The organism is Mesorhizobium sp. WSM4842 (assembly GCF_055901575.1).
Genome location: NZ_CM148372.1, coordinates 908502 through 1023192, shown reverse-complemented (window position 1 = coordinate 1023192; position 114691 = coordinate 908502). Strand labels below are relative to the sequence as shown.

The 114691-nt window shown below is 62.2% G+C and carries 99 protein-coding genes, 1 tRNA gene and 6 pseudogenes (2 of these 106 only partly in view); 62 read left to right on the top strand and 44 right to left on the bottom strand.

Annotated elements, in window-relative coordinates:
- Window positions 1–236: the 5' portion of an FAD-binding oxidoreductase gene (locus tag AC0NIE_RS04755; protein WP_473485782.1), read on the bottom strand. It extends 1144 nt beyond the left edge of the window; 236 of the gene's 1380 nt are visible here — the first part of the coding sequence; it begins with the start codon at window positions 234–236; its stop codon lies beyond the left edge, outside the window.
- Between the two features lie 475 nt (window positions 237–711).
- Here AC0NIE_RS04755 and AC0NIE_RS04750 point away from each other — a divergent pair, with 475 nt between their 5' ends.
- The 4 genes from AC0NIE_RS04750 to AC0NIE_RS04735 all read left to right on the top strand — a co-directional run bounded on the left by AC0NIE_RS04750 (window position 712) and on the right by AC0NIE_RS04735 (window position 5907).
- Complete coding sequence (locus AC0NIE_RS04750; protein ID WP_473485781.1) at window positions 712–2016, top strand: M24 family metallopeptidase; 1305 nt, start codon at window positions 712–714, stop codon at window positions 2014–2016.
- A gap of 268 nt (window positions 2017–2284) precedes the next feature.
- Complete coding sequence (locus AC0NIE_RS04745; protein WP_473485780.1) at window positions 2285–2965, top strand: isochorismatase family protein; 681 nt, start codon at window positions 2285–2287, stop codon at window positions 2963–2965.
- A gap of 19 nt (window positions 2966–2984) precedes the next feature.
- The gene (locus AC0NIE_RS04740) at window positions 2985–3959 is read left to right on the top strand and encodes an alpha/beta hydrolase (RefSeq protein WP_473485779.1); all 975 of its coding nucleotides are present in this window, start codon (window positions 2985–2987) and stop codon (window positions 3957–3959) included.
- A 307-nt stretch (window positions 3960–4266) separates the two neighbouring features.
- The gene (locus tag AC0NIE_RS04735; protein WP_473485778.1) at window positions 4267–5907 is read left to right on the top strand and encodes an ABC transporter substrate-binding protein; all 1641 of its coding nucleotides are present in this window, start codon (window positions 4267–4269) and stop codon (window positions 5905–5907) included.
- A 235-nt stretch (window positions 5908–6142) separates the two neighbouring features.
- Here the strand turns inward: AC0NIE_RS04735 and AC0NIE_RS04730 are convergent, their stop codons facing one another.
- Together AC0NIE_RS04730 and cysK (AC0NIE_RS04725) are read right to left on the bottom strand one after the other, a co-directional pair.
- Window positions 6143–7630 (bottom strand): pyridoxal phosphate-dependent decarboxylase family protein, encoded by a 1488-nt coding sequence (locus AC0NIE_RS04730; RefSeq protein ID WP_473485825.1) that lies wholly within the window; start codon window positions 7628–7630, stop codon window positions 6143–6145.
- 31 nt (window positions 7631–7661) lie between these two features.
- Entirely contained in the window at window positions 7662–8750 is a 1089-nt protein-coding gene (cysK, locus tag AC0NIE_RS04725) for a cysteine synthase A (protein ID WP_473485777.1), read from the bottom strand.
- 235 nt (window positions 8751–8985) lie between these two features.
- On the opposite strand from cysK (AC0NIE_RS04725), the pseudogene AC0NIE_RS04720 reads away from it, so the two are divergent.
- Window positions 8986–11051: pseudogene (locus tag AC0NIE_RS04720) on the top strand (BTAD domain-containing putative transcriptional regulator).
- A 119-nt stretch (window positions 11052–11170) separates the two neighbouring features.
- On the opposite strand, the gene AC0NIE_RS04715 reads toward AC0NIE_RS04720, so the two are convergent.
- On the bottom strand, window positions 11171–11410 hold the full coding sequence (locus AC0NIE_RS04715; protein ID WP_473485776.1) for a hypothetical protein: 240 nt from the start codon (window positions 11408–11410) through the stop codon (window positions 11171–11173).
- Here AC0NIE_RS04715 and AC0NIE_RS04710 point away from each other — a divergent pair.
- Entirely contained in the window at window positions 11331–11768 is a 438-nt protein-coding gene (locus AC0NIE_RS04710; RefSeq protein ID WP_473485830.1) for a hypothetical protein, read from the top strand. The two genes, AC0NIE_RS04715 and AC0NIE_RS04710, sit on opposite strands and share 80 nt — an antisense overlap.
- Before the next feature lie 256 nt (window positions 11769–12024).
- On the opposite strand, the gene AC0NIE_RS04705 is transcribed toward AC0NIE_RS04710, so the two are convergent.
- Window positions 12025–12717: a L,D-transpeptidase gene (locus tag AC0NIE_RS04705; protein ID WP_123148682.1), complete on the bottom strand. Its 693-nt coding sequence runs from the start codon at window positions 12715–12717 to the stop codon at window positions 12025–12027.
- Window positions 12714–13679 carry an ABC transporter substrate-binding protein gene (locus AC0NIE_RS04700; protein ID WP_473485775.1) on the bottom strand — a complete coding sequence of 322 codons (966 nt, stop codon included), beginning with the start codon at window positions 13677–13679 and terminating at the stop codon, window positions 12714–12716. The genes AC0NIE_RS04705 and AC0NIE_RS04700 overlap by 4 nt, the downstream gene beginning before the upstream one ends.
- A gap of 476 nt (window positions 13680–14155) precedes the next feature.
- On the opposite strand from AC0NIE_RS04700, the gene AC0NIE_RS04695 reads away from it, so the two are divergent.
- From AC0NIE_RS04695 to AC0NIE_RS04685, 3 genes are read left to right on the top strand one after another with little or no spacing between them, the layout of a single operon-like run.
- Window positions 14156–15370, top strand: coding sequence for a glycosyltransferase family protein (locus tag AC0NIE_RS04695; RefSeq protein ID WP_473485774.1), 1215 nt, complete (start codon window positions 14156–14158; stop codon window positions 15368–15370).
- A gap of 1 nt (window position 15371) precedes the next feature.
- Window positions 15372–16616, top strand: a complete 1245-nt coding sequence (locus AC0NIE_RS04690) for a glycosyltransferase (protein ID WP_473485773.1) — start codon at window positions 15372–15374, stop codon at window positions 16614–16616.
- Window positions 16613–17788 (top strand): glycosyltransferase family protein, encoded by a 1176-nt coding sequence (locus tag AC0NIE_RS04685; RefSeq protein ID WP_473485772.1) that lies wholly within the window; start codon window positions 16613–16615, stop codon window positions 17786–17788. Before AC0NIE_RS04690 ends, AC0NIE_RS04685 begins: the two co-directional genes overlap by 4 nt.
- Window positions 17789–17868: 80 nt before the next feature.
- On the opposite strand, the gene AC0NIE_RS04680 is transcribed toward AC0NIE_RS04685, so the two are convergent.
- On the bottom strand, window positions 17869–18540 hold the full coding sequence (locus AC0NIE_RS04680) for a methyltransferase domain-containing protein (RefSeq protein WP_473485824.1): 672 nt from the start codon (window positions 18538–18540) through the stop codon (window positions 17869–17871).
- Between the two features lie 83 nt (window positions 18541–18623).
- On the opposite strand from AC0NIE_RS04680, the gene AC0NIE_RS04675 reads away from it, so the two are divergent.
- The 4 genes from AC0NIE_RS04675 to AC0NIE_RS04660 all read left to right on the top strand — a co-directional run bounded on the left by AC0NIE_RS04675 (window position 18624) and on the right by AC0NIE_RS04660 (window position 23301).
- A complete protein-coding gene (locus tag AC0NIE_RS04675; RefSeq protein ID WP_474046056.1) occupies window positions 18624–18989 on the top strand; it encodes a hypothetical protein in 366 nt (121 codons plus the stop codon).
- A gap of 9 nt (window positions 18990–18998) precedes the next feature.
- On the top strand, window positions 18999–21713 hold the full coding sequence (locus AC0NIE_RS04670) for an ABC transporter transmembrane domain-containing protein (RefSeq protein WP_473485770.1): 2715 nt from the start codon (window positions 18999–19001) through the stop codon (window positions 21711–21713).
- Window positions 21714–21874: 161 nt separating this feature from the next.
- Complete coding sequence (locus AC0NIE_RS04665) at window positions 21875–22324, top strand: cyclic nucleotide-binding domain-containing protein (protein WP_123148675.1); 450 nt, start codon at window positions 21875–21877, stop codon at window positions 22322–22324.
- Between the two features lie 122 nt (window positions 22325–22446).
- Window positions 22447–23301, top strand: coding sequence for an MBL fold metallo-hydrolase (locus AC0NIE_RS04660; RefSeq protein WP_473485769.1), 855 nt, complete (start codon window positions 22447–22449; stop codon window positions 23299–23301).
- Window position 23302: 1 nt separating this feature from the next.
- Here the strand turns inward: AC0NIE_RS04660 and AC0NIE_RS04655 are convergent, their stop codons facing one another.
- Entirely contained in the window at window positions 23303–24067 is a 765-nt protein-coding gene (locus tag AC0NIE_RS04655; protein ID WP_473485768.1) for a polysaccharide deacetylase family protein, read from the bottom strand.
- On the bottom strand, window positions 24064–25152 hold the full coding sequence (locus AC0NIE_RS04650) for a glycosyltransferase family 4 protein (protein ID WP_473485767.1): 1089 nt from the start codon (window positions 25150–25152) through the stop codon (window positions 24064–24066). Before AC0NIE_RS04650 ends, AC0NIE_RS04655 begins: the two co-directional genes overlap by 4 nt.
- 74 nt (window positions 25153–25226) lie before the next feature.
- Here AC0NIE_RS04650 and AC0NIE_RS04645 point away from each other — a divergent pair, with 74 nt between their 5' ends.
- From AC0NIE_RS04645 to AC0NIE_RS04610, 8 genes and pseudogenes are all read left to right on the top strand, one after another.
- Complete coding sequence (locus AC0NIE_RS04645; protein ID WP_473485766.1) at window positions 25227–26405, top strand: DUF3095 domain-containing protein; 1179 nt, start codon at window positions 25227–25229, stop codon at window positions 26403–26405.
- A 68-nt stretch (window positions 26406–26473) separates the two neighbouring features.
- Window positions 26474–27857, top strand: a pseudogene (locus AC0NIE_RS04640) (nucleotide sugar dehydrogenase).
- A gap of 206 nt (window positions 27858–28063) precedes the next feature.
- Window positions 28064–29404, top strand: a complete 1341-nt coding sequence (locus tag AC0NIE_RS04635) for an adenylate/guanylate cyclase domain-containing protein (RefSeq protein ID WP_473485765.1) — start codon at window positions 28064–28066, stop codon at window positions 29402–29404.
- A gap of 164 nt (window positions 29405–29568) precedes the next feature.
- Window positions 29569–31464: an ABC transporter ATP-binding protein gene (locus AC0NIE_RS04630; protein WP_473485764.1), complete on the top strand. Its 1896-nt coding sequence runs from the start codon at window positions 29569–29571 to the stop codon at window positions 31462–31464.
- Window positions 31461–33359 (top strand): ABC transporter substrate-binding protein, encoded by a 1899-nt coding sequence (locus AC0NIE_RS04625; protein ID WP_473485763.1) that lies wholly within the window; start codon window positions 31461–31463, stop codon window positions 33357–33359. The genes AC0NIE_RS04630 and AC0NIE_RS04625 overlap by 4 nt, the downstream gene beginning before the upstream one ends.
- 2 nt (window positions 33360–33361) lie before the next feature.
- Entirely contained in the window at window positions 33362–34360 is a 999-nt protein-coding gene (locus AC0NIE_RS04620; RefSeq protein ID WP_473485762.1) for an ABC transporter permease, read from the top strand.
- The gene (locus AC0NIE_RS04615) at window positions 34357–35538 is read left to right on the top strand and encodes an ABC transporter permease (protein WP_123148668.1); all 1182 of its coding nucleotides are present in this window, start codon (window positions 34357–34359) and stop codon (window positions 35536–35538) included. Before AC0NIE_RS04620 ends, AC0NIE_RS04615 begins: the two co-directional genes overlap by 4 nt.
- Window positions 35539–35747: 209 nt before the next feature.
- On the top strand, window positions 35748–36227 hold the full coding sequence (locus AC0NIE_RS04610; RefSeq protein ID WP_473485761.1) for a class I SAM-dependent methyltransferase: 480 nt from the start codon (window positions 35748–35750) through the stop codon (window positions 36225–36227).
- Between the two features lie 37 nt (window positions 36228–36264).
- Here AC0NIE_RS04610 and AC0NIE_RS04605 read toward each other — a convergent pair whose 3' ends face one another.
- Window positions 36265–37680, bottom strand: a complete 1416-nt coding sequence (locus tag AC0NIE_RS04605) for a DUF5939 domain-containing protein (RefSeq protein ID WP_473485760.1) — start codon at window positions 37678–37680, stop codon at window positions 36265–36267.
- Window positions 37681–37870: 190 nt separating this feature from the next.
- Here AC0NIE_RS04605 and AC0NIE_RS04600 point away from each other — a divergent pair, with 190 nt between their 5' ends.
- From AC0NIE_RS04600 to AC0NIE_RS04580, 5 genes are all read left to right on the top strand, one after another.
- The gene (locus AC0NIE_RS04600; protein ID WP_473485759.1) at window positions 37871–38695 is read left to right on the top strand and encodes a hypothetical protein; all 825 of its coding nucleotides are present in this window, start codon (window positions 37871–37873) and stop codon (window positions 38693–38695) included.
- Window positions 38696–38770: 75 nt separating this feature from the next.
- Complete coding sequence (locus tag AC0NIE_RS04595) at window positions 38771–39295, top strand: GNAT family N-acetyltransferase (RefSeq protein WP_473485758.1); 525 nt, start codon at window positions 38771–38773, stop codon at window positions 39293–39295.
- Window positions 39296–39469: 174 nt separating this feature from the next.
- Window positions 39470–40855: a hypothetical protein gene (locus AC0NIE_RS04590; protein WP_473485757.1), complete on the top strand. Its 1386-nt coding sequence runs from the start codon at window positions 39470–39472 to the stop codon at window positions 40853–40855.
- Window positions 40856–41147: 292 nt separating this feature from the next.
- Window positions 41148–44447, top strand: a complete 3300-nt coding sequence (locus AC0NIE_RS04585; RefSeq protein WP_473485756.1) for an ATP-binding protein — start codon at window positions 41148–41150, stop codon at window positions 44445–44447.
- An 18-nt stretch (window positions 44448–44465) separates the two neighbouring features.
- A complete protein-coding gene (locus AC0NIE_RS04580) occupies window positions 44466–45146 on the top strand; it encodes a peroxiredoxin-like family protein (protein WP_473485755.1) in 681 nt (226 codons plus the stop codon).
- A 38-nt stretch (window positions 45147–45184) separates the two neighbouring features.
- On the opposite strand, the gene AC0NIE_RS04575 is transcribed toward AC0NIE_RS04580, so the two are convergent.
- Window positions 45185–48163 (bottom strand): trifunctional glycosyltransferase/class I SAM-dependent methyltransferase/polysaccharide deacetylase, encoded by a 2979-nt coding sequence (locus AC0NIE_RS04575; RefSeq protein WP_473485754.1) that lies wholly within the window; start codon window positions 48161–48163, stop codon window positions 45185–45187.
- A 160-nt stretch (window positions 48164–48323) separates the two neighbouring features.
- On the opposite strand from AC0NIE_RS04575, the pseudogene AC0NIE_RS04570 reads away from it, so the two are divergent.
- The 21 genes and pseudogenes from AC0NIE_RS04570 to AC0NIE_RS04470 all read left to right on the top strand — a co-directional run.
- A pseudogene (locus tag AC0NIE_RS04570) lies at window positions 48324–48475 on the top strand (IS110 family transposase); the annotation flags it as partial.
- Window positions 48476–49082: 607 nt separating this feature from the next.
- Window positions 49083–49748: a hypothetical protein gene (locus AC0NIE_RS04565; protein WP_473485753.1), complete on the top strand. Its 666-nt coding sequence runs from the start codon at window positions 49083–49085 to the stop codon at window positions 49746–49748.
- Between the two features lie 7 nt (window positions 49749–49755).
- Complete coding sequence (locus AC0NIE_RS04560) at window positions 49756–52821, top strand: OmpA family protein (protein ID WP_473485752.1); 3066 nt, start codon at window positions 49756–49758, stop codon at window positions 52819–52821.
- Window positions 52822–52836: 15 nt separating this feature from the next.
- Window positions 52837–53328 carry a Rab family GTPase gene (locus AC0NIE_RS04555; RefSeq protein WP_473485751.1) on the top strand — a complete coding sequence of 164 codons (492 nt, stop codon included), beginning with the start codon at window positions 52837–52839 and terminating at the stop codon, window positions 53326–53328.
- A 3-nt stretch (window positions 53329–53331) separates the two neighbouring features.
- Window positions 53332–54402, top strand: a complete 1071-nt coding sequence (locus AC0NIE_RS04550) for an adenylate/guanylate cyclase domain-containing protein (protein WP_473485750.1) — start codon at window positions 53332–53334, stop codon at window positions 54400–54402.
- 990 nt (window positions 54403–55392) lie between these two features.
- Window positions 55393–56352 carry an MBL fold metallo-hydrolase gene (locus AC0NIE_RS04545; RefSeq protein WP_473485749.1) on the top strand — a complete coding sequence of 320 codons (960 nt, stop codon included), beginning with the start codon at window positions 55393–55395 and terminating at the stop codon, window positions 56350–56352.
- A 52-nt stretch (window positions 56353–56404) separates the two neighbouring features.
- Window positions 56405–56614: a (2Fe-2S)-binding protein gene (locus AC0NIE_RS04540; protein ID WP_473485748.1), complete on the top strand. Its 210-nt coding sequence runs from the start codon at window positions 56405–56407 to the stop codon at window positions 56612–56614.
- Between the two features lie 514 nt (window positions 56615–57128).
- On the top strand, window positions 57129–58382 hold the full coding sequence (locus AC0NIE_RS04535; RefSeq protein WP_473485747.1) for a cytochrome b: 1254 nt from the start codon (window positions 57129–57131) through the stop codon (window positions 58380–58382).
- A gap of 111 nt (window positions 58383–58493) precedes the next feature.
- Window positions 58494–60002, top strand: a complete 1509-nt coding sequence (locus tag AC0NIE_RS04530) for a mechanosensitive ion channel family protein (RefSeq protein WP_473485746.1) — start codon at window positions 58494–58496, stop codon at window positions 60000–60002.
- A 2-nt stretch (window positions 60003–60004) separates the two neighbouring features.
- The gene (locus tag AC0NIE_RS04525) at window positions 60005–60178 is read left to right on the top strand and encodes a hypothetical protein (protein WP_473485745.1); all 174 of its coding nucleotides are present in this window, start codon (window positions 60005–60007) and stop codon (window positions 60176–60178) included.
- A pseudogene (locus AC0NIE_RS04520) lies at window positions 60142–60245 on the top strand (pirin family protein); the annotation flags it as partial. The gene AC0NIE_RS04525 and the pseudogene AC0NIE_RS04520, both read left to right, overlap by 37 nt.
- Window positions 60246–60422: 177 nt before the next feature.
- Window positions 60423–60806, top strand: coding sequence for a pirin-like C-terminal cupin domain-containing protein (locus AC0NIE_RS04515; protein WP_473485823.1), 384 nt, complete (start codon window positions 60423–60425; stop codon window positions 60804–60806).
- 101 nt (window positions 60807–60907) lie between these two features.
- Window positions 60908–61693: an alpha/beta fold hydrolase gene (locus AC0NIE_RS04510; protein WP_473485744.1), complete on the top strand. Its 786-nt coding sequence runs from the start codon at window positions 60908–60910 to the stop codon at window positions 61691–61693.
- Between the two features lie 61 nt (window positions 61694–61754).
- Window positions 61755–61850 (top strand): annotated as a pseudogene (locus AC0NIE_RS04505) (NmrA family transcriptional regulator); the annotation flags it as partial.
- A 336-nt stretch (window positions 61851–62186) separates the two neighbouring features.
- Window positions 62187–62957: an SDR family oxidoreductase gene (locus AC0NIE_RS04500; protein ID WP_473485743.1), complete on the top strand. Its 771-nt coding sequence runs from the start codon at window positions 62187–62189 to the stop codon at window positions 62955–62957.
- A gap of 199 nt (window positions 62958–63156) precedes the next feature.
- Window positions 63157–63987 carry an alpha/beta fold hydrolase gene (locus AC0NIE_RS04495; protein ID WP_473485742.1) on the top strand — a complete coding sequence of 277 codons (831 nt, stop codon included), beginning with the start codon at window positions 63157–63159 and terminating at the stop codon, window positions 63985–63987.
- 99 nt (window positions 63988–64086) lie between these two features.
- Complete coding sequence (locus AC0NIE_RS04490; RefSeq protein ID WP_473485741.1) at window positions 64087–64518, top strand: cupin domain-containing protein; 432 nt, start codon at window positions 64087–64089, stop codon at window positions 64516–64518.
- Between the two features lie 76 nt (window positions 64519–64594).
- Entirely contained in the window at window positions 64595–65032 is a 438-nt protein-coding gene (locus AC0NIE_RS04485; RefSeq protein WP_473485740.1) for a CBS domain-containing protein, read from the top strand.
- A gap of 37 nt (window positions 65033–65069) precedes the next feature.
- Entirely contained in the window at window positions 65070–65684 is a 615-nt protein-coding gene (locus AC0NIE_RS04480) for a glutathione S-transferase N-terminal domain-containing protein (protein ID WP_473485739.1), read from the top strand.
- Between the two features lie 11 nt (window positions 65685–65695).
- A complete protein-coding gene (locus AC0NIE_RS04475; protein ID WP_473485738.1) occupies window positions 65696–66445 on the top strand; it encodes an SDR family NAD(P)-dependent oxidoreductase in 750 nt (249 codons plus the stop codon).
- A 36-nt stretch (window positions 66446–66481) separates the two neighbouring features.
- Window positions 66482–67135: an HD domain-containing protein gene (locus tag AC0NIE_RS04470; protein WP_473485737.1), complete on the top strand. Its 654-nt coding sequence runs from the start codon at window positions 66482–66484 to the stop codon at window positions 67133–67135.
- Window positions 67136–67192: 57 nt separating this feature from the next.
- Here AC0NIE_RS04470 and AC0NIE_RS04465 read toward each other — a convergent pair whose 3' ends face one another.
- From AC0NIE_RS04465 to AC0NIE_RS04450, 4 genes and pseudogenes are all read right to left on the bottom strand, one after another.
- Window positions 67193–67888, bottom strand: coding sequence for a response regulator transcription factor (locus AC0NIE_RS04465; RefSeq protein WP_473485822.1), 696 nt, complete (start codon window positions 67886–67888; stop codon window positions 67193–67195).
- The gene (locus AC0NIE_RS04460; RefSeq protein WP_473485736.1) at window positions 67878–68267 is read right to left on the bottom strand and encodes a response regulator; all 390 of its coding nucleotides are present in this window, start codon (window positions 68265–68267) and stop codon (window positions 67878–67880) included. The genes AC0NIE_RS04465 and AC0NIE_RS04460 overlap by 11 nt, the downstream gene beginning before the upstream one ends.
- Complete coding sequence (locus tag AC0NIE_RS04455) at window positions 68264–68911, bottom strand: response regulator transcription factor (RefSeq protein WP_473485735.1); 648 nt, start codon at window positions 68909–68911, stop codon at window positions 68264–68266. Before AC0NIE_RS04455 ends, AC0NIE_RS04460 begins: the two co-directional genes overlap by 4 nt.
- Window positions 68908–71713, bottom strand: a pseudogene (locus AC0NIE_RS04450) (MASE1 domain-containing protein). The gene AC0NIE_RS04455 and the pseudogene AC0NIE_RS04450 overlap by 4 nt, the downstream one beginning before the upstream one ends.
- 303 nt (window positions 71714–72016) lie before the next feature.
- Here AC0NIE_RS04450 and AC0NIE_RS04445 point away from each other — a divergent pair.
- The 3 genes from AC0NIE_RS04445 to AC0NIE_RS04435 all read left to right on the top strand — a co-directional run bounded on the left by AC0NIE_RS04445 (window position 72017) and on the right by AC0NIE_RS04435 (window position 74795).
- Window positions 72017–72538, top strand: a complete 522-nt coding sequence (locus AC0NIE_RS04445; protein ID WP_473485734.1) for a carboxymuconolactone decarboxylase family protein — start codon at window positions 72017–72019, stop codon at window positions 72536–72538.
- Between the two features lie 348 nt (window positions 72539–72886).
- Complete coding sequence (locus AC0NIE_RS04440; protein WP_473485733.1) at window positions 72887–73489, top strand: YciI family protein; 603 nt, start codon at window positions 72887–72889, stop codon at window positions 73487–73489.
- Window positions 73490–73520: 31 nt separating this feature from the next.
- A complete protein-coding gene (locus AC0NIE_RS04435; RefSeq protein WP_473485732.1) occupies window positions 73521–74795 on the top strand; it encodes an RNA polymerase sigma factor in 1275 nt (424 codons plus the stop codon).
- A gap of 704 nt (window positions 74796–75499) precedes the next feature.
- On the opposite strand, the gene AC0NIE_RS04430 is transcribed toward AC0NIE_RS04435, so the two are convergent.
- The 17 genes from AC0NIE_RS04430 to AC0NIE_RS04350 form a co-directional block, all read right to left on the bottom strand.
- Complete coding sequence (locus tag AC0NIE_RS04430; RefSeq protein ID WP_473485821.1) at window positions 75500–76204, bottom strand: GntR family transcriptional regulator; 705 nt, start codon at window positions 76202–76204, stop codon at window positions 75500–75502.
- 102 nt (window positions 76205–76306) lie between these two features.
- Window positions 76307–77047 carry an aspartate/glutamate racemase family protein gene (locus tag AC0NIE_RS04425; RefSeq protein WP_473485731.1) on the bottom strand — a complete coding sequence of 247 codons (741 nt, stop codon included), beginning with the start codon at window positions 77045–77047 and terminating at the stop codon, window positions 76307–76309.
- Window positions 77048–77055: 8 nt separating this feature from the next.
- Window positions 77056–77778, bottom strand: a complete 723-nt coding sequence (locus AC0NIE_RS04420; RefSeq protein WP_473485730.1) for an ABC transporter ATP-binding protein — start codon at window positions 77776–77778, stop codon at window positions 77056–77058.
- 2 nt (window positions 77779–77780) lie between these two features.
- Window positions 77781–78560 carry an ABC transporter ATP-binding protein gene (locus AC0NIE_RS04415; protein WP_473485729.1) on the bottom strand — a complete coding sequence of 260 codons (780 nt, stop codon included), beginning with the start codon at window positions 78558–78560 and terminating at the stop codon, window positions 77781–77783.
- A 4-nt stretch (window positions 78561–78564) separates the two neighbouring features.
- On the bottom strand, window positions 78565–79539 hold the full coding sequence (locus AC0NIE_RS04410) for a branched-chain amino acid ABC transporter permease (RefSeq protein WP_473485728.1): 975 nt from the start codon (window positions 79537–79539) through the stop codon (window positions 78565–78567).
- Window positions 79540–79544: 5 nt separating this feature from the next.
- Window positions 79545–80411 carry a branched-chain amino acid ABC transporter permease gene (locus AC0NIE_RS04405; RefSeq protein ID WP_091600116.1) on the bottom strand — a complete coding sequence of 289 codons (867 nt, stop codon included), beginning with the start codon at window positions 80409–80411 and terminating at the stop codon, window positions 79545–79547.
- 76 nt (window positions 80412–80487) lie between these two features.
- Window positions 80488–81690, bottom strand: coding sequence for an ABC transporter substrate-binding protein (locus AC0NIE_RS04400; protein ID WP_473485727.1), 1203 nt, complete (start codon window positions 81688–81690; stop codon window positions 80488–80490).
- A 639-nt stretch (window positions 81691–82329) separates the two neighbouring features.
- Window positions 82330–83985, bottom strand: a complete 1656-nt coding sequence (locus tag AC0NIE_RS04395) for a DUF6538 domain-containing protein (RefSeq protein ID WP_473485820.1) — start codon at window positions 83983–83985, stop codon at window positions 82330–82332.
- A 120-nt stretch (window positions 83986–84105) separates the two neighbouring features.
- A tRNA-Leu gene (locus AC0NIE_RS04390) sits at window positions 84106–84190 on the bottom strand.
- A gap of 81 nt (window positions 84191–84271) precedes the next feature.
- Window positions 84272–84892, bottom strand: coding sequence for a 2,3-bisphosphoglycerate-dependent phosphoglycerate mutase (locus tag AC0NIE_RS04385; protein WP_258121210.1), 621 nt, complete (start codon window positions 84890–84892; stop codon window positions 84272–84274).
- A 32-nt stretch (window positions 84893–84924) separates the two neighbouring features.
- Window positions 84925–85767, bottom strand: coding sequence for a 4-hydroxy-tetrahydrodipicolinate reductase (dapB, locus tag AC0NIE_RS04380; RefSeq protein ID WP_473485726.1), 843 nt, complete (start codon window positions 85765–85767; stop codon window positions 84925–84927).
- Window positions 85764–87617: an ABC transporter ATP-binding protein gene (locus tag AC0NIE_RS04375; protein WP_473485725.1), complete on the bottom strand. Its 1854-nt coding sequence runs from the start codon at window positions 87615–87617 to the stop codon at window positions 85764–85766. Before AC0NIE_RS04375 ends, dapB begins: the two co-directional genes overlap by 4 nt.
- 127 nt (window positions 87618–87744) lie before the next feature.
- The gene (locus AC0NIE_RS04370; RefSeq protein ID WP_473485724.1) at window positions 87745–88764 is read right to left on the bottom strand and encodes a glucokinase; all 1020 of its coding nucleotides are present in this window, start codon (window positions 88762–88764) and stop codon (window positions 87745–87747) included.
- A gap of 414 nt (window positions 88765–89178) precedes the next feature.
- On the bottom strand, window positions 89179–90273 hold the full coding sequence (gene mepA, locus AC0NIE_RS04365; RefSeq protein ID WP_473485723.1) for a penicillin-insensitive murein endopeptidase: 1095 nt from the start codon (window positions 90271–90273) through the stop codon (window positions 89179–89181).
- 136 nt (window positions 90274–90409) lie between these two features.
- Window positions 90410–91315 carry an SDR family oxidoreductase gene (locus tag AC0NIE_RS04360; RefSeq protein WP_473485722.1) on the bottom strand — a complete coding sequence of 302 codons (906 nt, stop codon included), beginning with the start codon at window positions 91313–91315 and terminating at the stop codon, window positions 90410–90412.
- The gene (gene queG, locus AC0NIE_RS04355) at window positions 91312–92472 is read right to left on the bottom strand and encodes a tRNA epoxyqueuosine(34) reductase QueG (RefSeq protein WP_473485721.1); all 1161 of its coding nucleotides are present in this window, start codon (window positions 92470–92472) and stop codon (window positions 91312–91314) included. Before queG ends, AC0NIE_RS04360 begins: the two co-directional genes overlap by 4 nt.
- Complete coding sequence (locus AC0NIE_RS04350; RefSeq protein WP_192359741.1) at window positions 92453–93145, bottom strand: glutathione S-transferase family protein; 693 nt, start codon at window positions 93143–93145, stop codon at window positions 92453–92455. The genes queG and AC0NIE_RS04350 overlap by 20 nt, the downstream gene beginning before the upstream one ends.
- A 162-nt stretch (window positions 93146–93307) precedes the next feature.
- Between AC0NIE_RS04350 and AC0NIE_RS04345 the strand changes: the two genes are divergently transcribed.
- A complete protein-coding gene (locus tag AC0NIE_RS04345) occupies window positions 93308–94114 on the top strand; it encodes an undecaprenyl-diphosphate phosphatase (RefSeq protein WP_473485720.1) in 807 nt (268 codons plus the stop codon).
- 208 nt (window positions 94115–94322) lie between these two features.
- On the opposite strand, the gene AC0NIE_RS04340 is transcribed toward AC0NIE_RS04345, so the two are convergent.
- Window positions 94323–95381, bottom strand: coding sequence for a class I SAM-dependent methyltransferase (locus tag AC0NIE_RS04340; protein WP_473485719.1), 1059 nt, complete (start codon window positions 95379–95381; stop codon window positions 94323–94325).
- A gap of 126 nt (window positions 95382–95507) precedes the next feature.
- On the opposite strand from AC0NIE_RS04340, the gene AC0NIE_RS04335 reads away from it, so the two are divergent.
- Entirely contained in the window at window positions 95508–96446 is a 939-nt protein-coding gene (locus tag AC0NIE_RS04335; RefSeq protein WP_473485718.1) for a LysR family transcriptional regulator, read from the top strand.
- Between the two features lie 55 nt (window positions 96447–96501).
- Here AC0NIE_RS04335 and AC0NIE_RS04330 read toward each other — a convergent pair whose 3' ends face one another.
- Both AC0NIE_RS04330 and rsmI read right to left on the bottom strand, forming a co-directional pair.
- Window positions 96502–96879 carry a YraN family protein gene (locus tag AC0NIE_RS04330; RefSeq protein WP_123145990.1) on the bottom strand — a complete coding sequence of 126 codons (378 nt, stop codon included), beginning with the start codon at window positions 96877–96879 and terminating at the stop codon, window positions 96502–96504.
- Window positions 96872–97801: a 16S rRNA (cytidine(1402)-2'-O)-methyltransferase gene (gene rsmI / locus AC0NIE_RS04325; protein ID WP_473485717.1), complete on the bottom strand. Its 930-nt coding sequence runs from the start codon at window positions 97799–97801 to the stop codon at window positions 96872–96874. Before rsmI ends, AC0NIE_RS04330 begins: the two co-directional genes overlap by 8 nt.
- Window positions 97802–97988: 187 nt before the next feature.
- On the opposite strand from rsmI, the gene AC0NIE_RS04320 reads away from it, so the two are divergent.
- Entirely contained in the window at window positions 97989–98186 is a 198-nt protein-coding gene (locus AC0NIE_RS04320) for a hypothetical protein (protein WP_123145992.1), read from the top strand.
- A 283-nt stretch (window positions 98187–98469) separates the two neighbouring features.
- Here the strand turns inward: AC0NIE_RS04320 and hemW are convergent, their stop codons facing one another.
- The 4 genes from hemW to rph form a co-directional block, all read right to left on the bottom strand.
- Window positions 98470–99633 carry a radical SAM family heme chaperone HemW gene (hemW, locus tag AC0NIE_RS04315; protein ID WP_473485716.1) on the bottom strand — a complete coding sequence of 388 codons (1164 nt, stop codon included), beginning with the start codon at window positions 99631–99633 and terminating at the stop codon, window positions 98470–98472.
- Window positions 99630–100292, bottom strand: coding sequence for an RdgB/HAM1 family non-canonical purine NTP pyrophosphatase (gene rdgB, locus AC0NIE_RS04310; protein WP_473485715.1), 663 nt, complete (start codon window positions 100290–100292; stop codon window positions 99630–99632). Before rdgB ends, hemW begins: the two co-directional genes overlap by 4 nt.
- On the bottom strand, window positions 100292–100702 hold the full coding sequence (locus AC0NIE_RS04305) for a VOC family protein (RefSeq protein ID WP_473485714.1): 411 nt from the start codon (window positions 100700–100702) through the stop codon (window positions 100292–100294). The genes rdgB and AC0NIE_RS04305 overlap by 1 nt, the downstream gene beginning before the upstream one ends.
- 184 nt (window positions 100703–100886) lie before the next feature.
- Window positions 100887–101603, bottom strand: coding sequence for a ribonuclease PH (gene rph, locus AC0NIE_RS04300; protein ID WP_292183601.1), 717 nt, complete (start codon window positions 101601–101603; stop codon window positions 100887–100889).
- Between the two features lie 134 nt (window positions 101604–101737).
- Here rph and hrcA point away from each other — a divergent pair, with 134 nt between their 5' ends.
- From hrcA to cysK (AC0NIE_RS04280), 4 genes are all read left to right on the top strand, one after another.
- Window positions 101738–102853, top strand: a complete 1116-nt coding sequence (gene hrcA / locus AC0NIE_RS04295) for a heat-inducible transcriptional repressor HrcA (RefSeq protein ID WP_095495919.1) — start codon at window positions 101738–101740, stop codon at window positions 102851–102853.
- A 136-nt stretch (window positions 102854–102989) separates the two neighbouring features.
- Window positions 102990–103187, top strand: coding sequence for a hypothetical protein (locus tag AC0NIE_RS04290; protein WP_029347942.1), 198 nt, complete (start codon window positions 102990–102992; stop codon window positions 103185–103187).
- 206 nt (window positions 103188–103393) lie between these two features.
- The gene (locus AC0NIE_RS04285; RefSeq protein ID WP_473485713.1) at window positions 103394–104011 is read left to right on the top strand and encodes a LysE family translocator; all 618 of its coding nucleotides are present in this window, start codon (window positions 103394–103396) and stop codon (window positions 104009–104011) included.
- Window positions 104012–104183: 172 nt separating this feature from the next.
- Window positions 104184–105164, top strand: coding sequence for a cysteine synthase A (cysK, locus tag AC0NIE_RS04280; protein ID WP_473485712.1), 981 nt, complete (start codon window positions 104184–104186; stop codon window positions 105162–105164).
- Between the two features lie 252 nt (window positions 105165–105416).
- Here the strand turns inward: cysK (AC0NIE_RS04280) and AC0NIE_RS04275 are convergent, their stop codons facing one another.
- Window positions 105417–106667, bottom strand: coding sequence for an RNA polymerase sigma factor (locus AC0NIE_RS04275; protein WP_473485711.1), 1251 nt, complete (start codon window positions 106665–106667; stop codon window positions 105417–105419).
- Window positions 106667–107020 carry a YciI family protein gene (locus AC0NIE_RS04270; RefSeq protein WP_027155901.1) on the bottom strand — a complete coding sequence of 118 codons (354 nt, stop codon included), beginning with the start codon at window positions 107018–107020 and terminating at the stop codon, window positions 106667–106669. Before AC0NIE_RS04270 ends, AC0NIE_RS04275 begins: the two co-directional genes overlap by 1 nt.
- A 258-nt stretch (window positions 107021–107278) precedes the next feature.
- On the opposite strand from AC0NIE_RS04270, the gene AC0NIE_RS04265 reads away from it, so the two are divergent.
- From AC0NIE_RS04265 to AC0NIE_RS04255, 3 genes are all read left to right on the top strand, one after another.
- Window positions 107279–108238 carry a TAXI family TRAP transporter solute-binding subunit gene (locus tag AC0NIE_RS04265; RefSeq protein ID WP_473485819.1) on the top strand — a complete coding sequence of 320 codons (960 nt, stop codon included), beginning with the start codon at window positions 107279–107281 and terminating at the stop codon, window positions 108236–108238.
- Window positions 108239–108399: 161 nt separating this feature from the next.
- Window positions 108400–110490, top strand: a complete 2091-nt coding sequence (locus AC0NIE_RS04260; protein WP_473485710.1) for a TRAP transporter permease — start codon at window positions 108400–108402, stop codon at window positions 110488–110490.
- Window positions 110487–110864 (top strand): DUF1850 domain-containing protein, encoded by a 378-nt coding sequence (locus AC0NIE_RS04255; protein ID WP_473485709.1) that lies wholly within the window; start codon window positions 110487–110489, stop codon window positions 110862–110864. Before AC0NIE_RS04260 ends, AC0NIE_RS04255 begins: the two co-directional genes overlap by 4 nt.
- On the opposite strand, the gene AC0NIE_RS04250 is transcribed toward AC0NIE_RS04255, so the two are convergent.
- The 3 genes from AC0NIE_RS04250 to AC0NIE_RS04240 form a co-directional block, all read right to left on the bottom strand.
- Window positions 110783–112504 (bottom strand): DUF4166 domain-containing protein, encoded by a 1722-nt coding sequence (locus tag AC0NIE_RS04250; protein ID WP_473485708.1) that lies wholly within the window; start codon window positions 112502–112504, stop codon window positions 110783–110785. The two genes, AC0NIE_RS04255 and AC0NIE_RS04250, sit on opposite strands and share 82 nt — an antisense overlap.
- A gap of 69 nt (window positions 112505–112573) precedes the next feature.
- A complete protein-coding gene (locus AC0NIE_RS04245; RefSeq protein ID WP_473485829.1) occupies window positions 112574–112705 on the bottom strand; it encodes a hypothetical protein in 132 nt (43 codons plus the stop codon).
- A gap of 498 nt (window positions 112706–113203) precedes the next feature.
- Window positions 113204–113350, bottom strand: a complete 147-nt coding sequence (locus AC0NIE_RS04240; protein ID WP_123146006.1) for a hypothetical protein — start codon at window positions 113348–113350, stop codon at window positions 113204–113206.
- Window positions 113351–113758: 408 nt separating this feature from the next.
- Between AC0NIE_RS04240 and AC0NIE_RS04235 the strand changes: the two genes are divergently transcribed.
- Together AC0NIE_RS04235 and ligD are read left to right on the top strand one after the other, a co-directional pair.
- Complete coding sequence (locus AC0NIE_RS04235; protein ID WP_473485707.1) at window positions 113759–114265, top strand: YciE/YciF ferroxidase family protein; 507 nt, start codon at window positions 113759–113761, stop codon at window positions 114263–114265.
- A 163-nt stretch (window positions 114266–114428) separates the two neighbouring features.
- Window positions 114429–114691 carry the beginning of a DNA ligase D gene (gene ligD, locus AC0NIE_RS04230; protein ID WP_473485706.1) on the top strand. 2302 nt of this gene lie beyond the right edge of the window, so 263 of the gene's 2565 nt are visible here — the first part of the coding sequence; the start codon lies at window positions 114429–114431; its stop codon lies off the right edge, out of view.

Genomic DNA, 114691 nt, shown 5'->3' with positions numbered 1-114691 from the left:
CCGAGACCGGGTCCGTTGTGACCCCCGCCGCGGATGGCGACACGGAGATCGTTCTCGCGCGCGAATTTTACCGCCGTGGCAACGTCGGCGGCGTCCACGCACCGCGCGATCAACTGTGGATATTTGTCGATCATGCCGTTGTAGAGGCTCCGCACCTCATTATAGTCGGGGTCTTTTCGGCCTATGACTGGACCGCGCATGGTCCCGGCAAAGGCTTCGGTGGCTGTATCCTGCATGATTTCCTCCCTGAAGTGACAGTTTTCTGTTCAAATCATTGATTATCCCCACCCACTATTTGCAGCGGCGAACATGCTGCTGTTCCCGATCCATCGAATTGCACCAAGCAACCGGAATTCACGCCGAGGCTGCCTGTACAATTCAGGTGCCGCGCCCGACGCGATGTTTGAAGTCAGTCAGTTTTCGTTCGGAGGTTTTTGCGGCATGGCGCCGGCAAACAAAGAATACTCCTCCCCCGACTTCCGAGCAATCTGTTCCTGCGCTCGCCATGATGCTGCCTGCTTGCCGCCAGGTTAGATGAGATCCCAAGCAGCTGCGGTATTCTGCACGACATTTGCGGCATCCCGCACAAGCCTTTCCCGACGCGCGGCTATGTTCAGGGCTTGTTTATGCATGTCGTGATCCCAAACCGCTGCGCATCCGCGGGTCGAGCCCAGGGCAGGCTTTTGGGCGACATGCTTCCAGGAGGCGCCCATGAGCATCGTCGTTTTTGACCCCGACAGCACCGAGGACGTGGATTTCAAAGACCGCATGCGCCACCCGGCGGCGTCCGATCCGGCAGGCGGCATGTGGCTGTCAGACACCGAGCCGTCCTTCATCGATGCGGACGCGCTGCGCAAGGGGCGGCTAGCCAAGCTGCGCGCCTGGATGCGCGAGGCCGGTTATGGCGCCGTCGTGCTATTCGATCCCTACAACCAGCGCTATGCCACCGGCTCGCGCAACATGTTCGGCTATTTTCTGCGCAACTCGACACGCTATTTCTTCATCCCCACCGAAGGGCCGATCGTGCTGTTCGAGTATCCGCAGAGCTACCATGTCTCGATGGTGCTCGACACGATCGACGAGGCGCGTTCGTCCAAGCTGGTCTGGTCTTCCGTTTCGGGCCGCGACGACGAAACCGCGGGTCCCTTCGCCGACGAGATCGCCGAACTGCTCAAGGCGCATGGCGGCGGCTCGATGAAGCTCGGCCTCGACCGCTGCGGCCATCTGCAGGCGCTGGCGCTGGAAAAGCGCGGCTGCGAGGTCCGGGATTGCCAAGGTGAAATCTTGGCCGTGCGGGCAGTGAAGACGCCGGAGGAAATAAAATGCCTGCAGGTGTCGATGGCCGGCGCCGAGGCCGCCGTCTATGCGGTGCGCGAGTCAATCAAGCCCGGCGTTTCCGAAAACGATCTGTTCGCCATCATGTATCACGAGGTGATCCGGCAAGGCGGCGAGTTCATCGAAACCCGCCTGCTGACCTCGGGCCAGCGCACCAACCCATGGTTCAACGAGGCCAGCGGCCGCAAGATCAGGCCGGGCGAACTTTTGGCGCTGGATACCGATACGATCGGCTGCTACGGCTATTATTCGGACTTCTCGCGCACGTTCCGCTGCGGGCCGGGCAAGCCGACGGATTATCAGAAGTCGCTCTACCGCATGGCCCACGATCAGGTTCAGCACAACATCTCGATCGTCAGGCCGGGCATGGCGTTTCGCGAGATTGCCGAAAAGGCCTGGAATATCCCGGATCGCTTCGTCGACCAGCGCTATACGTCTGTCATGCACGGCGTCGGCATGCATGGCGAGACGCCGTTCATCGCGCACGCCATGGACTACGAGACCTATGGCCGCGACGGTTTTGTCGTACCCGGCATGGTGGTGAGCGTCGAAAGCTATATTGGCGAGAAAGGCGGACGCGAGGGTGTCAAGCTCGAGGACGAGATCCTGGTCACCGAGACCGGCACCGAACTTCTGTCGCGCTTTCCCTATGAGGACGATTTTCTGGAGAAACAGGTTTGATCCCAGCATCCACCACTGGTCGCGGTGCGGTATCGCAAATCTTCGGGACTAACCGCAGCGCTCATGCTTTCGTCATCCTAGGGCGGAGCAAGGAGCGCAGCGACGCGGCGCAGACCCTAGGATCCATGCCGTTACATCTAGGCTTCGAGACGGTGCAGAACTCTGTTCCGCTGCATTCTTCACTAGAGGTAACGGCATGGATTCCAGGGTCTTCGCGACGCCGCTTCGCGGCTGATTCGCCCTGGAATGACGAAGTTCAGGTATCCGAATGAAGAGCCCGGTCTCGATCAAACGCGGCACGGTGGCCGCGGTGTTCGTCGACCTCCAGGAGGAGCATCGGCAGGACAAGCGTTATCTGGTCGAGGGTTTTGCCGACATTCTGGCCAACGTCCAGCGCCTGCAGGCGGCGGCGCGGGTCAACGATGTGCTGCTCTACCATTCGGCCTATATCGTCGATCTCACCAGGGAGGCGCGGCGGTTCCATCCGGTCGATGCGAATGGCAGGTCGGCCTTCTCCGACAAGGACGATCCGCTGACGGCGATCTGTCCGGAAGTGGCGCCGGTCGCCGGCGAGATGATGCTGGTCAAGACCGAGGCCAGCGCCTTCGGTGCAGGCCCCGCCGCGGGGCGGCTCAAGGCCGAAGGGATCGAGTGGCTGGTCGTTGCCGGCGTGTGGACCGAGGCCTGCATCGACGCCACCGTTAGGGATGCGGTGTCATCAGGCTTTCGGGTGCTGCTGGTCAAGGATGCCTGCGGCAGCGGCAGCACGGCAATGCACCAGACCGCAATCCTCAACCTTGCCAACCGGCTCTATGGCGGCGCCGTGACCACCACCGACGGCGCCTGCCGGCTGATGGCAGGCGAGACGGTCGATGCATGGCAGGTCCAAGGTTCCGTGCCTTTGCGCTTCACCTATGAAAATGCGGCCCGGCTCTACGACGAGCTCTGATGCTTCCAGGTGGGATCGGATGGCGATGGTCAGCGGCGCCGAAAAAACCGAAAAAGCAAAACGGGAAAAATACGCGACGCTGCTCGATCCGGCGCTGTGGGCCTATATCGACCGGGTCAACGCATGGTATCCGCCCGAAATCGACCTGCCGGTCGACAAGCAGCGGTCGGTCTACAACGCGATGTGCCGGGCGTTTCACGCGGGCACTCCCGCAGGCGTTGAAGCCAGCGACGGCACGGTTGTTGCCGGCGGCCACGCGATCCCGATCAGGCGCTACCAGCTGGCGGGCAAGGCGCCGCAGGCGCTGGTCGTCTATTATCACGGCGGCGGCTTTGTGCTTGGCGGCCTCGACAGCCATGACGACATCTGCGCCGAGATCTGCGCCGGCACCGGCTTTGCGGTCTTATCCGCCGACTACCGGCTGGCGCCCGAACATCTGCATCCGGCCGCCTTCGACGATGCGCTGGCGGTGTTCGAATGGGCGGCGACAAGCGGGCTGCCGGTTGTGCTGTGCGGCGAGAGCGCCGGCGGCAATCTTGCCGCCGCGGTCGCGCACGCGGCGCGCCGCCATCCTCGCCGCGCAATTGGCCAGGTGCTGGTCTACCCCGAGCTGGGCGGTGACGAGAGCGCCGGCTCCTATGTTGAGCACGCCGAGGCGCCGCTGCTCACCCTCAGCGACATCGAATTCTATCGCCAGGTCCGCTCCGGCAAGGCACAGTCGCCGGACGACCCGACCTTCCTGCCGCTGCACGACAGCGACTTCTCCGGCCTGCCGCCGACGGTCATCGTCACAGCGCAATGCGATCCGCTGTCATCGGACGGCGAGGCCTATCGCGACCGCATCCTTGCCGCCGGCGGCCGCGCCTGGTGGTACGAGGAGCAGCGCCTCGTGCACAGTTTCCTGCGCGCCCGCAAAACCGTGCCGCGGGCCGGCGAAGCGTTCACCCGCATCGTCGCCGCCATCGCCACGCTCGGCAAGGGCGACTGGTTGTAGGGAACCCGCGAAGGCCCCCTCATCCGGCCGCTTCGCGGCCACCTTCTCCCCGAGGGGAGAAGAGATCGCCCACGCCGGTGCCAGCCTCTTCTCCCCGCCGGGGAGAGAAGGTGGCCCGAAGGGCCGGATGAGGGGGCCTTACAAGCATCCCACTCTTCACCTCTGCGGAACAGCGCACAACAGCTGCGGAAACCCGAACACTTTCCCGCTAAATCCCACACTATCATTGCCCATGGACAAAGGCGCCCGGCGGCCGCATCCGCCCCCGCGACGCGGTCGACCGGGCGCCGGCAGGGAGGATTCGACGATGAAATTCATGTTGACCGACAGAGCGTTGCATCCGCAGGCCGAGCCCGTCGCCGACGGCTTCAAGAAGGGCGGCATGAACCGGCGCGAATATCTCGCCACCATGGCAGCACTTGGCGTCAGCGCCGCCGGCGCGCTGGCGCTTGGCGGCCTTGCGCCCTCCCCGGCCAGGGCGCAGGAGCCGAAGCGCGGCGGCGTCTTGCGCGTCGCCATGAACGTCAAGGGCTGGAAGGACCCGCGCACCTTCGACGGCGTCGAAATGTCCAACGTCGCCCGCCAGTGCAACGAATATCTGGTGCGCTGGAACCGCGATTTCACCTTCGAGCCGTGGCTGCTTGAGAGCTGGGAGACCAGTGATGACGCTCGCGTGCTCACGCTGCACGTCCGCAAGGGCATCACCTGGTCGAACGGCGACACTTTCAACGCCGACGACGTCGTCCACAACCTGATGCGCTGGTGCGATGCAAGCGTTGCCGGCAATTCGGTCGCCGAGCGCATGGGCGCGCTGGTCGACGCCGCCACCAAGAAACCGGTCGACGGCGGCATCGAGCGTGTCGACGACTTTACCGTCCGGCTCAATTTGCCGAAGCCCGACGTTTCGCTGATTGCCGGCATGACCGACTATCCGGCGCTGATCATGCATCGCAGCTACGATGGCGACGGCGATCCGCTGAAGGCGCTGGCGATCACCACAGGACCTTGCGAGCTGGTGGCATGGGACGCCGAAGTCGGCGCCGAGGTCCGCCGCAAGGACAAGCCGTGGTGGAAAGGCGACTTCTGGCTCGACGGCATCCAATGGGTCGACTACGGCTCCGATCCCAATGCGATGTTTTCGGCATTTGAATCGGGCGAGATCGACACCAACCACGAAACCGCCGCCGATACGGTTTCGCAAACCGATGCCATGGAGCTAAGCAATTCGGAGCTTGCCACCGGCTCGACCATCGTCGCGCGTTTCAACGTCGGCAATCCGCCCTATGACGACATCAGGGTGCGGCGCGCCGCCCAGCTCGCCGTCGACAACGCCGCAATCCTGAAGATCGGCATGGACGACCGCGGCAAGCCGGCCGAGAACCACCATGTCGGCCCGATGCACGCCGAATACGCCGATATTGGCCCGGCCGTCCGCAATATCGATCAAGCCAAGGCGCTGCTTGCCGAGGCCGGCAAATCCGACCACGAATACGACCTCATCTCCGTCGATGTCGACTGGCAGAAGAACACCGGCGACGCCATCGCCGCGCAGATGCGCGACGCCGGGCTGAAGGTCAAACGAACCGTGCTGCCGGCGGCGACGTTCTGGAACGACTGGAGCAAATATCCCTTCTCCTGCACCGAGTGGCTCGGCCGGCCGCTGGGCGTCCAGGTGCTGGCCCTGGCCTACAGATCCGGCGCCGCCTGGAACGAGACCGCCTACGCCAATCCAGAGTTCGACGCCTTGCTCGACAAGGCGCTGGCCACACCCGACGCCGGCGAGCGCCGCGAGATCATGGCCAAGATCGAGCAGAACCTGCGCGACTCCGGCATCATCATCCAGCCCTACTGGCGCTCGGTTTATCGGACGTTCCGCAAGGGCGTGCATGGCTGCGAGCAGCACCAGTCGCTGGAGCAGCATTTCGACAAGGTTTGGCTCGAGGCGTGAACGCGGGTGCCGTCCCTCCAGCCTCTCAAGACCTGGTTCTTCGCCCACGCGAAACGGGGGAGAGGTGGCCGCGAAGCGGCCGGAGAGGGGGCTTTCGTAGAGCGCGGTTCCCCCTCTCCGTCTCGGCTTCGCCGAGCCACCTCTCCCCCACTCTCGTGGGGGAGAGGAACCCAAGCTGGAATGAAGCCGCTTTCCCCCCAATCTCGGAGCATTGGCGATCATCGCGCCACACGGATCAGCGAGCGGCGCCCGATTTTGAAATCTCCTGTCCGAGGCGCACCGATTCCCGCACCAGCAAGTCCAGATCCTCGCGCCGGGTGCGGTGGTTGTTGATCGCCACCCTGAGGCAATGCTGGCCGTGCACCGTCGTATCCGAAAGGGCGGCGATGCCTTCTTCCTGCAGCCTCAGCATGATCTCGGTGTTGAGTGCCTTCTGCCGCTCTCCCGTCAGCCCGTCGCCGCGGTAGCGAAAACAGACGATGTTTATGCTCGGCGGCGCGACCAGTTCCAGCAGCGGCTCGGCCTCGATCAGCGTGCCGAGCGTGTGGCCCTGCGCGATGTTCTGGTCGATCAGGCGGCCGAACTTCTCAATACCGTGCTCCTTCAGCGCCATCCACACTTTCAGCGCCCTGAAACCGCGTGACGTCTGCAGGCCAAAATCATGCAGCCATTGTCCGGAGGCGAGGCCGCGCGGCGTCGATTCCAGATATTCCGGCGTCACCGCGAACGTATTGCGATGCGCCGAGGCATCTCGGATCAGCACGCAGCCGACCTCGAACGGAGCATGCAGCCATTTGTGCGGATCGAGCGCGATGGAGTGGGCCTGCTCGATGCCGGCAACGCGATGGGAATTTTCCGGCGCAATGGCGATGAGCGCGCCGATGCAGCCGTCGACATGGAACCAGAGGTCCTCTTGCGCCGCCAGCCTTGCAAGCGCCTGCAGATCGTCGATCGCTCCGGTGTTCACCGTGCCGGCCGTGCCGATCACGCAGGCCGGCCGAAAACCCGCCTTGCGGTCCTCGGCGATCGCCGCCCGCAAGGCGCCGATGTCAATCCGCAATCCGGCATCGGTCGGGATGCGGCGCAGCGCCCGATTGCCGAGGCCAAGCGCCTCCATCGCCTTGCGATGGCAGGAGTGAAGCTGATCCGAGCCATAGAAACGCAGCGGCTTCTCGATGGCGGCAACGCCATGCTCGCGCACGTCGATGCCTGCCCTAGCGTTGCGTGCCACGGTCAGCCCGATGATGTTGGCCATCGAGCCGCCGCTGACCAGCGTCCCGCTGGCCGATTGCGAAAAACCCATCATCTGCTTGCACCAGTCGACGACCTGGCTGTCCATCAGCGCGGCGGCATGGTTGCCGCCGCCGAGGTTGGAGCCCTGGACCGCCGCCAGGAAATCGCCGAGCGCCCCGGTGAAATTGCTCGACCCCATGTACCAGGACCAGAAGCGCGGATGGATGTTGCCCATGGGGTAGGCCATCACGTTCTCGACGACCTCGCCATAGACTTGGGCAAGCGGTTGAGGCGATTGCGGCAGGGGTGCCGCGAAGAAGCCTTTCACCTCCGCCGGCATGTCCTGCCACACCGGGCGTTCCCGGACATCGCGCAGATAGTCGATGGCATCGTCGACGATCCGGTGCGACAGCGCCTGCACATCGGCCCAGTCGACCGGATCGAGCGTTTCTTCGGCAACCGTACTGGCAGTGCCGACGGCCTTCAGCATGGCGTCCATCCGCGTTGCTCCCGATGCGCAATTATTCGGCCGGGAACTGGCAGCCAGGCGTCGAGCGCGACAGCGCGATCTCCTCCGCGTCCATCTCGGCTTCGATGCCGTCGAACAGCGGCGTCGTCATGTAGCGTTCGCCGGTGTCGGGAAGCATGCACAGGATCACCGAGCCGGGTGCAGCTTTTTCCGCGATCTGGCGTGCCACGGCAAAGGTCGCTCCGCCGGAGATGCCGGTGAAAATCCCTTCCTTTTGCGCCAGCGCCTTGGCCCATTTGATGCCCTCGGGCCCGGGAACAGGCACGACCTCGTCATAGAGGCTGGCGTCGACCGCCTCCTGCAGCACGTCCGGAATGAAATCCGGGGTCCAGCCCTGGATCGGGTGCGGCTCGAACGCCGGATGGCTGGCGGCGGGCGCGCCGTCGGCGCCGCGCTCCTGCGCCTTGCCGCTGCCGATGAGCTGGGCATTGGCCGGCTCGGCCAGCACGATCCGGATCTCCGGACGCTCCCGGCGCAGCACGCGCCCAACACCGACGACGGTGCCGCCGGTTCCATAGCCGGTGACGAAGCAGTCGAGCCGCGATCCGGCGAAGTCGTTGATGATCTCGCGCGCCGTCGTCGCCTCGTGAATGGCGGCATTGGCCTTGGTCTCGAACTGGCGGGCCAGGAACCAGCCATTGGCCTCGGCGAGTTCCACCGCCTTGTTGTACATGCCAAAACCCTTCTGGGCGCGCGGCGTCAGCACCACCTTGGCGCCCAGCATGCGCATCAGCTTGCGGCGCTCGATGGAGAAACTGTCGGCCATCGTCACCACCAGCGGATAACCCTTCTGCGCGCAGACCATGGCCAGCCCGATGCCGGTGTTGCCGCTGGTCGCCTCGACGACGGTCTGGCCCGGCTTCAAGGCGCCGCTGCGCTCGCCCTCCTCGATGATGTTGAGCGCCAGCCGGTCTTTCACCGACGCCGCCGGATTGAAGAACTCGGCCTTCACATAGATCGTCACATGATCGGGGCCGAGATTGTTGACCCTGATCACCGGCGTATCGCCGACAGTGTCGATAATGCTGTCGAACAGGCGGCCGCGCCCGGCCGTGGTTCTGATTTTCTGTCGCTGCAACATGTCTGCTCTCCTCTTTTTGTTGTTGTCACGAGTTATTGTTGACACGAGCCGGTTACAAACCGGCGGTTTGGGCGGCGAGGTTTCGAGACCTTGCCGCAGTACGGTTGCTTTGCCGGCATGTGGCCCGGAAAAGGGCGATGCCAGCAGCCGGCGCGGAAATTCGTTGCCGGATGCACTCTATCGCTTTCGATGGTAGAACAGAGGACAACTGGCCAGCGTGGGAGCAAGCGTGGAAATGCACGTGGAATCCGCTCGATCGAGCCTGAACGGCGCAACGGCCGGGCTGTCCGTGCGGCTGCTCGGACCGCTGACGATCATCCGCGACGGCGCCACAGTGCAGCTGCCGGCATCGCGCAAGGTGCGCGCGCTCTTCGCCTATCTGGCGCTCGCGCCGCATGCCGTCGGCCGCAGCCGCCTGTGCGAGCTGCTGTGGGATGTGCCGAATGACCCGCGGAGCGAGCTTCGCTGGTGCCTTAGCAAGCTCAGGGGCATTCTCGACGAACCGGATCGCCATAGGATCGAAACATCAGGCGACACGATCGCCCTTGATCTAGAAGGCGTTTGCGTTGACGCCGTTGACATCGCCTCGGCCACCGCCAAGGGCATCGAGACGCTCGATCTGCAGCGGCTGCAGGCCCTGTCCGGAATGTTCGTTGGCGATTTCCTCGACGGGCTGGAGATCGACCGCAGCCCGCATTTCAACAGCTGGCTGATCGCTCAGCGCCGCCGCTTCAGCGCCTGGCATGCCGCCATCCTGGAACATCTCGTCAGCAAGCTCCCGGCGGATGCCGACGAAATGTCCGCGCATCTGGAGAAATGGGTGGAACTCGCTCCGTTCGACGAGCGTGCGCATCTGGCTCTTCTGACAAGGCTGGCGCAGCGCGGTCAGATCGCCGCGTGCGAGGAACATCTCGCTTCTGCGGCGCAGCTGTTTGCCTCGGAGGATCTGGATTTTGGATCCGTTCGTGAGGCATGGCAGGCGATCCGCGGCGAACGTCCGACCGCGACGCTCTGGGCGCGACCGGCACTCGTGCCCGTGGTCCCGCAAGCGGAAATTATGCTCCCCGATTCCGGTGTTGCTGCATCGTGCAAGGCCTCGCTCGCGATAATGCCGTTTGTCGAGGAAGCGGCTGTCGACGACCCTCGCGGCTGCCCCTCTCGCGGTGGCCCCTCTCGCGGTGGATTGGCCGACGGCCTGACCCACGACATTATCACCCGCCTGGCCAAGCTCAGGGACTTCTTCGTCATCGCCCGCGGTTCCGTCTTTGCGCTGGCCGAAAAAAACATCGCGCCGGAAGACGCTGGTCGGCGGCTGAACGTCGATTATGTGACCACCGGGACGGTGCGCAGCCAGCCAGGCCGAGTCGTGGTCAGCGTCGAACTGGTCGAGGTGCGCACGGCCAGGATCGTCTGGGCCGAGACGTTCGAACGCAAGCCCGACGATATCTTTGCCGTCCTCGACGATATCGGCAACAGCATTGTCTCGTCGATCTCTGCCGAGATCGAGATGGTCGAGCGCAACCGCGCCATGCTGAAAGCCCCCAGCTCGCTGAATGCCTGGGAGGCCTATCACCGCGGTCTCTGGCACATGTATCGCTTCACCCGCACGGAAAACGAACAGGCCCGCCATTTCTTCGACATGGCGCTGAAGCTGGATCCGACCTTCGCCCGCGCCTATGCCGGCCTGTCCTTCACCCATTGGCAAAACGCCTTTCAGCGCTGGGGAGACCGCGACCAGGAAAGCGCGCTCGCCTTCGAGGCCGCCGGCCAAAGTCTTTTGGTCGACGATCACAATCCGGCCGCGCATTGGGCCATGGGCAGGGCTCTGTGGCTGCGCGGCGAGCAAGATGGCTCCCTCATCGAGCTGGAACGGGCTGTGGATCTCAGCCCGAACTTTGCGCTCGGCACTACGCGCTTTCGTTTGTACACTCGCAGTCGGGTGACCCAAAAGCGGCGATCGGTTCATCCGATCACTCGCGCCATCTGAGCCCATTCGATCCGCTGCTGTTCGGCATGCTCGGCGCTCGGGCGATGGCGCATGTCCGCCTCGGCCAGTTCGACGAGGCCGCCGAATGGGCGCTGAAGGCAGCCGCCCGTCCCAACGCCCATGCCATCATCCTGGCGATCGCAGCCCACTGCCTTGCGCTGGCGGGGCGGCTTGACGAAGCGCGAAATTTTTCCTCCGCGCTGCGCAAGACGCTGCCGAACTACTGTGCCGATGATTTCATCGGCACCTTCCGCTTCGAGCCGGACGCCGCAGCCCTGTTCCGGCAAGGCGCCAAGCGGATTGGGCTGGGGTGATCCAACCCAGCCCGGGCCTGCTTCAAGCTGTCATGACCGCGATCCTCGCCGGCCGACAACCGAACAAAAGCCCGGCAATCGGCCAAGAAAATCGACCAAGAAAGCCGCGTTCGTTGCAACTATATGCCGAGCATGGTCTTGGCTTGGTTGAGGGCAGCCTCCGACCCTGCATGATCACCGGCGGCGTGCAATTTCTCGCCTTGGGCGCGCAGTTCTTTGACTTTGGTCATGTCGGCCTCGGAGAGGGTCGCGGTCGGTAACGCTGCGTCGATCGCGGCCATGATGGTCGGGCATTTATTTGCAAAGGCTGTCGCAGGAATGACCGCCAGGAAAACCGCAAGCGAAATTGATCGTAACATGGACGTTTCTCCCTTGCCGGAACACGCCGCATCGATGACCGGCCTAGGAATGGTACAGCCAATGCCCGAATGTGCCAATGACGATGATGGCGCTGGTTTGAGGCAAGCTGCGGTCGGCCGGGCTTTTCTCGGGGTTTCTGAACCCTTCACCACAGCTGGTCGCCACCGACATCGTCACGCCCGAAACCGACGCCAGGTTCGCGGCAATCGTCAGATCGTCGCAAAATTCCTCGGCCAGAGCGGATCAGGTGGGCTGAACGGATTTGACATTGCCGTCCGTATCGACAAGGCAGCTTGTCTTTTTGCCGCTGGCATCGAGTTCGACCTGATAGGTTTTGGAATCGAGCTTGCTCGATGAAACCGGAAGTATTTTGGTGCTATCGGCGCCGCTCGCCTTGGCGACCGCATCGGCGCAAAGCAGCTGAAGGTCCGCCGGGGCCGTTTCGACCTGGGTCCTGGACATCTGGTCCTGAGGAGGCGGCGGCGGCGCGCTGACGCAAGCGCTCAAGGGCCCCACCAGGAATCCAATTGCTATTGCCCGGATCGAAGTTCTCACTGCACGTTTTGCCGACATTGCTTGTCCCTCTCCGAATGCCGCTTCACACACCCCGCCTTCACACACCCTTGTAAAGTGCCGCCCCCTGCATGAGAACGATGACCTTGGCCCCAACCTTGACGCGGGATGCGAGATCGGTGATGTCGTCGTTCCTCATCCGGATGCACCCTGATGACACGTCGAGCCCGATCGTCCACGGCTCCGGGGTGCCGTGAATCCGATAGATCGTGTCCTGGTCACGCTCATACAGATAGAGCGCCCTGGCGCCGAGCGGGTTGTCAGGCCCTCCCGGCATGCCTCCCGCATGTTTGACCGCATTCGGATCACGAGCGATCATTTCGGCCGGCGGTGTCCAGGTCGGCCATTCCGCCATGCGGCCGACGCGCACGATGCCGGCCCATCCAAACCCTTCCCGGCCCACCCCGATACCGTAGCGCATGGCCCGCTGACCCGGCTGCACAAGGTAGAGAAAATGCTGGTTGCCATCGATGATGATTGTACCCGGCACTTCCGCGGTGCGGAACTTGACCATCTGCGGGCGAAACGCCTCTGGCACTTCATTATGCGCGGCATAGTATTTGCGCGCCTTGGTACGGTCGTAGTCCACCCATTTGCGGGTTTTCGGATCGAAAACCTGTGTTCCCGCAGCCAGCGCCGCCACCGCGACAAGACCGAACGCTACCGCGACAATTGCCGTAAGGGATTTCCGCTGGAGAGCGGCGCGTCCCGCGATCATCAGCTTTCCGGTCATGGATTTGCCCACCCGTGCACCCGAGCGCCCTGCGCGGCAACCCATTGTTTGGCGTATTCGTAAGGATCCTGACGCTCCACCTGGAGCGCATAACTCATCTTCGTGACGTCCTCGGGCTTGAGGTCGACCTGTTCCAGGAACTCGACCACCTTCGGATGTTTCTTGCGCAGCGAGGTGGCGTAAGCGATATGGAAATGCGCGGTATCCCATGACACCGGCGCGCTGGACTTCGAGACCCAGAGCGGGTCCTCGGAAGGCAGCACGATCTTCCACTTTGCCGGGTCAAAAGGCGGCTCGGTTAGCCGGACAATGTCGTGCAGTTTAAACACGTGATGCGGCGCATAGCAGGCAAACACCATCGGATGAGCCGTGGCAACCGCGGCATCGACAGCCGCCATTCCGACATCCTCCGGCGTCTCCAGCAATGTCATTGTCTTGGCATAGCCATAGCTGTTGGCGCGGACACGCTCGATCGCTGTGGAGGACCAACCCTCAGCGCCAATCCAGAGTTCCCCACGTCCGTCCCGATCAGTGTCCAACGCGGCGGTTTTGCGACGGTCGGTGAGGTCCGAAATGTCACGAATCCCAAACTTGTCGGCAGTTTCGCGGGTAGCGCATATGCCTTGCCATGCCGGCACACCGATGGGACTGATGGCTACCGTGCCGGCACCGTCGACATACTTCTTCACCAGATTGTCGAGATTGGGCAGCCAGATTTCGGGATGAATATCCACCTCGCCCGAATCGAGGCCGGCAAAGGCGATAAGAGTCCCCATCTCGCGCACATCGGCATCGAGCCCGAAATGTTCCTTCAGGCTGACCTTGAGAATGTTTGCCGTCGCCTGGCCCGACGGCCAGTTCGGCATCGCAATGACGAGATCAGCCGCGTGGACCGGGGCCGCCAGCATCGTCAATGCGGCCAGCGACATTCTGCGCAGGCACTGCCGAAATCGGTTGTGCATTTTCTTCCCCCTCGCTTCGGTGCTGAAACTAACCGGGACGGGAACAATCTGTCACGGCAAGCACCGGGATGTGACACCAGCCCCCATCTGCCGACGGCAACTGCTGAAGGTGCGGCAGTGCATTCGCCAAAGAGAGCGCCGTCACATGCCGCCCCAGCACGCTACGCGATGACATTCCGTATGGGAAGATGCTCAAAACGCGGCCGCCAATGTTTAGGATGTCCGCGGTGGCGGTCAAGGCCGCCGAGAATCCGAGATGGTCAATACCAGTGAAATGATGCAGGTTCTTCTGGACCACGTGGCAAGCAGGCCGCTAAGTAGACGCAGCTTCCTGGTTTCAGCATATGCACCCTCTTAGGTAATACGAATTGAAAATTGCGCCCTCATGTTTCAAAACAGGTCGGTAGATTCGCGAGGATGGTTTCGTGCGGGTCACCGACGGTCCTCAAGCCGAGAATTCTAAAAGACTTTCAACAATGACCCAGCACGCACAAAATGCTCGAATTCTCATGTACAGCCACGACACGTTCGGGCTCGGCCACTTGCAGCGCTGCCGGACGATCGCGCATTCGCTGGTTGAGGATTTCCGCGGACTTCAGGTGCTTATCATTTCGGGTGCGACTATCGCTGGCGCCTTCGACTACCGCGCCCGTGTCGACTTCGTGAAGATACCCAGCGTCATCAAGTTGCGCAACGGCGAATACACCTCGCTGGAAAAGGATATCGATCTGCATGAGACGCTAAGGATGCGCCAGTCGATCATCCGCCACACAGCCGAGACCTTCCGGCCGGATATCTTCATCGTCGACAAGGAACCGCTCGGCCTGCGCGGTGAGATCGAGGACACGCTGTCCTACCTCAAGACGCGGGGCACCACGCTCGTGCTTGGCCTGCGCGAGGTGATGGACGCGCCGCATCTGCTCGAAGCAGAGTGGGCACGCAGGGATGTGATGCGCAAGATAGGCCTGTTCTACGACAAGATCTGGGCCTATGGTCCGCCGGATTTCTACGATCCGTTGACCGGCTTGGATGTGCCGCCGGCTATCAGAGCAAAGATGAAGTTCGTCGGTTTCCTGCAACGGAGCCTGCAGAAGAACGAGTTGCCCGGCCACCGGCCCGAGGGCGACTATATCCTCGTTACCACCGGTGGCGGCGGTGACGGCGCCGATCTGATCCACAGCGTCATCGATGCCTATCAGCAGGATCCGCAATTGCAGCATAGGGCGTTGATCGTGCTTGGGCCTTACATGCCGGCGCGCAAGCGCAACAAGCTGCTCAAGAAGGGGTCCAAGATCCCCTATATCAAGATCATCGAGTTCGACAACCGCATGGAAGAGCTGATTGCCGGCGCCAAGGCGGTAGTGGCGATGGGCGGTTACAACACCTATTGCGAGATACTGTCTTTCGACAAGCCGGCGCTGATCGTGCCGCGCGTCAAGCCCCGCGAGGAACAACTGATCCGAGCACGGCGCGCAGCCGAACTCGGCCTCATTGAGATGCTTTTGCCGGAAGAAGCCGAGGATTCCCAGCGGTTTGCCAATGCACTGGAGGTGCTGCCGGACCGGCCCGGCCCATCGCAGAGCCATCCGCATCTGACGCTGGAAGGGCTGCCTCACATTTCCGAAATCGTCGCGGAACTGCTCGACCGGCGGGGCGGCCATCACCTTTCGGTCATTGAAGGCATCAACTGAGTTGCAACATCGCAAGATCGTCGTGGTTCTGAAGGGCTATCCGCGGCTGTCGGAAACCTTCATCGCGCAGGAACTGCTCGGTCTGGAGCGTGCGGGGTTCGACCTGATACTGGTCTCGCTCAGGCGGCCGACCGACGCAAAACGCCACCCCGTGCATGACGAGATCAAAGCGCCCGTCCATTATCTGCCGGAATATCTGCATGAAGAGCCGCTGCGCGTGGTTCGCTCGCTGTTTGCTTATCTGCTGCGGCCGGGCTTCTGGCGCGCGCTCGGATCGCTGGCTACCGATATCCGCCGCGACTTTACGCGCAATCGCGCGCGCCGCTTCGGGCAAGCGCTCGTGCTGGCGGCCGAATGGCCGGAAGGCGCGAGCTGGCTGCATGCACATTTCGCACACACACCGGCATCGGTGACGCGCTATGCCAGCCAGCTTCGTGGCCTGCCCTGGAGCTGCTCGGCCCATGCCAAGGACATCTGGACTTCGGCGGACTGGGATCTGGCTGGCAAGCTTTCCTCGGCGCGCTGGACGGTCACTTGCACGAAAGCCGGCTTCGACCGTCTGAAAAAACTCGCTAACGGCAACTCGTCTGTGCATCTGAGCTATCATGGGCTAGACCTTGATCGCTTCGGCGGTTTCGGCGAGGCGCGAAAACAGCATGACGGCTCGGCGCCGGCCGAACCGGTTATCGTTCTGAGTGTCGGGCGCGCCGTTGAAAAGAAAGGTTACGATACCTTGCTGGAGGCCCTTGCCCTCTTGCCTGGTGATTTGGCGTGGCGTTTCGAGCATATCGGCGGCGGCGAGGAACTGGAACGGTTCAAGGCGCTGGCGCAAAAGCTCGGCCTGGATGGTCGCGTCTCTTGGAAAGGCGCGCTTGCGCAGGAGGAGGTGCTTGAGCACTACCGCTGTGCCGATATCTTCGCCCTGGCCTGCAGGATCGCCGCAAATGGCGACCGGGACGGTCTGCCGAATGTTCTGGTGGAGGCGGCTAGCCAGCGGCTTGCCTGCGTATCGACCGATATTTCCGGCGTGCCGGAGCTTTTATCGCCGGATGAAACCGGGCTGCTGGTTCCGACGGAAGACCCAATTGCCCTGGCACAGGCGCTGGAGCGCCTGATCCGTGATCCCGTGTTGCGCGCCCGCCTCGGCGACGCCGCAGAGCGGCGCGTGCGCGGCAATTTCGATCATATGGCGAGCATTGGACAGCTCAAAGAACTGTTCGAGCGGGAGTGGCAGGCTGCCGAATGAAGCGGCTGCGCGCTTTCTTCTATGTCCAGCACCTGCTCGGTATCGGCCATCTCGCGCGCGCTAGCCGCATTGCGGCGGCTCTGGTCGATGACGGGTTTGACGTAACCGTCGTGACCGGCGGAGCGCCGATCGCGGGGTTTCCGGGACTGGGTGTAAAATCTGTAACCCTGCCACCTGTCACCTCCGGTGATGAAGGATTTTCCGGACTTGTCGACCTGCAGGGCAAACCCATCGACGATGATTTCAAGAAATGGCGTTCAGAGATGCTGCTCCAGGCATTCCGGGATTTCAGGCCTGATATCGTCATTGTCGAGGCGTTTCCATTTGGACGCCGGCAGATGCGTTTCGAACTCCTGCCGCTGATCGAGGCCATCGACGCGATGTCGCCCAGACCGCTGCTGGCGACGTCCGTCCGTGATATCCTTCAGGAGCGCGTCAAGCCGGGCCGGAACGAGGAAACGGTCGATCTGATCAACAGCCATTTCGACCTTGTTATGGTCCACGGCGATCCGGCTTTCGCAACCATCGACAAGACATTTCCACTGGCTGGGGCGATCAGGGCCGAGGTCACCTACACAGGGCTCGTTGCCGCGCCGCCGCCGCCCGCGGCCTCCGAGCGCTTCGACGTTCTGGTGTCGGTTGGCGGCGGGGCTGCCGGAAAGAGCCTTGTCAGCTCCACCATCGCAGCGGCGCGGAATGCCAACAACGCTTGGAAATGGTGTTTGATCACCGGCCCAAACCTGCCGAAAGACGAGTTTGACGCGATCGCACGCGATGCCTCGCCGGTCCTGTCCATCTTCCGGTTCCGCGAGGATTTCGCCAGCCTGCTGACCGGCGCCCGCCTGTCAGTCTCGCAGGCGGGTTACAACACGGTCTGCGATGTCCTGCGCGCGGGTTGTCGCTCTCTGCTCGTTCCATTTGCAGGCGGCGGGGAAACCGAACAGACGGTTCGCACCCTGATGCTCGAAGAACTCGATCTTGCAACGGTGCTGATGGAAAAGGACCTAACGCCTGAAGGTTTGGCGCAAGCGATCGAACAGGCGCTTGTGGGACCGACGCCAGCCGCGCATCGTCTCGATCTGGAAGGCGCGCGTCGCTCGGCGCAAATCCTGCGCGAGCGGTATCGAACATGGTCCCTAAAAAGTGGGGCCCGGTTTCGGAAAAGTTCATGATCAAACAGACGATAGATCCTAACGCGCGTCGCGTCTGGCGAGATTCGTGCGACGCGCTACGCGCTTTTGGGCGAAACGCATTAAACAGTTCCAATCAGCATGAAGCGCGTATAATTTTTTGTTGGCAGTTCGCCGGAGAACCGCACCTCCCGTAGCGCCGCCATTGCTTCGAAGGCTGCAAGTGAAGCCACGCAGTTGATGTGCGTCGGCTCGCTGAAATAATCGTTCGATTGCAGCAGTACAGTCGTGCCCCGCGGAAGCAGAGCAAGCCAGGCGCGCAGATCGGCTATGTGTTCGCAGCTCGTATTGACCACCAGGTCGGGCCGCCCGGCCGCATAGTCGAGTGCGTACATATCTGCCGTCAGCGCCCGGAACCGGTCGCCGGCTTCCCGGTTGAGGGTTCGGGCGACCGGCGCGACTTCGGGATCGATGTCGATGCTATCGACCGCCGCGATGTCGAAGCGGGCGTCGTCGAAAAGCATCGCCGGCAATACGCCGTACCATCCGCCCAGAACCCATATGCGCCCGAACCGGCCGCCGCAGCTTTCGAACAGCCTGTCGAGCGCCCACATCTTGCAGGCGACCTGCTTGTGGTTGAAGGCGTTGGCGATATCGGCCTTCGGATGCTTGGTGATGACGCGGGCCAGCCCTGCCACCACCGGGCAGTTGACATAGGCAGCAATTCCCCGCGTGAGGTCCAAGGCTTGCTCGTGCCATTCCAGGCCGGCATTGCGTGGTTGCGTGACATCCATCATATTGGTCTTGTATGTTGGGATTTCGGGCGACACAACGCAATCTTGCCTCCCGCAAGGCTGTTTAATTCGCGGACGTGATTATGCTGCAAGCGGCTTCGCCATTGCCCGGTGCCGGAGAGAGCCTGTTGCATCTGTCCGGACCATCGGCGTCCATCCGCCAGCACCAGCGGCGCAGCGGCGGCCTCGTGCTGCTCTTCTATTCGCCAAAACACTGCGGAAGCCGCGAACCGTTTGGCCAGCTGCTTTCTTCGCTGATCAACAATGCCTATGACGTTATCATCGACCATGCGCCGGAACTGGATCGCGCCGCCTCGCAGGTTCCTTCCATCGTTGAGCGCAGGACAATCTCCGTGCGCTGCAGCTTCGAGCTTGTCGTTGGCGACGAAGAAATTGCCGATACGCCATTGGCCAGCAGGTGCTTTTACATCCTGCATCCCTCCAACTGAGGGGTCCATATGGAACCCAGCATAGCCCGCTATATCTGGACGCACACCAAGAAGCAGCAGCTCTGGATATTGATGATCGTCGTGCTTTCGATGATCCCGTATTTCATGTCCTTCGACCTGCCGAAGCTGATCGTCAACGGCCCGATCCAAGGTAGCGGCTTCGAGCAACCGGGCGCGACCCAGCCATTCATGAGGCTACACTATAACCTGCCGTTCATCGGAGAGGTCCAGTTCTTCTCCGGTTTTCAGCTCGACCGCAAGGCGACGCTGTTTGCCCTGAGCCTTGTGTTCCTCTTGCTAGTCGTCATCAACGGCCTGTTCAAACTCTACATCAACACCTACAAGGGCCGCCTCGGCGAACGCATGCTGCGGCGTATCCGCTTCGATCTGATCGATCGTGTGCTGCGGTTTCCGCCGTTTTACTTCAAGCGGGTGAAATCCGCCGAAGTGGCGACCATGGTGAAGGACGAGGTGGAGCCGCTGGGCGGCTTCATCGGCGATGCCTTCGTGCAGCCGGTGCTGCTCGGCGGCCAGGCGCTGACGGCCATGCTGTTCATCGTGGTCCAGAACTTCTGGCTCGGAATGATAGCGGCCGTGATCGTGGTGATCCAGATCGCGCTCATCCCGCGAATGCGGCGGCGGCTGATCGTGCTCGGGCGCGAACGGCAGTTGACGGCGCGCGCGCTTTCGGGCCGGGTTGGCGAAATCGTCGACGGCATCGGCGCGGTTCACGTCCACGACACATCAAACTACGAGCGCGCCGACATAGCTGCCCGGCTCGGGCTCATCTTTAAGATCCGCTTCGATCTTTACCAATGGAAATTCATGGTGAAGTTCCTCAACAATTTTCTCGCGCAGGTCACGCCCTTTCTGTTTTACATGATCGGCGGGTATCTGGTCATCCAGGGGCGGCTGGACGTCGGTCAGCTCGTGGCCGTGATCGGCGCCTACAAGGATCTGCCCGGACCGATGAAAGAACTGATCGACTGGGATCAGGCGCGGCAGGATATCCAGGTCAAATATCAGCAGGTTGTTGAACAGTTCACCGCCGAGGGTCTCATTGCGCCGAGAATCGGGGCATTGACGATCGACGATCCCGATCCGATGACCAACCCCCTGTCGGCGATCAGTCTGTCCATAGCAGACGATGGCGGTGCAATGCTCCTCGACCGTATCTCCCTCCAGATCAAGCCGGGTGAGACGGTGGCGCTGGTCAGTACCGCAACAGGTGGAGCCGAGGCGCTTGCAGAAGCCTTCGCGCGGCTGAACTGGCCGGACAGCGGAAGGATCGCTTCGGGCGCCGACGACCTGCTTGAACTCCCCGAAGCAGTGACCGGCCGGCGCATGTCCTATGCCTCGTCGGATGTTTTCCTGTTCCAGGCAAGTCTCCGCGATAACCTGCTCTATGGGTTGAAGCATGCGCCGCTGACATCGGTGCCTTATGACGGTGCTGCAGCAGACCAGCACCGCTGGAACATCAACGAGGCGCGCCGGTCGGGCAATCCGGATTTTGATATCCACAGCGACTGGATCAACTATGCTTCCGCTGGCGCTACCGGCCCGCACGACCTCTTTGAAGCCGTGCGCCGGGTGCTCGACGCGGTTGTTCTATCGCGCGACATTCTGGATCTTGGCTTGCGCTCTTCGGCCGACCTCACGCGTCACACGGAGCTTGCCAGGCGGATCGTCGAACTGCGTGCGGCGCTGCGAACCCGGCTGGAACACGAAGGGCTGAGCGAACTGGTGGTTCCTTTCGAACCGGGAGCCTACAACAAGGAAGCAACGATCGGCCAAAACCTGCTCTTCGGCGCTGCCGCCGGCCCCGAACTGGCCGACAGGGCTCTAGCGGCCAATCCCTATTTTGCTTCTGTGCTGAGGCAAGCCGGCCTCGACCGCACGCTCTACGAAATGGGCATGGAGATCGCCGAACAGGCGATCGAGCTGTTTGCCGACCTGCCGCCCGATCACCCGTTCTTCCAGCAGCTCGCCTTCATGAGCGCCGAGGAGATACCCACCTACGAAACCTTGCTGCAACGGCTCAAGAACCGTCCCCACGAGGCAGTTTCGGAGAACGACCGCGCCATGATCGTCACCTTGAGCTTTGCCTATATCGAGCCCCGGCACCGCTTCGGCCTGCTGAGCGACGAGCTGATGAGCAAGATCGTCGCTGCACGCAACCGCTTCTATGAAAACCTGCCGCCCGAGCTGCAAAATGCGATCGAACGGTATGATCCTGCCAAATACATTGCCGCGGCCACCGTCATGGATAATGTCCTGTTCGGGCGTGTGGGCAACAACCATCCCGACGCGCCGGACCGCATACGCTCCATCGTCTATGACATTCTTGACGAACTGGGGCTTTATGCCGAACTTCTGGATGTCGGCCTGGACTTCAACGTCGGCTCCGGCGGCAGGCGGCTGACCGGTGGACAGCGACAGAAGCTGGATGTTGCCCGGGCCCTGCTCAAGCGTCCTGATTTTCTCATTCTCAACCGGCCGCTGTCGGCGCTCGACCAGCGCATGCAGGATAAGGTGCTGCGAAACGTGCTCGAGGAAGCCAGGCGCGACGACCATTCGCCGGCAATTGTGTGGGTCGTGACGAATCCGGCGATGGGGATGATGTTCGATCGCGTTATCGTCTTCGACTCGGGTAAATTGGTGGAAGACGGAACACCCGAGACACTTTTGGCAGGGAACGGTATCTTCAAGGAACTGTTGTCATAGGGCAACGGACATTCAGATGGGATCATTCTGCCGGTGGGAATTTACTGCAAGGTCAAGGGATTCGGCGAAGGGCGTCTCGCCACCCCGGAAACAGAATTCATTTCATCTGGGCGTCCGTTGCTCTAGTCTGGCAAACGCGAATTTTGGGAAGGTTTGCGACAATGCTGCTCAAGGATGAAGTTGCAATGCTGCAACGCGTTCCCTTGTTCTCTGCCATCGAGCCGACAAAGCTCAAGCTGCTTGCGTTCACATCCGATCGTGTGAGCTACAGCGCCGGTCAAATCCTTTTCCGGCAGGGCGACGAGGGAGACGCCGCCTATGTCATCCTTTCAGGCAGGGCGGATATTCTGGTCGATTCCGACAGCGGACCGATAAAAGTTGCCGAACTGGAGCCAAATTCGATTGTTGGCGAGATCGCCATATTGTGCAACAGCTCCCGCACTGCCACCGTAAGAGCGGCAAGTCCGCTGGAAGCCTTGAGAATCCGCAAGGATCATTTCCTGAGGCTTATGAGGGAGTTCCCGGAAATGACCATCGAGATATTGCGGGTTCTTGCCGATCGCCTAAGCCATACGACCGCGGATCTGATCGACGCACGAAGCGCCAAATAACGTATGACGTGCGCTCGATCCTCGCCGTCGTGATGGGACTGTCCTCTTGCTGAGAAGGTCACCCGGAGAAAGCCTGTCTCGCCTAGCAGCGGTTGTTTGGCTAGGATGGGCGAAGGGGTAGCATGGACGACGACGTTTTCCTGGTCAGGTTTTGGGGTGTGCGCGGCAGCATTTCGGTATCAGGGCCGGAATTCTCTCGCTATGGCGGCAACACAATCTGCATTGAGATGCGATGCGGTAGGCATACGCTTCTGTTCGACGCAGGCTCTGGCCTACGGCCTGCCGGCGGGGCGCTTCAGGCGTTGGCCGTGACCGATTTCGATCTGCTTTTCACCCATTGCCATTACGATCACATCATCGGGCTACCGTCTTTTGCGCCGATCTATGACCGGAGCGTCAAGGTTACGCTTTGGTCAGGGCATCTTGCAGGACACATGACGACCCGGCAGATGGTCGATGAGTTCATGCGGCCGCCGTGGTTTCCGGTGAAACTGGGGATCTGCAAGGCAAGCCTCGACTATCGCGATTTCGTATCCGGAGACGTGCTTCGGCCGCGCGAAGGGGTGGTGGTCCGAACCGGCAGTCTTATCCATCCGGGCGGCTGCATAGGCTACCGAGTCGAATGGGGCGGTCGCGTCGTGGCGGTGATCACAGACACTGAGCACGAACCGGACAAACTCGATCAGGCGGTGCTCGGCCTGATCGAAAATGCCGACCTCGTCATTTACGATTGCACCTACACCGAGGAGGAAATGGAACGCCGCCGCGGTTACGGGCACTCGACATGGCAACAGGGCGTCAAGCTCTGTGAGGCGGCCGGTGCGCGGGGGCTTGCGCTGTTTCACCACGATCCGACACGGACCGACGCGGAACTGGACGAGATCGAGAAACTGGCCAAAGACAGGTTTGCCGGCGCTTTTGCCGCGCGGGATGGCCAGACGCTCAAATTTCCAGTCTCATTGCGCAAAAAGCGCTGAGCTATTTTCCTCTACCGGCGCTGCGCCCGATCAATGTCCTGATCGGAAGCCATACGCAGGCTTCAGTCTGTGCGGTGACTGTGAACAGCCGTTCGAGGAAGAGCCAGGCCGATTCATCATGTACGAGATGGTGGGTGAGCAGGCCGACCGGTTCGCCGCCGTCGATTGCATGCTGCAATTGCGCGATGATAGCCTGAACCAATAGGCCATGGTCGCGGCAGCCGCGCGTGCCATGCCAATCCATGATGTCGACATTGCTGTTGATGACCGCAAGTGAAGCCGGCATCGGCGGCCCATAGACCGACAATGCCGAAAATCCTATCGATCCAAGGTCGGATACCAAGCCGGCGTCGATCCTGTTCCAGGGTGGCACCAGCATCGGAACGGCACGTGCGCCGTGCAGGTCGGTTACATGCGTCAGCCCGCGAGCCAGATCATCGAGCACCGCCTCGCGCGGCCGATGCGCGCCGAGCTCCTGCTTTTTCTGGTGCTCGGGCGCATGATTTCGGTGCGCCCAGCCATGGATGGCGACCGTGGCATGCGGCGCCTCGTCAAGCTGGACGGCAAGCTTCTCATCAGTCATGGCCGGAATGACGGCCAGAGTGACCGGAACCGCGAATTCACCGGTGAGGTCGAGCAGCCGATCAAGCGCAGGCGTCGGATCCACGGCGTCGTCGTCGCGCAGCCAAAACTCTGCCTTACGGTCCGCCCGTTGCCGGCACGCCAGTTCTTCCACCAAGGGCCGCCAGATCTGATCGGATGTCATGAAACCGGGATCTTCGCAAGAAGTTCGACCAGACGCGCCACTGCAGCACCGAGGGAACGTTCTTCGAGGATGAAACGTCTGGCTTCCGCCGCCATGATGGTTCTTTCGTCGCTACGGGCGAGAAGCCATTCAATGGCAGAAGCGAACGCCGCCACATCGCCCGGCGGGGTGAGAAACCCGGTCTGGCCATCCCGCACGACCTCCGGCACGCCGGCGACGTCCTGTGCCACCACCGGAAGGCCGGCGGCCTGTGCTTCAAGATAGGCAATGCCATAGGCCTCGCCGTAACCCGGCCAGACGTAAATTCCCCCACTGTAGAGGACATTCGGCACGGCGGCTGGCTCAATCGCGCCAAGCCATTCGATACGGTCGGCGGGCAAGCCGGCGAATTGCGCTTTGACCTCGTCACGGGCAGGCCCATCCCCGACGACCGACATGGTCCAGGGCAGGTGGCCGATCGGACCGAGCGCCTGCGCCAGCATGCGATAGCTTTCGGCTTTGTCGCCCGGGCGCATCATGGCGACGGTAACGAGGCGCGTCGGACAACCCCGTGCCGGCATTTCCCGGAATACCGATGTGTCGATGAAGGGCGAAAGCATACCGAGAGCGGCGTCGGGAATCGCATCCGTCAGTCCCTGACGATCCCTTTGCGTGAAGCAGATGTTCAGCGCTGCCTGTTCGACGGCTCGCGCCACCAACGCTTGCGTATCGGCCCACAAACCGACGTTGCGCCGCCTCGAATAGGAGGCTTCCGCTGTCACATAGGGGATAGCAAAGGCCGACGCCAGCTCGGGTCCGATCAGGTCGGGCGCCTTGTAATAGGGATGATAGGAGAACCAGAGATCGGGCTTGCCGTCACAATCCCAAAGCTTTGCCAGCCGCGCGGCTTCCTCTCGGGCCTCGATCTTGAGCGCATCGAAACTTTTCGACTCCGGTTCGCGTAGATAGGAGCGCAATTCGGATGCTAGTTCGACGCTATGCCCTCCATGCTCCAGCGCCTTGACCAGCATCCGTGCCATCTGGCGGTCGCCGGAGGCAACGGGATGATTGGGCGACTTCAGCGGCGCGTAGAAGGCAATTCGCATCGCCGGACCCTATCATCGGAAAGCCTGCGCGAGTCAATTTCGAAGCATGATCGACTTCACCTTCAAGCAGTGGAATGTGCTATCTGATGCTTATGGAAACAGCTGCCGCGTCCGACCCGTTTGTCGCTTCTTTGCCGGTTTTCGCAAAATTCGAAAGCGTTGCCGATATCGATAACTATCGGCCTCTCCCGGATGGCTGGGCGCTGGCCACCGCCGACATCGTCGGCTCGACCAAGGCGATCGGGGCTGGGCGCTATAAAACCGTCAATATGGCCGGCGCCAGCGTCATTTCGGCGCTGCTCAATGCGCTGGGTCGGAAAGATCTTCCCTTTGTCTTCGGCGGCGACGGCGCGCTCGTGGCGTTTCCCGGCTCGGCGCTGGAGATCACCCGCAACGCGCTGGCGGCCGTCCAGAGATGGGTGGCGGACGAACTGGACCTGACCTTGCGTGCCGCAATCGTGCCGATAAAGGATATAAGAGCGCAAGGCCTCGACGTTCGCGTGGCGAGGTTCCGGGCCTCCGAAGCGGTCTTCTATGCCATGTTCGCCGGCGGTGGCGGCAGTTGGGCGGAAGCCGAGATGAAAGCGGGGCGCTACCGCATCGATCCTGCGCCAGCCGGCGCGCGGCCGGATCTGACCGGCCTCTCCTGCCGCTGGAACCCGATCGAAGCCCGGCATGGCGAAATCGTCTCGATCATAGCCATACCGGGGGCGTCGCGCGACTTGCGCGGTTTTCAGTTTCTGGCTTCCGACATCATCGCCCTTGCCGGCGGGCAGGAACGCGATGGCCACCCGTTGCCGGTGAACGGGCCGGCCTACAGTTTTTCGCCCGCCGGCATCGATATCGAGGCGCGGGCCATGGCGCCGGCAGGATGGCGGTGGCTGTCGAAGCTGTGGATATTGTTCCTGCTGACGCTTACGGTTGTCACCGACAGATATGGCTGGACGATCGGCAGTTTCGATCCGAAGATCTACAAACGCGACGTGGCCAGCAATTCGGATTTCCGGAAGTTCGACGACGGCTTGAAGATGACTATCGACGTTGACGCGGATGTGTTGCAACGGATCGAAAACCGGCTGAAACAGGCGGAAGAGGCGGGCATCTGCAACTATGGCCTGCACCGCCAGAAATCGGCCTTGATGACATGCCTCGTCGCCTCGCCGCTGCAGCGCGATCACGTTCATTTCATCGATGGCGCCGCCGGCGGCTATGCGATGGCCGCCGCAAGCCTGAAGGCGAAGGTGCCGGTCTGACGACGGCTTGCGGAAATCGATTTTCCGCAATATGCCTCGGGGTTCTTGGGGACCAGGTGAGCCTCGCCATGGGAGCGGACGGGCTGTCCGACTTGACGGAAAGCAGATTTTTGGACGCCTCACGATCGACATATGACCGTCTTCTGAACCGGATTTCGACACGCGCCGCGCAGGTCGGCGTGATCGGACTGGGTTATGTCGGGTTGCCGCTGGCGGTTGCGATCGCACGCGCCGGCTTCCCGGTTTCCGGCTTCGACATCGAAGCCCTGAAGGTCGATAGCCTGAACAACGGCCAATCCTATATTGAGGCGGTGACGTCGACAGCCCTTGCCGGCCAGGTGGCGAGCGGACGGTTCCGCGCCACTGCGGATTTTGCCGAACTGGCCGTCTGCGATGTCATCATCATCTGCGTTCCGACACCGCTGACGAAAAACCGTGAGCCGGACCTCTCCTTTGTCAGGAACACGGCAGGCACCATCGCGAAGCATCTGCGCCTCGGCCAACTGATCGTGCTGGAATCGACCACCTACCTCGGCATCACCGACGACGTGATCAAGCCCATACTGGAAGAAACCGGCTTGCAGTCGAAGATAGACTTCTTCCTCGGCTTCTCGCCCGAACGCGAGGATCCCGGCAACCGCAGCTTTGAAGTCGCGACGATCCCCAAGGTCGTGGCAGGCGACGGCATTGAAGCGGCGACACTCGTGCAGGCTTTCTACCAGGGCGTGGTCAAGACCGTCGTTCCGGTTTCCACCACCGCGACCGCCGAGGCGGTCAAACTGACGGAAAACATCTTCCGCTCGGTCAACATAGCCCTGGTCAACGAGTTGAAGGTCGTGCTCGGTGCGATGGGATCGACATCTGGAGGTGATCGAGGCGGCAAAGAGCAAGCCCTTCGGCTACATGCCTTTCTATCCTGGCCCCGGACTTGGCGGCCACTGCGTTCCGATCGATCCCTTCTACCTGACGTGGAAGGCGCGCGAATACGAACTGCCGACCCGCTTCATCGAGCTGGCGGCAGAGATCAACACGGCCATGCCGCGTCATGCGGTCGATGAACTGGCGAAGGCGCTGGACCGGCGCTGCGGCAAGGCGCTCAGCCGCTCGCGCATTCTCATCATCGGGCTCGCCTATAAGAAGAATGTGCCCGACATCCGCGAAAGCCCTTCATTGCGGCTCATTGAACTCATCGAGGAATGGGGCGGCAAGGCGGAATTCCACGATCCGCATGTTACCGAGATACCGACCACACGGGAGCATATGGCGAGCAAGGGGCGGCGCTCGGTCGAATTGACCGAGGCGGTCTTGAAGGATTTCGATGCTGTCGTCGTTGCAACCGACCACGACGCGATCGACTATCAGGTGATCGCTGATCACGCTCTTCTGATCGTCGACACACGCAATGTTTTTGGCCGCCTCGGGCTGGCCCGAGAGACGGTGGTGAAGGCCTGACGGCGTCTGAGCCGGCGAATTTTTTGCCTGATGTCAGGATCGTGATTGCACTCCGCCGGCAGCCTCGCCACATAATGTCCCTTCGCCGGCTTTTGCCGCCCAAGCCGGCTTCATTGACTTCGAGGGTCTTGTCTTTGGGTCGTTAGCGGACGTGTTGTGGCGGATCAAAAGGAGAATGGCTCGTCTTTGACGGGTCTCGAGAGAGCATGAGCACAGCGCAAGCAGAAATTTCCACCATTCTCATGGATAAGGTTGCCGATTGGCTGACCCAATCGGCGCTGGCGGGCAACGACCTGGAAACATTGGTAAAGGGCTTTTGTGAACGGCTGGCTGCTGCCGGCCTGCCGCTGAAGCGGGTGCATTTGAGCTTTTCGATGCTTCATCCGCTTTATGACGCGCTTGGCTTCACCTGGCTTCGCGGCCAGGGCATGGAAGTGGAAGGCTTCCGCAAAGAGGACGGCGTTCATTCTGACAGATTCCTGACCAGCCCATACTACCATCTGCTCAGCAACAAGCTCGACCATCTGAGGCGCCGGCTCGACCCGTCGGTGCCGTCGGAATTTCCTGTTTTCGATGACCTCAGGCTTATGGGCGTGACCGATTACATGGCTTTCGTCCATCCCTTCAGCGGCAATACCAGTCAGGGCATGATCGGGTCCTGGTCCACCGACAGTGCTTCAGGCTTCAGCGACAGCATGATTTCGGCGCTGCTGCGCATCCAGAACCATCTCGCTATTGCAACCAAGATGGCGGTGCTCACCAAGCTCGCCGACAACATGATGATCACTTATCTCGGCGGCGACGCCGGCAGGCGCGTGCTGGACGGCCAGATCAAGCGCGGCGAGGGCGACACAATCCGGGCCGCGCTGGTCATGGCCGATATGCGCGGGTCGACAAGGCTTGCCGAAACTTCCGGCCGCGAAATCTACATCGATACGCTGAACCAGTTTTTCGATGCCATTGCTGCACCTTTCAATCGCAGAGGCGGGCAGATCATGAGTTTCATAGGTGATGGCTTCATTGCCGTCTACCCTTGCGAAAGGCACCGTGCGCAGTCCGAGACCGCCTGCCAGGCTGCTCTTGCGGCAACGCACAAGGCCACCGCGCGCATGATGGATCTCAATCTGCGCAGAAAGGAGCAGGGATTGGGCGACATAAAATTTGGCATCGGCCTGCATGTCGGCAATGTGATGTTCGGCAATGTCGGACTTACCGACCGGCTAACATTCTCTGTCTTCGGCTCGGCTGTAAACGAGGTCCAGCGCCTCCAGACCCTGACCAAGAAATATCCGCACAGCGTTCTCGCCAGTAAGGACTTCGCAGGCTATTGCGGCGCCAACGGCTGGCTGACGCTCGGCAACGAGGAACTGGCGGGCATCAAGCAGAAGCTGACGGTGCTTTCACCCGATCTGTCGGGTGCTCTCGCACTCGATGAGGACGGTGCGCTGGAGCCGATTTACGACCGAATATCGGACGCCGAACAGGTCATGCTGCTTCATCTCGATGCCGCGCGGCTGTCGGCGGGCGACCCGAGAAAGCTCCAGTAACCGCCACGATCTGATCCGAACGCCTTTGGTATGCAGTCGGGTCGCCGGTTCCGCCAGGGAACTGGCGACCGATTCGAATCCAAGTTGCTCTAGGCTGGCAATGCGCTAGTCTCGCTTTCTGGGTCTGCCGCCCGGCAGGCTGCCAGAGTCGGGCTGGTGTGAGAATGAATTCGGATGTTGATCTGCTGCGGATCGAGGATGTTGGCATCTCTTTTGCCCTTATCGGGGGACCGTTGCATGCCGTCAGGCGTGCAAATCTTCGCGTCCTGCCCGGCAAGGTTACCGCGCTTGTGGGCGAGTCCGGTTCCGGAAAATCGGTTATAAGCCAGGCAGTGATGGGCATTTTGCCGAAGACAGCCCATGTTCGCGGCCGTATTCTGTTTTCCGATCCTGAAAAGCCCGGCACGACGCAGGATATCCTGCAGATGCCGCGTGACGGACCCGATATCCGGGCGTTGAGAGGCAGCCGCATCGGCACGATCTTTCAGGAGCCGATGACATCGCTGTCGCCGCTGCACACAATCGGCAACCAGGTCAGCGAATCCCTGCAGATTCATAAGCCCATGGCTCGGGCAGAGCGCAAGGCGCGGACCGAGGAAATGCTCGGCCTTGTCGGCTTTCCCAATCCCAAGCGCGCCTACGACATGTATCCCTTTGAACTTTCGGGAGGATTGCGTCAACGCGCCATGATCGCCATGGCGCTTATCTGCCGGCCCGCCTTGTTGATCGCCGACGAGCCGACGACGGCGTTGGACGTCACCATCCAGGCGCAAATCCTGCAATTGCTGCGCGGGCTTCAGACCAAGCTGAACATGGCGATGCTACTGATCACGCACGACCTCGGCGTGGTCGCCAATGTCGCCGACGAGGTGGTGGTCATCTACCATGGCGAGATCATGGAAGCGGGACCTGTCGAGGCGATATTCCGCCGGCCAGGTCACCCTTACCTGAAGGGCCTGATGGCAGCCGTTCCGCATTTCGACCTGAAGCCTGGCGAAAGGCTAAAGGCGCTCCGCGAGGTGCCGGTGAATGTCGGGAACCTGCTCGGCGAGCAGACGGCGCCGGCATCGAAGGGGCCGGACGACATCCTGCTGTCGGTCAGGGATCTGAAAAAGACCTTCACCACCCGCAAGTCCGGATGGTTCGGCGGGGATCATCAAACCTCTGTTCGCGCCGTGGACAGCGTGAGCTTCGATATCAGGCGGGGTGAGTGCCTGGGTCTGGTCGGCGAAAGCGGCTCCGGCAAAACCACCGTCAGCAAGATCCTCATGCGGGCTGTCACCCCTAGCGGCGGCTCTTTGATCTTCAACGGCCGCGATGGACCGATCGACGTCTTGGAAGCCGAGGGTGACGCCCTGCGCATGCTGCGCGCGAAAATCCAGATGGTCTTCCAGGATCCGGTTTCGTCGCTTTCACCTCGCATGACGGTGGAGAACATCTTGAGCGAGCCGCTGGAAATCCATCAGCGTGGCAATGCCGCGTCCCGACTCGCCACGGTCAAGAGCCTGATGCAGGCAATCGGGCTCGATCCGCGCTTCATCAAGCGTTATCCGCACAGTTTCTCCGGCGGGCAGCGTCAGCGTATCGGCATCGCGCGCGCGTTGGCTCTGGGGCCTGAGCTCCTGATCTGCGACGAGCCGGTTTCGGCGCTCGATGTCTCTGTCCAGGCGCAGATCCTGAACCTTCTGAAGGACCTGCAGAAGGAATTGGGCCTGACCTACCTGTTCATATCCCACAACCTGGCGGTGGTGGACTACATGGCAGACCGCATCGCGGTGATGTGCGGCGGGCGTATCGTCGAGCTTGCGCCGCGCGAAATTCTACTCAGGAAACCGGTCCACCCCTACACACGCTCACTGGTCGCCGCAGTACCTTTCGCCGATCTCGACAGGCCGATGGATTTCAAGACGCTGAAGCTCAGCGGCGCTTCCGACACCAGCGCATGGGGACCACAATTCCGCGACGAGAGCGACGAGGATATGCTGTCACCGCTCGATCTTGGCGGCGGCCACCTCGTGCTGGCGCGACGTTCGGCCGATGTCAGCGAGCTACGCCATTGATCAGCCGGCGCACCGTCCTTGGACTCATGGCTTCGGCATTTCTGCCGGGCACGTTGCGCGCCGGCGATCTGGAGCCGGAATTTCTTCAGCCGCAGCTGAAGGCCAGGGCGCTGCCGGCACTCGCCGAACGCTTGCCCAAGAGCCCGCGCGCGTTGAACCTCGCCGCGATGGGCCGGCAGCCCGGCCAGTATGGCGGCACGCTGCGCACGATCATCGGCAGCCAGAAAGATATCCGAATGATGACGATCTACGGGTATGCTCGCCTGGTCGGCTATGACGAAAAGCTTAACTTGCAACCCGACATTCTCGAAAGTTTCGACGTAGCGGATGATCGCGTCTTCACTTTCAAGATTCGGGAAGGGCATAAATGGTCTGACGGTAGCCTGCTGACGCCGGAGGATTTTCGCTATTGCTGGGAAGATGTCTGGCTGAACGATGAGCTTTCGCAAGGCGGGCTTGCCCCGGCCCTGCTGGCGGACGGCAAGCCGCCACGTTTCGAGATCGTCGATCCGTCGACGGTCCGCTATAGTTGGGATGCGCCCAATCCCGACTTCCTGCCCAAGCTTGCTGCTGCTTCGCCGCTATCGCTTGTTCTGCCGGCCGCCTATCTCAAGCAGTTCCACAAGAAATACCAGGATCCATCCCGACTCGCCGGCCTAATGAAGGAGAACCGGGCCCGGAAATGGACGCTCCTGCATATCCGCATGTCGCGGCAGTATCGCCCGGAGAACCCGGAACTGCCGACGCTCGATCCCTGGCAGAACCGGACCAAGCCGCCGGCTGAGCAGTTCGTCTTCGAGCGCAACCCGTTCTTTCATCGAATAGACGAGAATGGCCGGCAACTGCCCTATGTTGACCGGATTGTCATGAATGTCAGCTCGCCGGCGATCATTTCCGCCAAGACCGGTGCGGGCGAGAGCGACCTGCAAAGCATGGGAATTGACTTCACCGACTACTCCTTCCTGAAGGATGCGGAGAAGCGCTACCCGGTGAAGATGCATCTCTGGAAACGCACACAGGGTTCGCGGCTGGCGCTGCTGCCCAATCTGAATTGTGCCGACCAGGTGTGGCGTGGCCTTCTTCGTGACGTGCGCGTGCGCCGCGCCCTTTCGCTCGCTGTGGACAGGCGCGAGATCAATTTGGCCGTGTTCTACGGACTGGCGCAGGAAAGTGCCGATACGGTCCTGCCGGAGAGCCCGCTCTACCGGCCGGAATTCGCGAAAGCCTGGGTCGCCCATGATCCCGACCAGGCCAATGCGCTGCTCGACGAGGCCGGGCTTCAGACGCGTGACGATGACGGCCTGCGGATACTTCCCGATGGACGCTCTGCGCAGGTCATAGTGGAAACGGCCGGCGAAAGCACGCTGGAAACCGACGCGCTCGAACTCATCACCGATCACTGGCGCAAGATCGGGATCGCCCTGTTCATCCGGACTTCGCAGCGCGATATCTTCCGCAGCCGCGCCCTTGGCGGCCAGATCATGATGTCGATGTGGTCGGGCATCGACAATGGCGTGCCGACCGCCGACATGAACCCGTACCAGCTGGCCCCCACCATCGACGACCAGCTGCAATGGCCGCTCTGGGGTGCTCACTACTTGTCTCATGGCAAGGTCGGTGAGGCGCCCGATCTTCCGCCTGTGATCGAGCTGATGGCTTTACTCAAACGCTGGAACGCATCGACCGAAGCCACGGAGCGCGCCGAAATCTGGAATTCAATGCTGTCGATCTACACCGATCAGGTGTTTTCGATCGGCACCGTGAACGGAACGCATCAGCCGGTTCTGGCGTCCTCGCGGCTGCGCAATCTGCCTGACAAGGCGCTCTACGGCTACGACCCGACCGCCTATTTCGGTGTCTACATGCCGGATACATTCTGGCTTGGAGAGTCCTGAGCGTGTTTCGATATTTTGTCTGGCGCATCGCCGTGATGGTTCCAACGCTGCTGGTCATATCGGCGCTGGTGTTCACGATCATCGAACTTCCCCCAGGCGACTATTTCGACAGCTATGTTGCCGAGCTTCGGGCTCAGGGCGAAGCGGTGGATTCTGATCGCATCGAGATGATGCGCAAGGACTATGGTTTCGACCAGCCACCGGTTATTCGCTACTTCTACTGGGTCGGCGGAATGCTACAGGGCGATTTCGGCTATTCCTTCGAATATGAGCTGCCGGTCCGCGACGTCGTCGGGGACCGAATGTGGCTGACGGTGCTGGTTTCCTTCGTCACGATCATCTTCACCTGGCTCATCGCCTTTCCGATCGGCATGTACTCCGCCACGCATCAATACAGCTGGGGCGACTACGGCCTGACTTTCTTCGGCCTTCTCGGCCTTGCCATTCCCAACTTCATGCTGGCGCTGATCCTGATGTATTTCGCCAACATCTGGTTCGGCACATCCATCGGCCATCTCATGGACCAGCAATATCTCGGCGAGCCGATGAGCTGGGCCAAGGCGAAGTCGATCCTCGCCCATCTCTGGATTCCGGTCTTGATCATCGGCACCGGGGGCACGGCAAGCATGATCCGGCGGCTGCGCGCCAATCTGCTCGATGAGCTACACAAGCAATATGTCGTGACCGCGCGCGCCAAAGGCCTTCATCCGTTCAAGGCGCTGGTCAAATACCCGCTGCGCATGGCGCTCAATTTCTTCATTTCCGACATCGGCTCTATCCTGCCGGCCATCATCTCCGGCGCCGAAATCACGGCGATCGTGCTGTCTTTGGAAACGACCGGGCCGATGCTGATCAAGGCGCTGCAAAGCCAGGACATGTATCTGGCAGGGTCGTTCCTGATGTTCCTCGCCTTCCTGACGGTCATCGGTGTCCTGATTTCCGACCTGGCGCTGGCGCTGCTTGATCCACGAATTCGTTTGCAGGGCGGCAGCACCAAATGAACACGCATTCGCCGCTGCCCGCTCCGGGTGCTCCACTTCAACACTACGTTTCCACCGCGCCCATTGACCTGCAGTCGGTCGAGGCGATGACGCCGGAGCAGTCGAAGGTCTTTCAGGCGTCGCAGTTACGGCTGATGTGGTGGAAATTCCGGATGCACCGGCTTGCCGTTATATCCGGCATATTCCTGGCAGCGCTTTATTTCGGGATACTGATTTGCGAGTTCCTGGCGCCCTACAATCTGCACACGCGCAACATGGACTACATCTATTCGCCGCCGCAGCGGGTGCACCTGTTCCACAACGGCCAGCTCGTCGGGCCGTTCGTCTATGGCCGCCAGATGACACTTGATATGGACACGCTCAAGCGGAACTACATCGAGAATCAGGATGATGTTCAGCGGATCCGTTTCTTCTGCAAGGGCGACAGTTATCAGTTCTGGGGCCTGATCGAAGGTGACAGGCATTTTGTCTGCCCTGCCGAAAACGGCCAGCTCTTTCTAGCCGGCACTGACAGGCTGGGGCGCGATGTGCTCTCGCGCATCATCTATGGCGCACGCATTTCGCTGACAATCGGTCTCGTCGGCATCAGTTTCAGCTTCCTGCTCGGCATTGTCATCGGCGGACTGGCCGGCTATCACGGCGGTATCTTCGACCTGATCGTTCAACGGATAATCGAAGTTCTGCAATCGATCCCCAGCATTCCGCTATGGCTGGCTCTGGCGGCGATCATGCCGATAACCTGGAGTCCGATCCTGATCTATTTCGGCATCACCGTCATCCTCGGGCTGCTCGACTGGACTGGACTGGCGCGGGCCGTGCGTTCAAAGCTTCTAGCCTTGCGCGAGGAGGATTACGTTCTGGCCGCGCAATTGATGGGCGCCAGAAGCAGCCGCATCATCGGGCGGCATCTCATTCCCGGCTTCATGTCGCATCTGATCGCGACGGCGACGATCTCCGTACCCGGCATGATTCTGGGCGAGACGGCGCTGAGCTTCCTCGGGCTCGGCCTGAGGGCGCCGATAACCAGCTGGGGCATCCTGCTCACCGAGGCGCGCAGCGTCAGCGTGATCGCGTTCTATCCATGGCTGCTTTTGCCGATGCTCCCCGTCATTCTCGTCATCTTGGCGTTCAACTTCCTCGGCGACGGCTTGCGGGACGCCGCAGACCCCTACAAGTGAGATCGCTATTCCGCCGCGCGCCGGGCCGCCGACTCCACCCAGTATGATCCTTGTCGGCAGCCTGTGCGGTTATTGCGGTGTTCATCGTTCGCCTCTATATGTGGCGAGACGCGATCGGGGTTTAACACGTCGCCCTCGGGTTCACCCGTGAACCGTTCTGGTCGCGGGCATTGCCGATCTCTTGAGCTGGTTCAGACACACAAACGCATATGACTCGCCTCGAGAATTTCATCAGCAGGATGACCGCACAGCGCGACATTCTCGATCAAGTCTGCCCCGAGGTGGCGAAGATGGAAGGGCTGGTGCTTGAGCTCGGCCTCGGTAATGGCCGGACGTTCCACCATCTGCGCGAGCGCCTGCCCGGACGCCGGATCGTGGTGTTCGACCGCGCACTTGGCGCACACGCCAGCTCAATTCCCGAAGCTGAAAACCTCGTGCTCGGCGAAATACGCGAGACGGCGAGCAGGTTCATTGGCATCGACGCGGCTCTTGTTCATGCCGACATCGGCACCGGCTATGACGATCGCGATGCAGTGACCTCTACCTGGCTTCCCGATCTGATCGCGCGCCTGCTTCGCGTCGGTGGCATCGCGGTCAGCGGCACGCCGCTCGATCACCCGCTGTTGCAATATCTCCCGCCACCGCCTTCGGTGCCCGCCGATCGTTATTTTGTCTGCAGGCGCGTGTGAGGAGCCGAGACGACTCAAATCTTCAGGGGCCAAATCTTCAGGGGATCGTATATACTGCTATCTCCCGCGCAATGCCGCGCAGCGAGACCTCGTGGGGTACGGGCGTCAGCGCGTTCCTGTGCAACAGATCGGCGGTGAGATTGTCGTCGACCACCGCACGAGTGGCGAAGATCGCCTGTGCGTTGGCAAGGTTCTGGACCCGCGAAGCAATATTGACCGTCTGGCCGAAATAGTCCTGTCGCTCGTTCATAGACACGGCGATGCAGGGGCCGGCATGGACTCCGATCTTGAGCAGCAGATCCTCGCGCCCGCTTTTGTCGTTGAGCGCACGCATGGCATCGCGCATCCTGAGGGCCGCAGCAATCGCACGATCAGGCGTCGCGAAGGTCGCCATCACCGCATCACCGATCGTCTTCACCACCGCGCCTGCCTCCGCCGCGACGATCTCGTGCAGAACCTGGAAATGCACGCGCACGAGATCGAAGGCTGAAAGATCGCCCACCCGCTCGTAAAGCTCGGTCGATCCGCGCAGGTCGGTGAACAGGAAGGTCAGGCTGGTGATCTTCAGGCGCTGGTTGATGTCGAGTGTATCCGTGCGATAGAGATCGCGGAACGTCTGGTTGGTGAGCAGGCGCTTGGCGGTCAGGAAGGGCCGGCGTTTGCCCAGGAAATCATGCAATTCCTGGCCGGCGATGAAGACCGTCGGCAGCACGCGGGCGTCGGTCCTGTTTTCCAGCGAAATGCGCAACGGGCCGGGTTGCATCTCCAGCGTCTGGTTCTGGACATGGTCGCGGTCAAAGACCAAAGAGAGGCTTCGGCGCTCTTTTGTTGGTTCGCCCTTCCCGTCGATGAACTGCACTGAATGGGTGACCGGCTCGAAGACGATGATGAATTCGGACGGAAGCTGTATGGGCAGAACCGCCTTTTCACCGGGGGCAAGCTCGATATCCTCCAGCGAGAACGCTTCTATCTTTTTCGCGAAATCCTCTTCCGGCAGATCGACACCGGACCCCCAGTAGATCTGGCGGAAGTATTCCATCAACGGCAGTTCGTGTGGATTGTGGGCGGCAATTCTGCGCACGCGGGGACTGACGGTGAATGTCACCTCGACCATCTCGTCGAGGGTCGGCGAATAGCCCTCGGAGCACAGCGCGCAGGTGTATTCGTCCTTCTGCAGGGTTTTCAGCGTGGCGTTGGTGTCGAGCACGCCGCCACAGCCGGGGCACAGAACATTCCAGGAGATGTCGAAGATACCCACCCGTGCCGCATGGAGAAAAGCGCTTATGGCGCGTTCCTCATCGAGGCCATGCTTGCTGGCGAAGGCTGGCGCATTGATGCGGCAAAGTTCGCGGTCCTTGCCCTCCGCGATGGTTCGCTTGATCGCGTCGATTGCCTGCGGATCGACATCGGTCGATTGCCGCAGAAGCGAGAACAGATCCTGAGCTTCGTTCATCGTGCAGGCTCCAGAAAATGCGACCCGGAGGCGTCTTTGCTCCGAGTGCTCCATCTTACTGCGAAACGGATCGTACGGCCATTCGAATGGATAAGCCTGGTGACAGTTCAATTTCCATTCGGCGGATTTTCACCGGCCGCAAGCGGCACTATGATGGTCCATGGGGCATTCATCTTTGGGACTTTCTCCCATGCCGACATCCAGCAACCCGCCATTTCCCGCGGCCTTGCGCCTTTTCTCTGTGGTGGTCATCATCGTGCTGATAGTCGGCGCCGGCCTGTTTTTCGCGCCTGTGCTGGTCAAGCCGCGCTGGCCTTGGGCCGTCACGCCGTTCAATGCCCGCTTCCTCGGCGGCTTCTACACCGCCGAAATGATCGTGATGGCGGCGCTGCTGGTCTGGAATCGCTGGTCACCTGGCCGGCTCGTGCTCGTCATGGCCTTCATCTTCACCGCCATCGTGTCGGTGGCTTCGTTCATCAATCTCGGCTATTTCAACTTCGAGCGCAAAGCGCCCTGGCTCTGGTTTTTGGTCTATCTCGCTTCGGTCGCGGTATCCGGGCTGTTCCTGTGGCGGGCCAGGGCCCGTCTTTTTGCAAAAGGCGTGACCTTAAACCCCGTATGGCGCGGCTACATGCCGGTGGAATCGGCGATCCTTGGGCTCTATGGCGTCGGCCTGTTGCTGTTTCCGCTGACATTCGGCAGCACCTGGCCATGGCCGATCGATGCCTTCCATGCTCAGGTCTACAGCGCCATCTTCCTCGCCGGTGCGGGCGGTATATATCTCGTCTGGAGAAGCGCGCCGCGCGAGGAACTGCTGGTGCTCGGCTTGGCGCAGTTTCTGATTGGCCTGCTTGCCATCCTTGGCGTCGTCATCACCGACGCTGCGGTGCACCGGATCGACTGGACGGCGACCGGGACATTGTGCTGGCTTGCCCTTTTCGGCTGGATCGGCATCAGCGGCGTCTTCAAACTCTACGCCGCCTCCCGGTATTTTAGCTCGCAATCGGCATTATAGGTTGCAGAGACGGCTGGATTTTCAGGTGACGTCTGGTGCATCGTGCCGGGCCGATTGCCTTCGCCGGGAAACGCCATGACCAGCACGACCTCGCCATCCTCGGAGAAAATCCAGCCGCAGCTCCGGTCCGTCCGGCTAAGCGATGCGGAGGCGCTTTGCGCTATCTTCAACATGCCGGGCTTCCGCCGGGGCACGCTGAGGATGCCCTTCGAGATGGTGGAGCAGGTGGAGCGGCGCATCGCTAAGTCCGGCCAGGAAACCACCTGGATCGTTGCCGAGTTGGACGGCAAGGTCGTCGGCCATGGCAGCCTGGTCGTGCAGGGTTCGCCGCGCCGTTCGCATATCGGCGAGATCAATATCGGCCTTGACGATGCCTTTGTCGGCAAGGGTATCGGCTCTGCCATACTCGGCGCGCTGCTTGACGTGGCCGACAACTGGCGCGCCCTGAAGCGGGTCGAATTGACCGTCTATGCCGACAACGAACCGGCCGTCCGTCTCTACACAAGCCACGGCTTCGAGGTCGAAGGCCGGCATGTGAAGGCGGGTTTTACCGACGGGCAGTACCACGACCTCCTGAGCATGGCCCGGCTGCGGTTCTGAGATCCGCTGTTTGGCCTTAACTGTTTAGCCAATCTAACAATTCGTGACGAGTCGGCGAACAGACGATTGCTCATGGAGAACTCCGTTGGATACGGTCAACAATCTATGTGTGGGCCGGATCCAGCAAGTCTGGTCTCCCTTGGCGTTTGCACCGCAAGCGGCTAGACGGGACCAATGACCGCCGTCTTTGACCCAACCCCTACGCCTCCGGTGGAAGTTCTGGCTGTTCTGTCGCTGCTCTGCCCCGAAGTCGTGCGTGACATCGAGCAGAACTGGAATGCACCGGTTTCCGATTACGCCCGCCATCTGTGGCGGCCGGTGGCAAGGCCTGCATCGGGCCCGGCGATCGCTGCCCGCTCGATCCTGCGCGAAGTCCTGCATCAGCGCCTTGGTGTGATCATGCAGCCTGAAGAGATCGGCAAGACCCTTGAAGAGTTCGAGCACAGACCGGTGATTCAGTCCGGCCTGCACTGCCTGCTTCTGATGGACCGGATCACCTTCGATGCCCTCCTGCTTGCCTGGCTCGGCGCGGTCGAAAACGGGCTGTCGGCCTTCTTCGGCTTCATGGGAACGACGATGACCATGGAGACAATTGGCCGGGAGGGGCCGGGATGGCTCGATGTCGGTGACGACAAGGTCAACCTGTTTGGCATGGGGCGCCACAAACTGTGCCGCAAAAGCGCCTGCGTGGCCGGTCCCGTCACCCTCAACAAGCGCGCGCTCGAGGCGGTGGGTGATGAAACGGATGCCAGCCGCTGGCTGGGCACACTGCTTGCCAGCCAGGACAAGGTATTTGGAACCGCCGCCGATGCGCTGACAGCCCTCAACGAAGATCTGGTCGCCGATTGGGATCGTTCCGGCATGGCCCTGCCGGTTTTCATCGATGATCGGGTGGCCGCGGCTGCCATGGCGCGGCATCTAGAATATGACGGCAGCCTTCTTTCCAGGCTGCTCATTGAGCCCGCAAGGCGCCAGCGTCTCGAACGTGCCTTGCAAGATGCCGCATCGAGCCCATTTGGCAGATTCCTGCCCAATGCCACGGCCTATTTCTGGGGCATCCGCGAGGAGCGCGTGCGCAAGCTCGTCCTCGAGAACGGGCACCTGATCGAGCCTGGCAGGTCGCATGGTCTTTCCATCCCGTTCGAGCGGCCGCATCTCAGGCAGGCGCTGCTGGACGGCGTGCTGCTGCCGAACTTGTTCCTGATGTTCCTCGTCCTTGCCATATTGCCGCGCGTGCGGGTTGTGGGCGGCCTGAGACAGATTGGTTATGTAGCGCTTTTCCACTCGATCCTGCTGGCTGCGCTAGATGAAAACGCGCCGGAAGAGCGCGATCTGGCTGCGGAGCTGCAGGTTCGGGAAAATGCCTGGGGCATGCGGGTCATCGACGAAAAGATCTCGGTCCGCGAGCAGCTTGCCGGCCTGCCGGAAGGGGCGCTCTTCCCGGACCTGCTCCGGCAATACCGTTTGCAGACATTTGCCGAGACGACCGACGACCTGAAGCTGGTTCGCGAAAACGCCCGATGGCGCAAGATCGGCCAGGCAGAGATCAAGGCGAGCTGAGCCTTACTTCAGGTTGATTTTCTGGTGCGCAACCGCGCAAGCGACGGCGATCTATCGGTGAGCCTCTGGCGTCTGATCCGGCCGCTTCCTTGACGCTGATGCCTTTCGGGATTTCGACGACGGCTTCCGCCTCGATCGGCAGCGCTCTGCCACCGGACCCAAACGGATCGCTCGATGCCCATTTGCGCTGCCGCTTGCCGGTCGACGGCTATCGGTGCATCCTTGTGAATAGCCTGGCCGTGAAGTGCGTAGCGAGATCACGCCGCCACGGCCCCTAGTGAGGTCTGGTTCGATGGACTGCTCGGGCTGCGGTTTCGAGGTTGAGGGTGGTTACGCCTTCTGTCCGAGGTGTGGCAGGCGCCAGCCCGTGCCATGCGTCAGTTGCGGCTACCCCTGCGCACCTGATTTCGAGTTCTGTCCGAAATGTGGGGCAAGCCTCGGTGCGCCCGCAAAAGCCGTCGAACGGCCTGCTCCGACACCAAGCCGAGCCATTGTGCCGCCTTCTCGAACTCCGTCGCTGCTTCCGAACATCGAAAGCGAAGAAGGGCTGTATCCCGTCTCTGACGCCGATCGCCGGACGGTAACGGTCCTGTTCGCCGACCTTTGCGGCTTCACGACACTCAGCGAGCAGCTTGACCCCGAGGTCATGCAAGCGCTGCAGAACGAACTGTTCAAGGAATTGACGGCGGCCGTGCGAAACTTTGGTGGTTTCGTCGACAAATTCATCGGCGATGCACTGCTCGCTTTGTTCGGTGCGCCGGTCGCGCATGAGGACGATCCGGAACGTGCGCTTCGCGCCGCTCTCGACATGATCACCCGGACGGCGCGGCTCGGCGAAAGCACCCCCCACTCCGGCTCGCCTCTGTTACTCCATATCGGCATAAACACTGGTCCGGTCGTTACTGGCGGATTGGGCATCGGCACCGCCAAATCCTATTCGGTGACCGGCGACACAGTGAATACGGCACAACGCCTGCAATCGCTTGCCGCACCGGGTGAGGTGCTGGTAGGCGAGCTCACTCACAGGCTGACCCGGCATGCCTTCTCTTACGAGTCGCTAGGTGATGTCGTGTTTCGCGGCAAGGCTGGCAGTGTGCTCGTCCATCGACTGGATGCACCGCTTGCGGCGCCGCGTGCAGCGCGTGGGCTCGAGGCGCTCGGCCTCAGTGCGCCGATAATAGGTCGTGGTGCGGAGCTCAATAGAATGCTGGCGAGCCTTGACCAGGCGTGCGGCGGCTCGGCCCAACTTGTCCGCCTCGTCGGAGAAGCCGGTATCGGGAAATCGCGGCTGGTGAAGGAGTTCGTCGCCCGCGTCGGCGACGAGGATCGTTTTCGCAACGTCGCCGTGCGGCTGGCCACGTGCTCACCGCTGGGCGAACAATCATTTGGCGCCTTGGGCGCAGTGGTGCGCAGCGCTGCCGGGATGATGCAAAACGACAATGGGGACGAAATGCGGGGGAAGCTCGCAGGCTTGCTTACCGATCTCGGCCTGCAGGGCGAGGAGGCGAAGCGGCTGATGCCTTTGCTCTACCATGTGCTCGGCCTTGGCGACCCCGATGCCACCTTGCAGCATGTCGAGCCCGAGCAGCTGCGGCGGCAAATTCTCTACGCAGTCCGCACAATCGTCGAACGGCGGCTTGCGTTGTCGCCGCTGTTGATTGTCGTCGAAGACCTGCACTGGGCCGACGCCGTGTCGCTCGAGGCACTCCGTTTCGTGATGGACAGGTTGGAACGCACGCGGTTGATGTTGCTGGTCACGCATCGTCCGGCGCCGGACAACGGCCAGCTCGATTCAAGTCGGGTCAGTCACACAGCGCTCAGGCTTTCGCCGCTCAACAATGATGACGGACGCAGCCTGCTGGCGGCGCTTTTCGGCGAGAGCTGGGTAAACTCCGCAGGAGGGCTTCTTGACCAGATCCTCGAGCGCGCGGGCGGCAACCCCCTTTTTTTAGAGGAGATCGTCCGCGGCCTTATCGATCGCGGTGTACTGATGCGCGAGGGCCAGCGATGGCGGACTGTGGCAGGCGAAGTCGCAACCGACATTCCCGCCACTATCCAGGCAATGTTGCTTGCTCGCGTCGATCGGCTGCCCCAAGAGGTGCGCCGGTTGGCCCAGGAAGCCGCGGTAATCGGCCCGCGGTTCGATGCCACACTTCTGAAAGCCGTGACATCCGATCCCGGCCGGCTAGAAGCCGGCTGCGAACTGCTTTGCGATGCGGAAATCATCGAGGAAGTTGCCGGATCAGGCTCGGTCTCGTCGCAAAGCTACCGCTTTACGCAAACATTGCTGCAGGACGTGATCTACCAGAATATGCTCCTGCAACGTCGCACCGACATCCACGGGCGGGTCGGTACTGCCTTGGAGCAACTGTGCGGCGACAAGCCGGAACGGCTCGAGGATTTGACCGTGCTCGGTCATCATTTCGCACAGAGCGCCGAGCGGGAGAGGGGCGCGCGTTACCTGCAGGCGGCGGGCGATCGCGCTCGCATGATATACGCCAACGACGACGCCCTTCGTTTCTACGAGCGAGCACTGACTGCGTTGGGCGCGATCGGGCAAACACCGCTCAAACTGGCAATTGCAGAGCGCATTGCCGATTTGAGCGGCCCGGTAGGCCGCCGCGAGATCGCGCACCACCACTACGAGACGGTGTTGCAGGCATACCGCGAGTCAGCCAATCGTGTCGCGTCGGCGCGAGTTTTGCGTAAGATCGGTCGGCTGCTCTGGGACGTCGGCAAGCGGGACGACGCAGAATCCCGCTATGCTGAAGCGGCAGCGCTCCTCGATGGAGCGGATGCCCCGATCGAGCAGGCGCATCTCTGGCAAGAACGTGGCCGCCAGGCGTTCCATAGCGGAGATCACGCCCTCGCGGCAAAATGGGCAGACGCGGCGCTGGATTGCGTACGCTCTCTGACAACGGAGCATGTCTCTGAGGTCGGGTGTGATGCCACTCTTGTGACCGCCGAGGCACTTAATACCAAGGCTGTTGCGCTGGCTCGCCTTGGGCGAAACCGTGAAGCGGTGCGTCAGGTTGAGCGTAGCATTGAATTGGCCGAAGCCGCCGGTCTACTGGGCGCGGCCTGCCGCGGCTACACCAATCTCGGCGTGCTTTACACGACCATCGATCCGGCACAGGCGATGGAGGTCTGTCGGCGCGGTCTTGAAGTGGCGCGCCATATTGGTGATTTGGGTTTCCAGGCGCGCCTCCTCGCCAATCTGGCGGTCGCTTGTTGTACTTTCACGGATCGCTGTCCAACGGAGGGCGTGCCTGCTGCCGAGAAGGCCATCGAGATCGACCGGGCGCTCGACCAGCGCGAGCACCTGCCGGTGCCGTTGATCGTGCTTGGGCAGATCCACCAGTGCAACGGCCGTCCGGAACTGGCGATTGGCTTGTTCCAGGAAGCGCTGGACGTAGCCCGCGAAACGGGCGAGCCCCAACTGCTGTTTCCGTGCTATGATGGTCTCGCAACGCTTAATCTCGACCTCGACAATCTGGCCGAGGCCGAACGCTACTTTTCCCTGGCGCAGGGCATATGCGCCCAGCACGGGCTCGACCCGGAAGCGCTTGTGGTGCTGCCTTTTCTCGACTAGCCGGGTTGGAGGTTGGAAATGTCCGCGCGTAGTGACTTGGTACCCCTTCAACCGGGCGACCGTGCGCCGAACTTGGTACTCGACGCGATTACCCAGGAAGGCAAGATCGCGCTTGACGACTTTCGCGGACAAAAACCGGTGCTGGTCGGCCTGTTTCGAGGTCTGCATTGTGCGTTTTGCCGGCGCTATATCGCCGCCCAGGCGCGGCTTGATCCGGAGCTGCGCGAAAAGGGCGTGGAGAGCCTGACGGTGGTCAACACGCCGATCGAACGGGCGCGTCTCTATTTCCGCTACCACCCGATGCCGAATCTGCTTGCGGCCTCCGACCCTGAACGCGCTTCACATCGTGCTTTTGGACTGCCCAATCTCGAATTCACCCAAAACGAGACGATCTGGCCGTACAAGGTCTCGATGGCAGCGGCAAAGGACATGCGGGTCAACATACCAGGCGAGTTGCCCGGTCCGATGGATCCTTTTGCGGCCACCGAAATTCTCAACAAGAAGGACAAGTACGAAGTGACCGAAGCCGACGAGCAGATGATGGCAACGGGACACGGACAATTGGTCGGTCAATTCCTGCTCGACCGGCAGGGGATCGTCCGCTGGAGCTTCACGGAAGTTCCAGAGGGTGGGCGATACATGTTTGGGGCGCCAAGCCCGCAGGAGCTGATGTCAGCCGTGACCCAAGTCGCCCAATAGACTTGCGAACGAGGTAAACGGGCGGGACACTGACAAGTTCACCGCTCTTCGAGTACGGCCCCGACGGTGGCAACAAAGTCATCGAGCGAGCGATCCCCGCGAATCTCGATGCGCGGAAGGTCGATGGGATCGCAATCGAGGTCCGCCGGCCCGTGTCTGCCGCCGAAGCCGATTCGATAGCCGCACTCCTTGGCCAGCCTGCCAAGCCGTCGGTCGGTGACAGAAAAGGGTGCCGCGAACGACGTGGTTGGCCGACCGGTCCACCGTTCGATGAACATATGAGAGCGCAGGAGCTCGGCGGCCAAGTCAGAGCTCGACAGACCATCGATCGCGCGATGCGTCGCCAGATGGCTTCCGAAGAACGCACCTTCGGCGGCGAGGCGTCGCACCGTCCCGGCGTCCATAAGCTGTATCGGCGGACCGCTGTCGGCGTCCCACTGTGCGCTTGCGCCCACCAGGTCCGTCACCAGGAACACTTCCGCGGTCAGGTCGTTCGCGCGCAAGGTCGGCCAGGCATGGTCGGCAAAGTTCTGGAAGCCGTCATCGAAGGTGATGAGCACTGGGCGGCCAACGAAAGGTTGACGGTTGGCGATGAACCATTCCAGCTGCTCGGACCTAATCGCGTGAAAGCCATTGGCGCGCAGCCATGCCATCTGGCTGTGGAATGCGGCGGGCGTGAGCCGAAAACGGGCGAGCGCGGCCGGACCATCCTCGGAGACGCTGTGATACATGAGGACAGGGACACGCTGCCGCCGCTCGCTACGTGCGACGTCGCGGCGCAAGGCCCGCGCCCCGCCCCAGACGATGTTTCGCGCGACCCCGATTTCGATGGGTGCGCGGATTGGGACGTAATCGATTGTCGGTTCCGTCGCCACATCTCCAGGTGACAGGCGGCGGAAGCGGTCTATGCGATAGAGCTCGGTCTGGATCGATTGATCGAGGACGAGGCCTTCGGTCGCTGACAGTGTCTCTGAGATCGCTTGTGCACCGAATGTGTTCCAGTCGAAGCCGGTTCTTTCAACATTGTCACGTAGCACGAATGCGTGTGCGTTGATGAAACTGCCGCCAGGCGCCAATGCCTCAACGATTTTTTTGGCAATGCGCCGCAACTCGGCGAGATCGTCCAGGTAGTAGAGCACTTCCGAACAGACGATCAGGTCCATCTCACCAGGCAGCGTGTCCGCGCAGAAATCCAGTACGCCGAACTCAACATTCGGCTGATCGCTGCATCGCGCGCGCGCTCGCCCGATGGCTACGGCGGAGATGTCGGTTGCGGTCAAATGGCCCACTCGCGGCGCCAGCTGCCGCGTGAAGTGCCCCTCCGCGCAGGCCAGCTCAAGCGTCCGTCCGATCGGACCGGCAGGCAGAATTTCGAGCTGCCGCTCATATTTTTCCTGCTCATAGGACGAACCGTAGTTCCAGGGATCCTCGGTCGCGAAACGGCGATTCCAGAACGACGTGCGATCATTGTCGTGCCCATCCGCGGCCGATGCACGGCGCGGCGCTGCAAGCGGCTCTGTAGCTTCGGCGCTCGACCGAACCAGCCCCCGCGCTTCCGCGGCCAACCGCGCGAGTTTGCCGAAGTGGCTGTCCCGATCGGACCGGCGTCCCGCGATGGACGACAATGCCTCAGCTGCAAACATGTTTGACTTGTCGGCACCGGCGCCCTGTTGCGGGGCATGTACAGGCGATCGCCTCGCAAGCCGCGTGGCACTGTCTATAAGCCGCTCAGGGGGCACGAAATCCCGGGTCAATTCGATCCAATGGCGCCTTGTCACTTTCCCGAGTACGCCGAACTGCACGAGAGCCTCGATCTGGCCATCCATCATCAGATAGGCATAAATTTGATCGATTCCTTCCGGAAGTTCGGTCGAGGCCGGATTTCGAGCGTCGACGCGAATTCCAAGTGTCCGCGCCAGCCTGCGCGGCGCGGCAAGATCGTCGACGTCGAGAAGCATTTGCTCAAGGTAATACTGGACGCGGCGACCCGCGACGGGATTGTCCCAGACCTTGCCGAGTTCGATGATCAACTCGGTGAGGGAGCCGCCGAACCTGTCCCACCTGGCAGCCAATTGCGCTGGCACCGATAGGCTTCCTACCATAAGGCCATCGAAGGCCACCTTGGCGATCTCACGCGCCCACTTACGTCCTGCCGGGAGCGCGCGCAGGGACTGTGGGTTGATCGAGCGTGAGCCGCAGCCGCAATCGGACGCGGCGTTCCACAACGCGAACCACGCGAGTGCTTCGGAAGCGGTGCGGCCGTTCGCCTCGATCGCTCCATTGGCGTGAGCCGATGCTGGCTGTTTGACCCTGGGATCAGGAGAAAAGCCGCGGGCGATCACTATTTCCGCATCTACCAGCATCTGCGTCGAATTGCGGCTGAGCGAGTTGGGGCTGGTCCGATAGAAAGCGAGCGGCTCGTCGACCATCACCCAACGTTTGCCGAGACGTGCGAGGCGCTGCCACAGATCCCAGTCCTCGCAGGTGCGCAGCGACACATCGAAACCGCCCAACTCGACAATTGTCTCCCGGTCGACGAGCAGCGCGTGAGTGCGGATGGCGCACCGGCGGGCGAATGTTTGGAAGGGCTGGATCGCAACCTCCGTCGGGATGCTCGACGGGGTGAGTTCGCCATCGGGCATCACGCGCCGGGAACCGCAATAGGCGGCGACCGCATCGGGCGCGGCTTCAAGTGCGGCCAGCATTTTCGCAAGGAAGCTGGCGTCCACCCAATCGTCCGCATCCAGGAACATGAGCCAGCGTCCGCGCGCTGTCGAAATCCCGCTATTGCGCGCGCCGGCGGCGCTATACGCGCAAGAACTCAACATCCGAAACCGGGCATCGTGCTCCACATAACCGGCGACAATCGCGGCGGTGGCGTCCGTGGAGGCGTCGTCGACGACGATCGCCTCCCAGTCCATTATTTCCTGATCGAGAAGGCAATCGAGTGCGCGTGCCAGCGTTACCTCCGCGTTGTGCGCAGGAACCACGATTGAAACCAAGGGATTATGCGCCACGCCGTCTTACCCGCGCCTGGTTCGAAGGTAGAACAAGAGTCCCGATACATAGCCGGCGATCTCCTGCCAAAGGAAACGATCCTCAGGGACGCTGCGTCCAAGCAGTCTTCTGCGAACTCTTCCGAGCCGCCGCGACGCCGCCATTTGGCTGCAGAGCGAGCTTGCTCCTGTCGTGCTGCCGATGTTGGAAGCCTGGCGCAGCATTCGCATCCGTGCCGCCGAGCTTGGGCGCCAGTCGTCGCAGATGCCCGTCAAAGCCAAGCATGCCGCATACTCATGTCGATCCCCGGAGTCGGCGCCATGACCACAAGCTACGGTCCCTGGCACCGTATGAGTGCAACAGCTACGGCAAACTGATGTCTTTTGCAATCGGGGGCGCAATAAATGCAATCCCGCTGAAGCTTTGGTGTGAATGACTGCAGTTATTGGGACTATTGCTCCCCTCCTATCGACCGAAACGCCTCGATTCCGAGGTGCATTCTCGAACAGCCATTCTCCGTGCCAAAGAAGGCCTTCCTTCTACCGTTGGGCAGGCATCGGAAGCTGATCGTCGCAGTATACAGCCGGGTGCGAAACAGTATGTGCACCGCCAGACCAGCTAATTTAGATACTTCTAATGAATCTGCGCTACTTAATTGCGCTCCAGTAGCTATAGCCTGACATTGTATTACCCATTTCGATAGTAGATTGCGTCCAATGGTCGATTAGATTAGCCGGTTATGGCTTCTATCACAAAGAGATGCCAGAGCGACACCAATCGGAACTCGTGCATTTGCTGCTAGTCCAAGAGATGTAAAAGGGACGCACGATTTGGTTTAAGTCAAGAAGATTCCGGCTTGCGAGCCGGGTATTTTGCTGACATGCTTGGGTGTTTTTGAGTTTTGCACTGTGGCAGGTGCTCAAATGAAGGGGCATAAGGATGGCTAAGGAATCTTCGAATACCGCTTCTTCAGCAAGTAAAGCGGACGGAAATCTGACAAGTAATGCAGACGGAAACGGGCTGGCCTTGATGGGGGTCCAGGCTCGCGAGGGCGGGGTCTCCGGCGACGCTGTAGGTGTCGACAAGATACGTGATCTGCTGTTCGGCAACCAGATGCAGGACTATGACCGCCGTTTTTCCAAGCTTGAAGAACGGTTCTTGCAGCGCTTCAAGGATGTCGAATCCGAAGCCAAGCGCAATCTTGAAATGTACGAGTCAAATGCAAAGAAGCAGGTCGAATCGCTCGCGGCGCAATTGCGGAACGAAAAAGATGCACGAGCCGAGGCCGACAAGGAGATTGACCGGAATCTTCGCGAGCAAAATCAGGCGCTTGAAAAGCAGGTGCGCGCGTTGTCGGACCAATTGAGCGAGCTTGAGCGCGAAGTCGCGGACCGGATAAATCGAAGCGATCAATTGCTGCGTGAGGAAATCAAGCAAAAGAATGAAAGCATGCAGATGCTAATGGAAAAAATGTTTTCCGATCTCAGCAACGTAAAGACCGACCGAAATCTTTTGGCTGGCCTGTTTGTCGAGGTTGCAAAATGTCTAAATCAGGATCCCGCCGGCAGCAAGAGCAACTCGGAACGTAGTTGGAAAGTGAGTTGATCGGAACTTGACGTCGACCGTCGACCCAATCAGCCTTCCTCAAAGAGCAGCTTCGAACGATACAGAGATTGATCGCGAGGCTCTGGCTACTCTTTTGGTCGAAATTGCCCGGAACGTTGATCCGGACTATCGTGCGCGTTTCCACGGAGTTCCAACCGCCGATCCTCGCATGGAAACGCTGCGCCAGTTGCTGGTCGGCCGCGAAATTTCGGAGCTTTCACGCGTTACGCACCTGCTCGACGAACCTGAGCAGCTTGCGGCTGCAGTTGGGGGTGTTCTCCCCAGTGCAGCCGCACGTGCGCCTCATGCGCAACTCGGCGAGGCCCTTGCGCCAGCTGTCGAGAGGGCCGTGCAACGGTCCATCCAGAAGAGCCCGCGTACGCTTACGGATATATTATACCCGGTGTTTCTGCCGGCAATTCGCAAGTCGATCGGGGAAAAGATCGATCAGACCTTTCAGTCGCTGAATGAAACTTTAAGACATATATTTACCTGGCATGGGCTCAAGTGGAGATTTGAAGCTTGGAGAACGGGTGCAAGCTTCTCAGAAGTTGTTCTTAAGCATTCTCTTGTATATCGTGTAGAACATGTCTTTCTCATTAACCGCAATTCCGGGCTTTTGATAGCGCATGTAGCTGCCGATAATGCAACGAGTGAAGATCCTCAACTCATTTCGTCGATGCTTAGTGCAATTCAAGATTTTGTGAAAGACTCATTTAACGAGAAAGAACAGAGCGGCCTGGACACTATCCGTTTTGGGGAGCTTCGTCTCTGGTCGGAAGTTGGACCGTTTGCGACCTTGGTTGCGGTGATCCGGGGAAATCCGCCAGAGGAATTACATGAAATAGTTCGCGATGTGTTGCTTCGCATCCATGATGAATGCTCACAGGCTTTAGAGCAGTTTGACGGCGACAGTTCGCAGTTGGCCGGCGTAGAGACGCAGTTGCAGACCTGCGTTGAACTGAAGCAGGAGGAATCAAACCAGGGATTTCCGTGGCTGGTGGTGGCTGCAGTCCTGCTGGTTTTAATTCCGGCAGGCGGTTGGTTCTTTCTTTCCTGGCAATCCGGGCAGCGCTGGCAGGCCTATGTGTCGCGACTGGAGACCCAGCCGGGCATCATCGTTGCCGAACAAAAGGTGCGCGATGGCCAATTCTATATTGCCGGCCTGAGAGACCCGCTTGCCGCCGACCCGCAGTCGCTGTTGTCCGGAACGGAGATTGATCCTGCCCGCGTTCATTCGCAGTGGCAATTCTATCAGAGCCTTGATCCGAAGTTCGTGCTGAAGCGGCTAACGGCGTCGCTGACCCCGCCGAAATCGGTTCGGCTTTCGATCGTCGAGGATCGCATCGTTGCCGAGGGTGAGGCTCCCGACACCTGGATAGATCGGGCACGCGCGGCGGCCCGACAGCTTTCGGCAGGTGGACCGGTATTCGACATCTCCAAGGTTCGTGATGTGAGCCCCGAAGCACGCGCGGCGGAGCACTGGCAGACTTATGTGTCGCGACTTGAGGCCCAACCGGGAATCATCGTCGCCCAACAAACGGCGAGGGGCGGACATTTCTATATTTCCGGCCTGAGAGACCCGCAGGCCGCCGACCCGCAGGCTCTGCTGTCCGGAACAGGGGTTGATCCTGCTCGCGTTCATTCACAGTGGCAATTCTATCAGAGCCTTGAGCCGGAGTTCGTGTTGAAGCGGCTAACGGCGTCGCTGGTTCCGCCGAAATCGGTTCGGCTTTTGATCGTCGAGGATCGCATCGTTGCCGAGGGTGAGGCTCCAGACACCTGGATAGATCGGGCACGCGCAGCGGCCCGACAACTTTCGGCAGGCGGACCGGTATTCGACATCTCCAGGGTCCGTGATGTGAGCCCCGAAGCACGCGAGGCGGAGCGCTGGCAGGCCTATGTGTCGCGACTGGAGACCCAGCCGGGCATCATCGTTGCCGAACAAAAGGTGCGCGATGGCCAATTCTATATTGCCGGCCTGAGAGACCCGCTTGCCGCCGACCCGCAGTCGCTGTTGTCCGGAACGGAGATTGATCCTGCCCGCGTTCATTCGCAGTGGCAATTCTATCAGAGCCTTGATCCGAAGTTCGTGCTGAAGCGGCTAACGGCGTCGCTGACCCCGCCGAAATCGGTTCGGCTTTCGATCGTCGAGGATCGCATCGTTGCCGAGGGTGAGGCTCCCGACACCTGGATAGATCGGGCACGCGCGGCGGCCCGACAGCTTTCGGCAGGTGGACCGGTATTCGACATCTCCAAGGTTCGTGATGTGAGCCCCGAAGCACGCGCGGCGGAGCACTGGCAGACTTATGTGTCGCGACTTGAGGCCCAACCGGGAATCATCGTCGCCCAACAAACGGCGAGGGGCGGACATTTCTATATTTCCGGCCTGAGAGACCCGCAGGCCGCCGACCCGCAGGCTCTGCTGTCCGGAACAGGGGTTGATCCTGCTCGCGTTCATTCGCAGTGGCAATTCTATCAGAGCCTTGATCCGAAGTTCGTGCTGAAGCGGCTGGTGGCGTCGCTGACTCCGCCGAAATCGGTTCGGTTTATGATCATCGAGGATCGCATCGTTGTCGTGGGTGAAGCTCCTGCCGCCTGGATAAACCGGGCGCGGGTCGCCTCTCAACAGCTGTCCGCGGACGGACTCTCTCTAGAAATCTCCGAGCTGCGTGAGTTGACCCCTCAGGAACTCACTCATTTGAGGGAGGCTATTCAAGCGGTCGACATTTTCTTCGATTCTGGCAAGGCTATACCGGGACCAGAACAACTGCCGGTTCTCGACAAATTGGCAAATCAGTTGAAGGAATTGGCCAAGGACGCCCGCAAGGCAGGCGTAACAGCACAGTTCATGTTGACCGGCCATTCGGACGCGACGGGCCGTGAAACGGCCAACGTGTCGATCAGCGCCGCCCGCGCGGAGACAGTTCGTGCGCTTCTCAAGAAGCGCGGCGTCGATCCGGAATTGCTCTTGGTTCGCGGCGCGGGCACCTTTGAGCCAGCGGAGACTGAAAATAGCCGAACCGGGAGCTCCGCCAATCGCAGAGTTTCGGTTACGGTAAACTTCCACTAGGCGGAGCCCAGGATATTGCAAAAGAAGATCTGCATGTTGGGCGGGTTCGCTGTCGGAAAGACGAGTCTGGTTCGCAGGTTTGTGCAAAGCATCTTTTCAGAAACCTACTTGACCACGGTGGGAGTGAAAATCGACAAGAAGAGTGTCGCATTCCCGGACAAAACCGTGGATCTCATTTTGTGGGATTTGGCCGGCGAAGACGATATCGGCTCATTCCGCGTCAGCTATGTGCGAGGTGCGAGCGGGCTCGTGCTTGTCGTCGATGGAACCCGCGCCGCTACTCTTGCCGTGGCGCTCACGCTGCGCGAGAGGGCCGAGGCCGAATTCGGCGCTATGCCGTTTGTATTGCTGTTCAACAAATCCGATCTGGCCGATCGGTGGGCAATATCGGATAGGGAGATTAACGAACTGAGGCAACTTGGATGGCAAATCTATCTAACAAGCGCGCTTTCGGGTGAATATGTTGATGACGCGTTTCGTCAGCTTGCTTCGATGGTTGCCAAATAGACCATGCATGAGTTGCCAAGAGAAGTCAGAAGCTGGATTTACGATTTCTTCTACAACGAGCACTCTGTCGCATATCTGAAAATTGACGCCCAGCTTTGCATCGCTGAGAAGGGCGGTAGTGTTAAACATTACGGCCTATCATCGCTTTGCATTGGCAAGCCCGTAGCCGAGCAGCTTGAATTCATGGAAGGTTTGCTGCCTTGCCCGGAGCTTCCATATCATATGGCCATGGTCGAACTGCCCAACGGGCGTGTCGCGGACCTTCATCTTTTTGCTGACAATGCCAGCGTATGGCTGCTCTTTCTTGACGCCACTGCCGAACGCGACAATAGGCAGCGGCTTCAACAGAAGGCTTATGAAATGACACTCCTGCAAGAGAGGGAGCGTCAACTCAACGAAAAATTACAATTGACGAACGAGGCGTTGAGGCAGAGCCAAGAGGGATTGTCGCGTGAATACCAGCGCGCCGAAAGCCTACTCCTCAACATTCTTCCGGCGTCGATCGCGGAGCGGTTAAAAGCGGACGAACAAATTGCAGACAACCACGCTGAGGTGAGTGTGCTTTTTGCCGACATCGTCGGCTTTACGGAAAGAGCGCGGAGCGTCGGAGCCGAGACAACGCTCGCTATTTTAAATTACTTCTTCAAGGCGGCGGATCTGCTCTCGGAACGATACGGCTGCGAAAAGATCAAGACAATCGGCGATTGTGTGATGGTGGTCGCTGGCCTGCCCGCCGCACGATCCGATCATGCAGAAGCCCTTGCGCACTATGCACTTGAACTGCGGAAGGCGGTTAAGCGCGAACGCTTCGCAGGAGAACCGATAAGACTCAGAATTGGAATTCACTCAGGACCAATCGTCGCGGGCGTCATAGGCAAAAGGCGGTTTGCCTATGACCTGTGGGGCGAGACCGTTAATCTCGCCGCACGTATCCAAACGTCAGCGGAGCCCGATGAAATCCGTATTTCGGATGCAACTCGCAAACTGCTTGGACCAAATTTTGCTTGCGATCCACTCGCGGAAACGGAATTGCGTGGTACAGGTCGTGTGCGAATGTGGCGGCTCCCGGCCTGATTTGCCGGTTGGCAGTGCCGATCCTGGAGCGCATCGCATCTCAAGCAACATCATGGTTTCGATTGTCCGCAGAGGTGCAGTCGACCACCGAGCGACCGCCAAAGGTCTGTCCTGGGTCACCGGAGGACTCTGTATAGACCGTCCTTAGCCGGAACGCGCGTCGGCACGGCCGCCTCGCCGGATTTGCAAGTCCGATGATCACGCACGTATATGTCGTAAAGCATCAATTTGTCTGCGCGCTGAGTGGTATCGAAGGATGGATCGGTGCTTCGATTGACGGACTCTACCGACCGCCTCGCGCGACATTTGCGATACGTTGTGCCTCTCGATTGCTGCTGCATGACTGGCGAGAATGCTCATTGCAACAAGCATAGCTGTCCGTCTCATGGGATGCTTCTCCTTTCCAGTCGATCTGGTCGTGGATTGTGTCGCTCAGTCGATCGGAGCTTGCCACTTGCGCGTGCTTCGCCGCCGCAATCGGACATGCAGGTACCCTGCCCGCCGGCGGTGGGAAGGCGTCCATTGCGTTGCGCCATCACGAGTCGTGCTGGACTGTCTGTCGGTGCACGACATGCCCGTGTTCCTCATTTGCTCGGTCGACCAGCGTGCAGACCAGAGACATGGGGAGAACGCGATGTTGAGGGCGCGCGCGCAGTCGACTGCATCAAGGCTGTGGGCGACTGAGACCGCGGTATAGGATTGATCCTGATCCTACGCGCTGCGTGTACTGCCAACAGGCGAGAGGCACAGCCGTTGCTCGCTGCTCAAAGCGGCGTCTTCCGACTTTCGCGGGATATCACCCATGCTCGCAACGGGTCTGCCATAGACTTTCGCATCGCCTGACCGGTGCTTCCGTCCGATGGTGGCGCAGGCCGAGGCGGCGCAACTTCCACCGTAGACGCCAGGTGGCGGTCCATGGAGGCTCATGCCAAATCCACGGGCGCCAGCGGCGGAGGTGGCCGATACGGCCGTGGTCAGCAGGAGACAAACATGACCCTGGACAACATTTCACACCCCTCGATCCAGCACTGCGCCGACAGCCTGAACGCCAAGCACAGCAACGGTAGACCGGCGCCCGAATTGGTTCCGTCGCGCTACGCGCTGCAGGTCGGCGACATCGACGTGCTGGTGGTCAGCGATGGAGTGCTGCCGATACCAGCCCCGGTTATGGCATACAACGTCGACCCGGCCGTCCGGGCGGCCTGGCTGGACGACATGTTCCTGCCGCCGGACGTGCTCGAGTGGCCGCTGAACGTGGTCGTCGTACGCAGCGGCGGCCAGACCATACTCGTGGACGCCGGGCTGGGGATGGACCCGGACTTGCACTTGCCGAGGGCCGGGCGGTTGGTCTCGCGACTGGAGGCCGCCGGCATCGATCTCGCATCCGTCACCGACGTGGTGCTGACCCATATGCACATGGACCATATCGGCGGGCTGCTCATCGACGGGGTGAAGGACCGGCTGCGTCCGGATCTGCGGATTCACGTGGCGGCCGCCGAGCTCAAGTTCTGGGAGTCGCCCGATTTCTCCCGCGCCTCCATGCCAACAGGGTTCCCGGATGCGCTTCGGCGGGCGGCCAAGCGGTTCGTGAACGAGTACCGCAGCCAGTTGCGGCCGTTTGAGACGGAGCACGAGGTGGCGCCGGGGGTGGTCGTCACGCTCACTGGCGGCCACACCCCCGGGCACAGCGTGGTCCGCCTGGCGTCCGGCGGCGACCGGCTGACCTTCGCCGGCGACGCCGTGTTCCAGGTCGGGTTCGACCAACCCGACTGGCACAACGGCTTCGAACACGACCCTGAGGAGGCGGCCCGCGTCCGCATCAATCTTCTGCGGGAGCTTGCGGCAACCCGCGAGCCGCTGGTGGCCACTCACCTGCCATTCCCGTCTATCTGCCATGTGGCGGTCGACGGCGATGTCTTTCGTTGCGTGCCGGTTGTCTGGGACTACTGACCCGCTTGTCGGGTCAGAGCCGTACCAGGTCGCCGTCGAGACTCATCGCGCCATGATCGTGTGTTCGTGCAATGTGTTGAGCGATCAGGATGTCCGCTCCGCCATCAAGGTGGAGCGGACGCGCTCGATCAGCCAGGTCTATGGCTGTCTCGGCTGTAGCGCCCAGTGCGGCCGTTGCGCGCGTACTATCCGCCGCATCATTGACGAGGCGCTCGCCAGCGCCCGTCCGGCATCGTGCGACGGCCGCGCGCAGTCTTCGTAATCCTGACTCGGCCGCGGGCTTCCTGGAAATACCGACCGCTTGCCGTGCTTCATGGCTTCATCGACCAACTTGTCGATGTCGGAGGCCGGCGGCGATGCCGCCGAGTGCCGGAAATGGCGTCGACAACCCGCTAATCTCGGGCGCTGAAAGGCACCACGCCCACACGGCACTCGTTTGGCCTCGGGCGATTGGTCGCGGCCAATGATGCACGTTCAATGTTCATGGGAAGAGGCGCAGTTGTTCACGACGAGCGGCCGCGCCGCGCTGGAGCCGGAGGCCGACCGGTCCGCCCCCACGCGCATGCGCGCTTTGCCAATCGTGAAGGCGCGACGGCACGGTTGCGCCTCTGCCGTGTGGCGCAGCCTTTCAGTCAGGAACCCATAGACCAACGTATCGGACGCACGCGTCCTCGGCATGATAGTTCGAACACTGGAAAGGCTGGCATGCTTGAGCGGCTGGCCAAGGAGCGCCGGCCGATATCGATACCGGCAATTTCAAAACCAGAGACACCACGATGAGCGGTGGACATTCCACCTATATTCCCAAGACCAGGATCGGACGCTGGTTCGACGCCCGCCTGCCGGTGCCGCGCCTGGTGCATGGTCAGTTCATCATCTATCCGGTCCCGCGCAACCTGAACTACGCCTATTCGTTCGGCGGCATCCTCTCGATGATGCTGGCAGCGCAGATCGTTACCGGCGTGGTGCTTGCCATGCACTACGCGGCCGACACGACGCTGGCCTTCAACTCCGTCGACAAGATCATGCGCGACGTGAATTCCGGCTGGCTCTTGCGCTACCTGCATTCAAACGGCGCGTCGTTCTTCTTCATCGCGGTCTACGTCCACATCTCCCGCGGCCTCTATTACGGCTCCTGCAAGGCTCCCCGCGAACTGCTGTGGGTTCTCGGCTGCACCAACCTTCTGTTGATGATGGCGACGGCGTTCATGGGTTACGTGCTGCCCTGGGGACAAATGTCGTTCTGGGGCGCGACCGTCATCACCGGCTTCTTCAGCGCTATCCCGCTGGTCGGCGACTGGGTGCAGCAATTGCTGCTCGGCGGCTTTGCGGTGGACAATCCGACTCTAAACCGCTTCTTTGCGCTGCATTACCTGCTACCGTTCATGCTGACGGGCGTCGTCATCCTGCACATCTGGGCGCTTCACGTCGTCGGCCAGACCAATCCGGCAGGCATCGACGTGAAGTCGGAAACCGACGTCGTGGACTTCACACCCCATACCACAATGAAAGACGTGCTCGGGGCCGTGGTGTTCCTGCTCGCCTTTGCGTACTTCGTCTTCTACGTGCCGAACTATCTCGGGCATCCAGACAACTACACCGCCGCCGACCCGCTGAAGACGCCGGCGCATATCGTGCCCGAGTGGTACTTCCTGCCCTTCTACGCGATCCTGCGCGCCGTCACCTTCAACATCGGGCCGATCGACTCGAAGCTCGGCGGCGTGCTCGCCATGTTCGGCGCCATCGCCGTGTTGTTCTTCGTGCCCTGGCTCGACACGTCGAAGGTACGCTCGGCCGTCTACCGGCCCTGGTACAGGCGTTTTTTCTGGCTCTTTGTCATCAACGCCCTCTTCCTTGGCTGGCTGGGGTCCAAGCCAGCGGAAGGCTGGTACATCCCCGCCATGCAGGTATCGACCCTCTACTACTTCGCGTTCTTTCTCGTCGTCATGCCGCTGCTGGGCGTGATCGAAACGCCGCGCTGGCTGCCGAACTCGGTAACCGAAGCGGTCCTGACGAAAGGCAAGGAATAACATCGAACGATCACCTGCCCGGTCGCCGTGCCCCGAGGCGAGGATTGTGTGAGGATTTTTGAGGATCCGGGTCCGGTCATGAGCTGGTGGAATGCTGCTCCCCCTCTCTACATGGTGCTGGTCGGTCTTGCCGGCATAGTCGTGTGGCACGTCATTCCGCGGCGGCTCTCCACAACCAGGCTGATTGTCCAGATCGCATTCTTCCTCGCTATGTCGGTCCTGCTTCTTGACGGAGCTGTGGTCCCCTACGAGCCGGCATGGGGCAAAGAGACAACCGCGGGAGCAATCCTCATCGGGACCGCCAAGTTGCTGTGGTGGGTTCACCTCGCCTGGGCGCTGATCGGGTTTGTCCGCATCTATCTCGTGTTCGAGCGAAAGCCGCGTGAGGCGCGCCTTCTGCAGGACCTCGTCGTCGGCGGCGTCTACGTTGGGATGCTGCTGTCGATCCTGGCCTTTGTCTTCGGTGCGCCGATCGGAACGCTGATCGCCACCTCGGGCGTCTTTGCCATCGTACTCGGACTGGCGCTCCAGAATACGCTGAGCGACGTCTTTTCGGGCATCGCGCTCAACCTCGGCCGACCTTATGTGCTTGGGGACTGGATCGTTCTCAGCGACGGAACCGAAGGGCGCGTTGTCGAGACCAACTGGCGATCGACCCACCTACTCACTTTGGCCCACAACGTGGTGGCGCTGCCGAACAGCTTCCTCGCGAAGCTCGGGCTGACCAATGTCAGCAGCCCTGAGGAGAGCCATGGGCTGTCCGTCACGATAAGATTGGCGCCGAACAAGATGCCGGCGATCGTCGCGGACGTCATGAACGCGGCCTTACAAAGCAGCAACACAATACTGAGGGAGCCCCCACCGGTGGTCGCTATCAAAGCTCTGGATGCGACGGCGATTGAGGTCGATCTGTTTTTTCGCGTCGCAAATGTTGGCCAGCGAATTCCGGCGAAGAACGAAATCTTCGATCTCGTCTACCGTCATTCCAAGTCCGCGGGTTTGCGGCTGGCGACGCCACCCTCCTCTGCGATTCTCATGAATGACTTGCCGAGCGAAGAGACGGGAAATCTCCCAGAAGTCACGCCGATCAAGCTTATAAATGCCATACCAGTATTCTCGGCGTTGACGGACAACGAAAAAGAAGCCCTCGCGGCAACGGTTGCGGTGCGCACCTATCGCAAAGGCGACATCATAGCACGACAGGGAGAGATGCTGCCGTCCCTCATGATTGTTCGGACGGGCATCATTGTCCGAGAGCACGGCGAAGGTGACGCCCATGCGCAGGAGATCGGCCACCTCGCTCCCGGCGACTTTTTCGGAGAGACGGGCCTGCTCGCGGGCATCGGCGAGACCTCGACCTTGCGCGCAATGAACCACGTCGTGGCCTACGAGATTGACCAGCAAAGCTTCGCGCCCCTGCTGCTCGACCGGCCCGAAATGGCCGAAGACCTTGCGGCCGTCCTCTCAGCCAGGGTGTCTCTCGGCGGTAGCAACGGCGCCGGACAAGAGCACACGGATTCGAAATTCGCGCTGCTCAAAGCCATGCAGACGATCTTTCACCCAGTACCGTTCCGGCGCGGTTTAAGCGCCGGCAGACCGGTCGCACATGAAGGGAGGTAGCCATGAGCATCCGACAATCCGGCGCCACAGATATCGTTTTGCCGGTGTCCAGTGAACCGGTGAGCGGTTTCAAGGTACGGCGCGTATTGCCCTCCAACCAGATGGGGCCAGCCGTGTTCGATACCGGCCGGGCTTCGACATGGGACCGCATCCTCATATCGGCTTGGCGGCCGTGACCTACCTGATCGATGGGGAGATCGTCCACCGGACAGTCTCGGCAAGGTACAAACCCTCCGACCTGGCGAGGTCAGCTGGGTGACGGCCGGTTCGGGGATCGTCCATTCCGAGCGGACGCCGCCGGAGGCTCGAGCGTCCGGAAGCAATTTTTCGGCATTCAGGCCTGGGTTGCCCTTCCTTGCAGGCATGAGGAAGCCGCCGCCGATTTTGCCCATTATAGTGAGCCGGAGATACCGAGGACGTGTGCCAGGCGTCGAATTCACCTTGATCGCCGGAGCCTCGGACGGTTTGGTCTCGCCGGTAAGAACCTTCTCCGACATGGTGTTCGCCGAAATCGTGCTGACTAGCGGCGCGCGATACCAGGTCAAGCGCGAACATCATGAGCGGGCGGTCTGTGTCGTCCCCGGCGAGGTCGAGATCGTCGGCCGGCCGGGCTCGTTCCGTGAAGCCGAATTGATATTGCTGGAACCCGGCGCCGAAATCGTGCTCAAGGCGCCGGCCTTTCATTCAACACGACTGATGCTGTTGGGAGGCCTTACCCCGGCGATGCGTTCGATCGATGCCGGGAACCTACCCGTGCGCCGACCACCGGCTACAGCTGCCACTCCCCCGGGTGCATCGTCCTAGACTTTCGGATCGCCTGACCGAGCCGTCCGTCGAATATTTTCGCGCGCCAAGTGGGCGCATTCTTCTCGGTATCGGACGACCCGCCGCACAGGAGAAGACACGTGCACAAGATCATCAGAGCTCTGGCCCTTGTTTACGCATGTTGCGTGTCGGACAGCGCAACGACGCAGGCCGCGGACTATCAGGCAAAACCGACGATCGTGCTGGTGCACGGGGCCTTTGCTGAATCGTCGAGCTGGAACGGCGTCATCGCCGAGCTCAACAGGGACGGTTTCCGGACCATCGCGGCGGCCAACCCACTTCGCGGCGTTGCAAGCGATGCGGCCGCCGTATCGGCCGTCATCGGATCCATCGGCGGACCGGTCGTCCTGGTAGGCCATTCTTACGGCGGGCCGGTCATCACCGAGGCAGCCAACGGGAAGAACAATGTGAAAGCGCTGGTCTATGTGGCCGGATTCGCCCCGGACAAAGGCGAGTCCAGTCTCACGCTTTCGGGGAAGTTCCCAGGCAGCACGCTTGGCGAGGCGCTCCTGCCGGTGGCGCGGCCGGATGGAGGACAGGACCTCTACATCCAGCCGGAAAAGTTTCACGTGCAGTTCGCGGCCGATGTGCCGGCAGCGCAGGCCAGCCTGATGGCGGCGACACAACGCCCGGTGGCTGACGCCGCCCTGGCAGAACCCTCCGGCGCGCCTTCTTGGAAGACAATTCCATCCTACGCGATCTACGGCTCGGCGGATCGGAATATCCCGCCGGCGGTCATGAAGTTCATGGCCGAGCGCGCGCATTCGGTGAAGACCATCGTCGTCGAGGGCGGGTCGCACGCGCTGATGGTCTCGCGTCCAGAAGCGATCGCCTTGCTCATAGAGGAAGCCGCATCGGCGCAGTGACGAAACCGGCCGCCTCGCGCCGGCTGCATTCGACAAGTGCAAGCCCCCAGGAGACATCGACATGAAAATCGTGGTCATTGGCGGCACTCGGTACATCCGGTTAGCGACCGTCGAGAGGTTGCGTCAACAGGGGCACGACGTCGTGGCGGCGTCGCCGCAACGTCGTGCCCTCACAACAGCGGCACCTCATGATCCCGGCCACGCTGGCAGACCTCTTCGGGAATTCCTCGAGAACACCGCCTCCGTCCTGCGCCACCAATGGCACGGCCGACAGCTTTGGCTTCGGCTACTACGGCAGCGCCTCGGAGGTCCTGGGTTGGGGCCAAGCGAGGGACGGCTGCGAAGACAGTGTCGCTTGAGCCAAGCCCTTGCGCTGGCGGTCGAGCGAGTCGCGGACGCGCGTCGCTCTCATCGAGGAATTTAGGGCCGGCACGGTTAGAGCCGCCGGCGTTGTTCCAAGTAGATCTTTTCGAAGTCAGAACAGGAGAATGAAATGAAAATCGTAATCATCGGTGGCACCGGACTTATCGGCTCCAAGACCGTCGCAAGGCTGAGCGTGAAGGGCCACGACGTGTTGGCGGCGTCGCCAAGTGGCGGCGTCAACACCTTCACCGGTGAAGGATTGGATAAGGCTCTTGCCGGGGCGGAGGTTGTCATCGACCTCGCCAATTCGCCGTCGTTCGAGGACAAGGCCGTTCTCGAGTTCTTCGAAACAGCCGGAAAGAACCTGCTCGCGGCGGAGAAGGCCGCCGGCGTGAAGCATCACATTGCGCTCTCGGTAGTCGGGGCGGAGCGCCTGCCCCGGAGCGGCTACCTGCGCGCTAAGATGGCTCAGGAGAAGCTGATCAGGGAGTCGGGAATTCCCTACACGATCGTTCACTCGACCCAGTTCTTCGAGTTCCTTGGCGGCATTGTGCAGTCGGCAACCGTCGGCGACACGGTCTCGGTATCGTCGGCCTACTTCCAGCCCATCGCCGCAGACGATGTTGCAGAGGTGATGGCTGACATGGCGCTCTCCCAGCCGATTAACGGCGTGATGGAGATCGGCGGCCCCGAGCCCTTCCGCATGAACGAACTGGTCTTGCGTTTTCTGCAGCTCGCCAACGATCCCAGGAAGGTGATCGGTGATCCTCATGCGCTCTATTTCGGGACCGAGCTAGACGACCGCTCGCTTGTCCCGGGCGCGGGCGCCCGCATCGGTTCGACGCCGTTCGAAGACTGGTTCGACCACGCCCCGTCTCGGCGAAGCGGTGTTGCGGCGTAACGGCGGCATCTGAAGACAACCCGCAAGGGAAACGACGATGGACCACAAGCTGCCCATTGCGCCTCAGGCAAGTCGCCGAGCCCTCCTCCTCGGCGCAGCGGCCGCCGGCATTGCAACCGGCCTGCCCAAATACGCGCTCGGGCAAGGGACAGCCGGCCAGGAGTCGCACTCACCCATTCCTCAGGAAGGATCGAAAGATATGAGCACTATCACCACCAAGGATGGCACCGAGATCTACTACAAGGACTGGGGTCCGAAGGATGCTCAACCGATCGTCTTCCACCACGGCTGGCCGCTCAGCGCCGACGACTGGGACACGCAGATGCTTTTCTTCGTCGGGCATGGATATCGCACCATAGCCCATGACCGGCGCGGGCACGGCCGTTCCGCGCAGGTGAGCGACGGTCACGATATGGATCACTATGCTGCCGACGCGGCGGCGGTGGTCGAGCATCTCGGCCTGAGGGACGCAATCCACATCGGCCACTCGACCGGCGGCGGCGAAGCCGCTCATTATGTCGCCCGCCACGGCAACGGGCGCACCGCGAAGCTCGTCCTCATCGGCGCGGTGCCGCCAATCATGGTGAAGACGCCGGCCAATCCTGGCGGCCTTCCGATCGAAGTGTTCGACGGGCTGCGCAAGTCGCTCGCCGACAACCGCGCGCAGTTCTACATCGATTTCCCGTCGGGCCCCTTCTACAGCTTCAATCGGCCGGGCGCGAAAGCGATCCCGGGCATCATCCAGAACTGGTGGCGGCAGGGCATGATGGGCAGCGCCAAGGCGCACTACGACGGCATCAAGGCCTTTTCGGAAACCGATTTCACCGACGACCTCAAGATCATCCACGTGCCGACACTCGTCATGCACGGCACGGACGATCAGATCGTGCCCATTGCCGATTCCGCGCCGTTATCCGCAAAGCTTCTGAAGAACGGCACGCTCAAGATCTATGAGGGCTTTCCGCACGGGATGTGTACCACGCATGCCGATGTGGTGAACGTCGACTTGCTCACCTTCATCAGGTCCTAGGCTCACGCCGTGCCCTCAGGCGAGAGCCTTGTCGCCGGCCGTCCTCGCCTCCGGCCGGCGACCACCCAACCATCCCCAACCGTAACTGGAGCCAAGACAATGATCAGGACCATTCTTTGCAGCGCAGCTCTCGCCCTCATCGCGACAGGAGCGCTGGCCGAAGATTCGGCCACCGACAAGGCCGCGGAGATCGGCAAGAACGTGAAGCTCGTCTACGACCAGCCGCTTCCGAACGTGCCCGGCAAGAGCATGAGAGGCGTGCTCGTTGAATATGAACCAGGCGACACTTCGCCAGCGCATCTCCATCCCAAGTCCGCCTTTATCTACGCGACGGTCCTCGAAGGGGCGATCAAGAGCCAAGTCAATGATGGCCCTGAAGTCACCTATCGTGCAGGCGAAAGCTGGTCCGAGTTTCCCGGCGACCGCCACAGCGTCAGTGCCAACGCCAGTGCGACCGAACCCGCCCGGCTGCTGGCCGTGTTCGTCGTCGATACCAACGAGACGGAGCTGGTGATCCCTCTCGACGAATGAAACGAGCGCTTGCTTCGGCTCCGGCTTTTTTCGAAGCACACCGGCGCCGATCGGGGAAGCTCAGGAGATATGAACGATGTTCGTTGAGAGGCTGCACGCATTGACGTCCTCCCGCCTGGCAGTTGTCAGTCGCGATGCAACTGTCCAGGACGCGGCCTTGCCGCTTTCCAGACCAGGCGTCGGGCTGGTCCTGGTGTGCAACGCGACCGGAAGCCTGGAAGGCGTCATAAGCAAATCCGATCTCATCCGCCATCTCAGCAGCCCGAACCACGCGTCTCCGCCGGCATCGGCGTTGATGAGCAAGTCCGTCATCACATGCGGTCCGAAGGATGATGTTCGTGACGTTTGGCAGACCATGGCCGCCCGGAGCCTGCAGAATGTTCCAGTCGTCAATGACGGCGCCAAGCCTCTTGGCATCCTGGATATCCGCGACGCGATGAAGGCGCTGTTCGCGGAAGAAGAGCTCCAGGAGCGGATCCTGTCCAACTACGTCACCGGCGTTGGCTATCGCTAGCCGGCCGCCGCCCAACAAACCGATCAAGATCATTATCATGAAACTGTACTATAGCCCACTTGCCTGCAGCCTCGCGGACCACATCGCCCTGCTTGAAGCGGGCGCGACATTCGAGCGTGAGAGCGTGGATCTCAAGACGAAGCGGACAGCTTCCGGGGCCGACTTCAACGACGTCACGCCAAAGGGTTATGTCCCGGCCCTGGTGCTCGACGACGGCGAGGTTCTCACCGAGAACATCGCCATTCTCGACTGGCTCGCCACGAAATATCCGACGCTTGGAGTTTCGGGAGAGCTGGGACGCACACGGCTTCTCGAAGCGCTGGCCTTCATCTCAACTGAGGTGCATCGCGCCTTCAAACCGATGTGGCACACAGGAAACGATATCCAGAAGGCGCAAGCCAGGGTGACCATTTCCAGGCTGCTCGACAATCTGGCGGAAAGCCGAGCTGGCGACTTCCTGTTCGGCGCAACACCCAGCGTCGCCGACTTCTATCTGTTCGTAATGCTCCTATGGGCTGAACGGTTCGACGTGCGCACTCCCGAAGCGTTCGTCGCATTGCGCCGACGGATGGTGAGCCGCCCCGCGGTGCAAGCCGCCTTGCGCGAAGAGGGGCTCCTCAAACTGGTCGAAACAGACGTTTCGTACGCATAGGGAACAGAACGATGATGTTCAGCGCCAAGGTCGCCATCGTAACCGGCGGAAGCTCGGGCATAGGTCGGGCAGTGGCGCTCGCTCTCGCAAGACAAGGCGCAAAAGTCCTGATCACAGCGCGCCGCCCGAAGAGCCTGAAGGAGACGGCCGCCCTGCACAAGGACATCACAGGCATCGTCGCCGATGTCGCGGTCCCCGGCGATGCGCCTGATACGATCGCGAAGGCAATCGATAGCTGGGGCCGGCTGGACATCCTTGTCAACAATGCGGGCGCCGGGGCGCTTCTGCCGCTGCGTGACGCAACCGCCGAACGCATCAACAGCATCCTTGCGGTGAACGTGGTCGGTCCAAGCCTGCTTGCGGCCGCAGCGCTCCCGCATCTCGAAGCCACAAAGGGTTCTATTGTCAACATATCCAGCACGTTCGGTCACAAGCCGGGCGCTGACCTCTCGCACTATGCGGCCAGCAAGGCGGCGCTGGAGCACCTGACGCGCTGCTGGGCGCTGGAACTCGCGCCGCAGGGCATAAGGGTCAACGCCGTCGCGGCCGGCCCGACTGAATCGGGTGCGCTCACCGGCATGATGGGCCTCTCTCCGGAACATGCTGCGGTGATCGAGGTGGCAGAGCGCGAGCGGATTCCGCTCAAGCGACGCGGCACTCCGGATGACGTTGCCCGATGGATCGTGCAGCTCGCGAATCCGGCTTCGGATTGGGTGACCGGACAGGTCATTACCGTCGATGGAGGCCTAGCGCTCACCTGAAGCGAACGGCTTCCCCAATCGCAAGGAACTCTGCCCATGCACGGAATTTTCAGTCGAATGCTCGCAGGGGTCCTCGTCCCCGATACGGCGCTCGTGCGCCAAGCTCTCGATCACGCGCGCAACAGTTGCGAGCGGTATCTGTTCAACCATGTGGTTCGTTCGTGGCTCTTTGCCGTGCGGATCGGACAGATCCGAAATATCAGTCACGATCCAGAAGTGGTCGCAGTGGGCACCCTGCTGCACGACATCACGCTCAACGAGCGCTTCAACGGACCCCGCCGCTTCGAGGTCGAGGGAGCCGATCTGGCAAGAACCTTTGCGCGGCAGGGCGGAGTCGACGAGCGCCGGGCTCAGTTGATCTGGGACAGCGTCGCGCTCAATTCGACGCCGTCGATCGGGCTCTACAAGGAGGCGGAGGTTGCTCTTTGCACGGCCGGCATTTGCCTGGACGTGGTCGGCCTTCAGTATGACACTATTCCGCCCAGCGAGATCGCGCCGATCCTCAAGGAATTTCCCCGGCTGGACATGAAGCGGCGCATGACACGATGCTTCTGCCATATCGCGGAGAATGTGCCGGAGACGACCTACGACAACTTTATACGCGACTTCGGCGACCGTTACGTATTCGGCTATAGGGATAGGGCTCCATCCTCAGACGATCTGGTGGCAAACGCGCCGTTCGACGAGTGAAAACCGGCGGCCGAGCGCCCCAAGCAGCGCCCGCTGCCACACGCCGCCGTAGCGCGACTATGCTTGGCCCAGCTCGCGCATCGAGGCCGGCAGCGTTTCCCATGCCCGGATCAGCTCACCGATGGAAGCGGCCTCCATCTTGCGCATGACGTTGCCGCGGTGCAGCTTTACCGTCACCTCGCTGATGCCGAGGTCGAAGGCGATCTGCTTGTTGAGGCGCCCGCGCGCCACCTGACGCAGAACCTCGCGCTCGCGTGGCGTCAGCGTCTCAAAGCGTTCGACATTGCGCTTGACGACCGCAGCTTCCGCCCGCCGCGCGGCATCCATCGCAATGCCCGCAATAACAGCGTCAAGCAGCGTTTGGTCCCGCACCGGCTTGGTGAGAAAATCCACAGCCCCGGCCTTCATCGCTTGGACGGTCATCGGAATGTCGCCATGCCCGGTCAGGAAAATGACCGGCTTGGGGTTGCCCGTTTGGGCCAGATGCCGCTGCAGATCGAGACCGCTCGCTCCCGGCATGCGCACATCGAGGATCAGACAACCGGCCCGATCCAGTACGTCGGCATCGAGCAATTCGCGCGTCGAGCTGAAACAGACATGTTGAAACCCGGCGGAAAGTATCAATTCCGACAGCGCCTCCTGAACAGACACATCGTCATCCACAATGATAACGAGGGGCTGCTCCGCTTCGCTCCTGCGCTGCGATGACAACGGTGCCGTTCTCCGTAAGTGCGGCAGCTGCTCAACTCTCATGCCCATCTCCATTTTTCGAATTGCGTAATACATTGCCGATGGCTGCCAGCATCACCTTCGCATCGAAGGGCTTACGGAAGCACCCGCTGACGCCCTGGGCTCTGTCCGCATCGGCAATCTCGTGGCGCCCGGTGATCAGGAACACCGGCAGGTCCGGGCGCACCTTCTTCACCAGATCACAAAGTTCGAAGCCGTCCATGCCGGGCATCCCGATGTCGGTGATGAGCACGTCAAGGCCGGACAGCCCGTTGATGAGCAATGATCGCGCTGACGAGAAGCTGCGGGCCGCATAGCCGGCGGACTCCAGCAGATCCTCCAGCGACTCGAGTAGCCTTGGATCGTCATCGACAACGGCCACGACAGGTCTTCCCTTGGTCACGCCCGGTTCCCTCCCGCTCGGCGCGAGTGGGTGATCGGTATCTCCAGCCGCTGCGCGATACGCACGAGATCGGCGAGCGATGACGCCGCCATTTTCTGCATCACGTTCCTTCTATGGATCTGCAGCGTGACCTCGCTGATTCCGAGTTCAGCGGCTGCCTGTTTGTTGAGAAGGCCGCTCACCACGAGCGGCAGCACCTCGCGTTCGCGCGGCGTCAGGTCGAGATAGCGTTGCATCAGCGCGACCAGGTCAGCACGCGCGGACCTCCTTTCCCGATCCTCAGTGAGCGCCGCCTGGATTGCAGCCATGAGATCCGCATCACTGAAAGGCTTGGTGAGAAAGTCCACGGCGCCATGCTTGATCGCCTGGACGGAGGACGGGATGTCGCCGTGCCCTGTTATGAAAACGATCGGCGGATGATCTCCCTTTGATATCTGCCTCTGCAGATCCAGGCCGTTGATGTCGGGCAGCTCGACGTCGAGGATGAGGCATGCGGGGATGTCCGGCTTGTTTGCACCGATGTACTCGCTGGCCGAGCCGAACGCAGCGGCGCGCATACCGTGCGAATCCAGCAGCTCGCTCAGCGCCTCCCGCAGGCGCGCATCGTCGTCCACGATGAAGACGATATGGTCATCTGTGGTCATGGCGCCGCTTTCACTTCAATCGGCAAGGTGAAGACGAACGTCGCCCCCTGTGGTTCGTTCTTCTCCGCCCACAGGCGTCCGCCATGCGATTCGACGATCGAACGGCTGATCGCGAGCCCCATGCCCATTCCGTTCCCCTTCGTCGTGAAGAACGGCTCGAATATCTTGTCGGGAAACACGACCCCCGCGCCGCGATCACTGATCTCCGTTTGGACCACATCGCCCACGCGGCGGACCCTCACCCCAAGAACCCGGTCACCCGCAATGGAGTCCATCGCATCCATGCCGTTTCGAATCAGGTTCACCAGGACTTGCTGGATATGTACGCGGTCGAGAGCGAGAAGCGGCAAGCTGCTTCCGACATCGACATCCAGGCAGACGCGCCGCCGCGCCGCCTCCTCGGCCATAAGATCGCGCGCCTCGGCTATGATGCTACCGAGCTTCGTGCGATTCCTCGGCTCTACGGATTGCCTGAACAAGGCGCGGATTCGGCTGACAACCTCTGCTGCAGAATTGGCGTCCCGGATGATGCGCTCGGCGGTGATCTTCGCGCGCTCGAGGTTTGGGGGTTCGGCCGAAAGCCAGCGGTGGCATGCACTGGAGTTGGCGACGATTGCGGCCAGTGGTTGGTTCACCTCATGCGCTATGGATGCCGAGAGCTCGGCAAGGCTGGCTGCCTGGCTCGCACGCGCTAAACTTGCTTGCGCCAGACGCAACTCTTCCTGCGCCCGAACTTCCCCATCGATGTCGATGGAAATTGCGTACCATTGCACGATCGCGCCGTTTTGGTCCCGCACCGGTTCCCCGCGGCCGTCCACCCAGCGATACGCGCCATCCGCATGACGCATACGGTACTTCATGGAGTAGGGCTCCCCGGTGGCGAAGGAGTGGCGGACGGTCTCCAGCAGACGTGCGGCATCTTCCGGATGGACGAGGGTCGTTATGGCTGCCGCCAGTCGGCTCATGTCCGGCTTGTCCAGTTGGGCCAGGTCGTTCAAGCCGAAGAAGTCGAGCAAGCGCTTGTTGAAGAAGGTCGGCTCGCCTTCCGGCGTCAGACGTCTGATATGGACGGGAACCATGTTCACGAGCTGCGAGAGCTCGCGCTCCCGGTCGCGCAAGGCTTCTTGCGCGCTCACCTCATCGTTGATGTCGAGAGAAACGCCATACCATTCCGTGACCTCACCGTTTTCATCACGGCGAGGCTCCACCCTGCACTCGGCCCAGCGATACGCGCCGTCCTCTTCGCGCCAACGAAATCGCATCGTGGACACGCCGCCGGTTTCGAAGCAATTCCGTAGAGTGTTCTGCACCTCGGGAGCATCTTCGGGATGGATCAGCTCCTGCAGCAGTTGCTCGATGCGCGGCTCCTCGAGAGCTTCGAAATCCGCGATGACGGAGCGGAAATGGTCCTGGTAGCGCTTGTTGAAGTAGACCGGCCCGCCCGTAGGCTTTGCGCTCCAGATCCGGACTGGTACGGCATCGATCGTCTCCTGAAGCTGCCGCTCGCTCCGCCGCAGCGCCTCTTCGGCATGCATCTGATCGTCTATGTCGTGACAGAGCCCGTACCACTGGACGATGCGCCCGTCCTGGTCCCTCATCGGCTCGGCGCGGCTCGACATCCAGCGGTAGACCCCGTCTTGACGGCGCAAGCGATACCGCATCGCAAGGACCTCGCCGGTGGCGAGACAATGGCGGAGCGTGTCCGAGAACGCTGCTCTGTCGTCCGGATGGACGCCGGCCTCTATCATCGCCGTCATGCGGCTCATGCCCGGCTTGATCGTATCCGCCACGTCCAGGCCGAGAAAATCGACCATGCGCTTGTTGAAGAAAATCGGCTCGCCGTCGGGCGCGAGACGCCAGACGTGGCTTGGAACCATATCGACAAGCTGCGAAAGCTCCCGCTCCCGGTCGCGCGATGTGACCAGCGCCAGCTGACGCTGCCGAGATATGGCCGCCACGATGAGCGCCGAAAATGCCGAGATTGCCAGGAAAAGCTGCAGCATGACCTGCCTTTGTCTCTGGAACTCGGGAGCGCCGACAAACTGGCTGTCTCCAGATATCGTAAGTGCCATCGTGATCAGGGCGAGGAGCGTCAAGGCGACGGCGGCGCCTCTGAACTCGAAGCGCGCCGCGGCCCAAAGAAGGGGCGGCATGATGATGTAGGGGGTCGGCAGGTAGACGTCGCTCAAGGAAAGCGCGGCGACCCCAAGGAAGATCAGACCCAGGACGCTGGCTTCTACCGGCTGCGCGGGAGAGAGTCGGGTTTTGCTGCGCCAATACTGGATCACGACCAGTGCCGGTGGCGCTACGAGCAGGATTCCGGTGGCGTCTCCAATCCAAAACAGCGGCCATACCGCCGTGAAGGTTTGCGATTCCAAGCGTCGCGCTTCCGACCGTCGCGCTGACGAGCGGCGCAACTCCAGCGCCTAGTACGACGAATGCGAGGACTTCCTGTAAAGTTTCAAGCCGAACCGGACGCCCGCATGCCCGGTTCACAAGCGTTGCGCCGGCAGCCGCGCCAAGGGCGTTGCCGATATAGATCAGAAAGCCCGCAGGCAGCGGACTGTGGAACCACACGAACTGCGCGAACATCTCCGCCAGGCAACCAGCCAGTATCCACCAAGGCCAACTGTAAGGCGAGGTGAGGATGAGCGTCGCGATGAAAACGCCGCCCGGAGGCCAAATGGAAACCGTTATTCCGGGGACGATTGCGAGCGCCTGGGCGAACCCGCAGCCCAAGACATACGCCGCAAAAAATAGCCCCAGATGAAGGAATTGCGGGCGCGACCAGACGGACATCATCGGTTTCTCCTGCCGGGCAAAGAAGGGCTGGGTATTGTCAACGCTGCGTGTAGCACGTCTCCGCGATATCTGGGCTGGCGAACTCATGATCTCGGCTGGCGAACTCATGGCCCACTCTAATTCGGCGCCCCCCCGGCTGCACCTCATGGAAATCCATGAGGCGTGGCCGAAGCGTACCTGGCCTAGCCCTCAGGATGATACTGCCTAGACCAGCCGAGTGGCGACATGGCCTCTCGCATGATGGCTCGGCCCGGCGCGTCCCGGCATGATTGCAGGCGATAAACCGCTTTCAAGGAGACATTCATGAATATCGCCACCAAACCGACGGCGCAGGCCGGGACCAAGCATGGGCCTCGCGTTAACTGGGCCGAGCAATCTCCGGAACTCGTGAAGAAGTTCACCGGGGTTGTCACGGCTCTCCGTGCAAGCTCGATCGAGGAGTCCATCCTCAATCTTGTCAATATTCGTGCTTCGCAGCTCAACGGCTGCTCCTTCTGCCTCGATATGCACGTCAAGCAGGCAAAGATGCACGGCGAGCGCGAACTGCGCCTCTACCACTTGGCCGCGTGGAGGGATTCGACCCTGTTCGCCCCACGCGAGCGCGCCGCACTCGCATGGACGGAAGCCCTGACCAAGCTGCCGGACCAGGGCGTTTCCGATGAGATCTATGAGCGCGTCCGCACGCAGCTGTCGGAAAAGGAGATCTCCGATCTTAGCTTCGCTGTCATGGTGATCAACTCGTGGAACCGCCTCAACGTCGGCTTCAAGACCGTGCCGGGTTCCGCCGATGCAATGTATGGCCTGGACAAGGCGGGGCTCAATTAGCCCGCTACAGACCGGCGGCACGGCTGTCGCCGTGTCGCCGCTGATCCTTGGCTGTGCGCAATGACCCGCCGGGGAAGCGCTATCGACAACCATACGTATCGCCGAACCGCGGCGACCGGCTTCCGCCGCGTTTACCGCCACTGCCGGCCAGTGCGCCTTTCCCACGCTCATTTCACGACACTCACCCAGGACTTGGCCGGACACTCGCCCTGCGAGCTAGCTCGGCCGTCTCGCGTTTCATTCCATCACGCCGGCCAGTTTCGAATTCCAATGCCAGCTCATCCGCCTCGGGCCCCTGCCCATGTCATGCCTGCCAATCGATCACACCGTACTGCGGGCATCCACGACATGGCTGGCGAACGCGCAAGCAGCCTCCTAGCCGCCAAAATTGACACGGCAACGCAACTCACGACGCTGGACGAGTTGTCGGGGTTAGATGGGGTTGGTCAATCGGACCTGTTCACTCGCCCATCGTCTTTAGAGCCCGGGCGTGATTTTATTCAAAGCGCATGTCGATCCGCCGGGGGCTGGTTCGTCGACTTATTAGCGAGACTGTTCAGCGGCCATCACGTCCGCGGCTCGCCTCAGGAGGAGTTCTCAATGCGCTTCATGTCGTTCGTCACTTCCGCCCACGCCGGACCGCCAACGGCGGAACTCATCGAGGCGATGAACAAGCTCGCCGACCGGGAAATCAAGGCCGGCCGCATGGTCGACATGGGCGGGCTCACGCCGGTCACGATGGGCGCGCAGGTGCGCATCGCCGATGGGAAGCTCAGCGTCATCGATGGCCCGTTCGTCGAGGCGAAGGAGGTCATCGGGGGCTACGCGATCATGGAGTTCCGGAACAAGGAAGAGGCTGTGGCGTCGGCGGTCGAGTTCATGCAGCTCCACAAGGATTTCATGCCGGATTGGGAGGGCACGTGCGAGGTCCGCGCGTTTGCCGGCCCTTGAGGCGACGTTCCTGCAGACGTGGTCGGCGGCCATGACGGTCGCCGACGCCCATCGCACGATCCTCGCCGTGTGGCGGATCGAGCAGCCCCGGCTGATCACCAGTCTGGCGAGGATGCTGCGCGATGTGCCATTGGCCGAGGATTTGACGCAGGAAGCCCTGCTGGCCGCCCTCGAGCGGTGGCCCGCCACAGGCGTTCCAGAAAAACCAGGCGCCTGGCTGATGGCGACCGCCAAGCGCCGGGCCCTGGATCATCTGCGCCGCAGCCGGATGCTCGAGCGCAAGCACAACATTATCGCCTGGGACATGGAGGAGGAGCAGCAGGCCATGCCCGACCTCGACTCGGCCCTGGACGACGACATAGGCGATGAACTGCTTCGGCTCATCTTCACCGCCTGTCACCCGCGACTGTCGCACGGGGCGCGCGCGGCGCTGGCACTGCGGATGATCTGCGGCCTGACAACCGAGGAGATCGCCAGGGCCTTCCTGCTGCCGGAGGCGACGATCGCCCAGCGCATCGTGCGCGCGAAGCGGACTCTTTCGGAATCGGGGCTGGCCTACGAGACCCCAAGCGGGGAGGAGCTCTCAAAGCGGCTCTCCTCGGTGCTGGAGGTCGTCTACCTCATCTTCAACGAAGGCTACACCGCAGCGAGCGGCGAGGACTGGCTGCGCCCCCAGCTCTGCAATGAAGCGCTTCGCATGGGCCGCGTGCTCACCTCCATCGTGCCGCACGAGCCCGAAGCCCATGGACTGCTCGCTCTGATGGAGCTGAACGCCTCGCGCACGGCGGCGCGTACTGATGCAGGGGGCGAGCCAATCCTCATGCTGGACCAGAACCGCGCACTCTGGGACCAGCTCCAGATCCGGCGCGGGATGCAGGCGCTCGGGCGAGCACGCGAATTAGGCGGAGCCGGCGGCATTTACGTCCTCCAGGCGACGATTATCGCCTGCCACGCCCAGGCGAGGACGGCGGGCGATACCGACTGGTCGCGCATCGCCGGACTTTATGCGGAGCTGGCGGCTGTCGTGCGCTCGCCAATCATCGACCTCAACCGCGCGGTTGCCGTCGGCATGGCCGAGGGCCCAGAAGTGGCGCTGGTGATCGTGGACCGCCTTGCGCGCGAGCCGGCGCTCAAAGGCTATCACCTGCTGCCGAGCGTTCGCGGCGACCTACTCCACAAGCTCGGCCGTTACGAGGAGGCGCGGGCCGCGTTCGAAGCGGCCGCGACGCTGGCGGGCAACAGGCGGGAACATGACCTGCTGAGACGGCGCGCCGCCGAGGCGGCCGACGCAGCGATGTCATCATAATCCCTGATCAGACAAGGACATGGTCGACCCCGGATCGACTGCTTCCGGGGCTTTTGTCATTTCCCTAGCAAGGTCTGACGTGGATGTGGCTGAACGTCCGCTGTCCCGCCGAGCCGGAGTTCCAAGGTGGTTCCGTGAAACGGCAGCTTAGGGTCAGTTCGCGACCCTGGCCCCAGCAGGTTGAACGTCTGATATCTTCGTTATGAAACCTGAGGCTGCCGGTCCTCTCTCGGCGCCAAATGCGACAGTTTTGGTTCCGGCTCGGAAGGTCGCTCTTGGCGCAACTGAGCCCATCACGAACAGCGGATCCGCAGCATGTGAGCGAAGTCGGTATGACGTTGTTCGATGTTTGTTCGCGCAAAGTTGCATGAGATTGCAGTCTGGAACTGGCCTCTCGCGAGGGCCATCGACCGATCGCATCAGGTCGTATCTAAGGCCAAAAGAAAAACCGGCAGTTTGCCCAATCCTTGCTGCGAATGCGCTGCGTCAAGCTTTGATCGGGCGCGTTGCCCGACCGTTGTGCGGGAGGGACTCTATGGCCCAGCAGGAGCAGGTGCAGCTGGAGGGCAGCGCCGCGGACTCAACGAGCGCTACTGTTATGACAGCAGGAACGAAAAAGCAGTCCTCATGGGTCGATGCATGCTATGCACGCCCAGCATGGTGCGAACATAGGCGAACTCCGGCGAAGAGTTTGACAGCGGAGATCAGCGCAAGATGTCCGACAGGCTCTCGGGCTTCTTCTCGCCAAGCGACAGATCAAGGCCCGACAGAAGGTCGATGAGATGACTTCGCATCAGGTCGGACGCGTTTTTTGCGTCGTGCTTTTCGATGGCATCGACGAGGGCGTGATGGGCGTGGCTTTCGCAGGTGGTGTCGCGGCGGCGCCAGTAGAGCGCGATGATCAGCGACGACCGCGACAACAGGTCTTTGACGAAGCCGGTCAGGATCGAATGGCCGGCGATTTCGGCGATGCCGACATGGAATTTTGCCGACAGCATTATGGCGTCGCTGTCGCGGCCGGCATGCAGGGCCTCGTGCTCTTTTTGGAGATGAAGCCGCAGTTGCGCGATCTCGGCCGGCTTTGCCACTTCGGCGGCAAGCGCCGCGACCTTGGGCTCGATCAGCGCCCGCGCTTCGAACACCTCGCGCGCTTCCTGCTTGGTCGGCTGGGCGACGAACGCGCCGCGGTTCGGCTCGAGCCGAGCCAAGCGGTCATGCGACAGCGCCTGCAGCGCCGCGCGTATCACCGCGCGGCTCACCGAATAGATCGAGGCGAGTTCGTCCTCGGGCAGCTTTGTGCCCGGTGCGAGACGGTGGCTGACGATGGCGTCGCGCAGGCCGGCATAGACCGGAAACCAGCGCATCGTCGGCTTGTCGCCATCCCGTGTCTTTGGTCCAAGCAGGTCCATCGTCTCATTGTCCCGGCGGCCGGATCGCATAGCGGCGCGAACACCGCGTTTCCGGCCGGACATCGAACATCCTGTGTGGGAATGTCAACAATTTTGCACGCATCAGGATACACGGCCGGTGGGCGAAAAGGGCGCAAAGATTCCGGCGAAGGATTTTTCGAGTGGAACCTGGTAGCCGCCGCGCTTCGAGGTCGACAGGCCAAGGCCGACGAGGCTCTCGCAGAGTTTTACCGCGCAGGCGACGCCGTCGAGCACGGGAAGGCCATGTTCGCGGCTGAGCGCGGCGGCGAGGTCGGCCATGCCGGCGCATCCCAGCACAATCGCTTCGGCCCGGTCGTCGCGGATGGCGCGCTCGATCTCCTCCGAAATTCGATGGCGGGCGTTGGAGCCGGGCACTTCGAGCTCCAGAACGGGAACGTCGCTTGCCCGCACCTTGGCGCAGCGGCTGGCGAGGCCGTAGCGCACCAGATTGTGCTCAATCGCCGGCACCGAACGCGACAGCGTCGTCACCACGCTGAACTTGCCGGCAATCAGGCTCGCCATGTGAAACGCCGCTTCGCCGATGCCGACCACCGGCATCTCGCCAACGCAGCGTACTGCGTCGAGGCCGGTGTCGTCAAAGCAGGCGATGACGCAGGCGCTCGCCGCCGGATGTCTCTGGATCTCGCCGATCATTCCCGGGATGGCGAAGACCTCGTCGAAATAGCCTTCGACGCTCGGCGGCCCGTCCTTCGGATTGACGGCGATGATCCTGGTGCCGGCCGAAGCCGCGCCGCGCGCCGCCTCGCCGATCTTTTCGGTCATGGACGCGGTGGTGTTGGGATTGACGACGAGTATGTCCATTTGCGCTTTCATATTTCGCCGCCGAGATAGAGTTTCTTGACCCGGTCGTCGCCAAGCAGCTCAGCCGAATGTCCGGCCAGCGCGATCTTTCCGGTCGTCAGTGCGTAGGCGCGCTGCGAGATGCGCAGCGCCATGCGCGAATTCTGCTCGACCAAGAGAACGCTGACCTTTTCGTCGCGATTGATCGCCACGATGGAGCGGGCGATGTCCTGGACGAGCTTCGGCGCGATGCCGAGCGAGGGTTCATCGAGCAGCAGAAGCTTCGGTTTGGCCATCAGCGCCCGCCCGATCACCAGCATCTGCTGTTCGCCGCCGCTCATCGTGCCCGCCGTCTGGGAATAGCGTTCCTTCAGGCGCGGAAATCGCCCGAGCACCATGTCCAGCGTCCTGGCGATTTCGGACTTGTCGGTGCGGGTGAAGGCGCCCATCATCAGATTGTCGCGCACCGTCATGTAGGAAAAGACGCGCCGACCCTCCGGCACCATGGCGATGCCCATCCTGACCAGCTCGTCCGGGCGCGTTCCGTCGATGCGGTGGCCCCGGAAATGAATCTCGCCGCTGCGGACTTTCTTCAGGCCAGTGATGGCGCGCAGGATCGAGGATTTGCCCGCGCCGTTCGCGCCGATCAGCGCGACGGTCTCGCCCTCGTTGACGTTTAGCGACACGCCCTTCAAAGCATAGACATGATCGTAGTAGAGTTCGACGTCGGAGACTTTCAGCAGTTCGCTCATGGCTAAAATCCGATCGTCTCATCTTCGGCGCCGAGATAGGCCTCGATGACCTTTTCGTTCTCCTGGATTTCCTTCGGCGTTCCCTCGGCGATTTTCACACCGAAGTTCAGGACGACGATGCGGTCGGAAATGTTCATGACGGCGGGCATATCGTGCTCGACCAGCAGGACAGTCACGCCGCGCTTCCGCACGCCGCGCACCATCTCCACCGCGCGCACGGTTTCGTCATGGTTCATGCCGGCGAAGGGCTCGTCGAGCAGAAGCACGGTCGGGTTGGTGGCGAGCCCGATGGCAATCCCGAGCGCGCGCAGATGGCCGTGCGGCAGCGTGCTGGCGATCTCATGCCGTTGCGCGCCGAGATCGAGGAAGTCGATGATCTCGTCGGCCGAGCGGCCGAATTCGTCCTCGTCGCGCCGTGCGGTATTCGTGCCGAGATAGAAGCCGGCAAGGCTGGCATTGGAACGCAGGTGATGCGCGATGATGACATTGTCGCGCACCGTCATGCCCTTGAAGATCGTCGTCTCCTGGAACGTGCGCACCACGCCCTTCCGGGCGACGATATGCGGCGCCAGGCCTGAAATCCGCTCTCCTCGGAACAGCACTTCGCCCGAGGTCGGATTGAGGAAAGAGGAAATCAGCTTGAACAGCGTCGACTTGCCGGCGCCGTTGGGGCCGATGACGGAGAGGATTTCGCGTTCGCGGACCGCGAAGGAAACATTGTTGACCGCGACCAGCCCGCCGAAGCGTTTGGTCACGGCCTTGATCTGGAGAAGCTCGGCCATGGTCCTAGCCCTGCTTCTTGCCGAACAGCCTGAGGCTGAGCAGGCCGTTGGGAAGGAACAGCATCAGCGCGATCAGCACCGAAGAGAAGATCAGCAACTGGAACTCGCCGGTCTCGAACAGGAAATCCCAGCCGAAATAGAGCACGAAGGTGCCGATCATCGGCCCGAAGACGTGGCCGAGCCCGCCGAGGAAGCAGTTCAGCATGAAGTTCACCGAGTCGGTGACGGTGAAGCTCGACGGATAGATCGACTGCGAGATGGCGACGAACATCGCACCGCCGAGACCGCCGAGGAATGAGGAGATGGCGTAGGCGATAACGCGCAGATAGGCGATGTTGACGCCGATAGAGGAGGCCAGTTCCTCGTTCTGCTGCAACGACTGGCAGAGTTTGCCGATGCGCGAATGGACTAGGCGGTAGAGCGCCGCAAAGCACAGCACCATCAGCACAACCGACACCAGATAGAAGGCGGGACGCGGATTGGCGAGCGTCGCGAAATCCGGAAGGATGGTCAGCCCGAAGATCGAGATGCCGCCGGGGAGCGGAATGCTGACCATACCCTTGGCTCCGTTGGTGATCGGCAGTGCCAGCGCGAGCAGCCGCGCCACTTCGGTCAAAACCAGCGTGACCATGGCGAAATAGACGCCGCGAAGCCTGAGGATGGGCAGTCCGATCAGCACGCTTGCAGCGGCGCAGAATAGCCCAGCCAGCGGCAGTGTCAGCCAGAACGACACACCATACTGGACGACAAGAATGGCCGAAACATAGCCGCCCATAAGCGCGAAGGCGCCCTGGCCGATATTGATGCGGCCGATGTAGAAAGTCACCCACACCCCGGCGCTGGCGATGCTGAGCAGCGCGACCGAGGTCAGCGTGTAGTAGAGGTCGAGCCGACCGGTCGCCTCGATCAGCCAGGGCACGCCGACGAGTACGACCATCAGGAAGACAGCGACGGCGAGGATATTGCGTGTACGCTTCATGTCCATCATCCCCACGGCTTGCCCATGAGTCCGTTCGGGCGGATGCTCAGGAACACCATCAGCGCGGCGAAGATGACGAGATAAGTGACGTCGCCATATTGGCGTAGCACCGTCAGGCCGACCGATTCCATCATGCCGAGGATGAAGCCGCCGGCGATCGCTCCGCTGACCACGCCGGCCCCGCCGATCATCACCATCAAGAACGCCTTGATCGAGATCGGCCCGCCGATGCCCGAATTGACGCCGGTGATGGCGACCAGCAGCCCGCCGACTATGCCGGCAAGCATGGCGCCGAGCGCAAAGCCGATCATCGAATAGCGGTCGACCTCGACGCCCATCAGCTGCGCCGCGACCCGGTCCTGCGCCAGCGCCCGCATGGCGCGTCCCGGCTTGCTGTACTGCATGAAAAGCACGAAGGAGGCGATGAACAGTATGGCGAGTGCGCCGACCAGCAGCCGGTCGTAAGGCATTATGAGGCTGTCGGAGACGAAGACGCCGTTGACGATCTTCGGCACGCCGCGCTGCTTTTCACCGAACAGGAGGAGGATCACGGCATCGAGGAAGAATGCGACCGCCGCCGCGAGAAGCATCGTACTTTCCTCCCGCACGCTTCGCCTAATCACCGTTCTGAAAAGGAATTTCTCGACCAGCGCTCCAATGACCAGCAGCGTGATACCGGACGCGACGAGCGCGACGACGAAAGGCATGCCGAGCTGGCCATAGACGGTGTAGGTGACGAAGCCGCCGAGAACGTACATCTGCCCATGGGCAAAGTTAAGCACGTTCATCAGCGCGAAGATCAGGGTCAGACCGAGCGCGATCAAGGCGTATTGCGCGCCAAGATAAAGCCCGTTGGCGATGACTTGTTCCATCAGGATGGTTCCCGGCCATTCAGAGGCTCAAGGCGAATGCACGAGCCTCTGCGGCAATCCGCTTCAGTGCAGTGCGTCAATCGACTTGAGCGACGAAGAGCGTCTCGAACTTGCCGTCGCGGTATTCCGTGACCACCATCGGGACCGAAAGCTGGCGCTTCTGGCCAAACGACGTCATTCCGACATAGGTCAGCTTGGCATCGCCCTTCAGATAGGGATTGGGCGCCGAGAAAGTGTCGATCGTCTTCTTGAACTCCTGGACATTGTCGATCGCGGCCGGGTTCGCCTTCAGCGTCTCGATGATGTATTCGAGCGCGTAGACCTTGGTGTTGGACTCGTCATTGTATTCGCCGAACATTTTCGTATAGCGGTCGACGAACTCCTTCATCGTGTCGGACGCGATTTCGGGCGTCGATGCGCCGCCGACTGAGATGAAGCCGTTGGCCAACTCGCCCGCGCCCTCTTCCAGCACCTTGGCATCCTGCGCCGTTTCGGTGGAGATCAGACCTTCGTAGCCGAGCTCGCGCGCGGCGCGGATCAGCAGCGGCGCATTGCCGGGCGCGACACCCGAAAGCACCAGCAGGTCCGGTTTTTGCAAAACGATCGGCGTCAGTACCGGCGTGAAATCGCGGGTATCGTTTTGGTAGACATCCGTGGCAGCCACAACCTCGAGCCCGAGCGCCTTTGCCGCGGCAGCACCGCCATCCCGCTGGCTCAGCGGATCGGATTCGTTGGCGGCGACAAAGGCAACTTTTTTCACGCCCCTGTTTTCCATGAGATATTTGTAAATCGCCGGAGCCGACTGGTAGTTGGCGATCATGCCGAGCACGGCGTTGGACGCCGGCGGGGTGTAGAGTTCCTTCGGGAATGCGTAGGGAAAATAGATGATGCCCTTGGATTCTGCCACGGGACGCACCGCCGCCGCGCCGTCGTCGACATTCGGACCGACGACATAGTGGATGCCCTCCTGGGCCATCTTCTCCATGCCGGCGATCGCCCGCTTCGGGTCCTTCTGGTCGTCGAAGGTGACGATTTTGATGTCATAGGTCTCGTCACCAATCTTCACACCGCCGGTTTCGTTGATCCAGGCGGCGCGTGTCTGCATCGAGCGGACGTTGGATGTGCCCCACGCAGCGGCCGCGCCACTCGTCACGCCGACAAAGCCGATCTTGAGTTCCTTGTTGGCGGCGTGCACCGTGATTGTGCCGCCGGCCATGATTGCCAGCGCGGAGACGGCGCCGAGCGCGGCGAATGTGATTATTGAACGTCTGTTGATCATTGTTCTTCCCCTTGGAGGCCGCGCATTGTTGCGACAGAACTCGACCGATACGCGGACTTTTGTGAGTGAAGGCTCAAATCAATCACCTGTCAACAAAACTTTTAAAGATTGTTGACAATCTTGTGACCGGCCGTAGATGAAGGACGTAGGACCGATCGCGGTTCGGTGCTTTCTCGAGAGCTTCGTGGTGTCGGAAATTCCTGAAGCTCGCATCGTGGTCAGAGCGACGGGTGTCTTTCTCACACTACCGGACCAAGGATCAGGACGAGGTCGGCGTCGTGATCGAGGATCGACGCGGTCGGGTCGTCGGTATCGAGGTGAAGGCCTCCGCAACGGTTCCGCAGGACTTTCGGGGATTGCGCCAGTTGCAGGAAAGAGTTTCGGGCGCCGGCAGGCGTACGAAAGTCCCCGAGGAAGGAAGGACGGGCCACAGGCGGTGGGCTCGCGACGGCGAGCAGTTCGCGGGCGAGCGCGAGCCCTACCGCGCGCGCCCATCCCGCGCAGCGGGTTGGTTTGTCGGCCCCCAAATGCGACGTCTGAGTAGTGGTTCGGCGATAACCGCTCTTGGCGCAACCAGGAGGTTACGAGCTTGCTCCAGCAGCTCTAAGCGTCTAAGGGCAAGCCGCGGCGCGGTGGCAGTTAGATCTTCTCGAGCGCTGATGCCATCAGGGCCAAGCCGATATGCCTGTAGACACCCGAGGAACTGCTGTCGGTGTGGCCCTGAATGGCGTCGGCCACGCTGTCAGAAATGCCAACCCTTGACGCTTCGGTCTTGAACCAGTGCCTCAACGCATGATTCGGCGCCTTGCCTCGATCGGAAAACCCATTCTTTCGAATCCATGTCGCCAGCCGGTTGGCAACGCCTTTCGAGGCATGCTTCCGCTTTGGATCACCTGACGAGCGGCCATAGAAGAGCGGACCTTCCCCTTTCGTTCGCACGAACTCCAGGAAGCCTGCTGCAAGCAGGGCCGGATGAATGGGCACTGTCCTTTCGCTTTCCGCATTCTTGATGCTACCGGCATCGATTGCCGGCGTGATCTTTACGACATGATATCCGTCTTCCTCAAACACATGGCTGACGTGCAGCTGCGCCACTTCGCCAATCCGTGATCCCGTGGCCGCAGCCAACCAGGGAAGCCACTTCTTCCAAGGTTCCGGAGCGGCGCTCGCCAAATCCAGCAGCCGAGCCACCTCCTCTCCGGTATAGCCCAACATCTTCTTGCCCGCCTTCGTCTTGCGCGCGACCTTGATTCCCTGGGAAGGATCGGACGCCGCGAGCTTGTTCGCCACGGCAAACCTGAACAGCGCACGGGCGCAGCCGAGATAGCCTCGCGAGATGGTTGCCGCCGCCTTGTTGGCTTTGACGAGCTTGTCTTTCCAGCCGACGATATCCTCGGCGGCGATGCGAGTAATGTCGTCCGCCTTGTCCCCGACGAATGATTTCAGGTCGCGCATGATGCCGCGCCAGCTGGACAGTGTGCTGGCGCTCGGATCGGTTTCCGCCTCCCAGCGCTCGAAAAGTTCGTCGAGCGAGATCGGCATGGCGGTTGGTGCCGTCGGCTGGGAACTGCCCAAGGTAGGCGCGTCAGGGTTCTCTGCCTGCCGAAAATTGCTTGCACGAAGATCGCCCAGCGAAGGATCAGGTTGTCGCTCGGCGATTGCCCGAAGCGCGTCGAGTTCGTTCTCAAGCAGCAATCGGCCAAGAGCGATCGCATCCGAACGGCCGATTTCGGGAATGCGGTTCTCGGCGATCGCGACGAATTCGCCAAGGTTTCCGGTCGCCCGCATGCTCTGCAACGTCTCGATCCGCTTCCCAAGGCGAAAGCGATTGACGAAGGCGATGACCTTTTCGAGATCACCTTCGGCAACGAGGTGGTCGAAATAGGTATAGGCATCCTGTTCGCCGTGCCCAAAGTCGGCCGGCACCGGCAGAGCTCCGAACTCGCCGCGCCAGAACCGAGAGGGAGCCGCGGTCGCCTGGCTGAAGAGCTCCGCACGGCGGCAGAACTCATGATCGCTCGCCGCGATAGCGTGTTCGCGGGCGATCTCGCGGAAGCCGGCACGGATAGTTCGGGAGTCCGGCGACGCAGCAGCGCCGTGGTTGTCGCAGGCGATCTGCTCAGCACGAATTTCGTCGAACCGGTTTTCCAGTTCGACGCTCTTGCGAGCGAGACGCGACTTGGCTGTTTTCAGATCTTTTGTGCGCAAGGACCGGACCACGATTTGACGCCCGTATATAGGGGCAATGTCCGTAGGAACCCAAATGCGACAGTAAAAAGTGCCGCTGCGCGTCATCATCCGTTCGGGCAGTGTCGCCATCCTGTTCGAGCCCCGACTATAACAGTCACTGTTACAACAGGGCCGAACTGAAAAAGCGAATCAGAACCTGAATGAAATCAGGTACTTACAAGATGATGGTGCCCAGAAGAGGACTCGAACCTCCACTCCTTGCGGAACACGGACCTGAACCGTGCGCGTCTACCAATTCCGCCATCTGGGCTGGTGCGGGCTCTTTAGGCGGGCAAGGGGTGAGTGTCAACGCGCTTTTTTGCTCAATCAAGAAACACGCCCGCGCGCCGGCTCACCCCTCCAGCACTTCCTTCGAAGCCACGGTCGAATCGGCGTTGAGCTTGTAGATGACCGGCACGCCGGTGCCGAGCTCCAGTCTGACGATCTCCTCACCCGACTTGCCATCCAGCGCCATGATCAGCGCGCGCAGCGAATTGCCGTGCGCCGCCACCAGCACGGTGCCGCCGCGCAGCACATGCGGCTGCAGGTCGTGCAGATAATAGGGCCAGACGCGCGCGCCGGTGTCCTTCAGGCTTTCGCCACCGGGCGGCGGCACGTCGTAGGAGCGGCGCCAGACATGCACCTGCTCCTCGCCCCATTTCTGGCGCGCGTCGTCCTTGTTGAGGCCGGAGAGGTCGCCATAGTCGCGCTCGTTCAGCGCCTGGTCGCGGATCGTCTCGAGATCGCTCTGGCCGACGGCGTCGAGAATATGCTGGCAGGTCTTCTGCGCCCTGATCAGCGACGACGTGAAGGCGATGTCGAACTTCATGCCGCGCGCCTTCAGCTTGGCGCCCGCCTCCTTGGCCTCGGCGTGGCCCAGTTCGGTCAGGTCGACATCGCGCCAGCCGGTGAAAAGGTTCTTCAGGTTCCATTCGCTCTGGCCATGGCGCACGAGCACGAGAGTTCCCGACATTTTTGCTCCTTCAGTTTGTGGATCAGATCGTCTCAGGCGAGTCCGAGCACGTCCCGCATCGAATACAGTCCCGGCTTCCTGCCGCGTGCCCACAGTGCGGCCTTGACCGCGCCGCGGGCGAAGATCGCCCGGTCCTCGGCATGATGAGCGAGCGTGATGCGCTCGCCGGTGCCGGCCAGCACCACGGAATGGTCGCCGACCACCGAGCCGCCCCGCAGCGTGGCGAAGCCGATCGAGCCCGCCTTTCGCACGCCGGTGTGGCCGTCACGCGACCGCACGCTGTTCCCGTCAAGATCGATGCCGCGCCCGGTGGCGGCGGCTTCACCGAGCAGCAGCGCCGTTCCCGAGGGCGCGTCGACCTTGTGCCGGTGATGCATTTCCAGGATCTCGATGTCGAAATCGTCGGCATCGAGCGCACGCGCCGCCTGCTCCACCAGCACCGCCAGCAGATTGACGCCGAGGCTCATATTGCCTGACTTGACGATCGTCGCGTGGCGCGCCGCCGCCGCTATCTTTGCATTGTCGTCGGCCGAGCAGCCGGTGGTGCCGATGACATGGGCGATGCGCGCCTGCGCCGCGTAGCCAGCGAATTCGACTGTTGCTGTCGGGCTCGTGAAATCGAGCACGCCGTCGGCCTTGGCGAAGGCCGGCAGCGGATCGTCGCCGATCGCCACGCCGATAATGCCGATGCCGGCAAGCTCGCCGGCATCCTTGCCGAGATGTGGCGAGCCGGGCCGCTCGATCGCGCCGGCGACGCGTGCGCCCGGTACGGTGTGGATGGCGCGGATCAGCGCCTGGCCCATGCGTCCGGCCGCGCCGACCACCACCAGGCCCATTTCATTGACGGGGAGGTCGTTTGTGGCCGTACCGCTCATAAATTTCTCCCAATCGCTTTTTTCGCGCGCCGCACCGGAGTGTGGATTGGCGTGCCGTCGTCGACAAGCCCCAGCCCCTTGTTGCCCTGCACCCGGTGGAACCGGGCATATACGCTGTGCGGGTCGGCCATCAGCGAGGCATGCGTGCCTTGTTCGACCAGCCGGCCCTGTTCCAGCACGATGATGTGGTCGGCATTGACCACCGTCGACAGCCGGTGCGCTATGACGATCGTCGTGCGCCCTTGCATAACCTGGGTCAGCGCCTGCTGGACGCGCGCTTCGGCCTCGTTGTCGAGCGCCGAGGTCGCCTCGTCGAGCAGCAGGATCGGCGCCTGCCGCACGATGGCGCGGGCGATCGACAGGCGCTGGCGCTGGCCGCCCGACAGCGTCAGGCCGCCTTCACCGACAGGGGTGTCATAGCCTAGCGGCTGCTGGCGGATGAAGCCATCGGCCTCGGCCTGTTGTGCGGCCAGTTCGATCTCGGCGTCGCTGGCGCTCAGCCGCCCGTAGCGGATATTGTCGCGAATGGTGCCTTCGAACAGATAGGGCTGCTGCGAGACATAGGCGATGGAGCAGCGCAGCGACTGCTTAGTCACCTCTAAAATGTCCTGGCCGTCGACCTCGATGCTGCCCGCTTCGACATCGTGGAAACGCTGCAGAAGCGCCACCAGCGTCGACTTGCCGGCGCCCGAGGCGCCGACGATGGCCGTCATCTTGCCGGCGGCGGCGACGAAGCTGAGATCCTGCAGCACCGGAGCGTCGGCGACATAGCCGAACGACACATTGTTGAAACGCACCTCGCCCCTGGTGATCTTCGCTTCGGCCGCTCCGGCCGCGTCGCCTTGCTGCGGCTCGAGGTCGAGCAGCTCGTAGATCATGCGTGCATTGACCAGCGCGCGTTCCATGCCGACCTGCATGCGCGCCAGCCGCCGGGCCGGGTCGTAGGCGAGCAGCAATGCGGTGATGAAGGCAAAGACGGCGCCAGGCGGCTGGCCGCCGACGGCCGCCCGATAACCTGAATAGGCGATGACGCCGGCGACGGCGAAGCCGGCCAGCATTTCGGAGATCGGCGTCAACCGTTCCGAGACGCGGGCGATGCGGTTTGCCCGTTGCTCGGCACCGTCGACAAGGCCGCTGACGCGGCGCGACAGCTCGTCCTCCAGCGTAAACGCCTTGACGATGGCGATGCCTTGCGTTGCTTCCTGCATGGCGCCGATCAGCCGCGAGTTTATCTGCACGGCTTCGCGCGTGGCGCGCCTTATTCTGCGGGTGAGGTAGACGACGGTGTAGATCAGCGGCGGTCCGATCAGCAGCGACATCAAGGAGAGCATCGGATCCTGCCAGATCATGACGCCGATCAGCGCGATGAGCGATACGGCGTCGCGTGCCACTGATGTCAGCGTCATCGACAGCAGGTCGCGGATGCCGTTGACATTCTCGTTGATCTGGGAGGCCAGCCGTCCCGAGCGCGTGTCGTTGAAGAAACCGATGCCGAGCTTCATCAGGTGAGCGAAGATGCGGCGTTGGTATCGGGCCACCAGATTGTTGCCGATCCTGGCCAGCGTCACCGCCTGGCCGTAGGTGGCCAGCCCGCGCAGCATGAAGGCGCCCAGGATCGATAGACAGATCAGCGCGATGAGATCGCCGCGCTGCTCATAGAAGATCTGGTCGACGACATCCTTCATGATCCAGGCGGTGAAGGCAGTCGTGGCCGCAACCGTCACCAGGCACAGAACCGCCAGAACATAATACCAGCGATAGTCGCGGCTATTCTCGGCGATGATGCGGCGGATCACCGCCACGATCTGGCCGGGCCGGGCTTTGGCTTGGTGGTTTGGCGACTGGTTCAAGTCGGGATCGTTCCGTGATGTCGGTTCGGCTTCGCGGCCGGGCCAATTCGGCAATCCTCTTAGCGCCCCGGCGGCGGCTTGCCTATGGCAGAGGCCGGCAAAACTTCGCCGCGGCTTCTGTCGTCATCTAGGCCCGCCAGCGCCGCCCGGCGGTCTGGACGCCGAACAGCGACGGGTTTCTGGCATAGGCGGCAAGGCCGGAAAGCGCTGCCAGCGGATGGGTGATCACATAGACGGGCATGGTGCGCATCAGCTCGCTGTGCGGCGCCTTGTCCTCGAAGGCGGCGCGGAAATTGCCGGTTTTCAGCGCCGGCAGGATTTTCTGCGCGATGCCGCCGGTCAGGAAGACGCCGCCGCGGCTCATGAACACCAGCGCAAGGTCGCCGGCGGTGCGCCCCAGGCAGGTGACGAACATCGACAGCGCTTCCTCGGCCACCGGATCTGATTTGGCCAATGCCGCGGCGGTGACCTCGGCCGGCGTGGTGAAAGGCGTCGGCTTGCCGTCCGCCTTGGCCACCGCCCGATACGCATTGACCAGGCCGCGTCCGGACAAAATCTGTTCGCCGGAGATTCTGCCATCGAGCTTCTCAATATGCGGAAAGACCTGGAAATCGCGCGGCGAGCGCGGCCCGATGTCCATGTGTCCCCCCTCGCCGGGCACCGGAATCCAGTGGTTCAGCGCGTGGACCAGGCCGGCGACGCCAAGCCCGGTTCCGGGACCGAGCACCACCCGTCCGGCATTGGGCTCCGGCGCATCGCCGCCGATCTTTTCCATATGCTCTTCGCCGAGCGCCACGACGGCCAGCGCCTGCGCCTCGAAATCATTGAGCACCACGACGTCGCTGAGGCCGAGGCTGGCAAACATCTTTCGCGGCTTGACGATCCACGGACAGTTGGTGAGCGGGATCTCGTCGCTATCGACCGGACCGGCCACCGCCAGCACCGCGGAGTTGGGCCGGACCGACGAGCGGTCGAGCACCGCCGCCTGGATCGCCTCGTCGATCGTGTTGAAATTGGCGGTCTGGACGATCTGCGGTTCGGTTGGTACCGAGTTCGCGTCGAGCACGATCGAAAAGCGCGCATTGGTGCCGCCAATGTCGCCGATCAGGACCGGAAACTGCAGCGCTGTGTCGTCGTCGCCTGGCATGCTCTCGTCCGTCCCGGTTCCCAGTGGCGTTCCGCCGTTCTTTCGTTGACTAGCGCATGACCCGGGAAAGGGAAAGTCGCTTCAGAGTCAGTTCCGGTGCAATCACTTCAGGTCCGAATTTCGTCCTTGCCCCATTCAGCGTTGGCGCTGCCCCTCACCTGCCTGCCGGCATCCTCTCCCCGTATAGTGACGGGGAGAGGGGGCGCTTTCATCGATGGTTCGCTAATCTCCAACGATGCAAGAACGGCGCCAAGGCAGCGGCCAGCCCCTTTCTCCTCGTCACTATACGGGGAGAAATGCCCGGTCCACCCTCCGCAGCTGCTGCGGAGGACGGGCAGGGCAATGAGGGGCGGCGCCGACCCCAACAGTTGGTCGTCGCCAACATCAGCGGAAGTCGAGGCGATTATCCTGGCCTCAGTTCCCCGGTCGCGGCCGCGGCAGCGGAATGCCGATCTCCGGCGTTGCCGCGAAGGCGTTGACCGAGGCCGGAAGCGCTGCCTCGCCGCTTGCGGATGCCCGCGCCGGCGCGGGCGCCGTCGTGAGAACGGGTGCAGCCGCGACCGCCACGCCGTCGCCATAATAGGTGACCGCCTCCGCCGAAGCCGGATCTGGCCCATCGAGCACCGCCTGGCATGCTGCGGGCAGGCTCGCCATGGTCATCAGGTCGCGCGCTTTCGGCCTATCCGGGTTCTTGTTGGGACGCCACGGTTCCTCCGTGAACCACCAGGCCAGCGACTGGTCGCAGCCGTCGCCGGGCGCCGTGTTTTCCTGCGCTTTGCAATTGGGCGAGCCGGGCTGGCAGCCGATGCGGATGTGGAAGTGATAGTCGTGGCCCCAGAACGGCCTGACCTTGCGCAGCCATGCGCGGTCGCCTTTCACCGTGTCGCAGAGCTTCTTCTTGATGCCGGGATTGACCAGGATGCGCTCGACTTCCGCGTAGCTTGCCGCGCGCTTCAGGAGCCGCATATGCGCCGGCACCCAGAGCGCATCTTTCACCAGGTGGTTCTTTTCATCGACAAGCAAGGTGGCGCTCATGTTTTCGCGCTGCTCGAGCGAAAGCTTGCGGTCGGGCATCGGCGTCAGCCAGATGTCGGCGTCGAGGCCGATCTGGTGCGAGGCATGGCCGCTCAGCATCGGGCCGCCGCGCGGCTGCGAAATGTCGCCGACCAGCAGGCCGGGCCAGCCGTCGGCCGCGGCGTCGCGCGACAGTTTCTCGATCAGCGCGATCATTGTCGGATGGCCCCAGCGGCGGTTGCGCGAAGGCCGCATCACCTCCCATTTCGGGCCGTCCAGGGGAATGGCGACGCCGCCGGCAAAGCAGCCCTTGGAATAAAAGCCGATCGATTGCGGCGCAGCAACGGCCGGCAGCTTTTTGGCGCCGAACAGGTTTTTCGCAAGCTCTTCGGCCGCTGCAGGTCGTGCTGCAAGCCCTGCCAGGGCGAGAACGGCGAGCGCTGCTAATGCATGTCGCCCAAAAGTGCGCAGCGGTTTTTGGACAACGACATGCATCGACAGAGATCTAAAGCGCGTTGCGACGCGCTTTAGCAGCAGCGTTCTACCGGGCAATGATCGCTTCAACGTTTTCATGAGGCAGAACCCCTCTGCGATTTAGTCGAATCATATCACGCCCGGCGCGCGGTTTCGATCACGACCGCTTCATCGGGCTGCGCGCCTCGCCGTCGCGCCAGTTGCCCTCAGCCCACATATGGTCGAAGGCCACCCGGTAGTCGGGAAAGCGGAAGCGATAGCCGGCAGCCTTGATCGCCGTGTTGGCGACACGCTTGTTCTCGCCATAGAAGGACCGAGCCATCGGCGAAAGCTGGGCGGTCTCGAACGGAATTTCGGGTGGCGGTGTGACGCCCATCAGCCCCGCGGCATAGGCGACGACGTCCTGCGGCGGCGCCGGCAGGTCGTCGGTGACGTTGAAGATGCCGCCGCGATTGTCCTTGAGCAGATGCCAGAGCGCCCCCGCAATGTCGTCGCAATGGATGCGGTTGAACACCTGGCCCGGCTTGACCAGCCGCCGCGCGGTGCCGTCTTCCAGATTGACCAGGGCATTGCGGCCCGGCCCGTAAATGCCGGAAAGCCGCAGGATCGCCACCGGCCGGCCGATGTCCCGACCCAGTTTCAGCCAGTCCTGCTCGGCGGCGACACGCAGCATCGAGCGCTTCGACAGCGGCCGGCATTCGGCGGTCTCGTCGACCCAGCCGCCGCCGTGGTCGCCATAAACGCCGACGGTGGAGAGATAGGCGATCCATTCGAGCGCCGGCATCTCCGCCGCGATTGTCCCGCGCGCCGCATTCAGCACTGGATCGCCGGCCTCTTCCGGCGCCACCGAGACGACGAGATGGGTTGTTTTTTTGAGCGCGTCGCTGATTTCGGGTGTCAGCGCGCCGTCGAAAAGCAGCGGCTGGATTCCGGCCCGCAGCAGCGCTTCGAATTTCTCCGACGCGCGTGTCGTGCCAAGGATCGTGCCGGCATCCCTGTTGGCGCGGGCAAATGCCTTGCCCGAATAGCCGGCGCCGAAAATGAAGATCTGCTTCTCGCTCATGCATGCGCCTCGATTTGATTTGCCAGCGCCAGGCGCCATTCGCGTCGCACGGCCTCGTCGCCTTCTGCTTTCAGTGCAGAGCTCGCACATTTGGCAAATTCGGTCTCTGGCACAAGCCGCGACAGCGCCCATACCGCCGCGCCACGCACCAGAGGCGAGGCATCGCTGAGCAGCGCGCACACGGCGTTGCCGAGCGAGGGTTCGCCGGAATTGCCGGCGGCGATCAGCACATTGCGGACAAAGCGGTCGCGACCGATCCGCTTGATCGGCGAACCAGTGAAGAACGACCGGAAAGCAGCGTCATCGAGCGCTAAGAGATCGGCGAGCGGCGGTTCGCGCAAGTCCGCGCGGGCGACGAGCTTTGCCTCGGATGCCGCCTGGGCAAACTTGTTCCACGGGCAGGCGGCGAGACAGTCGTCGCAGCCATAGATGCGGTTGCCGATTTTTTCCCGGAACTCATGCGGGATCGGGCCCTTGTTCTCGATGGTGAGATAGGAGATGCAGCGTCGCGCATCGAGCCGGTAGGGAGCCGGAAAGGCGTCGGTCGGACAAGCGTCGAGACAGGCGCGGCACGAGCCGCAATGGTCGTCCTCGGGCGTATCGGGCACAAGCTCGGCCGTCGTGAAGATGGTGCCGAGAAACAGCCAGGAGCCGTGCTCGCGGCTGACCAGATTGGTGTGCTTGCCTTGCCAGCCGAGGCCGGCGGCTTCAGCCAGCGGCTTTTCCATCACCGGAGCAGTATCGACGAACACTTTAACGTCGCCGCCGGCGCGGGCCACGATCTTGCCGGCGATCTCTTTCAGCCGGCCCTTCATGACGTCGTGATAATCACGGTTCTGCGCATAGATGGAGATCGCGCCGCGCTCGCGCTTCGCCAGCACCGCGCGCGGGTCGTGGTCGGACCCGTAGTTCATGGCCAGCACGATGATCGAGCGAACCTCAGGCCAAAGTGCCGTCGGCTCGCCGCGGCGCTCGAGCGTCTCGGCGATCCAGCCCATCGAACCGTGAAAGCCGTCGGCGACGAATTCGGCCAGCCTGGCCGGCGCCTGCGGGATGGCATTTGGCGTGGTGACGGCAGCGGTATCGAAACCGGCGCGCCGAGCCTCGCGGTCGATCAGCGCGCGCAGGTTTTGCGCTCTAGAAATCGAGGTCCGCATAATGTGACACCGGCGAAAGGCCGCGCACCCGGTCGGACAATAGCGGCCGGAATGATGGCCGTGATTTCACCCGTGCATACCATTCGCGCGCGGCAGCATGTTCACGCCAGTCAATCTCGCCGAGATAGTCGAGCACGGACAGCGCAGCCGCAGCCGCGAGGTCGGCATAGGTGACCTTGTTGCCGGCCAGCCAATGGCGTGTGCCGGCCAGCCAGTTGGTGTATTTCATGTGCTGGCGGATATTGGCGCGCGCTGCACGGATCGCCGCCGAATCAGGCGAACCGCCGCCCGCCGTTTCCGGCATGACCGGCTTCAGCACGCGCTCGCGCACCAGATGCCGCGTCACCTCGCTATCGGCCTTGCTAAGATACCAGTCGGTCAGCCGGCGGATTTCGGCCCGCCCCATCGGGTCCTCGGCGAACAGCCGCTTGTCGCGCTTGAGCACGCCGCGCGTCTCGTCGAGATATTCGGCGATGACCATGGCGCCGACGATCGGCACGTCGCCCTCGGCAAGCAGGATCGGCAGCGTGCCGGCCGGGTTCAGCGCCAGGAACTCCTTGCGCCGCATCCACGGCTTTTCCTCGATCAGCGCCAGCTCCTCGCCATACTCGCCGAAAGCGAGGCGAACGAAGCGGCAGGTGGCGAACATCGGGTGGTGGAAAAGCGTCAGCATGGTCCCGCGATAATAGAGCGCACTGGCAAATCGCCGGCTGCGCCGGTAAGTCTTGGCCGCCCCGATTCTGAGGGCCGTCAGGTGCTGCGACCTATAGGAGGAGTTCCGCGCCATGACAAGCAAGCCGTTCTTCAAAGCCCTCACTCGAACTCCGAGGTTTCCATGGAAAGCCAGACCATCGTCGAAGCGCTGCTGCTCGGCATGATCGAGGGCATGACCGAGTTCATTCCGGTCTCGTCGACCGGCCATATCCTGCTTGCCGGCCATTTTCTCGGCTTCCATTCGACCGGCAAGGCCTTCGAGATCCTGATCCAGCTCGGCGCCATACTGGCGATCCTCAGCGTCTATTTCCATCGACTGTGGCAGATGCTGGTCGATCTGCCGCGTGATCGGGTGACGCGGCATTTCGTCCTCGGCATCCTCGTCGCCTTCCTGCCGGCGGCCGTCATCGGCGCCCTGGCGCATGGCTTCATCAAGACGGTGCTGTTTGAATCGCCGAGGCTGATCTGCGTCATGCTGATCATCGGCGGCGTCGTCCTGCTGTGGGTGGATCGGTTCAAGCCGAAGCCGCTCTACCATGACGTCGAGCGGTTTCCGCTCAGGCTCTATCTGCAGATCGGACTGTTCCAGTGCCTTTCGCTGATCCCCGGCACATCGCGCTCCGGCTCGACGATCGTCGGCGCGCTGCTTCTGGGCGTCGACAAACGGGCGGCTGCGGAATTCTCCTTCTTCCTCGCCATGCCGACGATGGTCGGCGCCTTCGCCTTCGACCTTTTCAAGAACCGCAATGTGCTGACCAGCGCCGATCTGCCCATAATCGTCGCCGGTTTCATGGCGGCCTTCGTCGCGGCGCTTATCGTCGTGCGATTCCTGCTCAACTACGTCTCGCGCCACGGCTATTCGCTGTTCGGCTGGTGGCGGCTGGTCATCGGCACCGTCGGCCTGGCGGCGCTTTTCGTCTGGGGGTAAGGCGGCACAGTTAGTTTATCGCCCTTCAGCCATCGCTGATTGGGCTCCTTAAGTCACTCCCGCAACAACCAGCCCCGAGACGGGTCCGTCACGCCGAGATCGCCACCGAGGTCTTCAAGCAGATCACGGAACCTGTCGAGAATGGCGATCATGGAGGGCGATAGCTTCCTCCGATCCCTTTGAGCTGCAATTTCTATCGACGGCCGCGCTAGGGGCGGGCCTCCAGCACCATGTTGAACGGCGTCTCCGTGGCGCGACGGAATCGCTTGAAGCCGCCGCCGGTCACCACCTGGCGTAGCCTCGCCTCGCCGGCCTGGGCGCCAAGCCCGAGCCCGACTTCCTGCGACAGGGACGCGGGCGTGCACACGAACGTGGAAGCGGCATAGTAGACGCGTCCGACGGGATTGAGGTTCGCCGCTAGATGATCATGCGCGAACGGCTCGACGATCATCCACGTGCCATCCGGTTTGAGCGACCCGTGGACATGGGTGGCGGCGCCCGCCGGGTCGCCCATGTCGTGAAGGCAATCGAAAAAAGCGACGAGGTCATAGGTGCCGGGATAGGTCTTGGCGGCCGCGACCTCGAAGCGCGTGTTGGCGCCGACGCCGGCTTCCTCGGCGGCCTTGCGGGCGCGTTCGATCGAAGGGGCGTGATAATCGAAGCCGACGAAGCGCGAATTGGGGAAAGCACGTGCCATGAGCACGGTCGATGCGCCATGACCGCATCCGACATCCGCGACCTCGACGCCGCGTTCGAGCTTCTCGACTACGCCCTCCAGGGCCGGCAGCCAGGAGTCGATCAGATTGGCATTATAGCCTGGACGGAAGAACCGTTCCGTACCGCGAAACAGACACGCGCTATGATCGTGCCATGCAACGCCCTTACCGGACTGGAATGCCTGCCTCACCTTTTCTTCGTCGAGCCATAGCGCGGATAGGACCTCGAATGCGCCAGCCATGAAGGCCGGGCTATCCTCATCGGCGAACACCAGCTCCTGCTCGGCGTTGAGATAGAACTCGTCCTTGGCTTCATCGTAGTCGACGTAGCCCGCCGCCGCCTGCCCGGAAAGCCACTCCCTTACAAGGCGTTCCTGGGTGCCGGTGCGTGTCGAAAGTTCGGCCGCCGTCATCTTGCCACCTTCGCGCAATGCCTTGAACAGGCCGAGTCTGTCGCCCAGCAAGACCCCCGCGCCCGTAGCGATCGCACCGAGATCGCCGACCATTTTCCCCAAGAATGCGTCCAACTTTTCCTGACTCGCTTCAGGCATCGGAATCTCCCTTTGGGCTCTCCAACCGCGTTCGGTGACGCCCGATCCTGGTTCAGATCGGCTCCAGCAGCGGCCAAGCTGCCATAAAGGCTGGTGAAGTTTACTTGAGCGTGAGGGCGGCGGATAATGCCGAATTATCATCGCGACGATGCACACGAGACATCGGCGAGGGGGCGTTTCATGGAGATGCACGAAATCCGCTATTTTCTGGCGGCCAGCGAGACTCTCAACTTTCATCGCGCGGCGGACCTCGTTCACGTCGGCCAACCTGCGCTGACGCGGGCCATACAGAAGCTGGAGGCGGAACTTGGCGGCCATCTTTTCCACCGCGAGAAAACTCGCGTCCGGCTCACCGATTTTGGCTGTCTGATGCGGACCCATCTGGACGAAGTTTTCCGGCGTTCGGAGACTGCGAAGAGGACAGCCAGGAGCTTCCTCTCTCTGGAAACCGCGTCGCTGACGCTCGGTGTGATGTGCACCATAGGCCCGCTGCGCTTCATCGGCTTCCTCAATATCTTTCGAGAGCGCTATCCAGGCATAGAAGTGACAGTGATCGAGGGCCCGGCAAGCCATCTCACCGACCTTCTGATGGAGGGCAAGCTTGACGTCGCCCTGCTGGCCAGGCCCGAACCCTTCGGCCATGGTCTGAAGGCGGATCCTGTTTACCGGGAGCGCTTCGGGCTCGCCTTCTCGACCGGCCATCCTTTCGAGATGCGCAATACGCTTCATCTTACCGACGTCCGTGGCGAAGCCTATCTTGAGCGCATCAATTGCGAATATGGCGATCACATAGACGGGCTATGCCGGAATATCGGCTTCGATATCCGCAGCGCCTTCCGCAGCGAGCGCGAGGATTGGATTCTGGCGATGATCGCTGCGGGCATGGGCGTCTGCTTCATCGCGGAGTACTCGGCCAGCCATCCCGGTGTCTGTCACAGGCCCGTCGTCGACCCTGAAATCATACGCGAGGTGTCGCTCGTTTCAGTGGCCGACCGCTTGCCTTCACCTGTTGTCTCGGCTTTTGCCAAGGCGGTGAAGGAGCACGACTGGCAAACGGCCCAATAGGTGCCCCCGTCGGCACCGTCGGCCTGGCAGCGCTGTTCGTTGGGGGACGGCGCACCTAATTCCGCCCGTAAAAAACATTCTCAACATGCACCGGCCAGCGCCACGGCAGCACCGCGACCATGTCGAAGCGAACCGACAATCTTCCATAGTCGGATTGGCGCGACAGCCAGAGATCGGCGGCGCTTTCGATGCGGCGCTCCGATTCGTAAGCGATAGCCTCCATCGCTTCCATCAGTGTGCGGCGCGCTTTCACCTCGACGATCAGCACCAAGTCGCCGCGCCGCGCGATCAGGTCGATCTCGCCGAACCGCGTGCGGTGGCGGCGCGCCAGGATCCGGTAGCCTTTTACCATCAATGCCGCCGCCGCCAGCCACTCACTGCGGTGGCCGCGCCGATAGGCCCGCTGGCGGCTGGCGACCGGGCGTTCAGCCATCGCCGTCCTTCCCGGCGTCCCGGTTCTTCCCTGTGTCCTTGAGTTCGAGCAGCCGCCGGTAAAGCGCCTGCTTTTGGCCGCCGGTCATCTTGGCGGCTTCCGCCGCCGCCTTGGAGGCCGGCATTTCGGCGGCAAGCGAAAGCAGCAGCCGGTCGATGTCGGCCGGTTCGTCGGCGGTCGCTTCCAACGGGCCGACGCAGATGACGATCTCGCCCTTCGGCGTGTCGGCCGCCGCGTAATGATCGGCGAGCGACTGCAAGGTGCCAGTCCGCATTTCCTCGAAGGTCTTGGTCAGCTCGCGGCCGATCGCGGCCCTGCGCTCACCGCCTAGCGCCACGACCATGGCACTGAGCGTCTCGGCCAGCCGGCGCGGCGATTCGAAGAAGATCAGCGTCGCCGGCACGGTTTTAAGCGCCTCCAGCCGCGCCAGCCGCTGTCCAGTCTTCACCGGCAGGAAGCCGGCAAACAGAAAGGCGTCGGAGGGCAGGCCTGATGCCGTCAGCGCCGCAAGCGGCGCCGACGGGCCGGGGATCGGCACGACACGAATGCCTTGGTCGAGCGCTTCGCCGACCAGCCGGTAGCCGGGATCGGAGATCAGCGGCGTGCCGGCGTCCGAGATCAGCGCCACGCTCTGCCCGGCCAGCAAGGCTGCGATCAGTTTTGGGCCGGCCTCTGCGGCATTGTGCTCGTGATAGGCAGTGGTGCGGCGGCGGATGCCGTAGCGGTCGAGCAGCACGCGGCTGACACGCGTGTCCTCGCAGGCAACGATATCGGCGGCGGCGAGCGTTTCAAGCGCGCGTAATGTGATATCGGCGAGATTGCCGATCGGCGTCGCCACCAGATAGAGCGCCGGCGCGAGCGGCCGGGCTGGTATTTCGGTCTGGCCGATCACATAGCTGCGTCTTGCCAACTCGCCGGTCACCGGTGTCCCCCGTCAGGCTCTGACACTTTGAATAGGCTCTGACACTTTGAATGCATTCGGCCCTGTTTGGCACGGCTCACGCTCGGTTGCAAAACCCGTGCCGAAGTGAAGCACTCGCCATGCCTTCGCCACAGTACGGAACGAAACCATGCCCGGCGGATTTACCCCTGATCTCGGGAGGAGCAGGATGGACAGTCTTAAGATACAGGACGTTTTCGAACCCTACTATGCAGGGCGCAAGCGCTTTGCCGCGCGAAAGGACAAGGGTCAGCCTGCCAAAACCGGCGCCGGCTTGGCCAAAAAGCCGCGAAAGCGTCGTCCTTCAAAGGCAACCGACCTGGAAATCAAGCCTTCGACCGGCACCGGCAGCACGATGGAGCACTGACCAGACGATGCCCAATCGCTTCGACATTTTCATCACCCGCCTTGAAACGAAAAGCTCCCGCAACGGAGCGCCCCCACACCCGATGAGCGATCAACACCGCGCCCGCCGCGACAAGGGCGACGCCAAGCCGGCACGCTCCGGTGAGGCGGACGCCGAGAAAGACCACGCCAAGGGCCGCCACAAACACGACGCCTAATTCCTCGGCCCAGAGGGCGCGCTGTCCCCTTCCCCATCAAAGGGTCTGCACTCCTGCTCCGCCCGTTAATGACGAAGGCATGGCGCTCTACCGCGCCAGATCCGCCACCACGGCGTCGAGCACGATCATGCCGGCCGGAGTGGCGCGCAGGCGGGCATTGCCGATCGGCTCGACCAGCCCCTCGCCCTGCAGCACTGACAGCCGTGCCGTCGAGAGGCCGCGGCCGGAAAACGCTTCGTAACGGGAGAGGTCGATGCCCTCAGTCAGCCTCAGCCCCATCAGCAGGAACTCGTCGGCCTCTTCCGAGCGCGTCAGGGTCTCGCCGCCAGTGATGCCATGGCCCTTGGCCTCGACCAGATTGGCCCAGGTTTCCGGCATTCTTTCGGCGATCGTCACCACGCGGCGGCCGTTTTCGACGAAGCGGCCATGCGCGCCGGGACCGATGCCGACATATTCGCCATAGCGCCAATAGGTCAGATTGTGCCGACTTTCCGCACCAGGCCTGGCGTGGTTGGAAATCTCGTAGGCCGGAAGTCCATGCGCGGCGGTGATCTCCTGCGTCAACGCGTAGAGATCGGCGGCAAGATCATTGTCGGGAACGGCGAATTTCTTGGCCGCATGCAGCGCGTGGAACGGCGTGCCTTCCTCGATGGTCAGCTGATAGAGCGACAGATGGTCGGCGGCGTGGCTGATAGCCTGTTCGAGCTCCGCCTGCCACGCTTCAGGTGTCTGGCCGGGCCGTGCGTAGATCAGGTCGAACGACAGCCGCGGAAAGATCTCACGTGCTAGGCCGATCGCATGCAGCGCTTCGTCGACATTGTGCAGGCGGCCGAGGAAGCGCAGATCCTTGTCGTTCAGCGCCTGCACGCCGAGCGACACGCGGTTGACGCCCGCCGCCCGGTAGCCGCGAAAGCGCTCGGCCTCGACCGAGGAGGGGTTGGCTTCCAGCGTCACCTCGATGCCGGCGGGCACCGTCCAGTTCTTCGCCACCGCGTCCAGCACCGTCGCCACGGTTTCCGGCTTCATCAGCGACGGTGTGCCGCCGCCGAGAAAAATGCTGGTCACCTCGCGCGGTCCGGTGCGGTGGCGCATCGTCGCAAGCTCGGCCTCGAAGGCGCGCGCAAAACGCTCCTGGTCGACCGGCTGGTGGCGGACATGGCTGTTGAAGTCGCAATAGGGGCACTTGGCCGCGCAGAACGGCCAGTGGATGTAGACGCCGAAGCCGGGGCTGCGGTCAAGCAGCATGGTCATTTCACAGCCGATCGTGCCAAATCCAGTCTGGCTTGCGCGAATTTCTGGAAGGCGCGGGCGCGATGCGACAATGCCGTCGGCTGGCCGGGCTTCCAGCCATGTTTTTCCTCTGCGGTCATCTCGCCGAAGGTCTTTTCGAAACCGTCCGGCACGAACACCGGGTCGTAGCCGAAGCCGAGTTCGCCGCGCGGCGGCCACACCAGCGTGCCCTCGACCTCACCTCGGAAATATTCGGCCGCGCCGTCGGGAAAGGCCAGGCAGATGACGGCGACGAAGCGGCCCTTGCGCTGCGCAGGCGCGACCGCGCCGACTTCCTGCAACGCCACTTCCGCTCGCTGCATCGCCATGCCGAAATCGCGCGAACCGTCCGGCGCCTCGGCCCAATCGGCGGTGTAGACGCCGGGCGCTCCGCCCAGCGCATCGACACACAGGCCGGAGTCGTCCGATAATGCCGGCAGGCCTGTCGCCTTGGCGGCGGCAAGAGCCTTGATATAGGCGTTCTCCTCGAAGGTGGTGCCGGTCTCGTCCGGCTCCGGCAGGCCGTATTCCTTGGCCGACTTCGCTTCTATGCCGAATGGCGCCATCAGATCGGCGAATTCGCGCAATTTGCCGGCATTATGGCTAGCAACGACAATTCTGTGCCCATCAAGCGAATGCATCAGAAGCCCCAGATTCTTGGTTCGGCGAATTCGATCGAATTGCCGGAAGGGTCGCGAATATAGATCGAGCGGCCGCCTTGCGGCCATTCGAACTCGCTTTCGATGGCGATTTTCTTCTGCTCAAGATGTGCCTTCCAGCGCACGATCTCGTCCGCACTCGCCGCAAAGCAGAGATGGCCGTCGCCGACAGTGCCGTGCGGCGGCACCTTCAGTCTGGCATCGGGCGCCGGCGGCACCTTGGTCGCCTCGGCGTTGAAGATGAGCAGCACGCCGTCCCCGCAACGGAAGAAAAGATGCCTGCCGTCGACCTTGCCCAGCAGATCGAGCCCGAGCACGCCGGTGTAGAAGGTTTCCGCAGCAGCGAGGTCTGTGACGTATAGTGCCGATTCCAGGATTGCAGAGGGAGTCACGAAGCACCCCCCTCTGGCCTGCCGGCCATCTCCCCCTCAAGGGGGGAGATTGGCAGCTTCTGCGTCGTCGCGCACCCTTCGATGTTGGAGATTGGCGAAGGCCGAAATGACATCCGATCTCCCCCCTTGAGGGGGAGATGGCCGGCAGGCCAGAGGGGGGCGGACAAGCTCGGCATTTTTAGGGCTACGCCACGGCCATCTGCTGCAGGCTGACCAGTCGCGCAATGCCCTTCTTGGCCAATTCCATCAGCGCCGTGAACTGCTCTTCCGAGAAAGGCTCGCCCTCGGCCGTGCCTTGGATCTCGACGATGCCGCCCTTGCCGGTCATGACGAAGTTGGCGTCGGTGCCGGCCGAGGAGTCTTCGAGATAATCGAGGTCGATGACCGGCTGGCCGTCATGGATGCCGCAGGAGATAGCCGCGACATGGTCCTTCAGCACCTTGGCGACGCTGGCCATCTGCCGGGCTTCCATCCAGCGCAGGCAGTCATGGAGCGCCACCCAGCCGCCGGTGATCGACGCGGTGCGCGTGCCGCCATCGGCCTGGATCACGTCGCAGTCGACGGTGATCTGCTGCTCGCCGAGCGCCTGCAGATCGACCACGGCGCGCAGCGAACGGCCGATCAGCCGCTGGATTTCGAGTGTGCGGCCGCCTTGCTTGCCGGCCGAAGCTTCGCGGCGCATGCGCTCGCCGGTCGAGCGCGGCAGCATGCCGTATTCCGCCGTCACCCAGCCCTTTCCGGAATTGCGCATCCAGCCCGGCACTTTTTCCTCGAGGCTGGCCGTGCACAGCACATGGGTGTCGCCGAACTTCACCAGGCACGAACCTTCCGCGTGCTTGGAGACGCCGCGCTCGAAGGAGATGGCGCGCATTTCGTCGAATTGGCGTTTAGAAGGGCGCATTCAGGCTTTTTTCCTATCTTTTTCGGAATCGTGGCCGGCTTGTAGCCGCATGGGGCGCAGGGCGCAAAGGAAAATGGCCGGTTGCGCGGGTGTGGCCGAAGTCTATATCTTTGGGCCGGAGGTATTTGGCTCGAATGACCAAGGCAGTCGATCCCGGTTCCCAGTCGGCGGCAGTGCTCCAGTCGCCCGCGCTTCAATCGCCCGCACTCCAGTCGCTCGACATGCGCTCGCGCGACATCTTTCGGCGCATTGTCGATTCTTATCTGAAGGACGGCGAGCCGGTCGGCTCACGCAGCCTGTCGCGTATCCTGCCGTCGTCGCTGTCGCCCGCCACCATCCGCAACGTGATGAGCGATCTCGAGCATCTCGGCCTGATTTATGCGCCGCATATCTCGGCCGGCCGATTGCCGACCCAGGCCGGCCTGCGCTTCTTCGTCGATGCTTTTATGGAGCTTGGCGACCTCTCCGACGAGGAGCGCCGCACCATCGAGGCGCAGGTACGCGCCTCCGGCTCGGGCGCGACGCTGGAACATCTGCTCACCGAAGCCAGCCAGATGCTGTCCGGGATGTCGCGCGGCGCCGGCCTCGTGCTTGCCGCCAAGAACGAGGTGCCGCTAAAGCACATCGAGTTCATCCAGCTCGAGCCGAACAAGGCGCTGGCCGTGCTGGTGTCGCAGAACGGCGACGTCGAAAATCGCGTCGTCGACCTGCCCGCCGGCATCACCGTCTCGCAATTGCATGAAGCGTCAAACTTCCTCAATGCCCATATCCGTGGCCGCACGCTGGCCGAGGCGCGGATCGAGATCGCCCGCATCAAGGAAGAGACCAAGGCCGCCCTCGACACGCTGTCTCAGGATCTGGTCGAGAAGGGCCTTGCGGTCTGGGCAGGCGCCGAGAGCGGCCTGCCGGCGCGTCTCATCGTGCGCGGCCGCGCCAACCTGCTGGAAAATGTCACCGCGCAGGCCGACATCGAGCTCCTGCGGCATTTGTTTGAGGATCTGGAGACGCAGGACGGGCTGATCCAGCTTCTCGACCTTGCCGAGGAAGGCTCCGGTGTGCGCATCTTCATCGGCTCGGAAAACAAGCTGTTTTCGCTGTCCGGCTCGTCGCTGGTCGTGGCGCCCTATCGCGACAAGGACGCCCGCGTCATCGGCGCGCTCGGCGTCATCGGCCCGACCCGGCTGAACTACGCCCGCATCGTGCCGATGGTCGACTATACCGCGCAGCTTATTTCCCGCATGCTGCGGTAATGCATGTCGCCCAAAAGCCTGCCCTCGGTTGAGCAGCGGTTTTGGAATAACGACATGCATGAAAACAAGAAAGCAAAGCGAGTCGCAGGAACCCCTCAACCGCGACGCGCTTTGGGTGGACCTCAAGGAGAAAAAAATGGCGCTGGAATCATTCAAGGCTCAGATCAGCCTGTTGCTCGAGCAGATGATCAACCAGCCTGAGGATCAGCATGAAGTGCAGGAGCAGCTGCGCGAAAAGCTGAGGGAAATGCGCGCCATGGGCCTGCCGTTGCCGGCCGATCTCGTCGCGCTCGAAAAGCGTCTGGATGATGATTTTTACGCGGCCGGAAACTGAGCCCGAAAGACAAACGGTCGATTGCTTCAACTCTCCGTGTGCTGGACCGGTCAAAGCGGAACTTGATCGGTGGGTTCGCCTGGCCGGCGGCGCTGGTGCAATCGAATCCGACTCTCAGGGAGTACACGCCTGCCCGCCTTTGTGCGACAAGGTCAGTCTTAAAAGGTCGATTCCGATTTTCGGGGTCATGCGCTAAGGCCGAAACCATGACCCTCACCGGATTCCTCGCTTATAGCGTGGCCCTCGGTATCGCCGCCGCCATCCCTGGCCCGGGGCTGACCGCGCTTATTGCGCGTGCGCTCGGGTCCGGCTTTCGCTCGGCGCTCGCCATGTCCTTCGGACTGATGCTCGGCGATCTCGCCTATCTCACCGCCGTGGTGCTCGGCCTCGCTCTCGTCGCGCAGACCTTCGGCATGGCCTTCCTGGCGATCAAATGGCTGGGCGTCGCCTATCTCGCCTTCCTTGGCTGGCGCTTCTGGACGAGCGGCATCACGTCCGAAACGGTGGAGGCGAAGAAGGGCAGGGGCGGGTTGGTGTCCAGCTTTATTGCGGGCCTCGCCGTCACGCTCGGCAATCCGAAGACCATGATCTTCTATCTCGCCATCACGCCGACCATCGTTGATCTGAAGACCATCACACTCGCCGACTACGGCATCCTCGTGGCGCTCACGCTCGTCGTGCTCCTGGTGGTGCTGGTGCCCTATCTGGTGCTGGCGGCCAAAGCGCGCGGGTTCCTGAAGTCGCCGCGCGCGCTGAGGGCGCTGAACCGCACCGCCGCCGGTTTCATGGCCGGCGCGGCGGCTGCGATCGCCGCCCGGCAATAGGCCACTTTGGCCTCGGCTGGAATGCTTTTCCGGGGCGAGTGTGTTTTCAGCATGCGACCCACTCGGATATTTTCAAACGGCAGACTATCTTGCGCGGCCGAAGGCTTTATCCTGCCTGGTCGAGACTTAGCTGCCTGACTCTTGCCCGCCTAACTCTTGGGAGCGAAACCAAATGAACAAGCCCGCCACCACCGCGCATGTTCCCGGCCGCGGCCGCATCTACAATTCGATCACCGAGACGATCGGCGACACGCCGCTGGTGCGGCTCGACAAGTTCGCCAATGAAAAAGGCGTCGTTGCCAATCTGCTGGCCAAGCTCGAATTCTTCAATCCGATCGCCTCGGTCAAGGATCGCATCGGCGTCTCGATGATCGAGGCGCTTGAGGCATCGGGCAGGATTGCGCCCGGCAGGACCACGCTGATCGAGCCGACCTCTGGCAACACCGGCATCGCGCTCGCCTTCGCCGCCGCCGCCAAGGGCTACAAACTGATCCTGACCATGCCGGAAACCATGTCGGTCGAGCGTCGCAAGATGCTGGCGCTGCTCGGCGCTGAGCTGGTGCTGACCGAAGGGCCGAAAGGCATGAAGGGCGCCATCGCCAAGGCTGACGAGCTGGCCGCGACGCTGCCCGACGCCATCATTCCGCAGCAGTTCGAGAATCCGGCCAATCCGGAAATCCACCGCCGCACCACGGCCGAGGAAATCTGGAACGACACCCAAGGCGAAGTCGACATCTTCGTCGCCGGCATCGGCACCGGCGGCACCATCACCGGCGTCGGCCAGGTGCTGAAGCAACGCAAGCCCTCCGTGCATGTCGTCGCCGTCGAGCCGGAAGCCTCGCCGGTGCTGTCGGGCGGCCAGCCCGGCCCGCACAAGATCCAGGGCATTGGCGCCGGCTTCGCACCAAAGATCCTCGACACGACGATCTATGACGAGATCGTCAAGGTCTCCAACGAGGATTCAGTCGCCAATGCGCGGCTCGTCGCCCGCCTCGAAGGCGTGCCGGTCGGCATCTCCTCGGGCGCTGCGCTGCAGGCGGCGATCGTCGTCGGCTCGCGGCCGGAGAACAAGGGCAAGAACCTCGTCGTCGTCATCCCATCCTTCGCCGAGCGCTATCTGTCGACGATCCTGTTCGAAGGGCTGGGGGCTTAGGGCATATTGGTATTTGTGCCGGTCTGCGGTTGCGGTTTCCTGCGCTTCCGTATCGCCCGCTAATTGTCGAAGCCGGCGCGGCCCCTCACCTGCCTGCCGGCATCCTCTCCCCGTAAACGGGGCGAGGGGCGCTCTCATAGACGGCCTCGCCAATCGCCAGCGTTGCAGAACAGGGCAATGAGGGGCGGCGCCTGCGCTCGGCCTTAGCTCCCAAACATCGGATCTTGTCTGACCTCCGGCCTTTCCCGAACCTCATTCTTCGGCTGCGAGTCCCGCCCGCCGTTCCTGCAGGAACCGGCGCACGGCCGGATCGCGTTCGAGGCCGATCGCCCGGTTATAGGCCTCGGCCGCTTCCCGGGTTTTGCCGAGCCTGGCCAGGAGGCCCGCGCGGGCGGCCCAATAAGGCTGATAATCATGCAGCCGTTTGTCGTCGCCAAGCCCATCAAGTGCGCTCAATCCCGCCGCGGCGCCGTCGGCCTCGGCGATGGCCACCGCGCGGTTGATCGATACCACCGGCGAGCCGGCAATCACCGACAGCGCATCATAGAGCTGTTTGATCGCGGCCCAGTCGGTCCGGCTGGTCAGCCGCCTTGTCGTATGGGCGGATTGCACGGCTGCCTCGAGCTGATAGCGGCCGACGACGCCCTTGGCCGCGGCGTGCTTCAGCAATGTCTCCGCTTCGTCAATCAAGGCCCCGTCCCACAGCGCAAGCTCCTGCTCGGCCAAAGGCACATAGTCTCCGGCGGCGTTGCGCCGCGCCGCACGCCGTGCCTCGGCAAACAGCATCAGCGCCAGCAGGCCAAGCGCTTCCGGCTCATCCGGCATCAGCGAGGCTACCAGCCTGCCGAGCCAGATGCCTTCGGTCGCGAGATTGCGGCGGCGGGTTTCGGTGCCGGCCGGGTCGGACCAGCCTTCGGCAAACGCGGCGTAGATCGCTTCCAGCACCGCATCCAGCCGCTCGCCGAGCTCGGTTCTTTCGGGCACCCGGAACGGAATGCCGGTCTCGCGGATGCGGCTTTTGGCGCGCACCAGGCGCTGGCCCATCGTTGCCGGTGACACCAGGAAGGCCGAGGCGATCGTCGCTGCGTCGACGCCCAGAATGGCCTGCAGGATCAGCGGCGCGCGCACGCCGGCCTCGATCGCCGGATGGGCACAGGCAAACATCAGCCGCAGCCGCTCATCGGGCAGGTCTTCATCGATCATACGGGCCTCCATCTCCTCGGCGATCAGCCTGAGATGGTCGCGGCTCGCCTCGCTGGTCAGTCGCCGCCGGATCGCGTCGACGCGGCGTCTGCGCGCCACCGCCAGCAGCCAGGCTTCCGGCTTCTGCGGCACGCCGGTTTGCGGCCAGCGCTCCAGCGCCGCCGCAAAGGCGTCGGCCAGCGCGTCCTCGGCGCCGGCCACGTCGCGCGTGCGGGCGGCGAGGAAGGCGATGAGCTTGCCATAGCTTTGGCGGGCGGCCGCTTCCGCTGCCGCCCGGGCGACCTCCGGGTCATTCGTCATCACATGGTTTGTTCCCAGATCGGCCGCACCTCGACCGTGCCGGTGCTGGCAGCTGGGCATCGCGCCGCCCAGGCAATCGCCGCGTCGGCGTCCTCAGCCTCGATCATGTAGAAACCGGCGAGCTGCTCCTTGGTATCGGCATAGGGACCGTCGAGCACGTTGGTCTTGCCGTTGGCCATCCGCACCGAGGTCGCGGCTTGGGTCGGCTTCAGCCGGTCACCGGCCAACCAGGAGCCGGACTTCTTCAACGCCTCGGTATAGGCGCCATAGGCTGCGCTGATCTCGTAGGTCTTCTCCGTCGGCGCGGCCGCCATCGCGGCTTCGTTCACGTAGATCAAAAGCATGTATCGCATGGTCTTCTCCATTTTCGAAGGCCGCATCGTTGCGAGCCGAACGTATGTCGCGCGGCCTCGCGCGATTTCGACAGGCTCTGCGAAAATCTTTCGGCTCCGATCGCACATCGCGCAAGCGGCCATGCGTTGCGGCAACACTCAGCCGTTCGTCTAATGGATATTATTGCGGGTTGGCATTTCCCACCCGCTGTCTAAACTCGCCTCGGCTCGTGCTGGCGAGGGCGGTACGGCCGCTGATATTTCAGGGAGGAAATCATGATGCTCAATTTCAGAACGAAGGTTGTTGCCGCCGGCGCGCTGGCGCTGTCGCTAGGCCTTGGCGCGGTGCCGGCCAAGGCACAGGAGTTCATCAACGTGCTGACCGGCGGCACCTCGGGTGTCTACTACCCGCTCGGCGTCGCGCTGTCAGAAATCTACGGCAAGGGCATCGAAGGCGCCCGCGCCCAGGTGCAGGCGACGAAAGCTTCGGTCGAGAACCTCAACCTGCTGCAGCAGGGCAAGGGCGAGATCGCCTTCGCGCTCGGCGATGCCGTCAAACTGGCCGCCGAGGGCAACACCGAGGCCGGCTATCCGGGCAAGCTCGACAAGCTGCGCGGCATCGCCGCGATCTATCCCAACTACATCCAGATCGTTGCCAGCAAGGAGTCCGGCATCAAGACGCTCGCCGACCTCAAGGGCAAGAGCCTGTCGGTCGGCGCGCCGGCCTCCGGCACCGAGCTCAACGCCCGCGCTATCTTCGCCGCCGCCGGGCTGAAATACGAGGATCTCGGACGGGTCGAGTATCTGCCCTTCGCCGAATCGGTCGAGCTGATCAAAAACCGCCAGCTCGACGCCACGCTGCAATCGGCCGGACTCGGCGTCGCCTCGATCCGCGACCTCGCCACGTCGGTGCCGATCAACGTCGTCGCCGTCCCGGCGGAGGACGTCGCCAAGATCGGCTCGCCCTATCTTTCGGTGGCCATTCCCAAGGGCACCTATGAGGGCCAGACCGAGGATGTCGCGACCGCCGCCGTCGGCAATTTCCTCATCACCCACGCCGACGTCTCCGACGAGACCGCCTATCAGATGACCAAGCTGTTGTTCGAAAATCTCGACCAGCTCGCCGCCGCCCATGCAGCCGCCAAGACGATCGACATCGCCAAGGCGCTCGACGGCATGCCGGTGCCGCTGCATCCCGGCGCCGAGCGGTATTACAAGGAAAAGGGGCTGGTGAAGTAGGGCCGCTCCCTCCCCCTTGAGGGGAGGGTGGACAGCCGCCGAAGGCGGATGGACGGGCGGGGTCGTTGCGGCAGTGCGCGGCCCCTGAACCGACCCCACCCGCCTCGCTTCGCTCGGCACTCTCCCCTCGAGGGGGAGGGCGCCCGCCAGGAACCCCGCCAATGACCGAAACCCCGACCGTTCTTTCCCCCACCGCCGAAGCCCCGGTCGAAGGCCTGCCGCCGGGTTTCGGCGAAGGGCTCGCCGGCAAGGCCGCCTTTCTCATCGCCATCGCCTTCTCCATCTTCCAGATCTACATCGCCGCCTATGGCAGCCTGCCGAGCCAGGTGGTGCGCGCCATGCATGTCGGTTTTCTGCTGCTGCTCGGCTTTGGCCTGATCGCCAATCTGCGCGCCACAAGCACACCGGCCAAAGCAGCGTTCTGGACGCTCGGCTTGCTCGGCTTCGCCACCGGCCTCTACAATTGGGTGTTCTATGCCGATCTCATCCGGCGCTCCGGCTTCCTCACCACGCCGGACCTGATCGTCGGCGCGGTGCTGATCGTGCTGGTTTTCGAGGCAGCGCGGCGGCTGATGGGGCTGCCGCTTGCTCTGATCGCCTTGATCTTCTTCGCCTACGCATTCGCCGGCAATCATCTGCCGCCGCCCTTCATCCATCGCGGCTATGATTTCGCCCAGCTCATCGACACCTTCGCCTTTGGCACCGAAGGCATATACGGCACGCCGGTCTACGTCTCGGCCGCCTATATCTTCATCTTCGTCGTCTTCGCCGCCTTTCTCGAACGCGCCGGCATGATCGCGCTGTTCAACGATTTCGCCCTTGGCCTGGTCGGCTCTTGGCGCGGCGGCCCGGCCCAGGTCTGCGTTCTGTCCTCGGCGCTGATGGGCACCATTTCCGGCTCCGGCGTCGCCAATGTGGTTGCCTCCGGCCAGTTCACTATCCCGCTGATGAAGCGCTTCGGCTTTCGTTCGGCCTTCGCCGGCGCCGTCGAGGCGACCTCGTCGATGGGCGGCCAGATCATGCCGCCGGTGATGGGCGCGGTCGCCTTCATCATGGCTGAGACACTGAACATTCCCTATGCCGAGGTGGTCAAGGCGGCGATAATCCCGGCGCTGCTCTATTTTGGCGCCTGCTTCTGGCAGGTCTACCTGGAGGCCGGCAAGGCCGGCCTGCAGGGCATGGCCAAGGCGGACCTGCCCAATCCGTGGGACGCGGTGAGAAGACATTGGCCGCTGGTGCTGCCGCTGGCCGCACTTATCTATCTGCTGTTTGCCGGCTATACGCCGATCTTCGCCGGCACCATGGGGCTGGCGCTGACCATCGTGCTCATCCTCGGCACGCCGCTGGCGGCGCTGATCGGGCCGCTTGCGTTCCGCATCGTCTTCTGGCTGGCGCTCGGGCTTGCCGCCGCCTCTTTCATGAGGTTCGGCGTCAATATCCTCAGCTTTGTGATCGCTGGGCTAATTGTCGCCTGCGTCACATTCAGGGGCGGACGCGAGACGCTGCAGATATGCATAGACTCGCTTGCCGAGGGAGCAAAGAACGCGCTGCCGGTCGGCATCGCCTGCGCCATCGTCGGCATCGTCATCGGCACTTTGACGCTCACCGGCATCGCCTCCACCTTCATCGGCTTGATCATCTCCATCGGCGAGAACAATCTGTTCCTGTCGCTGGTACTGACCATGCTGACCTGCCTGGTGCTCGGCATGGGCATCCCGACGATCCCCAATTACATCATCACCTCGTCGCTGGCCGGGCCGGCATTGCTGTCGCTTGGCGTGCCGCTGGTGGTCAGCCATATGTTCGTCTTCTATTTCGGCATCATGGCCGACCTCACTCCGCCGGTGGCGCTGGCCGCCTTCGCCGCCGCGCCGATGGCCAAGGAGAGCGGCCTCAAGATCGGCATCCAGGCCACCAAGCTTGCCGTCGCCGGCTTCGTCGTGCCGTTCATGGCGGTCTATACCCCGGCGCTGATGCTGCAGGACCCCGGTCCGATCGCCGCCCAGTTCAGTTATCCGGTCGAGGTCGCCTATATCGTCGCCAAGGCCTGCATGGGCATTGCCATGTGGGGCGCAGCCGCCGTCGGGTTCCTCGCCCGGCGCATGGCCTGGTGGGAACGTCTCGTCGCCTTCGCCGCCGGCGTGCTGCTGGTTGCCGCACTGCCTGTCACCGACGAAGCCGGCTGGGCGCTCTCTGTCGCCTGGATCGGCTGGCACTGCTGGCGTGCGCGGCAAGCCACCGGCACCGCATGAGCCTCTGTATCCTCGCCGCCGGCAAGACGGTGACGCTCACTGTCGCCGCCTTCACGCTCGCCTGGACGCATTCGGTGGAAAAGACGCATTGGCAGGAAGACTGGAAGGTGATGCCGTCCGGCTTGCAAATCGTCGAGGCACGGATCAAGGGCTCGGGCGCCGGCATGGAACCGCCGGAAGGCTCGGTGCTGCGAGACGGTTGGTGGATCTATAAACCAAAGATGGCGCCGCAGCGGCGCCTTGTGCTCGCGGCCTCTGGCGCGACAGGTGAAGGCTGGACGCTCTGCACGGTTCAGGGCTGCCGCGAACTCGCCAAGGCGGCAGGCGATGCGACCGTGCTGGAGCCCTGCGAAGGTTCGAGCCAGCCGCGATAACGGACGATGATTCCAGTGAAGCGGTGTGAAATCTCGACATGGAAGCGGAACCGGCCGTCTTCCACGGTTTCGTAGGATGTCGAGCGCGGGCACAGCCACAGCGGCAGCGGCAGACCCCAAATGCTCCATCGACGCAGGGCGAGCGTCAGCCGTCCATCTTCGGCGACCAGCGCCATCGCGAAGGTCAACGGGCCGAAGCGTTCGCACAGCAGCCGCTGCGACCGGTCCCGGCCAGCGCACTGTCGGCTTGAAAAACTGTGCGCGCCGAATGTCCGGGTCCAGGTTTCGCCATCCTTGCCGGGTTCAAACCGGACACGGACAGGGATATCGGCGCACGGCTTCGGAAACCCGACCAGCCAGGCCGTTAGCCGGCCAAGGATATTACCTCCGCGCTCGACCCGCGCCCGTCCTTCCGCTGTCGTCGTGCCATCATGCATGGCGCGGATCTCGTCCGGCAGGCTTAGCCAGGCGTCGCCGAGCAAGGCGGCATAAAGCGGCGTGTCCAAATCAACGGGTTCGTTTCTGAAACCTGTGTAGATCGTCTTGCTGGCAAACAGCGCTTCATAATCCTCAAGCTCCAAATCGTGCACGGCAGCCCGCGCGCCAGGCGGCGCCTCATGTCCATCCAGCGCCTTGCGGACCAGCGCCTCGACCGCCATCGACGGGATCAGCGGCCCGTCATTGCCCTCCGCCAGCAGGTGCCACGATCGTGTGACCGCTACGCCCGTCTGGTCCGATCCCGCCACCTCGACGAACATGCCGCCGCGGTGCTCGCCCCAGCGCAGCCGGTTCGTCGCCATCTGCATGAGCGGGGCCAGCGGCGAAAGCGAGCGGACTGTTCGCGCGCGCACCAGCCAGGCAAGCCCGATCAAGGCGCGGTGAAGCACTTCGGGAACCGGCCCAGCTCCCATCCAGATGGTTTTCGCTTCCGGCCAAAGCTCTGCCAGTGCGCGCAGGTCGGGGACGTCGACCAGCGAGAACAGCGTATTTCTCAGTGGCAGGCGGCCCGGCGGCGCGATGGTGTAGCGCGTCTGGTCGGTGAACGGATGGCCTAGCGCTGAACGACCGTTCCGCACGAGCGTGACCGGCTGGCCGGCATAGCCGGCTATGGCGCGGATCACGTTTTCGCCGACACCGGCAAACGGCGACGGCGCGATGCCGCCGCGGATGCGGTCGACCCGAGCCATGTCCGCAGACAGGCGACGCACTGCCGCCGCCGTCAGCACCGGAAAACTGGAGACCCCGGACAGCACGAAAAGACCAGCCTCTCGCGCCGCCTCATTGAACGCAGACACGCCGGCGACGAAATCCGAGCCGTCGGCGAGGTCGAGATAGTTGACGCCCTGGTCCATGCAGGCCTCGATCAGGCGGTACCGGCCCTCGCCATAGGCCTGGAACGGGCCGCTGGCATCGATCAGTATATCGGGCCGCAGCGGTGAAAGTTGCTCGACGATATCGCCGTCGCGGTCGAACAGCGCAGGAACGATCCGGGCGACGGCACGATCGCGGCTCTTGCAGTAGGCATCGGCCCTAGCCAGCGAGCGCCCGGCGACGATCAGGGTTAGGCGCGGCTCGTTTTCAAGCAGTTCGACGATCCGGCCGCCAAAGCTGCCATAGCCGCCGACGATGAGGATCTTCATCGCGGCTCCCCCAAAAAGCTAAGGGTCCCGTTATATCGGGCAAAGCGAAAACCTGCTGGAGCTCGGCGCCTAGCCAATCAGCCGCCCCTCCAACTCGGCGGAAGGGATCTCGCAACTCGCTTTCCTGCCGAACAGCGCGTAACGGTTCTTGGCAATGCGATCGTAGAGCCAGTTGCGGAGCGGGCGCGGCAGCAGGAGCAACGACTTCGCCGCCAGCCCCGTTCGGCCATGGCGGCAACGAACCTGTCCAGGCGGGTGAAGGCGGCGCCGTCGATGAGGGCCAGATTGGTCTCGTAGCTGTCCGTCCGCAGTCCATATTTCGAAACAGTGCTTCACCGAGCGGTGACTGCGCCGTGGCGAAGCGGAAGCGGCTTTTGCGGTCGAGCCCCACCACCATGCGCACGAAGCCCGAGCACAGCACGCAAACGCCGTCGAACACGATCAACGGCTGGCTTGCATCGAAGGCGGGTTTTTCAGGAGGATTGTCTGGCTGGGTGGTCACGCGAGTCCCGGCTGCTTGGTGTCAAACGACACTAAGCTTGCCGGCTGCGAGATCAAAGTCCCTAGAATCTCAGAACCTTGGTGTTGTCGCACGCCGCCTGTCGGCGAGCGCACGACGTTCCACGCGATAGGTCGTCGCACGGTGATCGGCGGCCGGCCTGCAGATCCGGCTGTCGTGACGGCTTTCCATGGTCGTCATCAGTGTGCGCTGATGCCGAGCGTATGGCTGCGGCGTGCGCAAGCGGGGCCAGGGCCGCGCATGTAATAGCGCTCCGGCCGGTAGGTCGGCGCGACAAATTCGCGGATGGCGGCAGCGTAGCCGATGAGGTGCGTCAAGAAGCTCATTTTACCTGTCCCTGTCCCGATTTCGGATGTCCCTTCCGAATTGCGGAGATCATAGCGTCTAGGCGTGAATAGTCGGTGAACACGATGTTAATATCTGGTCGAAAAGGCCTTGGTTCGTGGCCGCAATGCGGCTGATTCGGGGTCTTTCCATGCAGTTCGTCGACATTTCGGTCGATGTGACTTTTGCATCACATATGTTTCGTTTGGATGTCGCTCGGACGCGTTTCTGTTTCAGCCTTGGCCAGCGCCGCGAAATTTCCTTGCTTGCTTGGGGAAAGTCAGGAACCCGTCCGAACGCCGGACGTTGACGCCCAGAGCCGGGACCCACCCGGCCCAGCAGGCTGCGGCTTCCGAGCGAAACCGCCGCCGGAACCCCAAACCAGCAAGAACAATGGAAAGGCAAAAGCCATGGGTTTCTTTTCGAAAGACATCAAGACGCTGGACGACCTCTTCGTCCACACGCTGCGCGATATCTATTACGCCGAAAAACAGATCGAGAAGTCGCTGCCGAAGATGATCGACAAGGCGACCGACCCGCAGCTGAAAGCCGGCCTTGAAAAGCACCTCGGCCAGACCAAGGGCCATATCGAGCGCGTCGAGAAGGTGTTCGAACTGCATGGCGTGAAGGCCAAGACGGTCAACTGTCCGGCCATCGACGGCATTCTCGAGGAAGCCGATGAAGTCAGCGGCGACATCGATGACAAGGACGTTCTCGACGCCGCCCTGATCGCATCCGCGCAGGCGGTCGAGCACTATGAAATAACCCGTTACGGCACGTTGATCGCCTGGGCCAAGCAGCTTGGCCGCACCGACTGCGCCAATGTCCTGGCCAACAATATCAAGGAAGAGCAGGCGATCGACCGCAAGCTTACCGAGATTGCGGAAGCCAAGGTCAACCTTCAGGCCGCCGAATAGCAGTCTCGATCCAGGCAATGCCGGGCAACCCGGCTTGCCTCGCTTTTTCGCGGGGCCGGAACTGAAACTGTTTCTATCCGTTCAAGGCCTCGTGTCGGCGTCGCCAAGCCGAAGCCGTCACAGCAAATCGGCGCCACACCAAACCGTTATAGGATCGCGTGTTATGGCCAGCCTTGAGCAGTATCATGCCAAGCGCGATTTCAAGAAGACCGCCGAGCCGGCCGGCAAGGTCGTTCGCAACAGGAAAGGTGAGGCTGGCGGCATCTTTGTCGTCCACAAGCACGCCGCGACACGGCTGCATTACGACCTTCGGCTAGAGCATGGCGGCGTGCTGTGGAGCTGGGCGATAACACGGGGTCCGAGCCTCGATCCGCATGAAAAGCGGTTCGCCGTGCATGTCGAGGACCACCCGATCGACTACGCGTC

Excerpts from the sequence above, each read along its gene's own strand:
- AC0NIE_RS04750 (WP_473485781.1), top strand. The coding sequence starts at position 712 with ATGAGCATCGTCGTTTTTGACCCCGACAGCACCGAGGACGTGGATTTC.
- AC0NIE_RS04745 (WP_473485780.1), top strand. The coding sequence starts at position 2,285 with ATGAAGAGCCCGGTCTCGATCAAACGCGGCACGGTGGCCGCGGTGTTC.
- AC0NIE_RS04740 (WP_473485779.1), top strand. The coding sequence starts at position 2,985 with ATGGCGATGGTCAGCGGCGCCGAAAAAACCGAAAAAGCAAAACGGGAA.
- AC0NIE_RS04735 (WP_473485778.1), top strand. The coding sequence starts at position 4,267 with ATGAAATTCATGTTGACCGACAGAGCGTTGCATCCGCAGGCCGAGCCC.
- AC0NIE_RS04730 (WP_473485825.1), bottom strand. The coding sequence starts at position 7,630 with ATGCTGAAGGCCGTCGGCACTGCCAGTACGGTTGCCGAAGAAACGCTC.
- cysK (WP_473485777.1), bottom strand. The coding sequence starts at position 8,750 with ATGTTGCAGCGACAGAAAATCAGAACCACGGCCGGGCGCGGCCGCCTG.
- AC0NIE_RS04710 (WP_473485830.1), top strand. The coding sequence starts at position 11,331 with ATGATGGTCGGGCATTTATTTGCAAAGGCTGTCGCAGGAATGACCGCC.
- AC0NIE_RS04715 (WP_473485776.1), bottom strand. The coding sequence starts at position 11,410 with ATGTTACGATCAATTTCGCTTGCGGTTTTCCTGGCGGTCATTCCTGCG.
- AC0NIE_RS04705 (WP_123148682.1), bottom strand. The coding sequence starts at position 12,717 with ATGACCGGAAAGCTGATGATCGCGGGACGCGCCGCTCTCCAGCGGAAA.
- AC0NIE_RS04700 (WP_473485775.1), bottom strand. The coding sequence starts at position 13,679 with ATGCACAACCGATTTCGGCAGTGCCTGCGCAGAATGTCGCTGGCCGCA.
- AC0NIE_RS04695 (WP_473485774.1), top strand. The coding sequence starts at position 14,156 with ATGACCCAGCACGCACAAAATGCTCGAATTCTCATGTACAGCCACGAC.
- AC0NIE_RS04685 (WP_473485772.1), top strand. The coding sequence starts at position 16,613 with ATGAAGCGGCTGCGCGCTTTCTTCTATGTCCAGCACCTGCTCGGTATC.
- AC0NIE_RS04680 (WP_473485824.1), bottom strand. The coding sequence starts at position 18,540 with ATGGATGTCACGCAACCACGCAATGCCGGCCTGGAATGGCACGAGCAA.
- AC0NIE_RS04675 (WP_474046056.1), top strand. The coding sequence starts at position 18,624 with ATGCTGCAAGCGGCTTCGCCATTGCCCGGTGCCGGAGAGAGCCTGTTG.
- AC0NIE_RS04670 (WP_473485770.1), top strand. The coding sequence starts at position 18,999 with ATGGAACCCAGCATAGCCCGCTATATCTGGACGCACACCAAGAAGCAG.
- AC0NIE_RS04665 (WP_123148675.1), top strand. The coding sequence starts at position 21,875 with ATGCTGCTCAAGGATGAAGTTGCAATGCTGCAACGCGTTCCCTTGTTC.
- AC0NIE_RS04660 (WP_473485769.1), top strand. The coding sequence starts at position 22,447 with ATGGACGACGACGTTTTCCTGGTCAGGTTTTGGGGTGTGCGCGGCAGC.
- AC0NIE_RS04655 (WP_473485768.1), bottom strand. The coding sequence starts at position 24,067 with ATGACATCCGATCAGATCTGGCGGCCCTTGGTGGAAGAACTGGCGTGC.
- AC0NIE_RS04650 (WP_473485767.1), bottom strand. The coding sequence starts at position 25,152 with ATGCGAATTGCCTTCTACGCGCCGCTGAAGTCGCCCAATCATCCCGTT.
- AC0NIE_RS04645 (WP_473485766.1), top strand. The coding sequence starts at position 25,227 with ATGTGCTATCTGATGCTTATGGAAACAGCTGCCGCGTCCGACCCGTTT.
- AC0NIE_RS04635 (WP_473485765.1), top strand. The coding sequence starts at position 28,064 with ATGAGCACAGCGCAAGCAGAAATTTCCACCATTCTCATGGATAAGGTT.
- AC0NIE_RS04630 (WP_473485764.1), top strand. The coding sequence starts at position 29,569 with ATGAATTCGGATGTTGATCTGCTGCGGATCGAGGATGTTGGCATCTCT.
- AC0NIE_RS04615 (WP_123148668.1), top strand. The coding sequence starts at position 34,357 with ATGAACACGCATTCGCCGCTGCCCGCTCCGGGTGCTCCACTTCAACAC.
- AC0NIE_RS04610 (WP_473485761.1), top strand. The coding sequence starts at position 35,748 with ATGACTCGCCTCGAGAATTTCATCAGCAGGATGACCGCACAGCGCGAC.
- AC0NIE_RS04605 (WP_473485760.1), bottom strand. The coding sequence starts at position 37,680 with ATGAACGAAGCTCAGGATCTGTTCTCGCTTCTGCGGCAATCGACCGAT.
- AC0NIE_RS04600 (WP_473485759.1), top strand. The coding sequence starts at position 37,871 with ATGCCGACATCCAGCAACCCGCCATTTCCCGCGGCCTTGCGCCTTTTC.
- AC0NIE_RS04595 (WP_473485758.1), top strand. The coding sequence starts at position 38,771 with ATGACCAGCACGACCTCGCCATCCTCGGAGAAAATCCAGCCGCAGCTC.
- AC0NIE_RS04590 (WP_473485757.1), top strand. The coding sequence starts at position 39,470 with ATGACCGCCGTCTTTGACCCAACCCCTACGCCTCCGGTGGAAGTTCTG.
- AC0NIE_RS04585 (WP_473485756.1), top strand. The coding sequence starts at position 41,148 with ATGGACTGCTCGGGCTGCGGTTTCGAGGTTGAGGGTGGTTACGCCTTC.
- AC0NIE_RS04580 (WP_473485755.1), top strand. The coding sequence starts at position 44,466 with ATGTCCGCGCGTAGTGACTTGGTACCCCTTCAACCGGGCGACCGTGCG.
- AC0NIE_RS04565 (WP_473485753.1), top strand. The coding sequence starts at position 49,083 with ATGGCTAAGGAATCTTCGAATACCGCTTCTTCAGCAAGTAAAGCGGAC.
- AC0NIE_RS04550 (WP_473485750.1), top strand. The coding sequence starts at position 53,332 with ATGCATGAGTTGCCAAGAGAAGTCAGAAGCTGGATTTACGATTTCTTC.
- AC0NIE_RS04545 (WP_473485749.1), top strand. The coding sequence starts at position 55,393 with ATGACCCTGGACAACATTTCACACCCCTCGATCCAGCACTGCGCCGAC.
- AC0NIE_RS04540 (WP_473485748.1), top strand. The coding sequence starts at position 56,405 with ATGATCGTGTGTTCGTGCAATGTGTTGAGCGATCAGGATGTCCGCTCC.
- AC0NIE_RS04535 (WP_473485747.1), top strand. The coding sequence starts at position 57,129 with ATGAGCGGTGGACATTCCACCTATATTCCCAAGACCAGGATCGGACGC.
- AC0NIE_RS04530 (WP_473485746.1), top strand. The coding sequence starts at position 58,494 with ATGGTGCTGGTCGGTCTTGCCGGCATAGTCGTGTGGCACGTCATTCCG.
- AC0NIE_RS04525 (WP_473485745.1), top strand. The coding sequence starts at position 60,005 with ATGAGCATCCGACAATCCGGCGCCACAGATATCGTTTTGCCGGTGTCC.
- AC0NIE_RS04500 (WP_473485743.1), top strand. The coding sequence starts at position 62,187 with ATGAAAATCGTAATCATCGGTGGCACCGGACTTATCGGCTCCAAGACC.
- AC0NIE_RS04495 (WP_473485742.1), top strand. The coding sequence starts at position 63,157 with ATGAGCACTATCACCACCAAGGATGGCACCGAGATCTACTACAAGGAC.
- AC0NIE_RS04490 (WP_473485741.1), top strand. The coding sequence starts at position 64,087 with ATGATCAGGACCATTCTTTGCAGCGCAGCTCTCGCCCTCATCGCGACA.
- AC0NIE_RS04485 (WP_473485740.1), top strand. The coding sequence starts at position 64,595 with ATGTTCGTTGAGAGGCTGCACGCATTGACGTCCTCCCGCCTGGCAGTT.
- AC0NIE_RS04480 (WP_473485739.1), top strand. The coding sequence starts at position 65,070 with ATGAAACTGTACTATAGCCCACTTGCCTGCAGCCTCGCGGACCACATC.
- AC0NIE_RS04475 (WP_473485738.1), top strand. The coding sequence starts at position 65,696 with ATGATGTTCAGCGCCAAGGTCGCCATCGTAACCGGCGGAAGCTCGGGC.
- AC0NIE_RS04470 (WP_473485737.1), top strand. The coding sequence starts at position 66,482 with ATGCACGGAATTTTCAGTCGAATGCTCGCAGGGGTCCTCGTCCCCGAT.
- AC0NIE_RS04465 (WP_473485822.1), bottom strand. The coding sequence starts at position 67,888 with ATGAGAGTTGAGCAGCTGCCGCACTTACGGAGAACGGCACCGTTGTCA.
- AC0NIE_RS04455 (WP_473485735.1), bottom strand. The coding sequence starts at position 68,911 with ATGACCACAGATGACCATATCGTCTTCATCGTGGACGACGATGCGCGC.
- AC0NIE_RS04445 (WP_473485734.1), top strand. The coding sequence starts at position 72,017 with ATGAATATCGCCACCAAACCGACGGCGCAGGCCGGGACCAAGCATGGG.
- AC0NIE_RS04440 (WP_473485733.1), top strand. The coding sequence starts at position 72,887 with ATGGCTGGCGAACGCGCAAGCAGCCTCCTAGCCGCCAAAATTGACACG.
- AC0NIE_RS04435 (WP_473485732.1), top strand. The coding sequence starts at position 73,521 with ATGACGGTCGCCGACGCCCATCGCACGATCCTCGCCGTGTGGCGGATC.
- AC0NIE_RS04430 (WP_473485821.1), bottom strand. The coding sequence starts at position 76,204 with ATGGACCTGCTTGGACCAAAGACACGGGATGGCGACAAGCCGACGATG.
- AC0NIE_RS04425 (WP_473485731.1), bottom strand. The coding sequence starts at position 77,047 with ATGGACATACTCGTCGTCAATCCCAACACCACCGCGTCCATGACCGAA.
- AC0NIE_RS04420 (WP_473485730.1), bottom strand. The coding sequence starts at position 77,778 with ATGAGCGAACTGCTGAAAGTCTCCGACGTCGAACTCTACTACGATCAT.
- AC0NIE_RS04415 (WP_473485729.1), bottom strand. The coding sequence starts at position 78,560 with ATGGCCGAGCTTCTCCAGATCAAGGCCGTGACCAAACGCTTCGGCGGG.
- AC0NIE_RS04410 (WP_473485728.1), bottom strand. The coding sequence starts at position 79,539 with ATGAAGCGTACACGCAATATCCTCGCCGTCGCTGTCTTCCTGATGGTC.
- AC0NIE_RS04405 (WP_091600116.1), bottom strand. The coding sequence starts at position 80,411 with ATGGAACAAGTCATCGCCAACGGGCTTTATCTTGGCGCGCAATACGCC.
- AC0NIE_RS04400 (WP_473485727.1), bottom strand. The coding sequence starts at position 81,690 with ATGATCAACAGACGTTCAATAATCACATTCGCCGCGCTCGGCGCCGTC.
- AC0NIE_RS04395 (WP_473485820.1), bottom strand. The coding sequence starts at position 83,985 with ATGACGCGCAGCGGCACTTTTTACTGTCGCATTTGGGTTCCTACGGAC.
- AC0NIE_RS04385 (WP_258121210.1), bottom strand. The coding sequence starts at position 84,892 with ATGTCGGGAACTCTCGTGCTCGTGCGCCATGGCCAGAGCGAATGGAAC.
- dapB (WP_473485726.1), bottom strand. The coding sequence starts at position 85,767 with ATGAGCGGTACGGCCACAAACGACCTCCCCGTCAATGAAATGGGCCTG.
- AC0NIE_RS04370 (WP_473485724.1), bottom strand. The coding sequence starts at position 88,764 with ATGCCAGGCGACGACGACACAGCGCTGCAGTTTCCGGTCCTGATCGGC.
- mepA (WP_473485723.1), bottom strand. The coding sequence starts at position 90,273 with ATGCATGTCGTTGTCCAAAAACCGCTGCGCACTTTTGGGCGACATGCA.
- AC0NIE_RS04360 (WP_473485722.1), bottom strand. The coding sequence starts at position 91,315 with ATGAGCGAGAAGCAGATCTTCATTTTCGGCGCCGGCTATTCGGGCAAG.
- queG (WP_473485721.1), bottom strand. The coding sequence starts at position 92,472 with ATGCGGACCTCGATTTCTAGAGCGCAAAACCTGCGCGCGCTGATCGAC.
- AC0NIE_RS04350 (WP_192359741.1), bottom strand. The coding sequence starts at position 93,145 with ATGCTGACGCTTTTCCACCACCCGATGTTCGCCACCTGCCGCTTCGTT.
- AC0NIE_RS04345 (WP_473485720.1), top strand. The coding sequence starts at position 93,308 with ATGGAAAGCCAGACCATCGTCGAAGCGCTGCTGCTCGGCATGATCGAG.
- AC0NIE_RS04340 (WP_473485719.1), bottom strand. The coding sequence starts at position 95,381 with ATGCCTGAAGCGAGTCAGGAAAAGTTGGACGCATTCTTGGGGAAAATG.
- AC0NIE_RS04335 (WP_473485718.1), top strand. The coding sequence starts at position 95,508 with ATGCCGAATTATCATCGCGACGATGCACACGAGACATCGGCGAGGGGG.
- AC0NIE_RS04330 (WP_123145990.1), bottom strand. The coding sequence starts at position 96,879 with ATGGCTGAACGCCCGGTCGCCAGCCGCCAGCGGGCCTATCGGCGCGGC.
- AC0NIE_RS04320 (WP_123145992.1), top strand. The coding sequence starts at position 97,989 with ATGGACAGTCTTAAGATACAGGACGTTTTCGAACCCTACTATGCAGGG.
- hemW (WP_473485716.1), bottom strand. The coding sequence starts at position 99,633 with ATGACCATGCTGCTTGACCGCAGCCCCGGCTTCGGCGTCTACATCCAC.
- rdgB (WP_473485715.1), bottom strand. The coding sequence starts at position 100,292 with ATGCATTCGCTTGATGGGCACAGAATTGTCGTTGCTAGCCATAATGCC.
- rph (WP_292183601.1), bottom strand. The coding sequence starts at position 101,603 with ATGCGCCCTTCTAAACGCCAATTCGACGAAATGCGCGCCATCTCCTTC.
- hrcA (WP_095495919.1), top strand. The coding sequence starts at position 101,738 with ATGACCAAGGCAGTCGATCCCGGTTCCCAGTCGGCGGCAGTGCTCCAG.
- AC0NIE_RS04290 (WP_029347942.1), top strand. The coding sequence starts at position 102,990 with ATGGCGCTGGAATCATTCAAGGCTCAGATCAGCCTGTTGCTCGAGCAG.
- AC0NIE_RS04285 (WP_473485713.1), top strand. The coding sequence starts at position 103,394 with ATGACCCTCACCGGATTCCTCGCTTATAGCGTGGCCCTCGGTATCGCC.
- cysK (WP_473485712.1), top strand. The coding sequence starts at position 104,184 with ATGAACAAGCCCGCCACCACCGCGCATGTTCCCGGCCGCGGCCGCATC.
- AC0NIE_RS04275 (WP_473485711.1), bottom strand. The coding sequence starts at position 106,667 with ATGACGAATGACCCGGAGGTCGCCCGGGCGGCAGCGGAAGCGGCCGCC.
- AC0NIE_RS04270 (WP_027155901.1), bottom strand. The coding sequence starts at position 107,020 with ATGCGATACATGCTTTTGATCTACGTGAACGAAGCCGCGATGGCGGCC.
- AC0NIE_RS04265 (WP_473485819.1), top strand. The coding sequence starts at position 107,279 with ATGCTCAATTTCAGAACGAAGGTTGTTGCCGCCGGCGCGCTGGCGCTG.
- AC0NIE_RS04260 (WP_473485710.1), top strand. The coding sequence starts at position 108,400 with ATGACCGAAACCCCGACCGTTCTTTCCCCCACCGCCGAAGCCCCGGTC.
- AC0NIE_RS04255 (WP_473485709.1), top strand. The coding sequence starts at position 110,487 with ATGAGCCTCTGTATCCTCGCCGCCGGCAAGACGGTGACGCTCACTGTC.
- AC0NIE_RS04250 (WP_473485708.1), bottom strand. The coding sequence starts at position 112,504 with ATGAAGATCCTCATCGTCGGCGGCTATGGCAGCTTTGGCGGCCGGATC.
- AC0NIE_RS04240 (WP_123146006.1), bottom strand. The coding sequence starts at position 113,350 with ATGAGCTTCTTGACGCACCTCATCGGCTACGCTGCCGCCATCCGCGAA.
- AC0NIE_RS04235 (WP_473485707.1), top strand. The coding sequence starts at position 113,759 with ATGGGTTTCTTTTCGAAAGACATCAAGACGCTGGACGACCTCTTCGTC.